The 81,502-nt window shown below is 38.1% G+C and carries 85 protein-coding genes, 4 tRNA genes, 3 pseudogenes, 2 riboswitches and 2 other annotated features (1 of these 96 only partly in view); of the genes and pseudogenes, 28 read left to right on the top strand and 64 right to left on the bottom strand.

The genetic code is table 11. The features are described from left to right. Positions 1 to 35: 35 nt before the first annotated feature. A complete protein-coding gene (locus tag GSM42_RS08450; RefSeq protein ID WP_160801101.1) occupies positions 36 to 344 on the bottom strand; it encodes a DUF4870 domain-containing protein in 309 nt (102 codons plus the stop codon). A 411-nt stretch (positions 345 to 755) separates the two neighbouring features. On the opposite strand from GSM42_RS08450, the gene GSM42_RS21340 reads away from it, so the two are divergent. Then, complete coding sequence (locus GSM42_RS21340; protein ID WP_160801100.1) at positions 756 to 908, top strand: DUF2197 domain-containing protein; 153 nt, start codon at positions 756 to 758, stop codon at positions 906 to 908. On the opposite strand, the gene GSM42_RS08440 is transcribed toward GSM42_RS21340, so the two are convergent. The 4 genes and pseudogenes from GSM42_RS08440 to tnpB all read right to left on the bottom strand — a co-directional run bounded on the left by GSM42_RS08440 (position 905) and on the right by tnpB (position 3,568). After that, positions 905 to 1,183 (bottom strand): hypothetical protein, encoded by a 279-nt coding sequence (locus tag GSM42_RS08440; protein ID WP_160801099.1) that lies wholly within the window; start codon positions 1,181 to 1,183, stop codon positions 905 to 907. The two genes, GSM42_RS21340 and GSM42_RS08440, sit on opposite strands and share 4 nt — an antisense overlap. Before the next feature lie 21 nt (positions 1,184 to 1,204). Further along, the gene (locus GSM42_RS08435) at positions 1,205 to 1,471 is read right to left on the bottom strand and encodes a YlaH-like family protein (protein ID WP_160801098.1); all 267 of its coding nucleotides are present in this window, start codon (positions 1,469 to 1,471) and stop codon (positions 1,205 to 1,207) included. A gap of 120 nt (positions 1,472 to 1,591) precedes the next feature. Next, positions 1,592 to 2,314: a glycerophosphodiester phosphodiesterase gene (locus GSM42_RS08430; RefSeq protein ID WP_160801097.1), complete on the bottom strand. Its 723-nt coding sequence runs from the start codon at positions 2,312 to 2,314 to the stop codon at positions 1,592 to 1,594. Between the two features lie 142 nt (positions 2,315 to 2,456). Further along, positions 2,457 to 3,568 (bottom strand): annotated as a pseudogene (tnpB, locus tag GSM42_RS08425) (IS200/IS605 family element RNA-guided endonuclease TnpB). A gap of 106 nt (positions 3,569 to 3,674) precedes the next feature. On the opposite strand from tnpB, the gene GSM42_RS08420 reads away from it, so the two are divergent. Next, complete coding sequence (locus GSM42_RS08420; protein ID WP_160801096.1) at positions 3,675 to 3,869, top strand: hypothetical protein; 195 nt, start codon at positions 3,675 to 3,677, stop codon at positions 3,867 to 3,869. A gap of 77 nt (positions 3,870 to 3,946) precedes the next feature. Here the strand turns inward: GSM42_RS08420 and GSM42_RS08415 are convergent, their stop codons facing one another. Beyond that, the gene (locus tag GSM42_RS08415; RefSeq protein ID WP_160801095.1) at positions 3,947 to 4,138 is read right to left on the bottom strand and encodes a hypothetical protein; all 192 of its coding nucleotides are present in this window, start codon (positions 4,136 to 4,138) and stop codon (positions 3,947 to 3,949) included. A gap of 291 nt (positions 4,139 to 4,429) precedes the next feature. On the opposite strand from GSM42_RS08415, the gene GSM42_RS08410 reads away from it, so the two are divergent. After that, on the top strand, positions 4,430 to 5,056 hold the full coding sequence (locus GSM42_RS08410) for a YktB family protein (protein ID WP_160801094.1): 627 nt from the start codon (positions 4,430 to 4,432) through the stop codon (positions 5,054 to 5,056). Between the two features lie 96 nt (positions 5,057 to 5,152). Further along, a complete protein-coding gene (locus GSM42_RS08405) occupies positions 5,153 to 6,646 on the top strand; it encodes an aminotransferase class I/II-fold pyridoxal phosphate-dependent enzyme (protein ID WP_160801093.1) in 1,494 nt (497 codons plus the stop codon). Positions 6,647 to 6,837: 191 nt separating this feature from the next. On the opposite strand, the gene GSM42_RS08400 is transcribed toward GSM42_RS08405, so the two are convergent. Next, entirely contained in the window at positions 6,838 to 6,951 is a 114-nt protein-coding gene (locus GSM42_RS08400) for a GapA-binding peptide SR1P (protein WP_160801092.1), read from the bottom strand. Positions 6,952 to 7,030: 79 nt separating this feature from the next. Continuing rightward, positions 7,031 to 7,468 (bottom strand): hypothetical protein, encoded by a 438-nt coding sequence (locus tag GSM42_RS08395; RefSeq protein ID WP_160801091.1) that lies wholly within the window; start codon positions 7,466 to 7,468, stop codon positions 7,031 to 7,033. A gap of 124 nt (positions 7,469 to 7,592) precedes the next feature. Between GSM42_RS08395 and GSM42_RS08390 the strand changes: the two genes are divergently transcribed. Beyond that, positions 7,593 to 7,982, top strand: a complete 390-nt coding sequence (locus GSM42_RS08390) for a DUF1885 family protein (protein WP_237446517.1) — start codon at positions 7,593 to 7,595, stop codon at positions 7,980 to 7,982. 201 nt (positions 7,983 to 8,183) lie between these two features. Here GSM42_RS08390 and GSM42_RS20985 read toward each other — a convergent pair whose 3' ends face one another. The 3 genes and pseudogenes from GSM42_RS20985 to GSM42_RS08380 form a co-directional block, all read right to left on the bottom strand. Further along, positions 8,184 to 8,309: a hypothetical protein gene (locus tag GSM42_RS20985; protein WP_275402134.1), complete on the bottom strand. Its 126-nt coding sequence runs from the start codon at positions 8,307 to 8,309 to the stop codon at positions 8,184 to 8,186. Positions 8,310 to 8,606: 297 nt separating this feature from the next. Next, a pseudogene (locus GSM42_RS08385) lies at positions 8,607 to 8,726 on the bottom strand (helix-turn-helix domain-containing protein); the annotation flags it as partial. Between the two features lie 314 nt (positions 8,727 to 9,040). Further along, positions 9,041 to 9,325 (bottom strand): hypothetical protein, encoded by a 285-nt coding sequence (locus tag GSM42_RS08380; protein WP_160801089.1) that lies wholly within the window; start codon positions 9,323 to 9,325, stop codon positions 9,041 to 9,043. A gap of 195 nt (positions 9,326 to 9,520) precedes the next feature. Between GSM42_RS08380 and GSM42_RS08375 the strand changes: the two genes are divergently transcribed. Next, a complete protein-coding gene (locus GSM42_RS08375) occupies positions 9,521 to 10,828 on the top strand; it encodes a helix-turn-helix domain-containing protein (RefSeq protein ID WP_160801088.1) in 1,308 nt (435 codons plus the stop codon). Between the two features lie 211 nt (positions 10,829 to 11,039). On the opposite strand, the gene GSM42_RS08370 is transcribed toward GSM42_RS08375, so the two are convergent. The 3 genes from GSM42_RS08370 to GSM42_RS08365 form a co-directional block, all read right to left on the bottom strand. After that, positions 11,040 to 11,426 carry a hypothetical protein gene (locus tag GSM42_RS08370; RefSeq protein WP_160801087.1) on the bottom strand — a complete coding sequence of 129 codons (387 nt, stop codon included), beginning with the start codon at positions 11,424 to 11,426 and terminating at the stop codon, positions 11,040 to 11,042. Positions 11,427 to 11,610: 184 nt separating this feature from the next. Next, entirely contained in the window at positions 11,611 to 11,763 is a 153-nt protein-coding gene (locus GSM42_RS20560) for a hypothetical protein (RefSeq protein ID WP_237446516.1), read from the bottom strand. Further along, positions 11,756 to 12,025: a hypothetical protein gene (locus GSM42_RS08365; RefSeq protein WP_160801086.1), complete on the bottom strand. Its 270-nt coding sequence runs from the start codon at positions 12,023 to 12,025 to the stop codon at positions 11,756 to 11,758. The genes GSM42_RS20560 and GSM42_RS08365 overlap by 8 nt, the downstream gene beginning before the upstream one ends. A gap of 419 nt (positions 12,026 to 12,444) precedes the next feature. Here GSM42_RS08365 and GSM42_RS08360 point away from each other — a divergent pair, with 419 nt between their 5' ends. Beyond that, complete coding sequence (locus GSM42_RS08360) at positions 12,445 to 13,386, top strand: AEC family transporter (protein WP_160801085.1); 942 nt, start codon at positions 12,445 to 12,447, stop codon at positions 13,384 to 13,386. A gap of 47 nt (positions 13,387 to 13,433) precedes the next feature. Here GSM42_RS08360 and GSM42_RS08355 read toward each other — a convergent pair whose 3' ends face one another. Beyond that, positions 13,434 to 14,501 carry a M23 family metallopeptidase gene (locus GSM42_RS08355; RefSeq protein WP_160801084.1) on the bottom strand — a complete coding sequence of 356 codons (1,068 nt, stop codon included), beginning with the start codon at positions 14,499 to 14,501 and terminating at the stop codon, positions 13,434 to 13,436. Between the two features lie 352 nt (positions 14,502 to 14,853). Between GSM42_RS08355 and GSM42_RS08350 the strand changes: the two genes are divergently transcribed. Then, positions 14,854 to 15,912 (top strand): C40 family peptidase, encoded by a 1,059-nt coding sequence (locus GSM42_RS08350; protein ID WP_160801083.1) that lies wholly within the window; start codon positions 14,854 to 14,856, stop codon positions 15,910 to 15,912. A gap of 161 nt (positions 15,913 to 16,073) precedes the next feature. Here the strand turns inward: GSM42_RS08350 and GSM42_RS08345 are convergent, their stop codons facing one another. After that, positions 16,074 to 16,526, bottom strand: a complete 453-nt coding sequence (locus GSM42_RS08345; RefSeq protein ID WP_160801082.1) for a hypothetical protein — start codon at positions 16,524 to 16,526, stop codon at positions 16,074 to 16,076. A gap of 181 nt (positions 16,527 to 16,707) precedes the next feature. Between GSM42_RS08345 and GSM42_RS20555 the strand changes: the two genes are divergently transcribed. After that, positions 16,708 to 18,147 (top strand): NAD(P)/FAD-dependent oxidoreductase, encoded by a 1,440-nt coding sequence (locus GSM42_RS20555; RefSeq protein ID WP_338055271.1) that lies wholly within the window; start codon positions 16,708 to 16,710, stop codon positions 18,145 to 18,147. Between the two features lie 90 nt (positions 18,148 to 18,237). Here GSM42_RS20555 and GSM42_RS08335 read toward each other — a convergent pair whose 3' ends face one another. From GSM42_RS08335 to GSM42_RS08320, 4 genes and pseudogenes are all read right to left on the bottom strand, one after another. Beyond that, a complete protein-coding gene (locus tag GSM42_RS08335) occupies positions 18,238 to 18,576 on the bottom strand; it encodes a DMT family transporter (RefSeq protein WP_160801081.1) in 339 nt (112 codons plus the stop codon). Positions 18,577 to 18,598: 22 nt separating this feature from the next. Further along, a complete protein-coding gene (locus GSM42_RS08330; protein WP_160801080.1) occupies positions 18,599 to 18,925 on the bottom strand; it encodes a DMT family transporter in 327 nt (108 codons plus the stop codon). Between the two features lie 28 nt (positions 18,926 to 18,953). Further along, positions 18,954 to 19,487, bottom strand: a complete 534-nt coding sequence (locus GSM42_RS08325) for a hypothetical protein (protein WP_237446527.1) — start codon at positions 19,485 to 19,487, stop codon at positions 18,954 to 18,956. 521 nt (positions 19,488 to 20,008) lie between these two features. Next, a pseudogene (locus GSM42_RS08320) lies at positions 20,009 to 20,699 on the bottom strand (ArsR/SmtB family transcription factor). Between the two features lie 113 nt (positions 20,700 to 20,812). On the opposite strand from GSM42_RS08320, the gene GSM42_RS08315 reads away from it, so the two are divergent. Beyond that, complete coding sequence (locus tag GSM42_RS08315; RefSeq protein ID WP_237446515.1) at positions 20,813 to 21,649, top strand: isocitrate lyase/PEP mutase family protein; 837 nt, start codon at positions 20,813 to 20,815, stop codon at positions 21,647 to 21,649. A gap of 78 nt (positions 21,650 to 21,727) precedes the next feature. On the opposite strand, the gene GSM42_RS08310 is transcribed toward GSM42_RS08315, so the two are convergent. From GSM42_RS08310 to mtnK, 7 genes are all read right to left on the bottom strand, one after another. Then, a complete protein-coding gene (locus tag GSM42_RS08310) occupies positions 21,728 to 22,309 on the bottom strand; it encodes a beta-class carbonic anhydrase (protein WP_160801077.1) in 582 nt (193 codons plus the stop codon). A 307-nt stretch (positions 22,310 to 22,616) separates the two neighbouring features. Next, positions 22,617 to 22,865 carry a hypothetical protein gene (locus GSM42_RS08305; RefSeq protein WP_160801076.1) on the bottom strand — a complete coding sequence of 83 codons (249 nt, stop codon included), beginning with the start codon at positions 22,863 to 22,865 and terminating at the stop codon, positions 22,617 to 22,619. A gap of 77 nt (positions 22,866 to 22,942) precedes the next feature. Next, entirely contained in the window at positions 22,943 to 23,914 is a 972-nt protein-coding gene (locus tag GSM42_RS08300) for an ABC transporter permease (RefSeq protein WP_420820980.1), read from the bottom strand. A 22-nt stretch (positions 23,915 to 23,936) separates the two neighbouring features. Beyond that, entirely contained in the window at positions 23,937 to 25,454 is a 1,518-nt protein-coding gene (locus GSM42_RS08295; protein ID WP_160801075.1) for a sugar ABC transporter ATP-binding protein, read from the bottom strand. After that, positions 25,451 to 26,572, bottom strand: coding sequence for a sugar ABC transporter substrate-binding protein (locus GSM42_RS08290; protein ID WP_160801074.1), 1,122 nt, complete (start codon positions 26,570 to 26,572; stop codon positions 25,451 to 25,453). Before GSM42_RS08290 ends, GSM42_RS08295 begins: the two co-directional genes overlap by 4 nt. Then, a complete protein-coding gene (gene mtnA / locus GSM42_RS08285) occupies positions 26,569 to 27,636 on the bottom strand; it encodes an S-methyl-5-thioribose-1-phosphate isomerase (RefSeq protein ID WP_160801073.1) in 1,068 nt (355 codons plus the stop codon). The genes GSM42_RS08290 and mtnA overlap by 4 nt, the downstream gene beginning before the upstream one ends. 2 nt (positions 27,637 to 27,638) lie before the next feature. Next, positions 27,639 to 28,850, bottom strand: a complete 1,212-nt coding sequence (mtnK, locus tag GSM42_RS08280; RefSeq protein ID WP_160801072.1) for an S-methyl-5-thioribose kinase — start codon at positions 28,848 to 28,850, stop codon at positions 27,639 to 27,641. 79 nt (positions 28,851 to 28,929) lie between these two features. Continuing rightward, positions 28,930 to 29,091: riboswitch (SAM riboswitch) on the bottom strand. A gap of 177 nt (positions 29,092 to 29,268) precedes the next feature. On the opposite strand from mtnK, the gene GSM42_RS08275 reads away from it, so the two are divergent. The 6 genes from GSM42_RS08275 (at position 29,269) to GSM42_RS20355 (ending at position 34,526) form a co-directional block, all read left to right on the top strand. Beyond that, entirely contained in the window at positions 29,269 to 30,444 is a 1,176-nt protein-coding gene (locus tag GSM42_RS08275; RefSeq protein WP_160801071.1) for a pyridoxal phosphate-dependent aminotransferase, read from the top strand. A 58-nt stretch (positions 30,445 to 30,502) separates the two neighbouring features. Further along, a riboswitch (SAM riboswitch) is annotated at positions 30,503 to 30,612 on the top strand. A 72-nt stretch (positions 30,613 to 30,684) separates the two neighbouring features. Next, positions 30,685 to 31,881 carry a 2,3-diketo-5-methylthiopentyl-1-phosphate enolase gene (locus GSM42_RS08270; protein ID WP_160801070.1) on the top strand — a complete coding sequence of 399 codons (1,197 nt, stop codon included), beginning with the start codon at positions 30,685 to 30,687 and terminating at the stop codon, positions 31,879 to 31,881. Beyond that, positions 31,878 to 32,537: a 2-hydroxy-3-keto-5-methylthiopentenyl-1-phosphate phosphatase gene (locus GSM42_RS08265; protein WP_160801069.1), complete on the top strand. Its 660-nt coding sequence runs from the start codon at positions 31,878 to 31,880 to the stop codon at positions 32,535 to 32,537. Before GSM42_RS08270 ends, GSM42_RS08265 begins: the two co-directional genes overlap by 4 nt. Continuing rightward, positions 32,534 to 33,166: a methylthioribulose 1-phosphate dehydratase gene (locus GSM42_RS08260; protein WP_160801068.1), complete on the top strand. Its 633-nt coding sequence runs from the start codon at positions 32,534 to 32,536 to the stop codon at positions 33,164 to 33,166. Before GSM42_RS08265 ends, GSM42_RS08260 begins: the two co-directional genes overlap by 4 nt. 13 nt (positions 33,167 to 33,179) lie before the next feature. Further along, entirely contained in the window at positions 33,180 to 33,692 is a 513-nt protein-coding gene (locus GSM42_RS08255; protein ID WP_160801067.1) for a 1,2-dihydroxy-3-keto-5-methylthiopentene dioxygenase, read from the top strand. Between the two features lie 345 nt (positions 33,693 to 34,037). Further along, entirely contained in the window at positions 34,038 to 34,526 is a 489-nt protein-coding gene (locus GSM42_RS20355) for a hypothetical protein (RefSeq protein ID WP_202404852.1), read from the top strand. Positions 34,527 to 34,778: 252 nt separating this feature from the next. On the opposite strand, the gene GSM42_RS08245 is transcribed toward GSM42_RS20355, so the two are convergent. After that, the gene (locus GSM42_RS08245) at positions 34,779 to 35,225 is read right to left on the bottom strand and encodes a hypothetical protein (protein WP_160801066.1); all 447 of its coding nucleotides are present in this window, start codon (positions 35,223 to 35,225) and stop codon (positions 34,779 to 34,781) included. 286 nt (positions 35,226 to 35,511) lie between these two features. After that, positions 35,512 to 35,952, bottom strand: a complete 441-nt coding sequence (locus tag GSM42_RS08240) for a GNAT family N-acetyltransferase (RefSeq protein WP_160801065.1) — start codon at positions 35,950 to 35,952, stop codon at positions 35,512 to 35,514. 182 nt (positions 35,953 to 36,134) lie between these two features. Here GSM42_RS08240 and GSM42_RS08235 point away from each other — a divergent pair, with 182 nt between their 5' ends. Continuing rightward, positions 36,135 to 36,536 carry a hypothetical protein gene (locus tag GSM42_RS08235; RefSeq protein WP_160801064.1) on the top strand — a complete coding sequence of 134 codons (402 nt, stop codon included), beginning with the start codon at positions 36,135 to 36,137 and terminating at the stop codon, positions 36,534 to 36,536. Between the two features lie 492 nt (positions 36,537 to 37,028). Here the strand turns inward: GSM42_RS08235 and helD are convergent, their stop codons facing one another. Both helD and GSM42_RS08225 read right to left on the bottom strand, forming a co-directional pair. Beyond that, positions 37,029 to 39,359 (bottom strand): RNA polymerase recycling motor HelD, encoded by a 2,331-nt coding sequence (gene helD, locus GSM42_RS08230; RefSeq protein WP_338055269.1) that lies wholly within the window; start codon positions 39,357 to 39,359, stop codon positions 37,029 to 37,031. Between the two features lie 202 nt (positions 39,360 to 39,561). After that, the gene (locus GSM42_RS08225) at positions 39,562 to 41,184 is read right to left on the bottom strand and encodes a SulP family inorganic anion transporter (protein ID WP_160801063.1); all 1,623 of its coding nucleotides are present in this window, start codon (positions 41,182 to 41,184) and stop codon (positions 39,562 to 39,564) included. 248 nt (positions 41,185 to 41,432) lie between these two features. Between GSM42_RS08225 and GSM42_RS08220 the strand changes: the two genes are divergently transcribed. The 4 genes from GSM42_RS08220 (at position 41,433) to GSM42_RS08205 (ending at position 43,664) form a co-directional block, all read left to right on the top strand. Then, positions 41,433 to 41,870, top strand: a complete 438-nt coding sequence (locus tag GSM42_RS08220) for a DUF350 domain-containing protein (protein ID WP_202404851.1) — start codon at positions 41,433 to 41,435, stop codon at positions 41,868 to 41,870. 92 nt (positions 41,871 to 41,962) lie between these two features. Continuing rightward, the gene (locus tag GSM42_RS08215; protein ID WP_160801062.1) at positions 41,963 to 42,652 is read left to right on the top strand and encodes a YetF domain-containing protein; all 690 of its coding nucleotides are present in this window, start codon (positions 41,963 to 41,965) and stop codon (positions 42,650 to 42,652) included. A gap of 101 nt (positions 42,653 to 42,753) precedes the next feature. Next, positions 42,754 to 43,185, top strand: a complete 432-nt coding sequence (locus GSM42_RS08210) for a MarR family winged helix-turn-helix transcriptional regulator (protein WP_160801061.1) — start codon at positions 42,754 to 42,756, stop codon at positions 43,183 to 43,185. Positions 43,186 to 43,202: 17 nt separating this feature from the next. After that, complete coding sequence (locus GSM42_RS08205; RefSeq protein ID WP_160801060.1) at positions 43,203 to 43,664, top strand: VOC family protein; 462 nt, start codon at positions 43,203 to 43,205, stop codon at positions 43,662 to 43,664. A 63-nt stretch (positions 43,665 to 43,727) separates the two neighbouring features. Here the strand turns inward: GSM42_RS08205 and GSM42_RS20550 are convergent, their stop codons facing one another. The 4 genes from GSM42_RS20550 to desA all read right to left on the bottom strand — a co-directional run bounded on the left by GSM42_RS20550 (position 43,728) and on the right by desA (position 46,228). Beyond that, positions 43,728 to 43,982 carry a hypothetical protein gene (locus GSM42_RS20550; RefSeq protein ID WP_237446514.1) on the bottom strand — a complete coding sequence of 85 codons (255 nt, stop codon included), beginning with the start codon at positions 43,980 to 43,982 and terminating at the stop codon, positions 43,728 to 43,730. A 410-nt stretch (positions 43,983 to 44,392) separates the two neighbouring features. Next, the gene (locus GSM42_RS08195) at positions 44,393 to 44,794 is read right to left on the bottom strand and encodes a permease prefix domain 1-containing protein (RefSeq protein WP_160801059.1); all 402 of its coding nucleotides are present in this window, start codon (positions 44,792 to 44,794) and stop codon (positions 44,393 to 44,395) included. Further along, complete coding sequence (locus GSM42_RS08190; RefSeq protein ID WP_160801114.1) at positions 44,795 to 45,121, bottom strand: helix-turn-helix transcriptional regulator; 327 nt, start codon at positions 45,119 to 45,121, stop codon at positions 44,795 to 44,797. Between the two features lie 87 nt (positions 45,122 to 45,208). Further along, the gene (desA, locus tag GSM42_RS08185) at positions 45,209 to 46,228 is read right to left on the bottom strand and encodes a Delta(5) desaturase DesA (protein ID WP_160801058.1); all 1,020 of its coding nucleotides are present in this window, start codon (positions 46,226 to 46,228) and stop codon (positions 45,209 to 45,211) included. A gap of 422 nt (positions 46,229 to 46,650) precedes the next feature. Here desA and GSM42_RS08180 point away from each other — a divergent pair, with 422 nt between their 5' ends. Next, positions 46,651 to 47,022, top strand: coding sequence for a hypothetical protein (locus GSM42_RS08180; protein WP_237446513.1), 372 nt, complete (start codon positions 46,651 to 46,653; stop codon positions 47,020 to 47,022). Between the two features lie 495 nt (positions 47,023 to 47,517). Here the strand turns inward: GSM42_RS08180 and GSM42_RS08175 are convergent, their stop codons facing one another. From GSM42_RS08175 to GSM42_RS08155, 5 genes are all read right to left on the bottom strand, one after another. Continuing rightward, positions 47,518 to 47,988, bottom strand: a complete 471-nt coding sequence (locus tag GSM42_RS08175; RefSeq protein ID WP_160801056.1) for a YbaK/EbsC family protein — start codon at positions 47,986 to 47,988, stop codon at positions 47,518 to 47,520. Then, positions 47,985 to 49,577, bottom strand: a complete 1,593-nt coding sequence (locus GSM42_RS08170; RefSeq protein ID WP_160801055.1) for a 2-isopropylmalate synthase — start codon at positions 49,575 to 49,577, stop codon at positions 47,985 to 47,987. Before GSM42_RS08170 ends, GSM42_RS08175 begins: the two co-directional genes overlap by 4 nt. Before the next feature lie 54 nt (positions 49,578 to 49,631). Continuing rightward, positions 49,632 to 49,876: a binding site (T-box leader), on the bottom strand. A gap of 71 nt (positions 49,877 to 49,947) precedes the next feature. After that, a complete protein-coding gene (locus GSM42_RS08165; protein WP_160801054.1) occupies positions 49,948 to 50,469 on the bottom strand; it encodes a chorismate pyruvate-lyase family protein in 522 nt (173 codons plus the stop codon). A gap of 62 nt (positions 50,470 to 50,531) precedes the next feature. Further along, on the bottom strand, positions 50,532 to 51,749 hold the full coding sequence (locus GSM42_RS08160; RefSeq protein ID WP_160801053.1) for a 4-hydroxybenzoate 3-monooxygenase: 1,218 nt from the start codon (positions 51,747 to 51,749) through the stop codon (positions 50,532 to 50,534). A 488-nt stretch (positions 51,750 to 52,237) separates the two neighbouring features. After that, positions 52,238 to 52,594 carry a hypothetical protein gene (locus tag GSM42_RS08155; RefSeq protein WP_160801052.1) on the bottom strand — a complete coding sequence of 119 codons (357 nt, stop codon included), beginning with the start codon at positions 52,592 to 52,594 and terminating at the stop codon, positions 52,238 to 52,240. Between the two features lie 147 nt (positions 52,595 to 52,741). Here GSM42_RS08155 and GSM42_RS08150 point away from each other — a divergent pair, with 147 nt between their 5' ends. After that, entirely contained in the window at positions 52,742 to 53,578 is an 837-nt protein-coding gene (locus GSM42_RS08150) for a sulfurtransferase (RefSeq protein ID WP_160801051.1), read from the top strand. A 77-nt stretch (positions 53,579 to 53,655) separates the two neighbouring features. Continuing rightward, positions 53,656 to 53,913: a binding site (T-box leader), on the top strand. A gap of 76 nt (positions 53,914 to 53,989) precedes the next feature. Next, a complete protein-coding gene (locus tag GSM42_RS08145; protein ID WP_237446526.1) occupies positions 53,990 to 56,623 on the top strand; it encodes a valine--tRNA ligase in 2,634 nt (877 codons plus the stop codon). 133 nt (positions 56,624 to 56,756) lie between these two features. Here the strand turns inward: GSM42_RS08145 and GSM42_RS08140 are convergent, their stop codons facing one another. The 3 genes from GSM42_RS08140 to GSM42_RS08130 all read right to left on the bottom strand — a co-directional run bounded on the left by GSM42_RS08140 (position 56,757) and on the right by GSM42_RS08130 (position 59,748). Next, a complete protein-coding gene (locus GSM42_RS08140) occupies positions 56,757 to 57,890 on the bottom strand; it encodes a slipin family protein (protein WP_160801049.1) in 1,134 nt (377 codons plus the stop codon). A gap of 812 nt (positions 57,891 to 58,702) precedes the next feature. After that, positions 58,703 to 59,221 (bottom strand): hypothetical protein, encoded by a 519-nt coding sequence (locus GSM42_RS08135; protein ID WP_160801048.1) that lies wholly within the window; start codon positions 59,219 to 59,221, stop codon positions 58,703 to 58,705. 122 nt (positions 59,222 to 59,343) lie between these two features. Then, entirely contained in the window at positions 59,344 to 59,748 is a 405-nt protein-coding gene (locus GSM42_RS08130; RefSeq protein WP_160801047.1) for a hypothetical protein, read from the bottom strand. A gap of 307 nt (positions 59,749 to 60,055) precedes the next feature. Here GSM42_RS08130 and GSM42_RS08125 point away from each other — a divergent pair, with 307 nt between their 5' ends. Together GSM42_RS08125 and GSM42_RS08120 are read left to right on the top strand one after the other, a co-directional pair. Next, positions 60,056 to 61,141: an ATP-binding protein gene (locus GSM42_RS08125; RefSeq protein ID WP_160801046.1), complete on the top strand. Its 1,086-nt coding sequence runs from the start codon at positions 60,056 to 60,058 to the stop codon at positions 61,139 to 61,141. Then, positions 61,142 to 61,828: a response regulator transcription factor gene (locus GSM42_RS08120; RefSeq protein ID WP_160801045.1), complete on the top strand. Its 687-nt coding sequence runs from the start codon at positions 61,142 to 61,144 to the stop codon at positions 61,826 to 61,828. It abuts the gene before it with no gap. A gap of 925 nt (positions 61,829 to 62,753) precedes the next feature. Here the strand turns inward: GSM42_RS08120 and GSM42_RS08115 are convergent. The 17 genes from GSM42_RS08115 to GSM42_RS08035 form a co-directional block, all read right to left on the bottom strand. Beyond that, positions 62,754 to 63,359, bottom strand: a complete 606-nt coding sequence (locus GSM42_RS08115; protein WP_160801044.1) for a hypothetical protein — start codon at positions 63,357 to 63,359, stop codon at positions 62,754 to 62,756. A 336-nt stretch (positions 63,360 to 63,695) separates the two neighbouring features. Next, positions 63,696 to 64,802 carry a GerAB/ArcD/ProY family transporter gene (locus GSM42_RS08110; RefSeq protein WP_160801043.1) on the bottom strand — a complete coding sequence of 369 codons (1,107 nt, stop codon included), beginning with the start codon at positions 64,800 to 64,802 and terminating at the stop codon, positions 63,696 to 63,698. A gap of 17 nt (positions 64,803 to 64,819) precedes the next feature. Continuing rightward, complete coding sequence (locus tag GSM42_RS08105) at positions 64,820 to 65,056, bottom strand: hypothetical protein (RefSeq protein WP_160801042.1); 237 nt, start codon at positions 65,054 to 65,056, stop codon at positions 64,820 to 64,822. After that, a complete protein-coding gene (locus GSM42_RS08100; protein WP_160801041.1) occupies positions 65,056 to 66,255 on the bottom strand; it encodes a Ger(x)C family spore germination protein in 1,200 nt (399 codons plus the stop codon). The genes GSM42_RS08105 and GSM42_RS08100 overlap by 1 nt, the downstream gene beginning before the upstream one ends. Further along, on the bottom strand, positions 66,252 to 67,850 hold the full coding sequence (locus GSM42_RS08095) for a spore germination protein (RefSeq protein WP_160801040.1): 1,599 nt from the start codon (positions 67,848 to 67,850) through the stop codon (positions 66,252 to 66,254). The genes GSM42_RS08100 and GSM42_RS08095 overlap by 4 nt, the downstream gene beginning before the upstream one ends. Positions 67,851 to 69,466: 1,616 nt before the next feature. Next, positions 69,467 to 69,541, bottom strand: a tRNA-Val gene (locus GSM42_RS08090). A gap of 13 nt (positions 69,542 to 69,554) precedes the next feature. Continuing rightward, positions 69,555 to 69,630, bottom strand: a tRNA-Ile gene (locus tag GSM42_RS08085). 31 nt (positions 69,631 to 69,661) lie between these two features. Then, a tRNA-Asp gene (locus GSM42_RS08080) sits at positions 69,662 to 69,738 on the bottom strand. Positions 69,739 to 69,743: 5 nt separating this feature from the next. Continuing rightward, positions 69,744 to 69,820, bottom strand: a tRNA-Met gene (locus tag GSM42_RS08075). 55 nt (positions 69,821 to 69,875) lie between these two features. Beyond that, positions 69,876 to 70,055, bottom strand: coding sequence for a hypothetical protein (locus tag GSM42_RS08070; RefSeq protein WP_160801039.1), 180 nt, complete (start codon positions 70,053 to 70,055; stop codon positions 69,876 to 69,878). Positions 70,056 to 70,407: 352 nt separating this feature from the next. Then, the gene (locus GSM42_RS08065; RefSeq protein ID WP_160801038.1) at positions 70,408 to 70,944 is read right to left on the bottom strand and encodes a phosphatidylglycerophosphatase A family protein; all 537 of its coding nucleotides are present in this window, start codon (positions 70,942 to 70,944) and stop codon (positions 70,408 to 70,410) included. A 96-nt stretch (positions 70,945 to 71,040) separates the two neighbouring features. After that, positions 71,041 to 71,880, bottom strand: a complete 840-nt coding sequence (locus GSM42_RS08060) for a PHP domain-containing protein (RefSeq protein WP_160801037.1) — start codon at positions 71,878 to 71,880, stop codon at positions 71,041 to 71,043. Positions 71,881 to 71,949: 69 nt separating this feature from the next. Continuing rightward, complete coding sequence (locus tag GSM42_RS08055; protein WP_160801036.1) at positions 71,950 to 72,117, bottom strand: hypothetical protein; 168 nt, start codon at positions 72,115 to 72,117, stop codon at positions 71,950 to 71,952. A gap of 100 nt (positions 72,118 to 72,217) precedes the next feature. After that, positions 72,218 to 73,666: a YecA family protein gene (locus tag GSM42_RS08050; protein WP_160801035.1), complete on the bottom strand. Its 1,449-nt coding sequence runs from the start codon at positions 73,664 to 73,666 to the stop codon at positions 72,218 to 72,220. 165 nt (positions 73,667 to 73,831) lie between these two features. Beyond that, on the bottom strand, positions 73,832 to 74,830 hold the full coding sequence (locus GSM42_RS08045; protein ID WP_160801034.1) for a 3D domain-containing protein: 999 nt from the start codon (positions 74,828 to 74,830) through the stop codon (positions 73,832 to 73,834). Between the two features lie 202 nt (positions 74,831 to 75,032). After that, a complete protein-coding gene (locus GSM42_RS08040; RefSeq protein WP_160801033.1) occupies positions 75,033 to 75,875 on the bottom strand; it encodes a VanW family protein in 843 nt (280 codons plus the stop codon). A 58-nt stretch (positions 75,876 to 75,933) separates the two neighbouring features. Continuing rightward, on the bottom strand, positions 75,934 to 76,245 hold the full coding sequence (locus GSM42_RS08035; protein ID WP_202404849.1) for a DUF1294 domain-containing protein: 312 nt from the start codon (positions 76,243 to 76,245) through the stop codon (positions 75,934 to 75,936). Positions 76,246 to 76,430: 185 nt separating this feature from the next. Between GSM42_RS08035 and GSM42_RS08030 the strand changes: the two genes are divergently transcribed. Together GSM42_RS08030 and GSM42_RS08025 are read left to right on the top strand one after the other, a co-directional pair. Beyond that, positions 76,431 to 77,762, top strand: coding sequence for a cytochrome ubiquinol oxidase subunit I (locus GSM42_RS08030; RefSeq protein ID WP_160801032.1), 1,332 nt, complete (start codon positions 76,431 to 76,433; stop codon positions 77,760 to 77,762). Then, complete coding sequence (locus GSM42_RS08025; protein ID WP_160801031.1) at positions 77,762 to 78,775, top strand: cytochrome d ubiquinol oxidase subunit II; 1,014 nt, start codon at positions 77,762 to 77,764, stop codon at positions 78,773 to 78,775. The genes GSM42_RS08030 and GSM42_RS08025 overlap by 1 nt, the downstream gene beginning before the upstream one ends. Before the next feature lie 55 nt (positions 78,776 to 78,830). Here GSM42_RS08025 and GSM42_RS08020 read toward each other — a convergent pair whose 3' ends face one another. The 4 genes from GSM42_RS08020 to GSM42_RS08005 all read right to left on the bottom strand — a co-directional run. After that, positions 78,831 to 79,541 carry a gamma-glutamyl-gamma-aminobutyrate hydrolase family protein gene (locus tag GSM42_RS08020; protein ID WP_160801030.1) on the bottom strand — a complete coding sequence of 237 codons (711 nt, stop codon included), beginning with the start codon at positions 79,539 to 79,541 and terminating at the stop codon, positions 78,831 to 78,833. 82 nt (positions 79,542 to 79,623) lie between these two features. Further along, positions 79,624 to 79,836, bottom strand: a complete 213-nt coding sequence (locus GSM42_RS08015) for a DUF378 domain-containing protein (protein WP_160801029.1) — start codon at positions 79,834 to 79,836, stop codon at positions 79,624 to 79,626. A 152-nt stretch (positions 79,837 to 79,988) separates the two neighbouring features. After that, positions 79,989 to 81,098 carry a flavodoxin-dependent (E)-4-hydroxy-3-methylbut-2-enyl-diphosphate synthase gene (ispG, locus tag GSM42_RS08010; protein ID WP_160801028.1) on the bottom strand — a complete coding sequence of 370 codons (1,110 nt, stop codon included), beginning with the start codon at positions 81,096 to 81,098 and terminating at the stop codon, positions 79,989 to 79,991. A gap of 278 nt (positions 81,099 to 81,376) precedes the next feature. Further along, positions 81,377 to 81,502 carry the 3' portion of a YqzE family protein gene (locus GSM42_RS08005; protein WP_160801027.1) on the bottom strand. It continues 51 nt past the right edge of the window, so only the last 126 of its 177 coding nucleotides appear in the window; the start codon falls outside the window, past its right edge; it ends in the stop codon at positions 81,377 to 81,379.

Raw genomic sequence — 81,502 nt, 5'->3', positions numbered from 1 at the left:
GTATCTCCTTAATAAGGAGATACTTTTTTATTTTATTAACGGATAAACCACTTCACGATCGGATATTGGTATTGGCGATCTTGCACTGCATAGATGATCCCCATGATTGGGCAAATAATTGCCATCAGCCCAAAAATGATTAAAAACGGAATCCCGATGAGAACAAAGGAAAAGAACCACGATATCCCAATCAAGGCTCCTATAATCAGGTGAAAAAAGATAGCTTGCAACGCTATTCGCTTAACGGATCGATCTTGTACAATCAAGAAGACAACACATGGGAGCAATATCGGTGCAAACCATGTACTAGCATGTACCAACATCTTTAATCCCCTAGAGTCCATCTTGAATCGCTCCTTTTGTTTTTTATTTCTTATACACATTGTATCGAAAGTAGAGACTTTTTGCGTGAGTAAGAAGTTGTATCTTTGTCTACATCGCTGGTCGTATCACTTTATTTTTCAGAAAAACTTCTGATTTTAGGTATATGCTGAAGATATCTCTTAATATCTCTAAATATCTTCTAAATTATGATTCGAAACTTTTAATAAGTAAGACTATCCTTCTTAGATCTTAATCCCATACAAACAAACCATATCCGTTTGCATGTAACAAGGATATGGCCAAAAAATATTAATTTCTATCAACATAAATAAATAAGAGAGCAGATGCTTTACCCTCTTTTTTATAACTACTGAAAATGGTGTATACTGTTCCCTATACAGACCTGTTTTTAGAAAGGAACTATCATTGTCATGAAAGTAATTTGCATCCTTTGTGATGAACCTTTTACACCAACAAAATTCCAAGCAAGAAAAATTATAAAACACCCGCATAAAATCCAGATCTGTGAGTCTTGTTATGACCGCATTTCTGCAAAAGTATCACATCGAGAGGAAAAAGCTTAGAGACATTGATTATACTTAGGCTCTTCTGTAATATCTTTTAGTAGTTTCTCAGCCAATTCCATGGGGAAAGAGATAGATTGCTCTTCCCCTTTTTGAATAAATGTTATATGGTAAGCTCCATCTTCTCGTTTCATTGTTAAATCCGATACACCATGATCTTCGGTAAGGATTGTCTGAAAAAACTCAACTGTATCTTTTGCAGATACATCATTTGGTCTAGCTTCCCACACGATCTGAATCTGTAGCCAATTAAACAAAGCATCTTTTTGTTGCATTCAACCACTCCTACTATAACCCTATTTTTCCTGTTTTTTACTATACCAGAGGCGAACACGGGTAACAACGATAATTATTACCGTAATCAAAAGTGCTTGTATCATGGGAAACTGCGCTAACTGCATGATCCAGAATAAAACACATCCCATTGCCAATACCATATATACAACAAGGGATTTTAAAGGAGGTAATTTTCTCGCAAAGGCAACTTTATATATAACAACACTTAATACCAAAATAATAAAGTATAACGACCAAGGAGGTATTTGTGTAATCCAGTTGAACAACTTAAACGACACTCCCTTGTTTGATAAAATCTTTGCTTATGCTTCTATAGATGTCAATGTCCACCACTTCATCTCCTAATAACAAATGAAAAGATAAATATGTACATCTTCCCTACTCTATCACTCCATTCCTTTGCGATCAATCACTTTCCTTAGCTTAGTTGGATAGTTGGTAATAATTGCATCCACTCCTAAAGAAACTAATCGATTCATCTCTTTCTCCTCATTAACTGTATATGTTCTTGCAAGGACACCATATTTTCTGCAACCATCTATCAGTTCCTCATCAATTGCAGAATAATGCAAATGCAATTGCGATATTCCCAATGATGTCGAGTACTTCCAAGGTTCAACAAGCACACAATCAATGAGAAATGCCAAATTCCATGCAGGCTTTAATTTCTTCAACTCCAGTATACACGGATGATAAAAAGAGGATAGGATAACCTGATGTTCCATCCTATAAAATTCCACGAGTTGAAGTACTTTCTCCAGCAAAGCTGGATACCGAACATATTGATTTTTCAGTTCTATGTTGATCACAGTGGAAGTATCCAAAAAAAATTCTAAAACATTGGATAGGGTAGGGACAGTTTCCTTTGGGATGGTGGCTATAGAATATTTCGTAATTTCTGGGTAAGTAAGTTGTTCAATCCAGCCTTTTCCGGTAGTAGTTCGTTCCAATGTTTCATCGTGAATCACAATAACTTCCCCATCTTTTGTCAAGTGAACATCTAATTCAATCCCATCTACGTTTGCTTCTTTCGCCAACTTAAATGCAGTCATACTATTTTCCATCGCTCGTCCCGAATAGCCTCTATGGGCAAAAACTTGAACAGCCATCCTTTGTCACTCCTCGTTTAAAAAGGCTTTTATACTTGGGGTATGTGTGATCTTTAGTTTGAACACTCCCGCCACCTACGCTATCGCTTAGAGGTGGGGGATTCTTAGGAACTCCCATCTACGGATGGGACATTTACTAAGCTTAGACCGCAGTCCCTGCGGCAAGCAGTCTTTTACCTTCTTTCAAAATGTTCGTTGCTGCGTTGATGTCCCTGTCGTGTTCTTCGTTACATTCGGGACACGTCCACGATCTCAAGTTTAGATTCTTCACGTCTTTGTTACGGTAACCAAAACAAGAACAGAGTTGGGACGATGGGAATGTTTTTCCTACTTTCACTATTGTTCTTCCAAACCACTCTGCCTTATAAGCTAACATGCTTGTGAATTCTGACCATGAGGCATCCGTAATCGACTTAGCTAACTTATGGTTTTTGACCATGTTCTTCACTTGCAAATCTTCCGTGCTGATTACTTGGTTTTCGTGAATCAGCTTCGAAGACAATTTGTGAAGGAAGTCATGGCGAGCGTTGACAATCTTCTCGTGAATTTTCGCTACTTTGATTCGGGCTTTGTTCCAGTTGGAACCTCCTTTGGTACGTCTAGATAGGATGCGTTGTGCTTTTGCCAGTTTCTGTTCATATTGGCGGAAAAATCGATTTGGTTTGACTTTTTCACCATTCGAGAGTATTGCGAAATCTTTTAAACCAAGATCGATCCCAACTGCTTTTTTCTTAGCTGGAACATAGGGACAATGATTCCTTTCGCACAGAACGGAAACGAAATACTTTCCGGATGGATTGCGTCTGACCGTAGCGGAAAGAATACGTCCATCTACTTTACGAGACTTCGCAAACCTCACCCAGCCTAGTTTCGGAAGTTTGATTTTATCCTCTTCTATTTGGATATTTTGATTTACACATTGACTTGTGTAGGACTGCACCCTATTTCTTTTGGATTTCAATCTGGGTTGATGATTCTGTTTCTTGAAAAACCCTTAAATGAATCATCGACATTTCGCAGTGCTCGTTGTAGAGAAGTGGAGTCTACTTCTTTTAACCATTCTATTTCCTTTTTTAAAGCGGTTAGTAGTGTGGAACAAGCGTGATAGGTCAGTCCTTTGCCCGTTTCTTTGTAGGTATCATTCCATTTGGCTAGGAAGTGATTGAAAACAAAGCGACTACAGACAATGGATTTGTTAATGAGTGTTGTTTGGTCTTTATTCGGATAGAGTCGAAATTGGAATGCTTGGTGCATTTGCTTTTCACCTCCTTTTTTCTGTAGTATATACACATAGAACGTATGTTTCAACGGGCGATTATACGCTGTCACGAAAAAAATTCACCACAAGGATAGAAGAAGCATGAAAACAACTGAAAAAAATGGCAATCGATCAGGAGACCGATACAGGGAAGATGATTGGAATACTCGTCAAAGAATATCTACAAAGATTGTCAGACTTGCGAGAGGGGTAAAAATCATCCCTCCCTCGTCTGACGCTCTGATTCACCCCCCCACTTATGGAAGATGGGGGTATTCTCGGCGCACTAACAGATAAATGCTGAAAACTTTTCTTTCCACGCATGAAAAAAACCGCTACGAAATTTATCGTAACGGTTTTTCTTACCTGCTCCTTTAAAGAGCTTCTAGCATTAACATTTCTCTTCGAATTTCCTGTAACCTTGATTTGCATTGATTTATTTTGTGCATGCTATTTTCTAGCATTGCTTCGTACAACAGGGACAGCTCATAATCCAGTTCCATACGTAATACTGGAATCCGTTTTTCCGGATCTCGGCACTTGAAAGCTCGAATGACATCTTCCATGAACCACTGCACCCCTTTACATTTTACTAACAAGTGGTAACCAGAGCCACTTGTCTACAGGATGCCCCGAGCAGCCTTTAAATAAACACTCCAAGCCAGTCCTTTTGGAGATTAAATTAGTATATGAATTTTTTTTTAGGAGGACACGGTATTAGGTTAGAAGAAAAAAAGAAAGATAGTTAGTAAACCTTCTTGACTCCATGACAGAGGTTTCGTTTCCACTAACATAGATAAAGAAATGATTTTATTTCTTATTCTATAGAAGAAAATCGAGAAAGAGTTGTGATAAGAATGGCATTTCCTACATTTACGAACGAAGATTTTCATGTATTCGCGATAGATGGATTGACATCTAGAATGGAAGCACTACAAAGAGAAATACAGCCGAAATTTACTACGATCGGAGAACATGTCTCTGAGTTTTTGAGCACCAAATTAGGAGATACAACTTATACCCATATTGCAAGGCATGCAAGAAGAACTGTACATCCACCGGAAGAAACTTGGGTTGCTTGGTCTACCAATAAGCGTGGTTACAAAGCACATCCTCATTTTCAGTTAGGACTCAGAGATACATATTTATTTGCTTGGTTTGCTCTTATTTATGAATGTGAACAGAAAAAATCATTTGCGGAACATTTCCTTCAAAACATCGAAAAATACATTAGTCAGATTCCAAAGGACTTTTATATTTCTGTGGACCATACGACACCAGACGTCACGTCCGTAGATAGCTTAGATCAAGGCGGATGGGAATCGATTATGAGGCGATTGTCTAAAGTGAAAAAAGCTGAATTTTTGTGCGGGATGTTGATACCTCGAAAAGAAGCAGTTGGTCTAAGTGGAACAGTGCTGCAACAAAGAATCGAAACTTCATTCGATCAACTTCTGCCACTCTATCATTTGTCATTTGAATAAAAATACGTTTTTATCTTATAAATATCGTTTACCTTCTTATCCATTTCTTGTACAATAGGCTTGTTTTGTGATAACGAGTGGAAAGCAGGACCAAGAATGAAACAACCAAATCAAAACAGCACCCCACTTTTTACTAAATTAAAAGAGTACGCTAATTCCAATCCATTACCCTTTCATATACCTGGGCATAAAAAAGGACAAGGTATGGATACGGAGTTTCGCCAATTTATTGGGGAAAATGCATTGTCTATTGATCTGATAAACATAGAACCATTAGATGATCTTCATCAACCGCAAGGCATTATCCATGAGGCACAACAACTTGCCGCTGAGGCATTTGGTGCGAAGCGAACTTTTTTTTCTGTCCAAGGAACAAGTACTGCAATCATGGCTATGATTTTAGCTACTTGTAATCCAGGAGATAAAATCATCGTCCCTCGTACCGTACACAAATCTGTTTCATCTGCTATCGTATTAGCTGATTGCAATCCGGTTTTTCTCCATCCTGAATTAGACCCAAAGCTTGGGATTGCTCATGGAATTACTCCCGAACAGGTGGAAGAAGCCCTGCATCACCATCCTGATGCAAAAGCTGTATTGGTGATTAATCCCAATTATTTCGGCTTTGCCAGTAACCTCCAAGAAATCGTCCGTATCGCTCATAAAAAACAGATTCCTGTATTAGTAGATGAAGCACATGGCGTACACACTCATTTCCATTCGGAATTACCTATTTCTGCGATGGACGCAGGAGCAGATTTAGCTGCTACCAGTGTTCATAAACTTGGAGGATCGCTTACGCAGAGTTCAGTACTGAACTTACAAGGTGACTTAGTAGATCCGAGGCACGTTCAATCTATATTAAGTATGTTGACTACCACTTCTACTTCCTATATTTTATTGGCTTCCCTTGATACAGCAAGGCGCTACCTTGCGATTCATGGTGAACAAGCAATCACGGACACTTTAGTATTGGCTAGAAAAGCGAGAAAGCAAATAAATGAAATTGATGGTTTATTGTGTGTAGGCAAAGAGTGGCTAGATGGAAAAGCTCGGTATGACCTTGATGAAACAAAATTACTGATTCATGTGGGAGATTTAAGTATCAATGGTCATGAAGCAAGTGATTGGCTCAGAGAAACACACCAAATAGAAGTGGAAATGAGCGATCTGTACAATATCCTCTGCTTTGTTACATTAGGAGACAATGATGAGTCAATCTCGTCTTTGATTGATGGATTAAAAGATCTTGCAGCTCATTTTCAAACAGATCAATCCAACAATACCGAAAACATCATCCTACCAGATGTACCAGAGCTAGTCGTTTCACCGCGAACTGCTTTTTATAGCGACACCGAATCGATTCCTTTCCGTCAAGCAGCTGGACAAATTATTGCGGAGTTTTTGTTCATGTATCCACCAGGCATTCCCATCCTACTGCCAGGTGAACGGATAACGGAAGAAAACATTGCATATATCGAAGAAAACAAAGCAGCAGGATTAATCGTGCAAGGTACGGAAGACCCTTTGGTTGAGATGGTAAAAGTCATACGTCCAAAAATCATCTCCCGTCGCATCCATCGGGACTAAACGATATTTCAAAGAAATTTCTTGAGTATATGGAGAGGTAGTGAATATAAATCATCGCTGCCTCTTTAAATATGCAAGAAAAAACTGTAAGGTAGAAAATTCGGATTTTGTATCGCATGAATTACTAAGGGGAGATTTGCATTTTAACTAAATAAAAAGCCCACCCATTGGTGGACTGAGATAAGCTATGCCTACTCTTGGTGATCCGAATGACAATCACAACAAGTTCCGTATAATGTTCCTACTTTATCAGCTTCTTGAAAGGCAATTACTTCTTCACATGTTTGGCAGACGATTGTTTCCATATTACGTCTTCCTCTCCATTGTATTAGTATGTGCCTTTATTATATTTGTGTTATACTATTTATGTCAATAGGTTATCATTTATTTATACTTTTGAAGTTTATTTTCCAATAAAGATGCAATCTCACAAAAAAATGTGTAATCGTCATCACTTATGTTATCACTAGGTTCTGTAATGATTACAATCTCACCAATAAGATGATGCCCATAATAAAATGGGATACACAATTGTATAAATGTGTTATCATTATGACACGATAGCCCACCACGTAGGGCAGCAATACTTAGTTCCGTCTCACCAAATGGAATCTCTTCTGGCAAATAATCTAATCCTTGATGAAATTTCCGCTTAAAATGATCGTGATTGGCTAAATAAATGGAAACGCTTTTATATTCTTCTACTTGATCATAAACGAGCTGACATACAGCCTCGTACAAAACAGCATCATTTCCTTTCCAGCCATCTGCTACAGAGCCAATTTCAGCACGAAGTTCATCAAATAGATCCGCTTTATCCAAAAAAGAACATCCTCTCTTTACAAAGTTAGTCGATAGTGTAACATATTCAGGAAAGTGGTACAATTCAGATGAATGAAATAATACCTTTTCTTAAAAAACTTACATGGAAGGACGGTTTCTACCTTTGAAAAAAAGCGCTTACATTAGACGAACAGACACGATTGAATTAGAGAATGTAAAAGACACTTTGGAATATTATCGTAAAATGATACGAAACACAGGAAAGCAACTCGCATGGGATTATGAGGCAGCAGCTTTTCCTTATACGATGGAAGAGAAAGAAACGGAGGGAGCCAAATACTTGTTACTAACGGGTAAAGATCCCCATCAAAATAACCATATGGTTATTGGTGTAGGTCAACATGAAGAAAATGAACGTTATTATGTACAGATCGTGCTGCCAGAAGATGCGACTCATCACGATGTGGCGAAAGGTAATGAATATGCGAAGTTTATCGCAAAACAGCTAAAAGGCGAATTACAATTGTTTAATGGAAGAGTCATGGAATTTTGATATTTTAAAGCAAGTATACCAATTATCTATTCTTTCTTGTTACTTTAAAATTGTTTTCTATTTAATAAGTCAACCTATGGCCTGCATCCTTACTCGTTAGAGCTAGGATGCAGGCCTGTGGTATCTTAGATGCCATCATGGGATACCACAACGTCCTACTGTTGGGTTATGTATGATTTAAATCTCATACAGATCCAAGGACTATCCTCGCGGACGTGGGATATTGGGCTTCTTTCCAGAAGGATGGCGATTCATTGCTTCTCGACGCTCCCGCTCTCGCTTTTCTCGCTCTTCTCGCTTTTTTCGCTCTTCAGGAGTTTCAGCCATAACAGGACCCTTTCTCTTTTAGGTAGGTATTGTACCAACCCATTATAATATATCACAAAAAAACAAATTACTGGTTACTTTTAACTCCACATAACATCTTTTTTTGTTATGTAACAATTATCAAGAAAATACCATTTCTACATTCATTTTTGTTTGAAAACATTCCTCATCTCACCTTATCCAGAGACTTTTTCCGAAAATAAAAAAACGACTCCTTAAGAGTCATGTTACAAGTTTACTCATTAACTTATTTTGCTAAATTTCTTCTCTAAGAAATAAATGCGCCCATGCAGCGCATGTATCGGTCCATTTGGCTAGAAAGTGATTGAACACAAAACGACTGCAACCAATCGATTTCTTGATGAGAACTGCTTGTTCTTTTCTCGGGTAGATGAGGAACTTATATGCTTTGCGCATCCGCTTTTCACCTCCTCCTTTTTCTGTATGATATACACATAGAACGTGCGCTCCAATGGGAGGTTATACGATGGCACGAAAAAAATTCACCACAACAATGGAAGAAAACACGGGAAGATGATGGAAATACTAATCAAAAAATAGCTACAAAGTTTGTCAGACTTGCCAGAGGGGGTAAAAACACCCCTTCCTTGTCTGACACTCCGATTCATCCCCCACTTGTGGAAGATGGGGGTATTCTCAGCGCACAAACAGATAAAAATATTTGTTCGATTTTCATCTTACTTTTAGTCTTTTGAATATCACCTAACAAATTATGTATCAGTCGCAAACATATCATAAACAGTACCTGCAAAAACTTGACCGCTGGCAAAATCAGCATGGACTAGCTGAAGAAATGGGATACGAATTTCTTTTCCTCCTGTTGTTTTGATGATCAGTTCTTTCTCTTTATTTCCACCATGTAAATGGTAAACAATCTCTCGATCTCCTTCTCTGTTTTTATCGGATTTTTTCGTTGCATATGGGAGCAAATAGTTTAAATTGCTTAAAACTGGCTCTATCTCATGCATATTGCCTCGAATAGTCACTTCTACCATTTCATTTCCCTTCCTTTCCAAAAAAATAAATCTTTTCAAATATAAACCTATTATAGTATGATCATATTTAATATTTCTACAATTCTAATTTTTTATTTTCACCCATCTTTCTATTATAGAGGCGTTCATTTTTATAACAATACTGACCAATAGTCAAAAATTATGGTTCCATTATTATAAAGGAAGTGATATTTCATGTTAGCAGACCGTGTTCTACTAGGAACACAACTACGTAAAATGCGGAAAGAGCAAAAGAAAAGGCAGGAAGATTTTGCGGATGAGATGATCTCCATAGCCACTATCAGCTTGATAGAGCGTGGACTTCCTAATGTAAAAGAAGAAAAAGTCGAGTATTATGCAGATAAGCTAGGCTTCCGCTTGGAAGAAGCCCCAAACCTTGCAGAAGAAGAGAGGAAAAAAGAAAGGTTATTTCTGTTTCATCTCTACGCCATGTATGATCAAGTAGATTTAGGAGAAGCTGCGGAGGGATTTACGAAGCTAAAAAAAATGGATATACATGATACCAATCCTTACTATCCGGTGTACTTATATTTGATGGCAAGATGTAAGATCATGCAGAGAGAATTTCCACCTGCACAGAGAATTCTTTCGGAAGCAATTCTATGCATCGACAAATATCCCTTAGTTGTAAAAATGAACACAAAATCTCTCTGCTACTATGATTTATCTAAGACGTTCTTTTATAACAATGATTTTAGAAACGCATTATCTTATGCAGAAGAAGGCATCAAAGCGTTCCAAACAAATGGAGAAAAAAAGTACCTTTTGTATTCTTTGTTAATTTCAAAATCTCTCTATCTGAACCGGCTTCACCGTTCAGAAGAAGCACTTAATATCATTGATGATTTGTGGGAGAATATTGACTCTATAAAAAACATTTTTGTTCTTTTGAACATGTATGAATCAAAGTCATCCATTTTACAAACACAACAACGCTATGAAGAAGCTATTATTATCACAAAAGAAGGATTAGAACTTGCCAGGTACAACCTTTTTAACGATCGATCATTCGATTTATGGGTTTTACTAGGACGCATATACCTATGCAAAAAAAGTTTAGAAGAAGCAGAAATTTGTTTTTTAACTGCAATTAGCTTAAAAAAACGTGTGGATAAAGATTATTTGTTCATGAATCTCCATACACAATTAGGACGTTTATATATTATGTCCAAGAGATGGAATGAAGCCAAAAAAGCACTGACAGAGGCAATTTCTTATAAAGAAAAAACGTATGACAACGAACATATTATTTCTTCGTTTTACTATATGGGGTATTTATTCAGAGAGATTGGAGAGATGAGTATGGCAATGAAATACTTTCAGCAAGCCCAACAACTCGCCAAGGAACACGATTACCAGGAATATCAACATAAAATACATCTAGAAATGGCGAAGTGTCTAAAAAGTTTAGATCAAAAGCAGTTTATCAATTGTCTTGTAGATTTATTCGAAATTGAATTGGAATTAGTTAGCAAACTATAAGAGAAAAGGAGTATGGAATATCATGTATTATTTCGAAGTCGATCCACCACCAGTATACAAGAGTAAAATGAATCACAATGTGAACTACTGCCTAATCCAGATAATGTATTAATCGAAAAACACAACAAACAACTCCATACGTAAAATTGCGCGCCCCCTCTTGCAGCAGCATCACCGAGAATACTCTAGAAGAGGGGGTGTGTCTGATGTATCAGAGGCAACACACTTCTTCAAACGAAATCTTTACCCACTTGTTCGGATCCATCTTGGTGAAGATAGTGTAGTTGACTCGCTTACCATTCTGGTACTGGAAATTCCAGATCACTCCACCGACTTTCACGTCAGTCAGATCACAGTATTGGCCGAATCGATCACTCGAATGGGTAACAACGTCCCCAAAGTCTCCAAAAACAACGGACTGTTTAGGAATCCATGTCGGAGGAATGACATCTGAAACAAAAAAGAACTTCCGAAACAGGGAAGCTACTTCTTCATTCGAGATCAGCTCGAACTTGCTGGGATTGTGGTGATACTCCTTGACCTTCTCCTCTACCTTACGTCGGATGCAAGCCAGAACAATTTCGCTCGGATCGGACATGATCGCCTCCACCTCAAACACGTTGACTAACAAATTATATCACAGATAGTAAGTTTTACTAGGAATAAGTAACTTTTAAGACAATGAGTAACATTTCTTCTCTAAAAACACGCACCCCCTCTACGCTCAGCATACTCGAAAGGATAGTACCATAGAGGGGTGTTGTTGTGTCGACTGATGACGTCTATTCCTTGTAGGAACGCATCAGCCAATGATCCTCAGCGTCCTTGTAAAAGCCTCTCCAGATCTCATGACCAGTGTCCTGGTACTCGAAGACCCAAATCATGCGTTCCATCGGAACCAAACGAAGATCGTACCAATAGTAGCCATCACCCATCGCTCTTGACGTTAAGGCTGCGATCCTCGAAATTACCTTCGATACACAAACCACGGGAACCCTTCCTAGTAACCCCTGTCGGCTCGGTATCAGCAAGAGCCTTGCTGTCATAGCAGTCAGAAGGATGCAGAACCAAGTTTCGAATCATTGCTGCGACTTCTTCGTCAGGCATCGGCTTGAGCGGAAACAACTCGAGACGGTGCTCCACCAGCATTTGGTTTCCCCAAGCTTCCAGCGTCATCTGCGCCATCGAGCTGTCCATGATGTTTACTCCTATCCCGAACACAACGAATAATTTGATTATACTGATATGTTCTACATCTATGGAAACCATAAAAGCTCTACACCATGCCTATTCAACAAATATTAAATATAAATCATAATACCATATATCCCCAATGTAGGTATCCTAATGGAAATTGCAATTTTAATAGATGAAGGAACATGCGTAATAAAAATTGGATAATTTCTCGAACATTCGTCTTGCATTGCAATCACCTTATTTATCGATCAACAAAAAGAATTTTTAAAAACGGTTGATCAGCCTTTCCTTTTTGCATAAAATTATATTCTTAGGAATGCGAAATAATTTTTTGTAGAAATACGCTTTCTTTTCAAAGACATCTCAAACTTATTAAAAAACAGCTATCGTAGTATGTACGGTCGGTGGAGGATTTTGAAATGAATTTTGTCGTGATGATACAGTCTGTCTTAATGATGGCCAGTATGCTTGGAATCGGGGCGCTGTTAACCAAAAAAGTAACTTTTAACGCAGATACACGTACTCTGCTTACTACCCTTATCGTCTATGTCGCTGTCCCGTGTGTAATCATTGGAAGTTTCCTACAACTCCCCAAAGAAGACGGCTTATATCATCATTTGCTGATTGTATTTGTATTCTCTTTAGGGATTTATGCAATCACGCTGGTTGTAACATGGTGGTTTGCTCGACTACTTGGGATAAGTAAATTTCAAGCTAGTCAAATGGCTGTAATTGCTGCACAAGGTAACACTGGTTTTATCGGACTGCCACTATGTCTTATTTTGTTTGGTAGTAAGGGTGTTATTCTCGCTGCGGTATTTGACACTGCTGTTGGGATATCGTTATGGACCATGAGTGTAATGGTGATAAAGCACCAATATTCCGTCACCTTGCGCTCGCTTAAACCGATGATTAACTTCCCCCTGATCGCTTTTTTCATCGGATTACTTTTATCCATTTTTCAGGTTGAAGCTCCTGAGACACTTTTACAATTGCTTCTAAAGCTTGGTGCATTAGCTTCCCCACTCGCACTCATCTATATTGGATTGTTTTTACCTAAATTGTTTCGTTCTAAGAAGCAAACAACGTATAAACCATTGATCATTGCAATAGGTATCAAACTTTTTGTCGTTCCTCTGCTCGCCATTGGTATCTTATCTTTTCTGCCATTGGACAAGCTCACCCAACAAATCATCTTACTGATGTCGACCATGCCTACAGGTTCAATGGTTCCTATTCTATTCGCACAACTAAAAGCAGATGAAGAGTTTGGAGCACAAGCAACTGTTTTTGCCACGATTATCTCCATGCTTACCATTCCACTTATGTATAGTGTCGGCAGTGGAATTTTGCACATCTAAATCATATTTAATAAACCGATCTGATGAGAAGATCGGTTTTGCTTCTATTAGGAATGATTAAAAACAGATTCTAAAATCATTCGTCGCTCTTTTACAGTATATTTCCCCCACAACCATTGACCGTGAATAAGAATATCCAAATGAAGATGGAGACCTTGGTTATTTTTTAATACACCATCACTTGTCCCAGAGTTCCCCACATACCCTAAAACATCCCCAGTGTGCACTTTTTCTCCTACTTTTACGGTGGCAGAAATGCGACTGAGATGACAATATCGGGCCATCACCCCATTTTCAAACTGAATCCACACCGTTCTGCCACGCAATTTGTCCAATATATACATAGGAGTTTGTCCATTATTTTGTCTGCCTAAAATTAACCATTCCCCTCTTTCTTTTGGGCTCATCTCTTGATAGTCATGATCAGCACGAACCACTACCCCTGATCCCATCGATAATACAGGTGTATGGGTATTGATCACCTTTCCTGTGCCAAACGTATACCAATCAAGACCTTCATGAATTCCATTTCGATATGCTCTTTTTGCTCCAGGCAAGGACGAATCTACTGAGCTTACATGTGCTCCAGGTATCGGAGAACGAAGAAAAGAAAGATGCTTAGCCACTTGCTTGGCATCATAAGAGGAGACTTTGCTAGATTCACTCTGCTTAGAAACAGGTTTCGAGCTTTCTTCTACCATTTTTTTGGCGACTATCTGTGGTAAATAACAATGCTTGTCTAAAAACACTGCGGATGCAGCTATTCCTTCGTACAACCCATTGTGCAAGAGAACAGGAATATTTCTTTCTAATTGGTAGTGGTGGTTACCGCGATAGATATAACAGATTTCTTGTTTACTATCGACTTTCCCCTGCACAATTCCATACTCCATCATATGATTTAATGAATAATAATCCATTTCCCCTAACCGTCTCTTTGGTATCTCTTGCAATTGAGTCAAGGCTTCCTTTGAGTCTATATTTTTTGTTTGAAAAGCTGGTTTATCTTGATATAGTAATGATTGCAACAGAGGTGTGTATTTTGGTGGTAATGATAAATAAATACTAATAAACATTAGTGTTCCAAACATCCATAGAAAAGCAAATTTTTTCATTTCTATTTCTCCTGATTATCCAAAATATACAATTTATTGTAACATATTCTATTTCATTTCTTTGCAGAAAATAAAACATGGGCAGCGCTTGGCCACCCACTTTATTAGTATTGCGCTCAGAATGTGTTAATATACATTCAATTAATATATAAATAAAAATAGATAATTTATGAATTGTCAGTTTTGCGAAACGTTTTCCGATTTGATCGTTATTTTATAGGATACATGATATACTCTTGTTACTTCTGACTTTTTTGTTTATATGGGAAGAAAATTTTTTATCTATTTGCGAAATAATGGAAATTACTAGAAGCCCAAAAGTTACCTATTCCATCCAAATAAGGAGTTTGACATGTTGAAACGTTCTCACAAAAAAAAGACGTACTTTTTATTTAGTACGGTAATAGCGCTCACGTTAACCGTTAACCCTTTTTTGGCTCAAGACAGCTATGGAGCACCCTCTAGCAACGCAACCACAAAAGCTAAATTAGAGCAAGCATTAAAAGATTACAATGCTGCAAAAACAAGTTATGAAAACGTTCAAAAGCAAATTTCTGCTACAGACAAAAAATTGAATGAAACATTTCAGCAATTAACCAAAGTACAAAATGAACAAGAACTCACAAAAAAACGATTGGATCAAGTATTGATTCGTTTGTATACTTCTGGTTCCAATAATATGGGAGTTCAGTTGTTTGGGTCTAAATCCTTTTCCGAATTTCTGGGAAGATTAGAAGGAATTCGCTTGTTGATGGAAAATGACTATCAAATATACCAACAGTATAAAAAGCAAACGGATCAAATCAAACAAAACCAAGAAAAGATAAAAAAAGAAGCAGCAGATTCGAAAGTACTCCTCACAACAGCAGAGAAAAACATGGATCAATTGGAATCCAAGTACAAAGCTTTGCAAACTACGCTTAAAAATGAACAAGCAAAAGCAGGTAAAAATCAACAGGCAAAAGCAGTAGCAAAAGCTATAGAAAAAACAATTACCAATACCTCCAAAACGAAAAACACTGATCCTCAAAAAGTAAAGGATACTGCATGGCTGAACAAAGCTAGGGCGATGATCGGAACCGTCCAATATAAATTTGGCGGTACGACATACCCATACTTTGATTGTTCTGGTTGGGTTCAATATGTTTTCCGTGAATACAGAGGAATAAAATTACCAAGGACATCATCCGCACAATCACAAGTTGGTACACCTGTTTCCAAAAGTAATCTCCAACCTGGTGACCTCATTTTCCTCCAAGGAACGTACAAAGGTGGTGTCTCCCACGTAGGTATTTACCTCGGTGATGGCTTATATATCTCCAATTCAAACGAGAAAAACGATCTGAGGATCGATTCTATTAACAAAACCTACACCAAGACTCACTATTGGGGTGCAAAAAGAGTAAATTAGTGTAAAAAACGCTGGACAAGTTCGTCCAGCGTTTTTCTTTTCATCTATTCATCTATCTATTTGCAATTAGTTGATTTTATGAAATAGGGAGCCCTAGACAACAATGTCGTCCAGAGCTTTTCCTCGCCCTAAGGAAAGGAAAATTTTACCCTTGGATCACCTCAGAGTTCCGAGATGGGCTTGAAGTTCCGCCGATCGTCCATCTCAAGGGAAGACTTAGCGAAGTACTTTTCGATTCGTACCGCTTTCAGTCCTTCTCCCGTGGATATGAAGTGATAGAGGCCAGCCTTCGACAGACACTTGTCCCCGATCCGAATCTCACCCCCTGCGCTGATTGCGACGATCGCGTAGTAGTAGTTGTACTCAGGGGTGTCCTCGTTCACGACGACCAGATCCACCCCATTGCAGGAGATGGTGTTGTCCATGTACCACCCACTGAACAGGCGGATTGTCCCAGTATCGACGCTCTTGAGAATCTCACACCCTTCACCGACGAAGTTCATCCCAGCATTTTCATCGACCACGGACGGCAGCCGATCGAAGCGCTTTGGACTGAAGATCTTCACGTTCTGGATCTTGGACCAGTAGTCGGCAACGAGATCAGTGACTCGCATAACGAAACTCCCTTATGGGATCCAACAGAGTTATTATCATAATAGCATAAATTGTTTAAGAGAATTACTATGAATAGGTGATGGTTCACTATATGATTAAATAAATATTTTTATTGCTATTTAGGGGTAAATCATGTATCTTATATAAGGTTTGCCTAAAAAATTTTGAGGGGGATTTGCTGTGAGTAATCGATTCGATGTAATCGTAGTAGGAGCAGGACCCGCTGGCATCTTTACCTGTTATGAACTCAGTTTAAAAATGCCTGACGCAAAAATACTGTTGATAGATAAAGGACATGACATTTACAAGCGTAACTGTCCCATACTAGAACATAAAATACAAAAATGCCCGCCAGCAACTCAAAAGAAAGATTTTGCTGGGTGTCTGCCAGCTTGCTCGATCACCAATGGATTTGGCGGTGCTGGTGCTTACTCGGACGGAAAGTTCAACATCACCAGTGAATTTGGCGGGTGGATGACAGATTTTCTTCCCAATGATCAAGTAGTGGAGTTAATCCGTTATGTGGACAATATCAACTTGGAACACGGTGCAACCGATTCCATTACTGATCCATTAACAGAAGAAGTACGCGAGATTGAACGAAGAGGTGCTGCAGTTGGTTTAAAATTGCTGCGTGCGCAGGTGCGTCACCTTGGAACGGAACAAAATCTCTCCATCCTCGCAAGTATTTTCCGTTACTTGGAAAATAAAATAGATATGCGGTTTAAAACAGAAGTCGCAGATATTGTGACCGAGAAAAAAGACGGAAAACATGTCATTTCTGGTGTAGAACTGAAAGATGGCACTGTGCTAGCTTCTGAGAAAGTAGTTATTGTTCCCGGACGAGATGGTTCCAAATGGCTATCTAACTTAATGAAAAAGCGACGCTTACAAATGTATTCCAATCAGGTAGATATCGGCGTTCGTGTGGAGACATCCGATATTGTCATGGGTGAAATCAACAAACATCTCTACGAAGGTAAATTTATTTATAACACTTCCATCGGCACACGAGTACGTACTTTTTGCAGCAATCCTTCTGGACATGTTGTAGTAGAAAACCATTCTGGCATTATGTTGGCAAATGGTCACTCCTATAAAGATCCCAATCTCGGCAGTGCAAACACCAACTTTGCTCTCCTTGTATCTCATCAATTTACGGAACCATTTAATCAACCAACGGAATATGCTCATGAGATATCTCGCTTAGCGAATCAATTGTCCAATGGAGGACTCATCGTTCAGAAATATGGAGATATTCAAAAAGGTCGTCGTTCCACAAATAAACGAATCAAAGAAGGATTTATTCAACCAACTTTAAAAGAAGCTGTACCTGGTGATCTTGGTTACGTTCTACCAGCTCATACACTAAACAGTTTAAGAGAGATGATGGAAGCATTGGATCATGTTACTCCTGGTATCGCTTCTGAACATACCCTCTTTTATGGTGTAGAAGCAAAGTTCTACTCCGCTCGACCTAAATTAAATGATCGATTTGAGTCCGAGATCACAGGTCTTTACCTTGGTGGAGATGGCGCAGGTATCACACGGGGATTAGCACAAGCTGGAGCATGTGGAGTCTGGATCGCAAGAGACATCACAACGAAGTTACATTCATAAAACGAGATCATAAAAATGGTGGAACGTTCCATTCTTATATGGGTCGTTCTCTTTTCTTATCTAGAAAGTAAGATAAGAACCATCAACATATTAGTTTGATAGTTCCGGTTCTTTGCTCCTTGAATGAAGTAATACTACACCACCAATGATAAGGATCAGACCAATCAATGTATAGAAATTAAAACTGTCTTTCCATAGAATAACTCCAAGTAAAGCTGTCAGAGCTGTACCAACTCCGGACCATATCGCATAAGCCAAACTCAACGGGATGGTTTTCAAACATACAGATAAAAAATAAAATGCAATTCCAAATCCAACTACTACTCCTATAGATGGTAAAAGATGAGTCAAACCTTCTGATGACTTGAGCATCGTAGTTCCAAATAATTCACCTATAATCGAAATTGCTAACGCGAAATAACCTTTCATGAAGAAAACCTCCATTTTACACTTAGTGAGCTCCAGTTGAGAGTTTCAGCACAATAACTCCACCTATAATAAGCACCAAACCTAACACTTTTTTGAGATTTACTTTTTCTTTCCATACCATTACCCCAACTAAGAAGGTTAAAGCTGTCCCGGTTCCAGCCCATATCGCATATGCTGTGCCTAAAGGAATGCTTTTTAAAGCAATAGATAAGGAAAAAAACGCTATACCCATCCCTGCTACTACTCCAATGGATGGCAATATCTTTTTAAACCCTTGTGAAACCTTAAGCATCGAACTGCCAAATACTTCTGCTAAAATAGCAACTGCCAAAATGATGAATGGATTCATTGTTTACCTCCGTTTAGGAAACCTTCACTCATATCTCTTTCTTGTTTTCTCTCGGCCAAATCGTATAACTAAAACTGATCAGAAAATCAATTACAAGGATAATGGTCCACAAGCTGATCGTGTACATCAGTTGACTTGTCCTGCTCTCATCTCCTGTGACCCATATCAATATACTTAACAAACCACAGCCGATCATCCATGCGAATAAGTGCTGAATCCATTGTTTTCGTTCTTTTTTCGCATGAGTTTTGCCATACTTTGGTGGCTTTTGTGGCTCTGGACCATTGTTATAACGGTGTGCAAATCTTTTATCCGCCCAATCAATCATTGATTTTCCAAAAACAAAGGTTACACCAATATAAATCGCAGCTAATCCGTGAACAAAATTTGCAGTTCCTCCATTTCTAAGATCAACTATTGTTACAAGGAGAATCACTAGATCCACTATAGGTGTACTCCATAGAAAAAAAGCACCAAGTTTCTTTTTTTGGAATATATATCGGCAGACCAAACCACCTAATACCAATACCCAAAACATAATTTCGCCTGCAATAATAAACATAGCAAGCACGAACTTTAACCTCCTTTTATAGCACGATCGTATCATAAAGTTATAGTACAATTGTACCATAAAATCACAAGAAGAAAACATGTCATTGGGATCTGGGAGGCATTATTTTTTGACGATGAACCAGCAATAGTATCGTAATAGATGATCGATTTTTCTTATTAAGGAAAAATTTGTATATAAGTGCAAAAAAGCATATGTATGTCTAGATAAAAGTAAATCATCCTATTGGATAAGTTCACGATGTCCCAAAAGGAAATAACTTAGGCTCCTCCTTTCTAACCCTTGTAGAGCCTGTCGCATTCTTCGTATCTAAAACGCAGATGTGCACCTCAGACAAGGTCACAAGTCTCGCTTGAGTGAATGGATCGTCCTTTGTGTTTTTCCACAACAGACGCGGAAAACATAGAGCAACTTGCCGCTAAAGTGGCATAGTGCGACTTGTGCCTTAGATGCACATACATCAAGCGACTTTATACCGTTTTCTAATTTATTTATGCAACATCCTCTTGTAGCTAAAATGTATCCACATCCAAATGAAAGGTTTCTTTTAAGCCAATCTTTCCTTGATCGGTAATTTTTACAGCACGGCTAGAGGGGGATTGGACGATCCATTTGGATGCAAAAAAATAATTACATAATGCATTTCCCAGTGCACCTGCAAGATGATGCTGCCTTTCACTCCAGTCTAAACAAGCTCTGCAAAATACCCGGCGCTTTTTTCTTAAAGTAGGTAAATCCAATCCCAGATCAGCAAAAAAGTGCTCTCCTCGCTTCGTTACAAACAATTGTTCCTTATGTTTTGCTATAAATCCAAAATAGGGAATTGGTTAATAGAACTCCTAATTTTCCAGCTAAATGATCATAACAAGTTCTCGCATGAGAAAGAGCATTCATTTCAACCGACTGATGAAGTGATTTTATTTCCGCAGGTCTAGATATCGTTAACAAAGACTCTACTATCTGGGCAATATGAGAATTAGCAAGTTGAAAATAGCGATGTCGACCATGTTTTTCTACAACCACTAGTTTACTCGATACTAGTTTCGCAAGATGAAAACTTGCTGTCTGAGGTTGAATACCAGCCATCCATGCAAGCTCGCTTGCTGTATGAAATCTTCCATCCATCAGTCGAATCATAATTGCAGCTCGAGAACGTTCACCTAAAAGAGATGCTATTTCTGCTATATTTGGATTTGTACTCATTTTCTTTTCCATCCTTTTTGTATTCCATACTTCGATGTTAATCGAAGTTTTTATAATTTACAATAATTGTATCTCTTCCATGCATATTTCTAAAGAAAAAAGGAGTAATGAAGATGGAAAATCACATGTTAAAAAACGCTACATTTCGAAATTTACATTCCGATTTTTTTATTTTACCGAATGCATGGGATGCGATCAGCGCAAAGATATTGGAAGAATGTGGTTTTAAAGCAATAGGTACAACGAGTGCTGGCATAGCTGCTTCATCGGGATATCAAGATAGAAAGATACCTTTCCAAACAGCAATTGCCACCATTGAACAAATTATCAAAGCCGTAGATGTACCTGTCACGGTAGACATGGAAGATGGGTATGGGGAAAGCATACAGGAGATTTTACAAAATGTAAGACAAATGATCTTGATCGGCGCAACAGGTATTAATCTCGAGGATAGTACTATGGATTCAAAAGATCCTCTATATGATATTTCCGTACAGCAAAAAAAAATTGCAGCAATCAAGGAACTCTGTATAAAAGAGGGGATCCCGATCTTTCTAAATGCCTGCACAGATCTGTATTGGTGTAACATAGGTGATCCTTCGCTTCGTATTCACAAAATGATCAAACGAGCAAAAGCCTATGAAAAAGCGGGTGCTGACGGTATATTCGTTCCTGGTATAAGCAGTATAGAAGAAATTCAACTGTTAAGGAGCGAAGTTTCCTGTCCCATAAATCTATTAGCTGCTGCTAATACTCCTTCTATTTCCAAACTGAAGGAAATCGGTATCCAAAGAGTCAGTTGTGGGTCGGCACCATTTCGAGCAACTATGACTTTCTTAAAAAATGCAGGAGAACAATTATTGAATCATGGAAACTTTCTTCCAATAACCTCAGATGTACTTTCTTATCAGGAAGTCGATCATTTATTTTCTGTTAGAAAAGAAACGTAAATCCGACATCCCCTATGACATGAAAAAAGCGGTTGTCCAAAAGACTTGACCGCTTTTCTTCTTTTTATGTACAAATGATTACACAGTTGAAGACAGCTCGGCTTGATAGCCGTTAACCATAACATCCAGTCTACCTGATTTTGGATCGATCACTAATCCATGGACAGGTATATCTCTGGGCAATAGCGGATGTTTGCGAATAAGTTCCACACTGTGTTTCACACTGTCTTCGACACAATCAAAGCCACGTAAAAACTTTTCAAAATCCACTCCAGCATAATTTAGCATATCTAAGCTCTCTTGGCTTACTCCACGATCCTTCATTTTCTTCAACGTATTTTGAGCTTCTAAGCTTGCCATTCCACAATCGTAGTGACCTACCACACAAACTTCGTCCGCTCCAAGCTCATAGACAGCAACAAGAATACTTCGCATAATACTGCCAAATGGATGTGACACGATTGCACCAGCGGTTTTAACGATTTTTACATCACCATTGGCAACATCCATCGCCTTTGGTAGCAATTCTACTAAACGAGTATCCATACAAGAAACAACCACTAATCGTTTATTGGGAAATTTAGATGTTTGAAACTTTTCATATTCTTTATTTTCGACAAATTGTTTATTATGAGCTAAAATTCCATCTAAAAGATTCAACGTAAATCCTCCTCTTTCTACAGTCCTTTTTAATTTGTATCATCATACTACAGTCACCAAGAACATCGAATGTTCTTGAATAAGCATACTCGATTCCAAAAAATGCAACAATGATTTTTGGCAGACATTAAATGGGATACCAGAAACTTCGATATCACTGATGCACTTCCTTCTCCCCCTTCACATGCTTTCTAACCGAAAAGAGGGATTGCTCTCATTTTCTCACTAATTTTACATTCAGTCTAGCAACCTTTAGGGGTTGTTCTCAAAAAAGTCAAAAGCTAGCACCTAAATGCTAGCTTCTTATTTAGAAACAAATCAAAAATGGAAGAAAGAAAAGAAACGGGATAAAGATAGGAAAAAGCGGAAAAAACCGTTGTGCATCTACTTTTCCTTTCTTCTTCTCAGCCTGTACTGGAATAAATACAATACCCTTTTGATGCAAGGTTTGAATCGTTCCATAAATTACTTTTCCATTTTTTAATACCAATTTCATAGGCTTACCGATATGCTTTGCACTCAATTGGTGATGAGGGAGATATTGCAGAGAACTCATATTGTCCCTCCTATCTTACAGATTTCTACTAATATATGAAAATCGATAAGGAAAGGAAACAAGTATAAGTCTACTTTCTACGTCACTTTCCTACTTTTGTACATCAAAGTAAGAGCACCCACTAATATTGCCCCTTTCACAATATCTTGTGCATAGTAAGGAACATTTAACATGGTTAGACCGTTTAGCAATATACCAATGAGAACAGAACCGACAAACGTTCCTAATACATTTGGTTTATTTGCACCAAATACCGAATACCCGATGAGCGCAGCCGCTACAGAATCCATTAACAAAGATGCGCCAGCAGATACTTGTCCAGTACCAATACGGGAAGCCAACACAATACCAGCTATACTAGCAAATAAGCCACTTAGCGCATAAGCATACGCTTTATAGCGTTTTACTGGTACACCAGAAAGTCTCGCTGCTTCCTCATTACCACCTGTAACATAAAGGAGTCTACCAAATTTGGTATAGTTTAAACAAAGATGAACGGTGATAACGAAGAAAAACATAATAATAACGGGAAATGGAACAGAAAATAACTCCCCTTGTCCAATAAATAAAAATGATGGCAATATCTTGCCAGGAGCTAGGGTCCCGTCTTGCAAAGGCATATTATTATAGACACTATAACCTTTGGTTATGGTGAGATGCAGACCATTTATCATGTACATCATGCCAAGTGTCGCTAACATATCTGGAAGACGAATCTTCACTATTAAAAATGAATTAATTAAGCCAACTAACAATCCTATTACAAGTGGAATACAAATTGCTACTACTGTTTCTTGACGAAACCACACCATCGCTATTGTACTAGATATAGTTGCTAGACTTACCGTAGAACCTACGGATAGATCAAAACCATTGACGATGAGAGACAGCGTTACTCCAATTGCTACTAAAGTTGTGATGGAGATCGCTCGCAAAATATCTGTCCAGTTTTTATAAGTAAAAAATTCCCCTGATAATACGCTAAATAGGAGAACAATCACTAAAATAGCAAGGACGGTACCATATTTAGTTAACAAATGAAATAATATATCTTTGCTCTTCTTTTGCTTCTTAGGAAGTTCGGCTACCTTGATGCTTTGTTCCACCTTGTATTCCCCCCGTTGCCAATGACATTAATTCCTCTAATGTGGTCTCATTTATCCTTCTTTCAGCAATAAACTGACCATCATATAACACAAGTATTCGATCTGATACTGTGAGCAACTCATTCAATTCATTACTAAAATATAAAATTCCTTTATTCTCTTCTGCTAATGAAGAAATAATAGAAAAAACATCTACTTTTGCCCCGATATCGATTCCTTTTGTCGGTTCATCAAAGAGAAAAACAGATGCTCCTGTATCCAGCCACTTGCCGATCGATACCTTTTGCTGGTTTCCTCCGCTGAGCAGTCGAGCTGTCTGCATAGGAGAAGATGCCCGAATCCCTAGTTTTTCCACTACCTCTTTGGCTAACCTTCGCTCTTTTTGACGATCTAACCAGCCGATTTTCGTCATTTTATGAATGTGTGGAAGGGAAAGATTTTGATCAATCGGGAAATCGATGAGAATCCCTTCCTTTCGACGTTCTTCTGGAATCAGGCAGAGACCTGCTTCCATTGCTTTTCTGGGATGTTTTATCATCCATTGTTTTCCCTTGATCGTCACTGGGTTTGAGCTGGGATCTTGGCCAACTAATGCTCTGGCTATCTCGGTCTTCCCTGCTCCTACTAATCCTGCAATACCTAACACTTCCCCTTCATGCAAAGTGAAAGAGATATTTTTTGCTAATTTGGGAACATAAAATTGATTGGCTTGCAACAAAGGCGTCTCCCTTATTCTGGGTTCCTTTTCTTTCAAAGTAGCCAACTGTTTTCCGAGCATTGCTTGCACAATTTGATCATCGGTCTGTAGAGACACAGCACTTTGAAGGACAGTTTTCCCTTCCCGCAACACCGTAATCTGATCACAAATAGCTCGGATCTCTGGCAAACGATGAGAAATGAAGATGATCCCAACACCACTTTCTTTCAAGCGACGCATCACTTGAAACAATGTAGTAGTTTCTGTTTCACTAAGTGGAGCAGTGGGCTCATCCAAAATAAGAAATTGTACATTTCGGCTCAATGCTTGGGCAATCACGATTTGCTGTTTTTCACTCAGGCTACAATCGGAAACGAGACGATCAACAGCGATCTCCAAGCCAACTTGCTGCAAGAGCTGTTTAGCACGTTCTTTTCTCTTTTTCCAATTCACAAAAGCAGAGCCTTTCATCCATTCATGGATGGTCACATTTTCAGCTACGGTAAGCTCTGGAAATAGAGCAGTATCTACTTCTTGGACAACAATCCCGATTCCAGCCGCTATCGCTTTATGTGGAGAAGAGAGCGATACTTGCCGCTCTCCTATCCAGATTTCACCGCTATCTGCCTTCATTTGACCAGATAAAATTTTCACTAGCGTACTTTTTCCTGCTCCATTCACTCCTAACAGTGCATGAATCTCTCCTTTTTCAACCGTAAAATCTACTTCTTTGAGGACAGCGTTCTCATGAAACGATTTTACGATTCTTTTCATCCGGAGTGTCATTTTTTATTCTCCTTTGCTAACTTTTCCATCCAAGGAGAAGTTGCAGTTTGCGTCGAACCCCACGATTGAATGTACTTGCCCAATTGGTTCATCGTTATCGATTGACTTGGTAAGTTTTTCTTTTCCACTAAATGAGGCTCCACACTATAAACTTGCGGCACTGACTCGCCTGCAATTTTTTGATACAAGAAGCGAACTTGAATTTTACCCATTTCCGTTGGATTTGTAGCAGTTGTTGCTACCCAAGGGCTATTCTTTTGTTGGATCATTTGGAGATCTTCATCGCTTAAGTCAATCCCATATACTTTGATCTCATTGCGACCTGCTTGTTGGATAGCTCTTGTTACTCCTTTGGCAAATTCATCCCAAGGAGCAAAAACCGCATCGATTTGACCTTTTGGATATTTTTGTAGAATCGCTTCCATCTGTGTCTGTGTATCAAGTGCTGTATTGTTGGTTGCATTGCCAAACTTCGCTATTTCCTTGATATCTGGATAACGCTGTTTAAATGCGTTATAAATCACGTTGCGATTTTCCATGGGTGCAAATCCACCAACCCACACATAAACGATATTTCCTTTTCCATTTAAATCTTGTGCGAGAGTTCGAAGCGAATTCCAAGCTAGGGAGAAATCATCCTGATCGATAACGGTTACACCTGGAATGCGGAGATCGTTATCAAAAGCGATAACGGGAATACCAGCTTCAATCGCCTTCTTCACACTTGGCAGCAACGCATCTGCTCGACCATGATCCAGTAAGATGCCATCTACTTTCTGACTGACAGCAGTATCAATATAAGAGGCCATTTTGGCTAAATCATTATCAGAATTATAGACTTGCACTTCTCCGCCAAACTGCTTTACTTGTGCCTGAACCCCAGCAATATACTGACTTGAAAAAGTTCCGATCGATAGTTGTGAGATTGCAGCGATTTTAAGAGGTTTCTTTAACTTCTCTGGTATTTCGGTGTTATTGCTTGTTGTGGATGTTTTTTCAGTAGAATTATTAGCAGAATCATTATTTGTAGATTGGTTTACTTGGTTTTGTTCATTGGAACAAGCCGTAAGAGCTAGGATCACTGCAAGAAATAGCCCTAACCATTTTGCACGTTTCATGTTGAACGCTCCTTTGTTTTCAGCTCGATGAGCTTCTCTAAGTTGTCTGGTGCAAATATTCCATGTTCGGTAATGAAGGCTGTAATATAGGATGCTGGTGTAATATCGAATGCTGGGTTGAACACTTTGGTATTTGCTGGAGCTGTTGCTATCTGTCCAATATGAGAAACTTCTTCATCTGCTCGTTCTTCTATCGGAATCTCCTCTCCTGTAAGTGTTTGAAAATCAAAAGTAGATAGAGGAGCAGCCACATAGAAAGGAATGTGTAGCGATTTTGCTTGCAAAGCAAGCCCAAATGTACCGATTTTATTTGCGACATCACCATTTTTGGCAACGCGATCACAACCAACAATCACCGCATCTATATTTTTGGTTCGCATCGTATGTGCTGCCATGTTATCAGTGATAAGGGTTACATCAATATCTGCTTGTTGCAATTCCCACGTAGTTAGTCTTGCTCCTTGCAAGAGTGGACGCGTCTCACAAGCATAAATATGTAAGTTCCATCCTGCTTCTTTCGCTAAATAAAACGGAGCTAGAGCAGTACCATATCTCGCTGTCGCAATACTCCCTGCATTGCAAATGGTCATGATGTTTTGCTCATCTGAAAACAATGTCAGTCCATGCTCGCCGATTCTCCTACAAATCTCTTCATCTTCTGCTTGAATCTCTAATGCCTCCTTTTCAATCAAAATTTTTGCTTCCCTGACACTACTCGCTCGTTTAGCTTGATCTACAACACGAGCCAAAGCCCAAAAGAGGTTTACAGCGGTAGGTCGGGAACTAGCAAGCTGTGATTTTGCGCGATGCAATGCCTTTAAAAAAGAAGGAAGGTCAGATGACTGCCAATGATTTGCCCAGAGGGCTAGGCCAAAGGCAGCAGCAATACCAATTGCTGGTGCTCCTCTGACCTGAAGTTGATGAATAGCATGCCATACATCATTGATAGTGGATAAACGGACATATTCCATCTTTTGTGGAAGCAATCGCTGATCCAGTAAGGAGATATGATCTTTGTTGTAGATTACTGATATGATTGAGTTTTTTTGCTCGGCAACGATCATGTTCACAACTCCTGTATCCAAGATAAGAAAGCATTGATGCCTTTGATTTCATTTCTGTTTTTAATGAGTGCAGCTCCAGATGTGAGTGCTTTTTGTTTTAAGTCAATTTGCACTGGGGCATCCTCGATTGTATTTAGGTCTGCAACTTGTGCTAAACCAATTGTCCTACGTACCATCTCACAGCCTGCGAAACCAAGTGTATCTCGCCAAACCTTATCGACAAACTCTTCTGCTACACCTTTAATACTGGAAAAAGTAAAATGACCTTTTGTTTTGCATAGCTCTAAAAACTGAGTCGCAAATGTCTCCCATGTCTGTTTCCATGTGTCGGATAAGAAATCACGAAACACTTGTAAATCTGCTTTTTCCTTCATATGCGCTTCTTGGGATAAGTAATTGAGCAACAGATTAGCTAAAAATGAACCTAGATCAAATCCAATAGGTCCGACAAACGCAAACTCGGGATCGATCACTTTCGTGGAATTTGCTGTCACAAATATACTTCCTGAGTGAAGATCACCATGGAGTAGTGCTTCTGCTTCTGTTAAAAATTGAAGTTTTAGCTTCGCTGCTTCCCTTTTCAGTTCTTCATCTTGCCAAAACTGCGTAACAAACGGGCGGATTTCATCCGATATCTCATTGGTATCATGATCAAAGAACGGATCTGTGAATACTAGGTCTTCTGTAATTTTGCATAATTCCGGATTGAGGAAATCTTTCACCAATGCTTTTTTGGTAAAGGGATGAAGATAAAAGTCACTGGTATGGAATAACGTCTGCGCCGTATAGGTTCCAATATCTTTTCCCAAATTGGGGTATTGGTTTCCATTGATTAAAGCTGAGCGCAGGATTTCGTGTGATGATAGATCTTCCATGACGGTATATGCCATTTCCATGTCATGATGGTAAACCACTGGAACGAGATTGGGCACAACTTCAGCTGCTTTTTGAAGTGATTGATATTCTATCTTTGCTCGGTCCAATGTAAGCGGCCAACTTTCGCCAACCACTTTGGCATAAGGGAGTGCTTGTTTGACAATCAACGACTTCCCTGTGGCTGGTTCCTCTAGCAAGAAAACATAGTTAAGATTTCCATCTCCAATCTCAGATACTTGCAATTGTTCAACATCTTCAAAATACTGGAGCTGTTCCACTGCGCTCCGCACTGTATCTACTGTAAGTGCTCGATAGGAACGCTCCTGAGTTGGTACCATCTATTGACCACCTCTCCTTTTTATAAAACAAAATCAAAAAACCTCTTTCTGCGCGAAAGAGGCTCGGAATAGTCCAAACCTCTTATCTCACAGAAACTTGTTCTGTTGGACTTAGCACCGTGCCATGCGTGGATAAATCTCCACGGCCCCTGCTGTAAAACAGAGCCCCATCTTACGATGGTATTACGGTCGGTTGCTGGGCTTCATCGGGCCATTTCCCTCCACCTACTCTTGATAAGAGATAGCTACCTATTTATTTTTTCGTTCACAAATGTTTTTGAGTGGGATTACATCCGAATAGTAAATCGTTTTCTTGAATTTGTCAATAAAAAAACTTTTTCCATTCAAAAACATTTTGACACTTGTTCGTCTAAATTATAACATAAATGACTAGAAACAGGTACAGGAAGTGACATAATTGCAAACATTTGAATATGCGAAAAGATTGCAAGCACTACCCGACCAATTTTTTGCCAAATTGGTAGCTGACGTGAACCGATATATTCAAGCTGGGAAAGACGTAATCAACCTTGGTCAAGGAAATCCAGACTTACCAACTCCTCCTCACATTATTTCTTCATTACAAACAGCAGCTACGAACCCAGCGTTTCATAAATATTCTCCGTTTCGTGGATTCGCTTTTCTGAAAGAAGCAATTGCCACGTATTATCAGCGAGAATACGGGGTGTCGCTTGATGCTGAAACAGAAGTAGCCGTTTTATTTGGAGGAAAAGTAGGATTAGTGGAGATCGCCCAATGTTTTTTAAATCCTGGAGAGATCGCCTTGGTTCCTGATCCTGGTTATCCTGATTATTGGTCAGGAATTGCGATGGCAGAGGCTAAGATGGAAATGATGCCACTTCTAGCAGGAAATCATTTTTTACCAGTTTATGAACAAATTCCCACTAACATTCGAGAGCAAGCAAAACTGATGTTCTTAAACTATCCCAACAACCCCACAGCAGGAGTTGCTACACCTGCCTTTTTTGCTGATACAGTAAAAATGGCAAAAGAGCATGATATTTGTGTTGTTCATGATTTTGCCTATGGTGCGATCGGATTTGATGGAAAAAAACCACTCAGTTTTCTGCAGACACCAGGGGCAAAAGAAACTGGAATCGAAATCTATACGCTGAGCAAAACTTACAACATGGCAGGCTGGCGTGTCGGTTTCGCTTTGGGCAATCCATCAGCGATCCAAGCGATCGAATTGCTACAAGATCATTTTTATGTCAGTTTATTTGGTGCAGTTCAACAAGCTGCTGCTACTGCTCTACTCGACTCTCAAGACTGTGTGCGTCAATTGGTACAAACATATGAAAGCCGCAGAAATACATTCATTTCTGGTCTTCAAAAAATTGGTTGGAATGTACAAAGTCCAAAAGGCTCATTCTTCTGCTGGTTACCAGTACCTTCTGGCTACACATCTACCACCTTTGCTGCTGAACTTTTGGATCGAGCACATATTGCAGTTGCACCTGGCATAGGCTTCGGAAAAGCAGGAGACGGCTATGTTCGGGTTGGATTGCTTACAGATGAAGAACGACTTGCAGAAGCGGTAAGACGGTTGGATCAATGGGGATTATTTGATTGACAAAAGAATAGTCTTCATTCATAATTTTAGTTATCTATTTACAAATGAATGAAACATTCTCTTATCAAGAGCAGGTGGAGGGATAAGCCCGATGAAACCCGGCAACCGATTTACCTAGCAGGTAAAAACGGTGCTAATTCTTACAGTTTTTGAACTGAAAGATAAGAGGAAGTGGAATAAACGTTCCCCTCTTCCTCTTGGAAGAGGTTTTTTACTTTATTCTTAAAGGAGGGACAAACAATGGGAGCTGCAATTGCAACTTATCTTGTACCGAACAATGGGAAACTGGAACAAAAAGCAGAGCAAATCGCTCTTGGTCTCACGGTCGGTTCATGGACGGATCTACCAGAGGTTGATCAACAACAATTGGCTAAACACAAAGGAGAAGTTGTTTCGGTACAAGAAGTTTCAGAAGAACAAGGATTGATATCTATTTCCTATCCTTCTGTTAATTTTTCCGCTGATATCCCTGCTATTCTCACAACTGTTTTTGGAAAGCTCTCTCTTGATGGAGTGGTGAAGTTAATTGATCTTGATTTCACTCCAGAGTTGGCTAGGCGCTTTCCAGGACCCACATTTGGTAATCTCGGTATTCGCAATCTTCTAGAAGTTTCGGAGCGACCTTTATTGATGAGCATTTTCAAAGGGATTTTGGGCAGAGATCTTTCTTTTTTTGAACAACAACTACGTGCCCAAGCACTTGGTGGTGTGGATATCGTCAAAGACGACGAGATTTTGTTTGATAACCCTACTAGTCCATTTGAACAGCGGATAACCATTGCCAAAAAAGTACTTCAAGAAACCGAACAAGTAACAGGAGAAACCACCCTTTACGCAGTCAATCTCTCAGGTCGCTCGATCGACCTGATCGAGAAAGCAAAACAAGCTGTTTATCTTGGAGCAAGCGCTTTGTTATTCAATGTTTTTACATATGGATTGGATACTTTGCAAGCTCTAGTGGAAGATAAAGACATCAGTGTGCCCATACTGGCACATCCTTCATTTGGCGGGGCGATTACAGCATCTGCTTCTTATGGAGTAAGTGCACCGCTATGGTATGGTAAATTACTACGTGCAGTTGGAGCTGACTTAGTGCTATTCCCCTCCCCTTATGGAAGCGTAGCCTTAGAAAGAGATGCTGCACTTGGAATTGCAAATGAATTGAATCTCCCCCATGAATTTTGGAAAAAAGCGTTACCTGTACCATCAGCCGGTATTCACCCTGCGCTTGTTCCCAAACTCTTTGAAGACTTTGGAATTGATTCTGTGATCAACGCAGGCGGTGGAGTTCATGGGCATCCTGCTGGTGCAACAGCTGGCGGCAGAGCATTCCGTCAAGCCATTCAAGCAACTCAAAAAGGAATTCCACTTATAGAAGCTGCTGCCGCTCATACCGAATTAGCAGAAGCACTTCGCATCTGGGGAGGAGCATCATGAACAAACAACCCATCATTTTTTGTGACTTTGATGGAACAATTACCAAATCCGATAACATCTTGTCGATTATGAAACACTTTGCCCCTCCCGAATGGGAAGCATTAAAAGATGGAGTCATCTCCCAAAACATCTCTGTTAAAGAAGGCGTTAGCAAGATGTTTTCGTTATTACCAAGTACGTTAAAAGAAGACATCATCCAGTATGTAAAAGAGATTGGCGTTCTTCGCTCTGGATTTGCTGAATTTATTACCTATACAAAGGAACAAAACATACCACTGTATATCGTATCTGGGGGGATCGATTTTTTTGTATATCCTATTTTGGATTCTTATATCGATCGCGACCATATTTACTGCAATGCTAGCGATTTTTCTGGAGAAACGATTAACATTATTTGGCCTCACTCGTGTGATAAAGATTGCTCCAATGATTGCGGATGCTGCAAACCTTCGATTCTTCGCAAATTCGATAGTGAACATTATGAGAAAATCGTTATCGGCGACTCCATCACGGACTTACAAGCAGCCAAAATTGCAGATCGTGTCTATGCACGGGATTTCTTGATCCAAAAATGTGAGGAATTACAGATCCCCTATACCCCTTTTGAGCGATTTACTGAAATCATTCAAGATTTGAAAGGGGTTGGGATAAAATGAGTCTTTTCCAATCTCGCTGGGAAGAATTAGCATCGATTAAAGCGGAGTTAGCATGCCGCGACTGGTTTCCTGGCACAAGTGGCAATCTGTCGATCAAACTCAACGATGACCCAACTACCATTTTGGTTACAGCAAGCGGCAAAGACAAAAGCAAACAAACAACCGAAGATTTTATCTTGATCAATGATAGTGGCAAACCCATCACCGAAACAAATGCAAAAGTATCTGCGGAGACAGGCTTGCATTTGGAAGTTTACAAACGTACCAATGCCGGATGCTGCTTACATGTACATACCATTGACAACAACATCATCTCGGAACTTTTTGGTGATGAAGGGCAAGTTGTACTTCGCAACCAAGAATTGATCAAAGCGTTTAACATTTGGGAACAAGGTGCGCAGATTTCTGTACCTATTATTGAAAATATAGCTGATTTGCAAGAGCTAGCCATCAACTTTGGCAATGCGATCAACCCACAAGTTCCTGCTGTATTGATTCGTAATCACGGCATTACGGCATGGGGTAAAAATGGATTTGAAGCAAAGAAACATCTGGAAGCATTTGAGTTTCTCTTTTCCTATCATGTGAAATTACAAATGCTGGCTTCTGCAAAACTATCATACATCTGAGGAGTGTTTTACCATGGCACAATTGCGTTTTCATGATAATGAAGAGCGTGTAGCAGATCAACAAGAAGTGAGCACCTATTTGGATAGCCAAGGCGTCATCTATGAACATTGGGATATCTCCAAACTTCCGAGCAATCTCCAAGAAAAATACGACCTAAATGACGAAGAAAAAGCAGAAATCATCCAAACCTTCCGCAGCGAGATCGACGATCTATCTGCACGTCGTGGATATGTAACCGAAGATGTCATCTCGCTTTCGCCTGCTACCCCAAACCTAGATGAATTGCTAAATAACTTTATTAAAGAACACCACCACACTGATGATGAAGTACGATTTATCGTCAGTGGACATGGTATCTTTGCGATCCAAGGACCAAACGGTCGCTTCGTCGATGTGGAACTCGAACCCGGAGATCTCATCTCTGTCCCCGAAAACTACCGACACTACTTCACTTTGATGGAAGACAAACAAGTAGTTGCTGTACGTATTTTCAAAGCAAAAGAAGGCTGGGTTCCCATTTATTAAGATAGAAAAAAGAAGGATCTGAGTTGATTTTCCAACACTCAGATCCTTTTTTGTGTCGTTGGAGTTGAATATCAATTGGTAAAAGACAACATACATTCTTCATACTAATATCATTATTATTCGATTTACTATAAAGGTTTAAAAAAGGATCGAATCTCCTTCGCCATCATCTGGAAAAAAGCTCTCCTCAATAAAAACATATATGAATTAAAAAAATAAATAATCTGTCCATAGAAAGAAATTTGTTATAATAAATGCAAGAAGATTCGTAAATGCCTGACATGATATCGAGAGAACAAAACTCATGTCACGCAAGAGTAAACCCCTTTCAACATTGGAGGAATCGTGGCCCTGTTCCGCAAGAAGGTCTTCGTAATCGAGGCTGTCCAATACACTGGTAGCAATCTCGACGAAATCAAGCAGTTCATCGGTGAAGAGAACGTGAAGTCCAAGGATAGCCGGCACTACGTCATCACGCTTGAAGGTGACATGGTTCTCAATCCCATGGACTATGTGATCAAGGGTGTCCAAGGTGAATTCTACCCCGTTCGCTCTACCATTATCTCGAAACGCTACGACTGGTTGGGTGGCATCAAGTACCAGAAGAAGCCCGTCCTCGTCGAAGCGATCAAATACACAGGGGACAACCTGAACGAGGTAAATGAGTTTTGCAAGGGAAATGTTATCGAGAAAATGGGAAAGCCCTACATTCGTTTTCACAGGGGAGACATGTTTCTTCGTGTAAACGACTATGTCCTTCCGAACGCTGACAACACAGGTTTCCTCGTACACGAAGGGGAACTCTTCGAGAAGACCCATGAACGAGTGAAGTAGTCACTAACTGGTTCATTCTTTGGGATTAAGCTTTTGGCAAAATCCCCAAACGGGCGACTGATTCACTTCAGTTCGCCCACCCCACAAAAACAGTAATGATTCACATAGATGTACATAGTTTTATACATTAGTTACATATCAAAACAAAACGACATGAAAGGATATTCACGTCGTTTTGTTTCGTTATTACAGTGTATTTATATGCTCTAAACCTACCATTTATCTGAACAATAAAATGTTCATGTACTAATACTACATAACAACTTGCTCTTCTTCTTTATCTTTCCTTCTACTCTTCACAAATTTTAACAATAACTCATCCAATCCCCAAAACAAAAAAGAAAAAACAACAGAACCGTACAAAATAATATTGCCCATTGTTTTAAATTCTGGTTGTTCCAAGAGAAATCCATCTTCAAGAATATAAAAGTATACAAACAAGAGGTTAGGGATTGCAATAATCGCTAGATTGAGCCAAATTCTCCATTTGCCTGTTTTAAAAAATATCCCATCACCAATCAAACTTGTGATCGTCATGATGATCGCAAAAGAAATAATAGCGATAACCGCAGCACTAAAACCAATCATCATCACAGGACCACCTATGATCGTAAAAATCGCAAATGTAGTCAAAAGCCCCAGAAATAATGCCAAACCTAAAACTACTATTTTTCTTATGACCGTAAATATTATTTGCATATTTGGTTCGACTCCTCTTCCATAAGCAATCAATAATGGCTATTCATTTTCTTATCATAAACGAAAACGGATGCATTTCCATTCAAAAAATTTATGAATTTTGACTCAACTATCCTTTGATCAAAAAAAGAAAAACGAAAGTGTTGGATCTTTCCATAGGGAAATTTCGCTATTATATTTCTTGCTTCTAAATGGAATAAGGGGCTTTCAGCTTAAACAGTAAGCTTATCTGATAGACATACAACTCATAATCAAATTAACAGAAAGGGATGGTCCCCTTCTCGGCCTATTTCAACTTCTTAAACATCACAATGTGTGGTCCAATCGGTGCTATCTCAAATACTTCTCCAATTTCCGCAAAACCCATGTGTTTGTAATAATCTTTCACACCATAACGCGCATTGCACCATAGTAGATCACTCCCTTTTTTACGAAGCAGATCCTGGGCATATGTCATCAACGAACTACCTGCTTTTTGTCGGCGGTAGTTTGGATCAGTAGCCATTCCTCTTAACTGGTAAGGTAATTCTCCTTCTAATTCTGGATGGGATGCTTGTAAAAATGTCCCGATACTGATCAGATTTCCTTCCCAAAATGCTCCTAGATGAATCGTAGTAGCATCCTCATCCCCTTCATATTTGCAGTCTTCCAATGTTTGTTGAGGTCGTAGGACTGTATGGCGCAGATGGTAGGTATCACTTGCTTTGATCGGTTCGATAGTTAACATGCTACATCTCCTATTTTCTTCATTTCTCATTATTATATCTCAGCGATTAATTTGCAATTGCATACAGAATAAAATACAACTATTTAAAAATAAAAATCTTTTTTTATTTTGGTGAGTTTTCCGTTTTCTTCTTCTGGTATTGTATATATTGATACGATATTTCAAGAAGGGACTAATGAAACATGTGCTATTATATCTCTCTCGCTGTACATTCAGACATCGATCATCAGGCTCATCAAATACTATCTTCTCATTTAGAACTTCAACCCAATCGAAATAGATCTTTTCGTGCTCTTGTACCATATACTTTTCGCACATACTTTCTCACTACTGAAATTTGTTCATGTGAACTCTATGAAAAAACAGAGAATCAAATATATGGATTTCGCGCGGATGTTCAGCACTACTTCAACCGTCTAGCCAAATACACCAAAAATATTTTTGTACATATTCATTTTTATCGCGGAGACATAGAAAAAGAGACACTGCCAGTTACATCTTCTCAAAACATTGGTCTACATCAAATGCTGACAACGCAAATGGATCAAGATTGTTTTTATCAAATACTACTAGATGAAAAATAAAAAACGCAACTCATTTTCTTCATCCACATTTTTCAAAAAAACACCTATGAAAAATGTGGTTTTTTGTATCCTCTAAAAACACCAATCCTTAAATGTTACAAATATCTCGATTTTTTTGCCTACAAATAAACCGTAAACAAAAATAACCAAAGTGCTCTAGATAGAACACCTCAGTTATTCACAGACAAAAATAGTTAGTTTTTGCTTTATACCACTTCATTTAACCACTCCCCACGCATGAATGTGGGGGATTCTTGGGACGGTAGTCTCACAACAACTTCATTACCAAGCTAACCCCGTGAGCCTCACGGTTTAGATGTTCCAGTAATCATTTAAGCAGCTTGGTTACCGCCTGATCATGGTGAATATCACCATACAAATGTATGTTTGTAAATTTTTTTTCAAAAAATGTCATGCTTATAAGAGAGGTAAAAACACCCCTCCCTTGCCTGACGTTCGCTTTCCTCCCCATCGCTGAAGCTCGGGGTTTTCTCACTCACAAAGATATAAATCCGCATGAACTTCTTTCATCAACCTAGACTCTGCCCCTAAAGAAAACAGATGCAACTCGTGCATTGCTCGTGTACACACAGTGTAAAATAATCTTCTTTCTTCTTCTCTGTTGTAAACCTGATCTGACGCATTAAAGACCAATACTGCATCGAATTCGATCCCTTTTGCGAGGTAAGATGGAATAATGACTACTCCTTTTTTAAAAGAGCTATTACCCGTTCTAACAAGGGTTACGTCTATTTTATCTTTCAGCAACTCATATGCTTCTAAACTTTCTTTGAGCGTTTTACAGATGATTGCAATCGAAGAATATTTCTCTTGGCATTGTTTTGCTTGCTTGATTAAGGCTTCTTCTAGTTCTTTCTTTTTGGATACCTTTGTAAGGACTGGAAGCAAGCCTGGTCTTTCAAATGGTTCAATTTGTTCTCCATCAGGAAGTAACTCACGTGTAAATAAAATAATAGGTTTGGTTGAGCGGTAGCTTCGATGGAAAATGATTTTTTTTGCTTTATCTGCCTCAAACCAAGAGATAAGTGGTGTAAGTCCGTCGTTTAGTTGGTGTGCATGAATAGTTTGATTGATATCACCTAATACAGTCCACTTGCTTTTCGGGAATACATGTTTGACAAAAGCAAATTGAAAAGGTGAAAAATCTTGTGCTTCATCAATAAACACATGCCGAATATACCGGTTGGTCTCAAACCCTTCAATCGATTCTTTTAAGTACAAATATGGAGTTGCGTCTTCATAGGGCATGATCTTTTGATTTATTTTTTGTTTTGTCTGTTTGCAAATCAGCTCCCAATGAGTAGGCAATCCTGTTCTATTTACCTTTTTCTCATCGAATAATTGTTTGTACATCCCTTTAATATTTACAAAACGCAATCGATTTACCGCACGATAAAGGGAGCGAAACGCTCGTTTTAAGACAATGGAAACAAGCATATCGCGCTCTCTGTCAAGATCATCAAATGTATTGTCTGCAAAACGCTTTTGCTTTTGCAGTTTTTGATGTACTTGTGTATACACTTCTTCTTCCAACAGATCAATTTGCTCTTCTACCCACGATTTCTCTCGGTGCGATTCTTCTACTTCTTTTAACTGCTGATGTAACCATTTTTGAATGATTTCCAATCGATTCTCGATCGACAGATCAGACTCTAACGCATAAAATTGGTCCTGAATTTTCTTTCTTGGGATAACCACTTCTCCACGAAATGAGATATCACGAAAAAGAAATCCTGATTGTTTCAAACTTGCTATGTAGTCATTCATCATCTGCAAAAAAGAGAGAGATGCTTTAAATCCGATTCCTTCTATCCTCGCAGCAAAATCTTGATTTTCTTGGGGATTAAGTGCATATTCTAATTGTTCAAATGGATCTTCTACCCGAAATTGTTTTCCTAATTTTCGTTCCAAAAAGTTCTGAAACGTCGATTGTTGCATATTTTCTTCACCAAGCTCCGGAAGGACAGTGGAAACATAACTGTTAAACATAGCATTGGGAGAAAATAAAACGATTTGGTCTGCCGATAGGGATTCTCGGAAGCGATACAAAAGATAAGCCATTCGTTGCATGGCAGAAGACGTTTTCCCACTGCCTGCCGCACCTTGCACAACAAGTAAATGAGTCTTATCATCGCGGATGATTTGATTTTGTTCTTTTTGAATCGTAGAGACAATATTTTTTAGATTTGGGTCTGCTTGCTGACCCAATACTTCTTTAAGCAATTCATCCCCAATGGTCAATCCTGTATCAAATAAACTTTTGATCACTCCACGCTTAATGAGAAATTGACGTTTTAAACTCATGTTCCCAGTCACAGTACCGTTTGGAGTTTCAAATTCTGCATTTCCTAATGAGGCATCGTAATACAGGCTAGAAATAGGCGCACGCCAATCATAAATCAGAAAATCATTGGTGTCTTCATCATAGTAAGATCCAAGACCAAGGTAAATCGATTCGATCTCCTCTTCTCCTGCTTCTTGAAAATCCACCCTTCCAAAATAAGGAGAATTTTGAAGTTTTCTCAGTAGTATCACTCGTTGATCTGTATGTTGATGGCTACGTTCTTTCTCGGAAAGCACTTGCGCTTGTTGGCGTATACTCGCGGCTGTTTCTATTGCTTCATCTGCATCCTCTAGGTTAACTGTCACATCATCCCAAAAGCCTTTTCGAATGTTGACGATGTCTGATTTTAATTTATCTGTTTCTGACGTCAATTCTCGTAAAGATGTAGCAACTTCATCTACGACATGATCAACCCGTTTTTGTTCTTTTTTCCAATCTTCATGTGAAATGCTCATCATTAGTCCCCCTACATTTCTATCTGTAATAAATGTTTGACATTATCTGCAGCAGATGATACAATAATAATGGATAATATTGACCAATTATATATTCTTTTTTAGAAGTCGTACATCTATACTAGTACGATTTTTGTTCATTTGCAAATAAAAAATGAAAAAGAACTTGTCTTCCACTACAAGACAAGTTCTTTTTTGTGTCTGTTTAACTCTCATTTACTTGCGTTTCAACGGATTTCAATTCTAGCTGCTTGGCAAAGTTTTCTGCTTCTTTAATACTTGAGAAAATGTAATCTTCGTCCAAGCTTTGATACAGTCTTGTCGTCTGTAGTAATTCCAGGGGCTGAGGCTGTAAACCAGCGAGAATAAATTTTACCTGGTTTTGTTTGCATCGTCGAATGATCGAACTTAATACTGCTTCTGCGGTAATATCCATATATGGAACATGTTCCATCGAAAGAATAAGATAATCTTTTGGCAGATCTTTCGCCAATAGAGCCCCCAGTTGCTTGGCAGTACCAAAGAAAATAGGCCCTTTTAATGTATATACATGTGTTGCCTCATCCTCTTGTAGTTCTACATTTCCTTTTCTTACTACAAATTCTTTGCTCATCCGAAACACAAAGAATAAAATCGATAAGCCAAGACCTACCATCATCCCTATAGCAATATCCGTTAATACAATACAGAGGAAAGTAGCACAAAGAACGATAGAATCACTTGTTTTAGCACGTAATACAAATTTGAATTGCTTACGTTCACTCATATTCCAAGCAACAAGCATCAAGATAGGAGCCATACTAGCAAGCGGAACATGCATCGTTAATGGGGAAAGGAAAAGCAAAACAAGCAGGACGAACAAACTATGAACGATCCCAGAAACAGGTGATGTTGCACCATTTCGAATATTAGTGGCAGTACGCGCTATCGCTCCAGCAGCAGGAATTCCACCGAAAAAAGGAGTCACGATATTGGCAGCTCCCTGACCGATCAATTCACGATTACTGTGATGCTTTTTGCCAGACATCTCATCGGATACTACTGCTGAAAGAAGAGATTCAATGGCTCCTAACATAGCAATCGATAGTGCAGGAAAAAATAATATTTTGATCTTACTCCAAGTAATTTCAGGAAGATGAAAAGAAGGCAAAGCAGAAGGAACTCCACCAAAAGTACTTCCTATGGTTTGAACATGTGCAGGATAAAACAATGTGGCAATGATACTTGAAACAATTAACCCTACTAGAGGCGCAGGGATTTGTGGAACAAACCTTTGAACTAGTAAAATAACCAACAAACAAATTATCGCTGTCCCAATACTTGCAAAGCTGATGGTATGTAGCTGGACAAATATCTGTTTTAATTTAAACAGGATATGCCCGTCTTTGATATTACTCATCCCCAAAAAAGTTTGGAGTTGGCTGGAGAAGATGATCACAGCAATCCCAGCAGTGAAACCAATGGTTACAGGTTTTGGAATATAATGAATCACTGCTCCTAACTTGAATATCCCCATCATAGCCAGTATAACACCTGACATGAAACCAGCTAGAAGAAGATCTTCATACCCATATACCATCGTTATCCCCAGTAGAACAGGAACAAAGGTAGCAGTAGGACCTCCTATTTGGAAAAAGGAACCTCCAACTAAAGAAATCAACAATCCTGCGATAATGGTTGTGTATATCCCATACTCTGGTTGAACACCAGAAGCAATCGCAATAGCCATTGCTAAAGGCAAAGCTACAATCCCAACTACAATTCCAGCAGATATGTCTTTACGAAAACGAGCCCAAGAATAATTTTGAAAACGATATACACGAAACATGCCTATCCCCTTTTGTCATCAATTTTCACCTTTTCATCCTAATTTATATTCTTTTTAGAAAAATGTCTATTCCTTGATAATTCTGTTCATAAAAACGTTTCATTTACTCTGTATCTTTTTTTCGTTTCACCAAAAATAAAATATAAATAACTAAGAATAAAATAGACAAATAAGCTTTTGTTTTTCTTATTTCTATTGTACTTTAGAAGTAATCACAAAATACGAAACAACAAATGGAGGAATAGGATTTGAATGGTCAGTTAGATTCACTATTTAATTTTTTAATGTACTTAGGTGTATCCCTACCTATTTTAATCGTTGGTATTCTCGTTTTTATTTACACCACCCCCTATCGAGAGTATCGCCTTATCCAAGATGGGGCCGCTACAGATGATCCTCAAAAAATAAATGCTGCAAAGGCCGCTGCTCATGATTTAAGCGGGAAAATTATTGGACTTTCTATTGTAGTTGCTTCTGTTGTCATCAATTCCGGAAGTATCGTAGATTTGCTCATTTGGGGCATAATTGGCATCATCTTTCAGGTCGTTATTTTTTACTTATTTGCTTGGCTTACCCCATTTCATGTCATTCAAGAAATACCCAAGGGCAACGTTGCTATCGGTATATTCTCTTCTCATATGAGCATTGTTTCAGGGGTGTTACTTGCAGCATTAGTAAGTTATTAGAAAGTGGCTATTTAGCCACTTTTTTTATTACCTTGAACGAAAAAGAATAATATTAAAATGGATACCTCACAATATACAGAGGTGATTTGAGTATGGACAAATACATGACCGAATTAATTTGGGAAGTTCCCATCATATTTCTTGCATTGTTAATGTTAACGAGATTGCAAGGAAAAAAGGCAGTCTCTCATCTAACCTACTTTGACTATATTACAGGTATTATACTTGGGGACATTGCTGCATCCTGCTTGATCGATGAAACTATCCCGCTTATTCGTTCGATTACTGCACTCGCCCTTTTTGGGGGATTGTCCATATTGGCATCGATTGTTGGGATGAAAAATAGACGTGTCCGTTTGATTGCTGAAGGGGAGCCAGTCAGCATTATAAAAAATGGGAAAATACTAGAGAACAACACAAAGAAAGTTCAACTGGATATTGATAATCTGCGTATGCTTTTACGTAAAAAAGATGTATTCTCCCTTTCCGATGTAGAGTTCGCTGTTCTAGAGACAGATGGGAGCCTATCTGTATTAAAGAAATCTGCGAAAGACACAGTCACTCGTTCTGATTTAAAATTAAAACCCCTACAAGAAAAACCTAGTATTGAACTCATTGTGGATGGTGAGATAGACGAACAAAAGATAAAAGAAGCAAAACTGACGAAGAAGGACATCGAAAATATTCTTCGTCAAAGAAAAATAAAAGCAGTAAGTGATGTTTGTTATATGGAAATAACTAGTGAAGGAAAAATATATTGTGATTTATACCAAGACAAATAACTGTACTCTATTTAAACAGAACGATGAAAACTGATGTTCCGTTGTTTAATTATTAAGGTACCTATATAATAAGTACAAATTAGATAAGTGAGTTGATTTTTTTGATTGATTTACCAGATCACCAAATCGGACATTGGGTGAGACGTTTGAACCATGCGCTGATCTATAGTCTAAGCGAAACACTAAAGCCATATGAATTAGGTCATAGCCAATGGCAAGTACTAAGTATTCTGGAAGAAGAAAAAAAAATCTCTATAAAAAAACTAAGAGAAAAATTAAATGTGGAATCTGGAACGTTGACAGGAGTTATTGATGCACTCATTCGTAAAGGATGGGTAATCAGAGAGGAAGATCCCCAAGATCGAAGAATTAAGGTCATCATGATGACGGAAGACGGAAAAAAAAAATGGACATCCCTTCCTAATCCGAAAAAAGTGGTAAGGCAGAAACTGGTACAAGATATTTCGTCAGAAGACTTGGATATAGCCATTAAGGTTTTGAGACATGCTCACCATAATTTAACAACAAAATAAAGGAAGTGTATGTATACATGAATCAATCCAAGAAATTCCCTTGGGGAGGATTTCATCACATTGCGATTGTAACTCCTGATCTAGATACAACCATTCATTTTTATCAAGATATTTTAGGCATGGAAATTGGTAAAATTTATCCTGCTAAAGGTGGCAGAGGTAGACATGGGTTTATCAAACCCGGGATATGCGATGGATTAGGTCTTCACTTTTTTGAAAATCCCCATGCCAGAATTGTATCCTTCCCCGAAGGAACATTGCATCCGGAATCGTTACAAACAAACTCCTTTGTTGATGGAGTACTACAACATATCGCCTTTTCTTTGCCAGATGAAGAAAGTGCACTGGTACTCCGTGAGCGATTATTAAAAAACGAAGTCGAGATGACAGATATCTATGAAATAGAGTCTTTGAAAGATATGATTTTTATTGATAAAACAAACGGAATCTTACTCGAAGCGATATGGCCTTCGAAATAAGCTGTGGTCGAAAATAAGCAAAAAACTGCAGTTCTTGTACCATATAACTGAACCGCAGTTTATTTATTTCTCCTCCAGTAATAGAGAAAATTTTTTCTTCTGGTAAGAGTAATAATACATACTAAGCGGCCACCACAAGATAATAAAGATCGGATATACCGCCCACACTACCTGTGGTGAGGAGATACTATTTACACTAATAAAAAAGAAAATAGTCAACAAACTAGCAGTAATGGATAGACCAAAATAATTATTCCGCTTTGCATAGTAAACACTTATTGGCCACCACAGAACAAATAGATAGGGTAAATCGCCCATGCGTAACCTGATGATAGTGTAAGATTCAGTACGGTATAGTAAACAATCGTACATAAACAAGCAATCCATGCATACCAAACAGTATAGGCTTTTTCACCTGAATAAAGAATGATCGGCCACCAAGCGATTGGATATATTGTATACAGGACCCATAGATGGAAAGGGGATTCTAAATAATTAGTTATTGCTAAAAAAAATGATGACAATGCTACAAATCAATGAAAAACCCTTTGCTTTTCTATTATGTATAAGATACAAACTCACGGGCCAGAGCAATAGAAAGAAAGAGGGATAAATGAACCATAGATGATCAGAGCTAGTCAAGTAATTAACAATCACAAGAAGCAAGCTACTTATCAGGCTACCTCCAATAGCAAAGCCTAGATGATGCTTCCCCATCGCCTTACCCTCTACTTTGTACGTAACCAATAAAAGAACATGGACAATGGCCACCACAACACGACAAAGGTTGGATATACAAACCAAATTTCATCCGGAGTATAGTAGAAGTTAGCAAAAACAAACAAGCTAATGATTAATAAACTTCCCCATATGGAAAAACCGAGATTGATTTTGGACATATTCTTTTTTACGGGAATCGTTTTTTGTAACAATTCTTGTTTAATTTCATCGATATCTCCAAACTCGATGATTGCTTTGTTAATCGCATCCTCTTCTTCCTTGCCCTGTCCCATCAAATCTTGTACTTTTTCTTCTAAATTTTCTAGTATCTCTTGTTTTATGGTTTCTTTCTCTTCACTATCCGGGATATTTTTGAAAAGGGCATCTACATGTTGCTTTAAAGTTTTCACTTACAATCCCTCCATAAACAAATCAATAATATCTTTTGTCTCCTGCCATTCTTTTGCTATCTCGTGTAAATAGGCTCTTCCTAGTGGAGTGATCCGGTAATATTTTCGCTTACTACCATGCGTGATACTACCATAGTAGGATTCGATTAATTCTTTGCGGTGAAGTCGTTGAAAAACTGCATATAGTGTCGCTTCTTTTATATGAAATCGATCACTGGTACGCTCACTTATTTCTTTGGATATTTCATAACCATATCGATCCTTCTCCGATATTAATCGTAAGATGATGGAGTCCAAATGTCCACGAATAATATCACTTCTAATAATCCTTCCCTCCTAACTTCTGACCATCCACTTTTTAGCCCATATTATTCTATTATAGTAACGATTAGCAGAATGAAAAGACATGATTTGTTAACCTTTTAGCTTATTGGCTTGGAGAAATTTTTTAATGTAGCTAAATCCCATCAATTTTTTTCGATTTTCATCCCAAATACGGAAACGAAGAGATTTAAAGCTAGAAAAGAAAGTAACAGGTGCTACATCTTGGAATAATTCATTTTCTTTATGCGCTTTATCCAAGTAATAGTTTGGTACACGACTACTTAAGTGATGGATATGATGGAACCCAATATTACCAGTGAACCATTGCAAGATACGAGGCAATTTATAAAACGAACTTCCTTGTAAAGCTGCGTCTACATGGTTCCAGTTTTCGTCCTTTTCAAAATAAGCACCTTCGAATTGATGTTGAACATAAAACAACCAAACACCTGCTAAACCGGAAATCAGAAAAATAGGACCTTGAACTAGTAAAAATGCTTTCCAACCAATCAACCAACAAAAGAAGGCGATTAACCCGACAATAGCAATATTAGTAAGATACGTATTATTTTTCTCTCTTTGTTTTGCACCTTTTCGATTAAATCGATAGTTCACTAAGAAGATAAACGAAGGACCAAGTCCAAACATCACGATCGGATTCCGATATAAGCGATAAGCGATTCGTTTTAATTTCGGTAATTCCAGATACTCTTCTACTGTTAGCGTCCAGATATCTCCAACTCCATGCTTGTCCAAATTTCCACTTGTCGCATGGTGGCGAGAATGGCTGTACTTCCATTGATCATAAGGACAAAATGTCAAAATCCCCGTTATCGTTCCCACAATTCTATTTGCCTGTTTATTGGAAAAGAAGGAACCATGACAACAATCATGGAAAATAATAAAAATACGCACAAGGACACCTGCGGTTACGATTGCCAAAGGTAAAGTTAACCAGTAAGAAATCGATAAACTCCAATACGTTGCATACCACAATAATACTAACGGAACAAAAGTATTGATTAATTGCCAGATACTGCGCTTTGTATTGGATTGTTCATATGGCGCGATCATTTGTCGCCAATTATTTTTATTTTTGCTTTCAGACATTTGAAGACCTCCAAAATCATAGATAATTTTTACTTTTGCTAATTTTCTTCTGTGTTTTTATTTGCCTCTATTTCCTACATAAACATTTTCACAGTCGAATTACTTTTCCTCATAGAGTAATTCTCATTTATAGTACTCTATCAGATAGAATAATGCAACCACTTTTTTACGAAGAAAATATCTTAGAATATCTACCTTTGAGAAAAAAGAGATCCAATTGCTTATATAGATAGAGTAATAACATATGATTTTACTCTATTAGGTATAAGATAATTAATTCAAGACAAGTTTCTTTTGTTCAATAGAGTCTAAGCATATTAAATACACAGTAATTGGGTATACACCCCTCTCTTTTGTTGACTATGAATAAGACAAAAGCTACACTTTTTTTGAAGTATATCCACATGGAACAGGAGTTTCACATGAAGAGGCTGGTGACTGTGTTCGAGTACGTAGCTCCAAGCGACAACAATCCGATACTCGAACCGATCTCGCCATTCAACTGGATTTTCTGTATCGTCTCCCCTGACGGATCGGACAATGCTTGCCAATTCGAGTTGTATGCATTCGAAGATCGGATTGATAAGATCATCTGCCACACCTACCCGAACCTTCGTCCTACTGAAGGAGTACATCATTCTGGCCATGAGTTTGACACCCCCAACGGTCTTATCTACACTGGGGAACCGGGAAACTGCCCCACATGGAAGAAGAACCGGAAGTTTGTGTTCCTCAACAGGCTCGATCCTCAGAAGTATCAGATCCGCGACGAGCAGCTAATCAAGAAGGGCTAAGCCCGCTTGTATCTTCTCTACGAAACACCTGAAATATGTGTCCCCCTGCACCTACACTACTTGTGCAGGGGCTCCATCTGATTTTTTATTCCCATCACTTCTTCCTATTTCCTTATAGAGAATAAATGGATGATCCAAAATGATGATTTATGATTCATGATTCCTTCTCAAACCATAAAAAAAGAGGTTATCCTCATATCTGAGAAAACCTCTTTTCATTATTGATTTATACCAGCATCAAATGCCTCTTGCTCTAGAATCGGTTTGTTCGTCGAATACTTTGCTAATGCTTTAAAAGGGGTCTTCCAACTCAGTTCAATTTTCTAAAACGATTGAATACCAAGCAGCCCGATCCATTGGAAACTGATTCGACCTAAATACAATTCTTTATTAAAATATTGCTTGCTGGACGAAAGATGAAACCTATGATGCTTAGATTTCCATCACAAATATAGCTTCCGAAATAGTAAAATCATTTTTGTATCTATTCTTTTTCTATTCTTTTAACTCTACAACTTTCCCATCAGTCATCCTTATCAATTCATCAGGAGCCATTTGAAAAACTGTTTTGGGATGACCTGCTGCTGCCCAGATTGTCTCATACTGCAATAAATCTTCATCTATCAAAATTTTCAGTGGATGACTATGCCCAATAGGAGCTACTCCACCAATAACAAAACCTGTTTGCTTTTTGACAAAACCAGCATTTGCTTTGGCTAGTTTTTCGCCTATTATGCTCTCTATTTTGTTCTCATCAATTCTATTTATCCCACTTGCGACTACTAACAAAGCCGTATTAGGTGCCTCTAACTTAAATATGATCGATTTTGCGATTTGGGCAACTGAGCACCCGATTGCAGCAGCTGCTGTTTTTGCTGTATGCGCATCCTCAGGCAATGTGACGATATTGCTAGAATGCCCAATGTCATGCAATATTTGCTGGACCGCTTTTACTTTTTCATTCATGCTAGGCCGCTCATACTTTCGTTCCTTTCATTTGCCACAAGTAAGTTCTCCACAACTATACTATTAATTGCGTTGATATAAGCCAAAGCACTTGCCTTCATGATATCTGTTTCAGTTGCTTTCGCAGTATAGGTTTGACCTTTGTATTCTACCTGTATCTTTACTTTCCCCAATGCTTCTTTCCCTCTAGACACACTGCTAATGTGATATTCGACCAATTTAACTTCTAATTCACATGCATCTGTGATAGCAGAATAAAGAGCATCAATAGGACCTGTGCCAACGCTACTACTTTTCAATACTTCATTTCCTTTTTTCATATGGATACTAGCAGAAGGGAATGTTGTATTACTTATTACTTGTAGATCAATCAGTTCATAGAAATAATCGCTATAAGTCACATCTTGCTTCTCTTCGTTTTTAGCATAGTAATTTTCTACTAGAACATATAAATCGTGATTATATACTTCTTTCTTAGCATCTGCTAATGCTAAGAAATCTTGAAAGATCCCCTCAAATTGCTCAGCCGTTAGAGATTGAAACCCTAGTTTCTCTAGTGCATTCTTCACCGCATGACGACCAGAACGAGCAGTTAAAACCAACTCCATGTCATCCAGTCCAATATCTACTGGACTAATAATCTCATATGCATCTCTGGATTTTAACAAGCCATCTTGATGGATACCAGAAGAATGGGCAAATGCGTTGCCACCTGTGATCGCTTTGTTTACCTGCACATCGATTCCCATAAAACTACTGACCAATCGAGATGTATTCATAATTTCTTTCTTATTGATATTAGTATGTGCACCATAAACAGTTGATCGAGTGTGTAGTGCCATAACCACTTCTTCTAAAGCAGCATTTCCTGCACGTTCCCCTATTCCATTGATCGTACATTCTACTTTATCCGCTCCATTTTTTATCGCAGCTAAAGTATTGGCTGTAGCCATACCCAAGTCATTGTGACAGTGAACACTCAACAATACTTTGTCATTTAAGTTTTTCAATCGATCATTTATTTTAAAGATCAATTCCCCGAACTCTTCTGGGACAGCAAATCCGACTGTGTCTGGCACATTGATAATCGTTGCTCCTGCTTTTACTACGGCTTCAATCGTAGACCATAAATACTCGAAATCGGAACGAGATGCATCTTCTGTGGAGTACTGAACCTCAGGCAACAGTGTTTTCGCATATTTGACTGCTTCTACTCCAATATCAAGAATTTGATCTTTGGATTTTCCAAACTTCTTCTCTACATGAATGTCAGAAGTTCCTAGAACGATATGTATCAATGGATTTACTGCAACCTTTACACTGTTATAAACTGCATCGATATCCGCTTTGACAGCTCTAGCTAATGCAGTGATGATGATGTCATCTGTATTGCCAACTTTGGATGCAACCTCTTTAACTGCTTGAAAGTCACCAGTGGAAGACGCAGGAAAACCTGCTTCGATAATATCTACCTGCAATTTTTTCAGTTGTTGAGCTACTTCTAACTTTTCATACAGATTTAGTTTTGCCCCTGGGACTTGCTCTCCATCACGTAAAGTTGTATCAAATACCCAAATTTTCCTTGTCATATCACATACACTCCTCATTTTTTTATATTAAAAAAAGCCCCGCCTCTATATATAAATAGAGACGAGACTTTGCTCGCGGTACCACTCTAATTGATTAACCCAAACATGATTAATCCACTCGTTTTCGATAGCAAACACTATCTATCTTTTTAACGGTAGAAGACCGACATCCCCTACTCAGAAATTTCAGGGAGTAGCTCATGGATGAGTTCAAAGGACAAAAGCTACCAATTTCCACCAACCATTGGCTCTCTAATAAGCTGTTGCTTCCTTTTACTATTTCCAATCTTTGCATACACTTATTCGATTATGTGCAATAATATATCTTTTATTTCCTCTTGTCAATTATTTTTTATTCATCGATTACGAATTATGAGGAAAGCTCCAGTCGATCAATGGGAAAATATTCACAAATTAAAAATAAATTTTCCCCTTGATGTCTTGTACTACAAACTTTGTAAATCAGCCAATCATCATCATTCAACCCTAGATGTTTGGCAATAATAGAGTCTTGAATAATGCCATAATCTAAAATTTCTCGATAATATTCCAGTTTATTTTTTTCTAAAATTTTCCCTATAGGTATGTCCGTACCATAAAGCTCATCGCTGATATCATTAGTGATATTTTCCTTATAAAAAAGCGTCTCTGCAAATATGTACCTTCGAGAATGATCGTCTACCAAACAAATCTCTCGTAATACAGGTTTTTCAAGCTGTTCCTTATGATATCTTTTCATAAGCTTTGGACATTCGCTCAACTCTTGTTGATTTATAATTTCTACTTTTAATTGAACCTCGTAAAGAATTTCAATTAATTTTGTAATGGATGAAGTTGTCTGAACAATGAGATTTCCAATTCTATTTAAGTGAAGTTGATTAAAATTCTCCATATGCCCACTTCTTTCCACTTAAATTTAGCATAGCTACTTTGAAGAGCTCTAAGCTATATCATTTACTGTTTTAGACCTACATAACTCTCTGCAAATAATTTTGCATATGTATCGGTCTGCTGTAACCTTTCTAGTCTAACTTGACGCAACCGATCGGAAAAATCTTTATCCTTATTTTGGTCGCTGTCTGCGTTACTGTGGATCAATCGTATCATCCAATCTGAAAACTCTTGGGTCTTCCACACTCGTGGCAGGCAAACGTGGGAATACTCTCTTAATAACACTTCGTCTCCACTTCGAAAATAGTGAATAAGTGCATTGGCAAGAACATCAGCGTCTGAAATTGCTAAGTTCATGCCTTTTGCTCCTACTGGAGTGATAATATGCGCAGCATCCCCAGCAAGAAAAAGTCTTTTGTACTGCATAGGCTCCATCACCACACTGCGCATGTTGAGAACTCTTTTTTCTACAATAGGACCTTGGATTAAGTTTTCATCCCCATCCACAGCTAGGCGTTTGCCCAGTTCACTCCATATACGGTCATCGGACCAATTCGATAGTTGATCATTGGGGGGACACTCCAAATAGTAACGAGTAATCTGAGAGGTTCGTGGCATCTGCCCAGCAAACCCTGATTTATGCAGGGCATACACAAGCTTTTTCGTCGAGGATGGCACCTCCGCAAGGATCGCTAACCATCCAATTCCATATTGTTTGCTGAAAATCTTTGTATCAGTAGAAGGAATAGAAGAACGGCACAAGCCTTGAAACCCATCGCATCCTGCAATGAAATCACACTCTACTTTTAATACGGAGTTTTCAGAAGAAGTACAAGTGATTACTGCTCGATCACTCTCTAAACCCTCTATCTTGACTGCCGGATGGGAAAAAAATACTATCCCACCACGAGAAATAAATAACTGGAGCAAATCTTGTACGATAAACTGCTGAGGGTATACAAAATGAGATGCATGAACGTGATCCCCATATGGAATCATGTATCTGCGGCCACCATGACGAAATTCGCACGTAGTATGAGGTACTCCGTTCAGATCCATCCCTTCTGAAAAACCATGTTTTCTTAAAAGTTCCACGATCTGATGTTCAATTAAACCAGCTCGAGCCCTAGACTCTACATAAGCTCGAGATTGTCGTTCCACAACGACACAATCAATGCCCTCTTTTTGTAGCAATAGAGCTAAAACGAGACCAGCAGGGCCTGCACCAACGATTGCTGCTTGAGTAGAAATATGTTTCAAGAGTGACCGTGAGTTCATCATTTACTAGAACCTCCTAAACTCCCTAGAAAACTCAATCTGTTATTTCAACTAATCAACTTAAGATAAAATCGTGGGACTTTTCGTGTTTACTAATTGTACAAGGTTATCGTTACGAACTTATTTTGGTTTTGACATCATACTATAATTAAATTTGAATGATTTATATTATACTGTATATTATGATTTTTTTAAATAATACTATTTGATATCTCATACTAAACAAAAAAGAAAAATCCATTATAAATAGGAGATTGCTGTAATTAATAGAAACATCTTATTTTGCTATTGATTCTTTATAAACACGTATTTTATAGTGATGTCTTTCCATACGAGAGCACCGAAGAAATCGCTCAATATTAATATGAATATTGGGAATATTATTAGCGTGCAGACTACCGACTGGTCGATAGTCTTGCAACCAAGTAATTGGACATCCGTCCATGATTAACTGGTCACAGGCACATAAGCCGCACTCAACCGTTGCGATCCTAGAGGATCCGGAAGAGCTGGTTGAGCTTGTCACTCGCGATCTTGAGCGTGTTCCCAACGATCTCCACTGCGATGCGGAGATCACCGACCTGCATACATACGTACTCGCCGGGCAGGAAAGTCTCAAGCAAGAGGATCACCCTCTCGGCTCCATTGCTGGGAAGGATGGCGAAGTACTGCGTCTCTCCCCTCTTGACCTCGCGGAAGTCTTCCGTGGCCAGGCGAATGCGGCCGGGGAGGCCACCCGGGAGGAAATCACCCTTGTGCATGATTCCCTTGACACCTTCGAACTCGAAGCCACCGCCGATGGTCGCACAGCCGTTGTTGACCTTGATGTTGCTGAAGACCGAAGTCATCGTCTCTCCTAGAAAGCGCATTGGGAATGCCTGCTGTATGCTAATCTTTATGTTATCAAAGGCGAATTGTTTTGTCATATGGTAATATTATTAAAATGATAAAAATTTACTTATTTTGATTCTATGAAAGAAAAAGGATGTGAATGGATGACAGATCGCATTGTTAGTATGAACTGGGTACGAGATCATTTACATAATTCAGATGTCGTATTGGCTGATTGCCGTTTTATCCTTGGTCAATCAAATGGAAAAGCTTCATTAAAGGAATATCTTCCAAGTGCCGTTTATTTTGATTTGGAAAAAGATCTCTCAGCCTCCGTACAAAAACACGGAGGAAGACACCCTTTACCTGAAATCTCTACACTCGTCCAAACGATCCAGAATGCTGGGATAAATGCCAATACACATGTTATCGCCTACGATGACCAAGATGGTGCGATGGCTTCTCGTCTGTGGTGGTTACTTACCTATGTTGGACATAAAAAAGTTTCTGTAATGGATGGTAATTTTAGCGAATGGAAAAAGTTAGGCTACCCAGTAACCAATGAAACCTGTGAGCGAAAACCATCTACCTTTGTTCCACTCCTTCAACCACAAATGCTGGTGAGCATGGAAGAAGTGAAACAAAAACTGACTCATCCAGATGCTGCTATCATTGATTCTCGTGAAGAGAAGAGATACCTAGGCGAAACCGAGCCAATCGACTCTGTAGCTGGACACATCCCTAATGCTCTTCATTCGTTTTGGAAAGATGCAAAAGATGAAAACGGTCACTTCCGTTCATCGAAACAACTGCAAGAGCACTTCAAAAAGATCCCCTCTGCAAAAGAAATTATCGTGTACTGCGGCTCTGGAATCACAGCAACTCCAAATGTGCTTGCACTCCAAGAAGCTGGATTTGAAAATGTAAAGCTATATGCAGGGAGCTGGAGTGATTGGATATCTTATCCTGATAATCCGGTTGCCAAAGGGAAAGAAAACTAGTTCATGTTTATTAAAATACTTATCCTATAATGAGGTTGCTTTCTAATTTATAGTTCAGTAAAATGTACTTACTATACGCAAAAACTTTGACGGAGAAGAGTAAACAGAAAAACCCACAGAGAGAGGAATCTGCCAAATTGGTAGCTGTGAGATTCTTCGGGATATGATCTGTTGAATGTCACTCCAGAGTCGCTCCCGCCAAATTCAAACAAACTTGATTAGTAGTTGGAGCCGTTTACCTACGTTACAGGTTCAAGTGAGTAAGAGTGTGCAAATTTACACATACACTTTTGCTAACAAAGGTGGTACCGCGAACTAATCCTTTCGTCCTTTGAGATGAAGGGATTTTTTATATTTTATAAAGGATTCAGGGAGGTTCTTCATTTGGAAAGCACAAGTAAGGAAATCACAATGCCGACAAAATATGATCCAAAATCGGTTGAAAAAGACAGGTATCAATTTTGGCTGGATCATGAACTATTTAAGGCTTCAGAAGATAAAACGAAAGAAACGTTTAGTATTGTATTACCACCCCCAAATGTAACTGGAATGCTGCATATGGGTCATGCTTTGGATTTCACATTGCAAGACATCTTAATACGAATGAAACGCATGCAAGGTTTTGATACATTATGGGTTCCTGGAATGGACCACGCTGGGATCGCAACACAAGCCAAAGTAGAAGAAAAACTGAGAGAAGAAGGGTTATCCCGACATGATCTTGGTAGAGAAAAATTTCTTGAAAAAGTATGGGAATGGAAACATCATTTTGCATCTATCATTCACGAACAATGGAGCAAGATGGGCTTTTCGATGGATTACTCCAGAGAGCGTTTTACAATGGATGAAGGTTTGTCTCAGGCTGTTCGTAAAGTATTTGTGGATCTGTATCAAAAAGGCTTAATCTATCGTGGAAAATACATTATTAACTGGGACCCTGTAGCACGCACAGCACTTTCTGACATTGAGGTTATCCACAAAGAGGTAAAAGGAGCCCTTCATCATCTTCGTTACCCACTTACTGATGGCTCTGGATATATACAAGTAGCCACCACGCGACCAGAAACGATGCTTGGAGACACTGCTATCGCAGTACATCCAGCTGACGCACGATACCAAAATCTGATTGGAAAAATGGTAAAGCTACCTTTAACTAATCGAGAAATCCCGATTATTGCAGATGAGTATGTAGATAAAGAATTTGGAACCGGTGCTGTAAAAATAACTCCTGCACATGATCCTAACGATTTTGAAATGGGTCTACGTCACGATCTACTACAACTTGTCGTGATGGATGAATCAGGAACCATGAATGAAAATGCAGGCAAATACAAAGGGTTGGATCGATTTGAAGCACGCAAACAAATCACAACAGATCTTCAAGCATCAGGAGTAATGGTTGAAATAGAAGAGCATATCCACTCTGTCGGTCATAGTGAACGCAGCGGTGCAGTAGTCGAACCATATCTATCTACCCAATGGTTTGTAAAAATGAAGCCACTAGCCCAGCGAGCAGTAACGCTACAAAAAGGGGAAGACAAAGTTCAATTTGTACCTGAACGATTTGAAAAGCTTTATGTGGATTGGATTGAAAACATTCGCGACTGGTGTATCTCACGCCAATTATGGTGGGGACATCGGATTCCAGCTTGGCATTGCGATACATGTAAAGAAATAACCGTATCTATGGATAATCCTACTTCATGCTCTCACTGTGGAAGCTCGAACATTTCACAGGATGAAGATGTACTTGATACTTGGTTTAGTTCTGCCTTATGGCCATTTTCAACCATGGGTTGGCCTGAAGAAACAACTGATTTAAACCGTTATTTTCCAAACAGTGTGCTGATCACTGGTCATGACATTATTTACCCATGGGTAGCCCGGATGATATTTACCGCTTTGGAATTTAAAGGCACAAAACCATTCGAAGACGTACTCATACACGGATTGGTTCGTGATTCAGAAGGGATCAAAATGTCCAAATCCCTTGGAAATGGTATAGATCCTTTGGAAGTGATCGATCAATACGGTACAGATGCGATGAGATTTATGATCTCCACTGGTTCAACACCAGGACAAGATTTACGTTTCCGCTGGGAAAGAGTGGAGTCAGCAAGAAATTTCATTAATAAGATTTGGAATGCTTCTCGTTTTGTATTGATGAATCTAAATGATTTTCGTTATGAGGATATCGATTTATCAGGTTCCTTAAATACCGCAGACAAATGGATTCTTACAAGATTACAAGAAACCATTACACTTGTAACCCAGCAACTAGATAGTTATCACTACAATGAAGCAGGTAAAATCCTGTATGAATTTGTTTGGGATGAATTCTGTGACTGGTACATCGAGTTTGCCAAACTCTCTCTTTATGGAGATGCTGAAACAGCAAAGCAGACAACTCGCTCCGTCCTCTGCTATGTACTCGACAACATTTTGCGGTTATTGCATCCATTTATGCCGTTTGTAACTGAAGAAATTTGGCAAAACATACCCCATGAAGGGAAAAGTATCGTAGTTGCTAGTTGGCCCGAATCCAAAGAAAACTACCAATATCCTAAAGCGGTAAACCAAATGAAACTCTATATGGATGTTATTCGCAGCGTTCGAAATATTCGTGCCGAAGTAAATGCTCCTTTAGGTAAAAAAATCAACATATTTATCAAACCAGATAATGAAAATACCTTACATGACCTTCAAGAAGGAGAACAATGGATTCGCAAACAGTGCAGCGCAGAAAGTTTAACCATTGATTCCAATATTACTATTGCAGAAAAAACGATAAGTGGAGTAGTAACAGGCGCAGAAATCCTATTACCACTAGCAGGACTCATCGATATCCAACAAGAATTAAATCGTTTAGAAAAAGAACTAAAAACATTGGATGCAGAAGTAAATCGAGTCCAAAAGAAACTGTCTAATCAAGGCTTTATTGGTAAAGCACCTGCTCATGTGATAGAAGAAGAACGCAACAAAGAAAAAGACTACCTCGAAAAACAAGAAAAAGTAAAAGCTCGCTTAGCAGAACTTCAAAGCTAAAAAAGGATGGGTTTTCTTCCATCCTTTTTTATATTTTGATATTCAAATTCGAGGGAAATTGGGTTTGGAGGTAGAAAAATAAAAAACTCCTTATCTAGTTAGGAGTTTAAATAAGTCCGTTACGAATTGGTTATCAAAACTGCACCTTGTCATTGTCCTCGCTCTGTCCTCTTGCTAATAAAGTGTTGAGCTGTTCAAGCAAGCTCCCACCACCAGTCAAAGAGATATTGCCGATTTTATCACATATTTTCTCTAAAAATTCCAGTTCTTTCAGCCTGTAAAGTGTTTGATTCTCTTCCATTAATTTTGCTGTATTGAGTAAGCTTCTTGTAGAAGCAGTCTCTTCTCTTCTCGTGATTACATTCGCTTGCGCACGTTTCTCAGCGATGAGTACAGTATTTAAAATTTCTTTAATATCTCCAGGCAAAATAACATCTTTTACACCAGCAAAAAGGAACTCGATACCAAAATCACTGCCTTTTTCTTTTAGTTTTTGCAATACATAGTTACCTACTTCTTGCTTTTTCAATAACAGCTCATCTAGCTTTAATGTCCCTATGTATTCTCTTAGAATCAACTGAAGTATGATATAAATCTGTTCTTCATACGACTTGATCTGTATTACCTTAAGTGGGTCTGTGATCTTATAATGACAGACAAAGTTGAGCCTCATGGAAATTTTATCTTCCGTCATGATCTCTTGTCCTGTCATATCGATTTGTTGTTGTCTAAAATCTACTATTTGAACAGTAACTTGAACTGGGCTCTTCCAAAAGAAATACCTGCCTGGCTTGAGGATCTTTTGTATCACATTATCATAATAGAGAATACCTTGTTCATGACTCATTATATGGTGATGAACAACATACTCATGGAGCTTCGGATGACTATAAACTGAAACATCGATCTTCGGATCAATCTCTGGATTTCGTCTATCTATGATAATAAAGTCATGTTTTTTTAGAACATTCCAAAATGCATATTTACCCGCTTTTAATACAGTTGCAAGTTTTCCATCTTCAAAATGGATCGCAATTTCGTAATCTTGCACATCTATCACAGTAAGTTCTTTTTGCAGCTCCACATCTTCTATATAAGTATTAATGTTTTTATCTACTGGATCAAAAATCTGATTTACATCTGCAGTAACAACATGATATTTCACAAATGGATTTAGAGTATGCTTCCCTGGTTGCAAACACTTTACATAGTTTCCATCCTTAAAAAGAAGTCCTCTCTCATCATTTTTTATCATTACTCGTAGCATCGTACCACCTCAAAAAATTTGAACCTTCCTAGAAATCCTTCCAAAATATTAGCGGAGTGTAACTTAAGGACAAGTCTCATCTACTCGTACACACGGATCAACCCTAGAGTTTATCCATAAAAAACTATAAAGTCTAAGAAAGATGCTCGTATGTAAAAAATAGCATCATCTTGCCCGGTATCCGTCCACTACAAGGCTTCTATTTTGGTGCTGCTGTCAACGATCAACAGATGCATAAGAATTTACTAGAAAGGTTTATAAAAGTAGTTTTTAACTAGCCATAGATGGTTTTCAAAACCATTGAGGAGTCGAACCTCGTTACCAATCCGAATGCTCTGCCACTGAGCTAATCACCGCTTGGTGATAGAGGAATCGAACCTCTGACCTTTCGGTTAAATAGGTGTTTTCTACTTTTCAGATATACCTTTTATCAGTGAAAAAAGGCACCGCTAGATCCTTCAGAGATCTCAAGCACATGAAAAGAGAACTTTTCAAGTATACAATAAAAAATAATATATTAATAGATGACATTAGTATTAATAATGTGAATTATCCATTTTTAAATTGCAATCGTACATACTGTTTTATACTAAATGGTTAATAATAAAAAATATACTGCCATTTATTACACTAGAAAATTATCAAAATATATTCTTGTTTTCATAGAAATTTGTATCTTATCTCCATTGTCCTTCAAGGAATATCAAATAAACATATTTTGTGCGACATAAGAACCATCTCCCTCTCGCATCAACTGCGTGAAGCATCCCCGAGGATGTTCCGTGACATCAATCCTTTGTCTTTCCACTACCCTATGTCTTCTTCCCCCTCTTTGTTATTTTTCCAAAAGGTTTATAGTAGGTGATAAAGACCATAAATAATAAACATAATAAATTAAAACTTGCAACAATTATGATGGACAACCAACTATTTTGGAAATCTTGATTTTGTAAGGATGCAACTCCAAGTTTATTGATGAATTCAAGTAGTCCAGTGGTCCATTTATTTAAAAATAATATCCCAATCGTAATAGTTAACAGGGTTAAAACCAATTTTATCGTTATCCAATAGTGTTTAAAAAGTCCCCACTGTGTCCATATAGATAAAAGGATACCTGTGAGTAAGCTTAATAATGCTGGATATTTAAGCAGATTCTCATCAATAACTTCCATACTAAGCAATGTGTAATGGAGTTGATGTTCGTCAACAGCGTTTTGCAAGTAAAAACCTAATAATAACATTCCAAATGTTCCACCGATCCATGATGCAACGGAAATAACATGAACTGCCACTAAAAATTGTTTTTTCTTTTGATTCAGTCTATAAGCCATTTAATACATAATCCTCCTACTTTAAAATTGATAAATTATCCAGTATGGTGTTTAAATGGATCGTCTCCACTTTTTGAAACCAAATATTTTTCGATTCGGCCATGTCCGTTAAGTCACCTTTATCACAACTTTTTCTGTATTTTAAATAAGGTAGTAGTAATCAACCCTGCACATAACCCCCATATACTATTTGTTACCAATACACTTACCATTGCTAATGGATTGGTTAAAGGTCCTTGCAATTGACCCGTTAGAATGGGCGAAAAGATACCACTCAAAATAATTGCCAATATACCATATCCAACTCCTACCAAAATTAGAGTAAGTACGGGTTGTGAATCTTGTTTTATGAAAATAGTTATTATCCAAGTGATGGAAATGATAATTGTAGCAGTGATACTTGCAACCGGCTGCCCAATGGCATCTGATATGCCTAATGTACTCATAAGTGGTCTTGCAAGTGCAATGAAAGAAAGAAAAGCAATAAGTTTCCAATTTAACCTAGTATTTATGTTGCTATATGACATAATATCCACCTCTTTTTAACTCAAATGTTTACACTCATACAATAAAATGAACTTCTTATCTCTTTCTAAAACAACCATTAAATAATTATTAAATACAAATTCAAATTTAATTTTCTGCCCTTTCCAAATCAATCTCCCTTCTTGTTTAGCAAGATATTTGAGAGATACGATTTTCAAAAGAGATCAGCTAGACTTGTAGAATAGAAGATATATTTAATAATTAAGTAAGAAAGCATTTATTTTTATAATCTAAGATAATTTCATTACGATTATCATTTAGCTTCTTTGAATATAGAGGTGACTGAAAGTGTCAATAAAAAAAAGATTGATATTATCTAATGTCGGGATGATTGTTATTCCAATTATTTGTTCTTTATTAGTGGAAATGATTTTGGGATATTTACTTTTTGCTGTATTTAATGAAAACCCGAAAAGTACTGATTTAAGACTATTTATTGGTTTTCGATTTATTGCAATGACAATCATATTAGTAGTAACAAATGGATTGTTAACTTATTATGTGTCGAAAACTATCCTCACCCCAATTAGAAAATTATCCTTTGCTGCAAAAAAAATCAGTGAGGGTGATTTGGAATACAGTGTAGAGTCGAATAAGAAAGATGAACTTGGTCAACTAGGTCATACATTTGAAACGATGCGTCTAAAACTAAGAGAAGCAAAGATTGCTCAAAAGGAATATGAAAGAAACCGTCAAGAATTGATTGCGAGTATTTCTCATGATCTGAAAACACCATTAACATCCATAAAAGGTTATGTAAAAGGAATTCAAGATGGAGTGGCAAACACTCCGGAAAAATTAGATCGTTATATGAAAACTATTTATAAGTCGGCAAATGAAATGGATGGACTCTTAGATGAATTGTTTCTATACTCTAAGTTGGATTTAGAACAATTACCATTCCGTTTTGAAGACGTAGATCTATATTCTTTTTTTGCTGATTTTATTGAAGAACTATCACTTAACTTTGATAAAAAACAGGATTCTGCAACCCTTATAGCAAATAAAGAAGATTCCTATACAGTTCAGGCGGATAGGGATAAGTTAAGGCGTGTTACAGTAAATATTATTCAAAATAGCATGAAATATATGGACAAAGAATACAAACAAATCCAAGTCAGTTTAATCTCCATGCACTCAGAGGTGATCGTAAAAATAAATGATAATGGAAGTGGAATAAGGAAAAAGGATCTTCCTTATATATTTGAAAGTTTTTATCGGACGGATACTTCGAGAAATTCTTCTACAGGTGGAAGTGGACTCGGATTATCAATAGCCAGAAAAATAATGGAAGAACATGGTGGAATGATTTGGGCCGACAGTGAATTAGGAAAAGGTACAACTATTTATTTCAAACTAAAAAAGGTGATATAAATGAAAAGAGTGTTGATCATTGAAGACGAATTAAATATTGCAGAACTGGAACGGGACTATTTAGAGGTTAATGGAATTGAAAGTTATATTGCTACAACAGGGAAAGAAGGACTAACACAAGCAATGACAAACACTTATGACCTTATTTTGTTAGACTTAATGCTTCCACGAGTTGATGGATTTGAGCTATGCAAACAATTAAGAAAAATATTAAATATACCAATATTAATGGTTACAGCTAGAAAAGAAGATATAGATAAGCTGCGAGGTTTTGACCATGGTGCTGATGATTACATAGTGAAGCCGTTCAATCCAAATGAGTTGGTAGCAAGAGTCAAAGCCCATATTGCAAGATATGATCGTTTAATCTATCGTGAACAAAACCATAGTGAAATTCAAATCAGAGGTTTAGTCATACACAGCGAGGCGAGAAAAGTGTTTATTAACGGCGAAGAAAAAATTCTTACCGCAAAAGAATTTGATTTATTAAGATTTTTGGCTACAAATCCGAACGTCGTATTCACAAAAGAACATTTAATAGAACGCATTTGGGGATATGATTCCATTGGAGATATCACTACTGTCACTGTTCACATCCGAAAAATTAGAGAAAAAATTGAGGATAGTCCTTCTACACCCCAATTCATTGAAACCATCTGGGGTGTAGGGTATCGATTTAATAAATAATAAAAGACTAGCTACAAAAATTTTTTTGTAGTTTTGTTCAACCACTACAAATGAAGTGTTTAACAACCAAATATTATATTCTAGTTTGTAACGGAAAACACTGTAGGAAAGCAGAAAACAAAAATGTATTCACTTCTAAAAAAACGAAACATTTTATAGAAGACTTGAATCAAAAGTGGATGTGCAGCTATCTAAATGCTGTGATCATTGCGACAATGCCTGTGTAGTTACTGTTGAGGATGAACAAAAAACTGTTTATAGACAAGTTACGCCTCAAATTGGTAGAGATATTACCAATCAACACGTAGTAGGCAGACAAATACTATCGGAACAAATCAGTAAAAAGATAAAACTTACCTTAGTAGAAAAAAATAAAACATAAATACGAAAAACTATTTTATAGTAGGAAGCGCTCATAAAATGGCGCAACAGGGGAACTAGTTTCCGTGTTGCACCATCAAGTAGGAGTTTGTTAAATCTGTCGCCAACTCCCACTTGATATACCTCTCGTTAATTTGGTGGATAGTAAGAGGAATCAAACTTCCAATCCCCTATCTGATAAAAGGTATGAAGTGATCTTCTTCTTCACCAGTTTGGCTTATTTGTATTTGCACCTATAAAACGAAGAGAGCAGAGGTCAAAACCAAATCGTCTTATTCGGCAATAGTAATTTGACAAGCTTTTCAAGACAAATATAATCTTATAGGAGTTCTAGAGTTGTTGTTCTTTGACGAAAGGGGAAGTGCGGTTGACCAAGTCACTGGAACACGTGGGTTAACTCCAAAAATGGTCAAGAAACACTCACTGGTTTACAATAAAGGAGAGCTTTTTTCAGCTCTCCTTTATTGCCTTTTTCTATGCTGCCTTTCATTACTATTCGGCAGGCAGATTAGCAGGACGAACCAACTAATCCACCCGAACGCCGTCACTGGTACTTGTGGCCGTACTCCTTCTCGAACCAGTCGAAACTCGGAAGGCAGTGGCGCAGGAGACCGAGGTCTCGGGTCCCGATCATCTCCATCATCTCAGCCCACAGAAGCAAGGTGACATCCGAAGCGCCGTACATGCCGTCTTCGATGAAACATCCGAGGCGTTCCTGGAGTGCCGAATAACGAAGATTCGGCAGGCCGAAATGCAGATGACCGAAATTCCACTCCGTATACTCTCCAGCGTATTCCCGGTTGTAGTGCTCCCGGAACTTCTCCTCGAAGGTCTTCGGTTCGAATTCCCACAAAATGTGGATGCTGGCGATGAAAGCGAAGAAGCCCTCGATGTGCTTCCCTTCCTCCCTGCTGATGTACTCGAGGTTGTCGAGCAAGGTCTTGCCGTAGGGAAGGATGATCCTCAGCTTCTCCTTGGTGACGAGCTTCCGCTTCTGCTCGAACACTTTGGGATACGGGGTTCCACCAAAGTTGTAGTAAGAGTCACTGAAGTCTGTCAGGTACCGCAGCCACTCATCCTGATGAGAATCGATGATTCCAAGCACCTGCTCGAAGATCTCGTCCGTGACGTCGTTCTTGATGTCAGCCATCTTCATGCCTTTCTAGGCAGAGCGGTTGGTTGAAATTACTTTTATTCTACCAAGAAAATAATTTCAGAACAATGAAATACAAAAAGTTGAACAATAGATACTGCCACAATCTCTTTTGGTCGTTGTAATGATTAATTTCTGCGACAGAGACGATTCTTGTCGCACAATCAAGCAGTTGTTGATCTCTCCTTTCATAGTTCCCTCCTCTTAGGAACGTAACTAATAACATACAAAACACTCAAGCGTAATGTAAGTTGCAATTTCCCTTCCAAACAAAACAAAAAAACTCCCTATAACGAAAGAGTTCTTTGGTGGGTAGTAGAGAAATCGTTTTCCTCAATTTCTTACCTCTTTTCTTTTTCGTGCTTTCCATTTTCCTATTCCCCATACTATTATGGGAAACACGAAACCAAATGTGAAAACAAATGGAATCCAGACGTTTGAATTCCAATTTTCTGCATAAACAGAACTGGGATATATTACCAATGATAAGATCACTATCCACATACCAACAGGAAAAACAAGCGGTCGATAGTCTTTCAGCCGAAAAGTTTGAGCCAGACTGATCATAATTGCATAAAAATATAAAGTCGTCTTGATAAAAATGGTCACCATAAAAATTCCCGCTATGATCACTTCAATTCTTTCTAAAAAATTTCCTAAATTAACCTTCTTTGCTAAAGCATAGGTAGGATATACATTATATTCTGTAAGAGTGGGTCCTAATACAGAAATACACAAAAAAGTAATGACTACTAAAACCATTCCTCCAAAAAAAGTACCTATCATCATTGTCTTTCGAATGGATTGAGCATTTCTTGCAGAAGGTAAAATGAGTAAAAAAGTAAACATAGTCACACCAGATATACTGATAAAATATAAAGATGCCTGAACGATTGGATGAAAACCATTTTCAAAGATTGGAGTAATGTTCTCTACTTTAATATCTGCTAATAAAAACAGAATAAAAAAAAGGAGAAGTACAATAAACCAAAAGAAAAAGATTTCTGCTGAACGTGCCAAGACCTCAATTCCCCACCGAACTCCAAAAATTACAACCATCGTAAAAGCGATATGAAACACGACTGCAGGAGTCGCTGGCATAACTTGTGTAGTCATAAAATCACCTATAATCCACACTGAACCAGCAGCACTCAATATAAAGAATAAAATATACAGCATGGAAACGAATTTCCCAACCCATTTACCTAAAACGATCTCTAAATATTCGATAAAATTTTTTTCAGGATTTAACTTAGCTATACTGGTGTAAAACCAAACAAAAAATAGACTAACGATGACACCAATAATAGCACTGATCCACGCATCTTGTTTCCCTCCTGCTGCAAGAGTTGCTGGAGTGATGAGGATGGTAGAGCCAATAAAATAAAAGATAACAAAAATGGTCATTTGACGTGCATTTATTTTTTGGATTTGCTTCATTTTGGATTTCTCCACTCTTATTGTAAAATATTATCTATCCAATCAGAAATTGGGCTGTAAATTACTCTAATCCAATCATATGGATTGGGCAGATCAATCTGCATTGCAGCAATTAAACCAGTCACAACCCCGCTGATTAGAAAAAAAGAGAAACAGACTAATTCTTTTATTTGTTTCTTCTTCAGTAGAGCAGGGACTTCCACCCATATAATTCCTATTGTTATAAAAATTATTCCTACGATTGATTTAAGCATCACTTCTGATTTCCTTTGAATACGGGATTTGTAATGACTCTTGTATCTTTTATTTTTACCTTCACTTCCATATCTACTGTTAATGAAGGGTATTGTTTCTCCCAGTTTCTCTTTAGTTTTCTCCATTCTTTCGGATTTGATCGCCGTATTTTTTCACCAAACCCAAAAATATCTGTTGTTAATACGGTTTGGGCTTTATGCAAAGCTGCTCGCATTCTACTTTTAATCTCTTCTTCTGCTTTATTTTCCAACTCCGCAATATTGTTTGGATCTGTTAGATTTATATCACAATCAACTTCTCCGATACTGGCTTCCGTTTCCACCTTTATATTTATCCGTGGCTTTCCTTCAATATAATCACCTTTCACATCTGATCGGCTTTTAAAAATCTCCATCGCAATCCTCCCATTTTTGCATTTCACATGTCCAATTGTTCTGGTCACATTGTCCGTAATAAAACTGAATCCTTGACTTTCATTTTCATTCAAATACCCTACTAAACGGCCATTTTTTAAAGCAGCCAAGCCATCAATACGTAGCTTCGTGGGGGGAACTATTTTTTTCAAATTAGAGGAAGCTATGCCTTTAGACAAGGGGCCTTTTAACTCCACAACTGTTAATACTTGACCTCCTCCTGACATTGAAGAATTTGAGATTAAATCACTCAATTCTACTGCTTCTGTAGGAGCCCATAACTTTTCTGCTCTTTGAATACTATTATAAAGATGCATGGTAGGGTTTTTTTCCATAGCTGTGAGCACTTTTAATATATCAGAACCTCTTTTTTCCTTCGCTACCAAGACAAGAATATCCGAACGCATTTCTTGAAATCTAAAAAATAAATCAATTACTTTTTCGATGCCCTCTTTTGCCACCTCTTCCCCAAGTACCAGAATTCGTAAATGTCCAGCATAAATTTGACGGGAAGAATCTTGAATTAATTTTCTACCTGCTTCCCAGAGTGTTTTCGCCGTCGTATGAAAAGTAACTACAGGTGTACGCCCTTCTCCCCCTCCTTTTGAATCTGTCTTTGATGGTAGCACCACTTGTACAGTGAGTTCGTATCCATCTTGCTTTTTATCTATAGCCATTCCTGTTGCAATAGACAAATCATTTAATTCACGTGCTCCCCAACAACCTGTTGTCGTTATGGTTATGCTTATTATTAAGACTAATTTAAGAATCTTGCTTAGTTTCATCTCGTCTCCTCCTCTCTCAGTCCTTTATCTTTCTCCGGAGCTAATCGAGTTACATTTTTCTTGCCAGTGCTATGTGGGCGTTTAAATAAATACTGGTGAGGAAAACGAAAAACAGTATCCTTTTGATCTTCAAGATCAAAAGGACCTAAGGGTGACATATAAGGCACACCAAAGGATCGTAAGCTACATAAGTGAAAAGTCAGGAGGAACAAACCTAAACAGATTCCAAACAAACCCAAAATACTAGCCAAACCAATAAATATAAATCTAAGAATCCTTACAGGAAATGACATATTATATGACGGAAAGATAAAGCTACTGATAGCTGTGATGGAAACGACGATTACCATTGCAGCTGATACTAGTCCAGCTTGAACGGCTGCTTCTCCAATCACAAGTGCACCTACTATGGAAATAGCAGAACCAACTGCCTTTGGCATACGAAGTCCAGCTTCACGTAATATTTCAAAGTTTATTTCCATCAGTAATACTTCTACAATAGCAGGAAAGGGGACTCCTTCTCTCTGACCACCCAAACTAATCAAGAGTGTGGTAGGAATCATTTCTTGGTGATAAGAGGTAAGAGCAATATAGATGGAAGGAATCAAAAGAGCCATAAAAAAAGCTAAGAAACGTAAAATACGTACCAAAGTACTGATATCAAATCGTTGATAATAATCTTCAGCGGACTGAAAAAAATGAATAAATAACGCTGGTACTAATAATACAAAAGGAGTTCCATCTATGATAATCGCAATCCGACCTTCTAATATTCCTCCCACAATCTCATCTGGCCGTTCCGAATAATAAACAGTTGGAAAAGGGGTATAAGTTTTATCCTGAATAAATTCTTCTAGATATCCACTTTCTAATATTCCGTCAATATTTATTGAATCGAGTCGAATATGAACTTCTTTAATAACTTTTTCATCTGCAATTCCTTCCACATACAGAATCGCAACATCCGTCTTGGTGACCTTTCCTATTTGCTTGGTATCTATTCTCAAATGAGTATCTTTAATTCTTCTTCGAATTAAAGCTGTATTAGTACGTAACGTTTCCGAAAAGCCTTCCTTAGAGCCTCTTACTACATTTGAAGTAGTTGGCTCTTCAACTCCACGGTCTCTCCAACCTTTTGTACTTGCAACAATCCCCTTTACTTGTTGATCAATGAGTAAAATGGTTTCTCCTGATAAAAGACTTTCATATAACTTCTCAAAATCAGATACTTCTCTTGTTTCTCCAATAGTCAGCACACGATTTAGTAAAAGTACAAAGAGATCTTGCTCATAAATGTCATCTTGAAGAATCTCGTCTTTTTCGATAATCAATGGCTTTAAAATATAATTTTGAATAAAATCTTTGTTTACCAAACCATCTATATAAATAACTGCTGCTTTTAAGTTATTTTTTCCTAACAAGAACTCTCGAATAGACAAATCACTACTATTCCCGAGAGTGTTTCTCATTTCAATGATGTTTTGATTTATGGAAAAGTGAAGAGGCTGAGGGTTATTTGATACATTATTTTGAGATGCATTTTCAGAATGATTATTTATGATTTTTTCGTTTATTTTTTTAAAAATAGATCTCATCTCTTACCCCCATTGATATTGGCATAAGAGTATTTTATACTTTGTTTCAAATTTATATTCTATGTAGAGATGATGAGTTCAAACAGATTAGAAAGAAATCATTGCACCTGCTAAGGGGCAAGAATAGATCCATCATCAAATAAGAATGATCATAGATATACTGTCAGATGACTTCTATGCAACAAAGAAGCTGTGGATCGGTTTAAAAAACATTCCCTCGGAAATACCTCGATAGACAATCACTTTAGTGAAATAGAAATTTTACCTTCATTTCTAAAAATGTACCTAATAAAATAGGTAGTGAGCGATTGAGACATATCAGCAACTACAGATATTTATGGGCACGTAACAAGAAAAGCAGACCGCCAAGCAGCCAAATGAAGAACATATATTCCATAGAAAAAGTACTCGGAAAATGAGTGCTTTTTTTGTTTAGACTACTCAAGGGTATTAATTTTATTTTTATTTTGCACTTATTCATCTTTATTTTGCGGCAAAAGAACGATGAACTGTTGTTTGATTGCTCCATTAATTTTATTTTATTCAAATACTTTTACAGACTCTTAATATTACTCCTTTTGAAAATTGATTGTAACAAGATTAAGATGAAGTTAGTCAATAACCACCAACCCTACAGGAGGTTCCTTTGCAGAGTGCGACTCTTTCCGCTCCTGTTCCTGACAACTCTGCGTTCTCCTACGAGAACGGACAGCTCCCGCTTCGTTGACGCGAAGGGTGAGTTACGGGTAGCTGACATGGTGGAAGCAGTTCCGACTGTGTGCTCGACTCTTTCCACTACTGGGATCGGTCGGGCAACGAGTACACCATCAACTCGACGGGACAGGTAACGGAGCTATCCGTCCCGACACCACCAAGCGTTAAACAGTAGAGGCAGAGCCAGAGCCCACAGGGAAACTCCTGTAGATGTGCTCCCCACGGAGCACTCCTGAACAACTGCTTCCAAGAAGCGGCTGTTCGGGCTCGATAATAATTTTTGTTCACATAGAGAAAAAAGTATGAAAAAAATATTTGATACGTTTTTTGCTTTTCTATTCGAAAGTTCCGTATTGATAGTTTCGATTGGATTCTCGACGCGATTTTTGCCATGGTGTTCGACATGCTCTACTTTCCGACTCATTACAATAGAGTTGGTGATGACTAATTTAGCGACAAGGAATAGACATGTGATTAAGCCATCAATTAATACTGCGACTTATACTTGCTAGTAACTATAAGCATGATCCTTTATTTGTTTGTCGTGTAATGCGTAGAATAAATATAGAACTTACACACAAGGGGAAGATTTAGGGGAATTAGAATAGTTTAGGGGATGTTTCAGGTGATTTTAGACGAACGACCAAATCACAGTAATACCAAGGCATTTCAAATTTTTAGGTAATTTAGGGGTGAATAAGTATATATATTCTATTCGGTTTTCACTCTCTAATATATATATTATTGGAATATCATTATTATATAAAGGAAGGTGTATAAGGAACAATCTAACTCGATAGTAGGCAAATAATAGTCAAGGCGGTGGTTAAAACAAGAAATAAGATATAATATTCGCCCCTTGCAACAAAACAAAAAAACTCCCTATTTCCAAGGAGTTTGATTGGTGGGCAGTAGAGGAATCGAACCTCCGACCTCTTCCGTGTCAAGGAAGCGCTCTCCCCCTGAGCTAACCGCCCTTATGTAGCTGTATGGTGGGCCCAACAGGACTCGAACCTGTGACCGATCGGTTATGAGCCGACTGCTCTACCAACTGAGCTATAGGCCCAGAATATTTGTGAAAATCTGGTGAAACAAAATGGCGGGGCTGACGGGATTCGAACCCGCGGTCTCCTGCGTGACAGGCAGGCATGTTAGGCCTCTACACCACAGCCCCATATTTGGTTGCGGGAGCAGGATTTGAACCTGCGACCTTTGGGTTATGAGCCCAACGAGCTACCGAACTGCTCCATCCCGCGTTAGTGGCGACATTTGTTATTATACTATGAGGTCCTGAAACATGCAAGCCCTATTTTATATTTTTTTTCGCCAAACATACTTCACACCAAAACGACCTTTTCGAGAACGAAAAACCTCTACACGATCAGGGCTGTCATATCCATATAACCACCAGTCTTCTTCCATCCGTGCTGCTAAACATCTGGCTTGAAATCTGGTTTCATATAACTTAAGCCAATAAACCCAATTAGACATCTTTTTGGTTCACCTCTTACTCCTAGTGTACCTAATTACCCTTCGTTTCATGCTTTTTGTTTCTCTCTTCCCTGTTCTTATACAACCATGATCTGAAACGATAATTACAAACTTGAATAGATAGTAATTATTCATTTCACTTCTGCTTTTATGCCATAGCGTTTCAAAGATGCTATTTACCATGGAGAAAAATGGACGCAAAGCTCCACTGGAGCACATGCAAAAATTTTCTATTCCCATACATTATTACTACAAGTGATTTGCTTGTTAGCTGTTCCCTCCTCCATTTAACCGAGTTCAAACACTCGGTTTTTCTGCATAAAAAAAAGGTCCACTCGGAACCTTTGCTGTGTTATAGATAAGCATCTAGATTTTCGACCTCGTCGTCCTCTTCTTCTTCATCTCTTAATCGATGAGCAATACGTCCAGATGCAGCTGCCGCAATGCTCGCAACCAAATCATCTATAAACGTATTAACAGGACCATTTTTCGTTGTATCCAGCTGTTTTATTATGCCAATTTTGAGTTTGTCTAAATGTCCAAAAGTTGTAACTGCAATACTGCCATATCCAAAAACAGAACCTAACGCCAAAGTTTCATCGCAACCAAATAAACCTTCATCTGATTTCACAAGTGATAACAATGGTTCAGAAAGCATATTTTTCTCAGCCAAAATGTCTAACTCGATACCAACCAAGATAGCATGCTGAATTTCGCGTTTCTTTAGTACTGCTAACACACTCTCCACACAAGCTTCCAGCTGTAGGTTTGGAGCATATGGTTTCTGCATTTGATAAACAATGTCTGCAATAGCAGCAATACTGACACCACGGTCTTTTAGCTTTTGCATTACAGCCATTTTAACTTCTTTGTTTAGTACTTTTCTCATTTTATACTCCCCCTGTTTACAAATCATAATCGAAATAGTTCAGAAAGGAAACCCAATTGTTTAAATAGTACTTATTCTACAAGGGGATATGAATAATTATTTTTTCGCCGCAGTACGCAAATGCTCCACAATATCCAGTGTTACTGTGCATGTACCAAGATTGGCATGATGCATTTGTCCATTTCTTACACCGTGATAGTCTGAACCAGCTGTAGGAATTAAATTTAATTTCTCTGCAAGAGCAGCATATCTCGCTTTATCTTCTTCTGTATGATCAGGATGATTTACCTCTAGTCCAGTTAAGCCCATTTCAACAATAGTTGGAATCAAATCATCACGATGATACAAGCCAGGATGGGCAATAACAGCAACTCCACCACACTCCTTGACAGCATGTATCGCTTCTTGAGGGGAGGTATTATTTAAACTCACAAATGCTAAGCCATCTTTTCCAAGGTATTTGTCAAATGCCTCATTCAGATCACTTACCAAGCCTCTCTCCACCAATATCTGTCCAATGTGTACTCGTCCCGCATTCTTTTCTGTAGATGAACCTTCTTGTTTCGATTCTACTTCATTCAAATCTATTTTAATTCCTAACTGATTCAATTTTTCTAAGACCAATCGATTTCGATCCTGACGCATATTCCGTTGCCTGTGTAATAAGTTTCGGAAGGTAGGATGGTTAGGATCTATGAAGTATGCCAAAATATCAATGGATTGTCCATCTAATACTGTACTCATTTCAACAGCTGGAATAACTTCTATCCCTAATCTTTTTCCTGCTTCGAATGCTTCTTGATACCCACCAGTAGTATCATGATCCGTAATTGCAACAGCACCTAAACCTAATTTTGCGGCTAATTCAACTACTGCAGTTGGTGTTTGTGTTCCATCTGACATGGTTGTATGCGAATGTAAATCAGCTCTTTTCATCCTATCACCTCTACTACTATCATATCAAAAAAGACACCCAAAAATGGGTGCCTACACTCAACTTCCTTTTTACTTCACTGCACGAATTAATCGTTTTAATCTGGAAGCAAATTTTTTGGGGTCTTCTTCAATTTTGCGTGTATCAGATGATACTCCTAGTTCGTTTGCTGCTTCGACCATTAATTGCTCAACATTATCTTTGTTCTTGGCTTGTTCCACACGACTCTTCCTATCCATGAAAAACAGCCCCCTTTGCTGAGTGTAGACTTAGTATGTCTTTCTCAACGAAAAATAAACATAAAAAAGCAACCCCTTCTGCGAAAAAGAGATCACTTTTTTATTTTTGTAATACCTCTGTACGCTCATGCTCCTCTAATGAAACTACTGGATACATATTCTCAACCTGTGTAAAAACATACTGATTATTATCTGATTGGATCGTACCTTTAATCCAAAATCTCTTTTCGGCCCACATGCGTGGAAAACTTCGCAATTGAATTGGTCTCCATTGTTCACCAACCAAGATAACTGGTCCAGCGGAAGTAACATGCAATAAAAACATATTGCGCTGCTCTGGTTCTTCTTGAATTTTATTCATCACACCATTTTCCGTCATCCAATTACAAGCTTCAATTGTCTCAGGAATAAGCCGGATGAATGGAATATACACTTTTTTAAACGCTTGAAACACACTGGCATAACCTGCCGATTCCAACCAACGAAATAAATGTTTGCATGTGTTTAAAAATATGCGTGCTGACACAGGGGTTGACTGATGATGGTCCATATACCAAACACTGAAAAACCGTGCCAATACATCTTCATTTAAAAGTGACCATTCAAAAGATTGTCCAAAACGAAGGGAGAGATATTGGAATAGAGTTTCTAAAGATCGTGAATACCAGGCTTGAGTCCCTTTTTGTAGTTTGTAAACTTCAGAAACATAAAACTGCTCCAAGTCGCTCAAAATAGATACTGGCAGTCCAGGTCTTTCTGCTTGATTTTCCATTGCAGATAAAAAGAGGTCTTTATTACTTTCCAAGCGCATTTCCGTTGGAGCGGATGTTAATTGCTGCTCCATCGATTCTAATTCATTTGCTCTTTGAATGGACCAACCGAGTACTCTCCAGCTGGTTTCTCGAATAGTAAGTTCTTGTTGTTCTTCTTCGTGATGGTTGTATTTCTCTAGCTGCACGAGTATCTCCCCTCTCATCTCATGCACAAACGATGTATAAGGGCCAAATAGTTCATAGCGATTTCCTATCCGTATGAGTCTGGCGAAAACCAGTTTATCTCGCGGTATAGCATCCTGCTTCATCACCTCGTAATCTTTATTAGTCTCAAGTGAACGAAACGTCATCGTATCTTCCTTGGATTCCAACATCTCAAAACAAGAAAATGATAATTCGGATAGGCTTTGAATCACTCTTTCTCCATCCATTCGATGACGATTGGTGGATGCCCAAAGTTCTACTGGCCGTCTTCCATTTATACATGGTGCATCAAATAGCAAATAATAATGAAACGAAAAAGCAAAGCTTTTGGGAATAGGTTGATCTACAGGAAGCTGTAACAGCTCTTTAAACCTTGTAGCCCACTTATCTTGATCCTCAACTTTGGCATAACGATGAAACCATGTATCAAGATCAGAAAGAAGCTTCCCTTTTTGCCCTCTTTCTCGGTTTTCTCTGGTTAATTCAGCGTGATGAAAAACGACTACGCGTTCACAACATTTTTTATACTTTTTACCACTGCCGCAAGTGCAGGGTTGATTTCGACCTACCATACTAACACCTCGGATGGAAAATTCCTTGTAATCCAGTATATCGAAAATACTAATATAAGACAAAGAAAATTTCAAAAAAAATCCACAGACAAAATATTTTTGTTATGTATCTAGGTTCGATGAAAACAAAAAAATCCCTGCAACAAATTATCGCAGGGAACAACATCATTTTACAATATGAACTTTTACGTTTCTTCTACCCCATTTGACACATTCAGCTTCACTAGTGAAATAAACATCGACTATCTTACCTTTGATTCTGCCGCCTGTATCTTCTGCTACGCCATATCCATAGCCTTCAATATACAATTTCGTTCCCAAAGGTATGACATTAGGATCAACAGCAACTGTTCCTTTACGAGGTGTTGTGCCAGTAGCTGTCTTACTGCCATAAGAAGTATAGGCTGTGGATTCAAATGTCATTGCTTGACTAGATAACTTACCCGATGCAGGAGTAGCACTATCCTCTTCTTCCTCGGGTTCTTTTGTTCCTAATTTCACGACTTCTTGAATTGGTGCAACTTTATTAATTAGCGTTCTAGTTTGTACTGGTTTGCCATCCTTCACCAGCAACTTACCATTTTTATATAGTGCTACTATTTGATACTCTTCCACACCAGCTTTTCCTTTGGTGGTGACTTCTTTTTTTCCTTTTTCCAATTTAGGATCTTTTACTTCTTTTGTGGTGAATTTAATCGGCTTGGATTCTTTTTTCACTCGTTGTTCTACTTTGTCAACAACGATTTTCATATTTTGAGTAATAACTTCGTTCATGGATACATTTGGTTCATCCCATGCTGATAAAACAATTTTTCTTTCTTCTAGGAATGCACCTACTGTGGTTTGTGTGGTAGTAAATGAACCAAGTTGCTTACCACCTAGTTCTAGATTTACTTTACACTTACATTTCAATTCCACTGTAGTATCCCCGTCCAACGGTTTGTTCCAAGGTATACTTGGCTGATACCCAGTTTTTAACTGCTGTACATTTTGTCCTGCACCAGCAAGAGCCTCTTCCAGTGTATTATGTAATCCTTCACTCACCACTTGAGACTTACCATCACTAAATTTCACTGTTACTTTGGTCTCCATGGCAGCATAAGCCACAAAAGAGCCCGATAAAAGTACGATTGCGATTACTCCTAATATTAGGAATTTCTTCATTGGTCACTGCTACCGAAAAACTTGGAAAACATATTGGAAAGGCACACATAATTCGTATCGTCTAGACTGTCTGAAGTTTTCAGTAACAGTTTCGCACCTCCTTGTTAGGTGTACCTATATACTGCTGCCCATTATAGCAGGACTAGCAAAGATATTCTATTTATATGAAAAATGTTCCTTTTTTTTTCTTTTTTCTAGATTTCTATGAACTGGTGAAAACCTGAACTGTCACACGTCCATTCCCTGCTTCAGAAACAATGAGAATAGGGTCTTTTCGCTGGTTTTTAAATTTAAAATCCGGCCCTCCCCACGAAACAGTTGCATCCCTTTCTTTGGGAACATATGGAACTTCTTTGCTGTGACTTTTTCGTTCGACAATTGTTAAATCAGCTTGATCTACACAGTTAAATAGTGTTGAAGATGTCTGGCAAATTCCTCCACCTATACCCTCACTATACTCTCCTTTTACGATGATTTTTGCTTCTTTATACCCTCTTTTTATTGTTCTTTGACCCACTATTTCATTAAAAGAAAAAGTTTCTCCAGGCATTACCACCAGATGATCAATCGCTTTTGTAGAAAGTTCTAGATTATGTGAACGATTATATATACTTTTATTATAATAAGTTGTATATGATGCCAATAACTTTTCTTTTAACTTTTGAAGTTGTTTGACTGTTAGTTTTGGATAAAGGGTTCGATAAGGTACCTTTAATTTTTTTCCTAAGTGAAGATGAATCATGTCCATCCATTTGTCCATCTCTGAAACCATGACTCTTCTACCAGCTTTTTCCGGAACGATTTGACGGTTATCGTAATGTGCAGATACTGGTAAAAGATTAACTTGATTACTTATCTTCTCAAACCAGCGATGAAGTTTTCGCTGATCCAGTGTAGTAGGATCAATGCCATCGAAACCTGCTAAACGTAAGTCTAAGTACCAATCTTTCTCCTGGAAAGACAAGTGCATAATAGGGTTTGGTGAACCGTCTTGGAAAATAGGAGGCAAAAGCAAAAGAATACAAGCATATAAATAAGATAACAAAAAGAATCCCTCCTTCTTTGCTAGTTTGTACAAAGAAGCAGGGACTTACTAAACAAATTTATGCAGTTAAGAAATGAATGATATACGTTATCCAACTTTCTATGCCAAAAATCGCCATGGGGTAAAGAATGGCTAAATTCACAACAAATAAAAAAGGAATAGCAATGATAAAAGTCCAATGTTTTGTTTTATGTCTTGCTACTTGCATACCGATAAATGAACCCAGCGCTCCTCCTAGCGCCGCAACAAGAAAAAGTTGTTTTTCTGGTATTCTTCGTTGACTTGCTTTTGCCTGTTTTTTGTCATAAACCATCTGCGAAAAACCTGCGATATTAATCGCTAAAAGATACACGATAACAATAATATTCATAAGATTATTTTACCAGACGGACACATTTGTTTCAATACAATGTGAATATAGTAACAAATTATGATCAATTCTTGACGATTCTGATGATATTATCTGAAAAAGTTTGTGAAATAGTGTACAAAGTTGTTCACAGAGAGTAAGATAATTGTATACAATTTCGACATTATTAAAGGAGGACAAGACAAATGGATTCTGCCTTTTGGAGTCGTATGCTTACAGAAGAGACATTAGCGTTTCATATTATTTGGGCTGCCATTGGAGTAGGTGTTCCTATATTTATTAGCTTAGCAGAATTTATTGGAATACGTAAAAAGGATATCCATTATACGATGCTTGCCAAACGATGGACTCGCGGTTTTGTTATTACTGTCGCAGTTGGTGTTGTAACAGGAACCTGTATCGGAGTTCTGCTATCCTTATTATGGCCAACCTTTATGCAATTAGTAGGCAATGTTATAAGTCTACCATTATTTTTAGAAACATTCGCCTTTTTCTTTGAAGCCATATTTTTAGGAATTTACTTGTATACCTGGGATAGATTTAAAAATCCCTACATACATTGGTTGACTTCAATCCCTGTTATCATTGGTTCCACTTTATCTGCTGTTTTTATTACAACAGTAAACTCATTTATGAATACACCTGCAGGTTTCAAACTAGACAGTGCAGGAAAAGTAGTAGACATAGATCCGATCGGAGCAATGCTTAATCCTGCTACTCCATCAAAAGTAGGTCATGTTGTTTCTTCTTCGTATCTCGTTTCTGGTTTTTTACTCGCTGGACTAGCAGCATTTTTTATCCTTCGGGGCCGAAAGCATATTTACTATAAAAAAGCGTTAAAGTTAACCATGATAACCACATTTATCTTATGCATTACGACAATTTTAATGGGAGATATATCAGCTAAGTTTTTGGCAAAACATCAACCAGCAAAATTGGCTGCTATGGAATGGCATTTTGAAACAAGTAAAGGAGCACCACTGGTTCTATTTGGGAAATTAGATCCTGAGACAAATGAGGTAAAATACGCCATTGAAATCCCAAAAGCTCTTAGTATTTTAGCAACCAATAGCCCTGATGGAACTGTAATTGGTTTGGACAGTATCCCAAAAAATTTATGGCCTCCACTGTATATTCATTATTTATTTGATGCAAAAGTTAGCATTGCATTTTTCTTATTGTTTATTGCAGCATTGTTCCTCTTCCTGTCGTTATGGAAAAAGGGAAATCCATTTCATCCTTTGGTTCTCTACGGTATTGTGATCGCTGCACCACTTTCCTTTATTGCAATGGAATTAGGATGGATATTTTCTGAAGTAGGCAGACTCCCTTGGATTATAACTGGGATTATGAAAGTAGGCGAAGCAGCAACCACAGCCGCCAATGTGAAACTAATGTATTTTCTCTTCACGGGTCTGTATCTACTCCTTGCGATTGTAGCTGTCACAGTATTAATCCGTCTGTTTAAAGGGAAAACAGCCGAGGCAGAATTGGCATCGAAGGAGGAATCCAACTGATGACACTTGAGGTGATTGGAATCTCGGTTCTGTGGACTTTTCTCTATGGCTATATTATCGTGGCTTCGATCGATTTTGGTGCAGGTTTCTTTTCCTACTACAGTCATTTAACAAAGAAAGAACATATCATCAATAAAATCATTGATCGATATTTATCACCTGTTTGGGAAGTAACCAATGTATTTTTGATCTTTTTTATTGTTGGGATTGTAGGTTTTTTTCCTGATACTGCTTATTATTATGGGACAGCTTTACTCATACCGGGGGGTATAGCATTAATCCTTCTTACGATTCGTGGGTCTTTTTATGCATTTGCCAACTATGGAGGCAGGCAGAGTAAAGTATTTTTATTTCTTTATGGGATGACAGGTTTATTCATACCTGCTGCTCTATCCACGGGACTTACCATATCAGAAGGTGGATTTATTGTTGAGTCTGACAAAAATATCGAGTTTTTGGCGGTCAAGTTATTTCAAAGTCCATACTCTTGGACTGTAGTATTTCTTGCTATCGTCAGTATTTTATATATAAGTGCCAGCTTCCTGACCTACTATGCGAAAAAAGCAGGTGATTTCCCTGCGATGGAGCAACTTAGGAGATACTCCTTATTTTGGAGTGGTCCTACCATTTTAGCGAGCATTTTAGTGTTCTGGGGACTATCTCATCACAACCCGATGCATTTTGCAAAAGCATGGGATATTCGATGGGTATTTGCCTGTTCTTTTCTCTTTTATCTCATTGCTGTTTGGCTGATGTGGAAACGGAAATTACTGGGACTTTCCTTTGTTGCTGTCATGTTTCAGTTTGCTTTTGCTTTTTTTGGCTATGGATATTCCCATTTACCTTATTTACTTTATCCTTATATCACACTACAAAGTGGACTTACGAATACAACGATGGGTTGGGCTTTGGTTATTGCCTTTATCGCTGGTCTCGTATTATTAATCCCTTCGCTGGTACTTTTGATGTGGTTATTCTTATTCAATGCAAAATATGTGAAAGATGGAAAATAAATAAAAACACAGAACAAAACCTCCTGCAGTATAGTAGGAGGTTTACATTTTCGATCTAATTTTTATATTTTTGGCTTGCATGAATAAATGCATCGAATAGCATTTGCGCATATTTATCATGTACAATCGCCATCCCCTCTGGATGCCATTGTACACCAAGAACAAAGTCATGAATACTACTTTCGATTGCTTCGACTATCCCATCATCTGCAATCGCACAAACTCGAAGCGGTTCACGGATTGTCTTGGCAGCTTGGTGATGATAAGAATTCACTCTTATTTTTTCTTGTTGTAATATTCGGTATAGTAAACTTTGAGCGAATACTTTTATGGAATGATAAGGATATCCACGTGGAGCTTTCTGTTCATGATTAATAATAGATGCAGTTTGACTTGGTATATCCTGATACAAATCACCGCCAAATGCTACATTCAATAGCTGACATCCTCTGCATATTGCAAATATTGGTTTATTTTGCTGCAAAAATAATCTTACAACATGCAACTCCAGCTCATCTCGCTCCGGTACAATTACTCCTATCTGCGGTAGCGGTTCTTCACCATAATGATTGGGGTCTACATCTTCTCCACCAGTAAGCAATAAGCCATCACATGATCGAACCATTTTTTGGATCATCAACGGATCGTTTATGTTTGAAATAACAAATGGTATTCCTCCAGCCTGCACTATAGATTGGATATAGTCTTTATTGACATAATACTTTTTTTCATCTAAAGCCATCGTAACTGCAATCATTGGATACATGTTCTCACTCTCGCTTCATTTCGTTTTCCCTAGTTTATGCAAAAATAAAACTCCAGCTCTTGGATAGAACTGGAGTTTATTTTTATTCTCTTGCATGAGAACGATCTTCAAATAAATACTTGATGGCGTAAATACCACTTAACCCTACGATAGTGTAAATAATTCTGCTCAATAATGATGACTCACGAATCGCATCGCCACCAAAGATAGCTGAAACAAGATCCCATTGGAACAAACCAACAAGTAACCAGTTTAATGCACCAATAATCACTAGTGTAAGAGCTACTTTACCCATAAATAAAAGCCCTCCTTCAACAGATGTTTCTGTTAGTATGCATTTGCTGAACCAATTTCATACAAACGAAAGCTAAGAGGTTCTATGCTAGAAAAATGTACATACAAAAACGGTAAGCACATATGTAAACATGTGCTTACCGTTTTAAAATTTTAAGAAGTTGTTATGGGAGTTGAATTTTTTTCTTTTTCTTTTTGTTGGTATTCCTCAGCCAACTTATCAATTTCTTTCTTCAATTCTTCCACCATTTGGGCTTCAGGAATTTTACGGATGATTTCTCCATGACGGAAAAGCAATCCTTCTCCTCTCGCTCCAGCGATCCCGATATCAGCTTCTTTTGCTTCTCCAGGACCGTTCACTGCGCATCCGAGTACACTGACTTTAATTGGTGCTTTGATTTTAGAAATATATTCTTCCACTTCGTTTGCAATGGAAATCAAATCGATTTCAATCCGGCCGCATGTTGGGCAAGAAATCAAAGTAGCAGCATTTGCCGCTAATCCAAAGGTTTTGAGCAGCTCTCTAGCAACTTTTACCTCTTCCACTGGGTCAGCACTTAAGGAAATTCGCAAAGTAGAGCCGATTCCTTGGGTCAAAATAGCACCAAGTCCCGCAGCACTTTTTACTGTACCTGAGAATAATGTTCCTGACTCCGTAATCCCCAGATGCAGTGGGTAATCAAAAGCTTCAGCAGCTTTTTTGTATGCTTCAATAGCTAGTCGTACATCAGATGCTTTAAGGGAAACGATGATATCATGGAAATCAAGCTCTTCTAAGATACCAATATGGTATAAGGCACTCTCTACCATACCATCTGCCGTTGGATATCCATATTTTTCTAAAATACGTTTTTCCAAAGAACCAGCATTTACCCCGATTCGAATAGGTATTCCACGTTCTTTTGCAGCTTTCACCACTGCTTCGACTTTTTCTCGTCGACCGATATTACCAGGATTAATCCGAATTTTATCAATCCCGCCTTCAATCGCTTTTAAAGCTAATTTGTAGTCAAAATGAATATCTGCTACCAAAGGTACTGATATTCGTTTTTTAATCTCAGGAATAGCTTCGGCAGCACGCATATCTGGTACTGCTACCCGAACAATCTGGCATCCTGCTTCTGCTAATCGATTAATTTCATTTACGGTTGCTTCTACATCATGTGTTTTGGTTGTAGCCATACTTTGAATGACAACTTGGTCATTCCCGCCAATTTGAATATTTCCAACTTGAACTGGTCTTGTCTTCGTTCGATGAATCATGAGCGCTCGCTCCTTAAGAAGTTAGAACTAAATTTTGAAATGGATGTTTGCAGAAAAACATTTACGTCCACATCCATTTATTTCACAGAAACACAAAAGATAATACTTCTATCTTAGCATAAGAAGTATTGACAGATGATGTCAAATCACAAGTTCAGTTCAACATTATACCATATCCGGACAAGCGAAAAAGGGGCTGTCGCCCCTCTTTTTTAAAAAGATAGATGTAAATTCATCTATCAAAACAGCATTTCTAGCTTTAATTATGAGACCCCAAATTATTTTTTTCGAACTTTTTTGGCAGCAATACGCATCGATAATGGAATCATCCCAAACCAGCGATAAGACCATGGTTCTCGTTTTGCTGATCGAATCGCTTTTCTATCTTGTTTTGGGGTCTCCAT

This window comes from Shimazuella alba (assembly GCF_009831235.1).
GTDB lineage: Bacteria > Bacillota > Bacilli > Thermoactinomycetales > Thermoactinomycetaceae > Shimazuella > Shimazuella alba.
The sequence above is the reverse complement of the archived record's forward strand: the minus strand, read 5'-3'. Positions and strand labels throughout refer to the sequence as shown.

Coding starts and splice junctions, on each gene's coding strand:
- GSM42_RS08245 (WP_160801066.1), bottom strand. CDS start 35,225: ATGCAAATAATATTTACGGTCATAAGAAAAATAGTAGTTTTAGGTTTG.
- mtnA (WP_160801073.1), bottom strand. CDS start 27,636: ATGATCGTTGCCGAGCAAAAAAACTCAATCATATCAGTAATCTACAAC.
- GSM42_RS08325 (WP_237446527.1), bottom strand. CDS start 19,487: ATGTTTATTATTGCAGGCGAAATTATGTTTTGGGTATTGGTATTAGGT.
- GSM42_RS08305 (WP_160801076.1), bottom strand. CDS start 22,865: ATGAGTTCTCTGCAATATCTCCCTCATCACCAATTGAGTGCAAAGCAT.
- GSM42_RS08440 (WP_160801099.1), bottom strand. CDS start 1,183: ATGCAACAAAAAGATGCTTTGTTTAATTGGCTACAGATTCAGATCGTG.
- GSM42_RS08350 (WP_160801083.1), top strand. CDS start 14,854: ATGTTGAAACGTTCTCACAAAAAAAAGACGTACTTTTTATTTAGTACG.
- GSM42_RS08150 (WP_160801051.1), top strand. CDS start 52,742: ATGACAGATCGCATTGTTAGTATGAACTGGGTACGAGATCATTTACAT.
- GSM42_RS08175 (WP_160801056.1), bottom strand. CDS start 47,988: ATGAATGAAAAAGTAAAAGCGGTCCAGCAAATATTGCATGACATTGGG.
- GSM42_RS08265 (WP_160801069.1), top strand. CDS start 31,878: ATGAACAAACAACCCATCATTTTTTGTGACTTTGATGGAACAATTACC.
- GSM42_RS08315 (WP_237446515.1), top strand. CDS start 20,813: ATGGAAAATCACATGTTAAAAAACGCTACATTTCGAAATTTACATTCC.
- GSM42_RS08375 (WP_160801088.1), top strand. CDS start 9,521: ATGTTAGCAGACCGTGTTCTACTAGGAACACAACTACGTAAAATGCGG.
- GSM42_RS08420 (WP_160801096.1), top strand. CDS start 3,675: ATGAAAACAACTGAAAAAAATGGCAATCGATCAGGAGACCGATACAGG.
- GSM42_RS20985 (WP_275402134.1), bottom strand. CDS start 8,309: ATGGCTGAAACTCCTGAAGAGCGAAAAAAGCGAGAAGAGCGAGAAAAG.
- ispG (WP_160801028.1), bottom strand. CDS start 81,098: ATGATTCATCGAACGAAGACAAGACCAGTTCAAGTTGGAAATATTCAA.
- GSM42_RS08365 (WP_160801086.1), bottom strand. CDS start 12,025: ATGGACAGCTCGATGGCGCAGATGACGCTGGAAGCTTGGGGAAACCAA.
- GSM42_RS08330 (WP_160801080.1), bottom strand. CDS start 18,925: ATGAATCCATTCATCATTTTGGCAGTTGCTATTTTAGCAGAAGTATTT.
- GSM42_RS08130 (WP_160801047.1), bottom strand. CDS start 59,748: ATGTCATATAGCAACATAAATACTAGGTTAAATTGGAAACTTATTGCT.
- GSM42_RS08070 (WP_160801039.1), bottom strand. CDS start 70,055: ATGTCTAATTGGGTTTATTGGCTTAAGTTATATGAAACCAGATTTCAA.
- GSM42_RS08380 (WP_160801089.1), bottom strand. CDS start 9,325: ATGGTAGAAGTGACTATTCGAGGCAATATGCATGAGATAGAGCCAGTT.
- mtnK (WP_160801072.1), bottom strand. CDS start 28,850: ATGGTACCAACTCAGGAGCGTTCCTATCGAGCACTTACAGTAGATACA.
- GSM42_RS21340 (WP_160801100.1), top strand. CDS start 756: ATGAAAGTAATTTGCATCCTTTGTGATGAACCTTTTACACCAACAAAA.
- GSM42_RS08050 (WP_160801035.1), bottom strand. CDS start 73,666: ATGGTAGGTCGAAATCAACCCTGCACTTGCGGCAGTGGTAAAAAGTAT.
- GSM42_RS08105 (WP_160801042.1), bottom strand. CDS start 65,056: ATGCTTAAATCAATCGTAGGAATAATTTTTATAACAATAGGAATTATA.
- GSM42_RS08345 (WP_160801082.1), bottom strand. CDS start 16,526: ATGCGAGTCACTGATCTCGTTGCCGACTACTGGTCCAAGATCCAGAAC.
- helD (WP_338055269.1), bottom strand. CDS start 39,359: ATGATGAGCATTTCACATGAAGATTGGAAAAAAGAACAAAAACGGGTT.
- GSM42_RS08270 (WP_160801070.1), top strand. CDS start 30,685: ATGGGAGCTGCAATTGCAACTTATCTTGTACCGAACAATGGGAAACTG.
- GSM42_RS08255 (WP_160801067.1), top strand. CDS start 33,180: ATGGCACAATTGCGTTTTCATGATAATGAAGAGCGTGTAGCAGATCAA.
- GSM42_RS08355 (WP_160801084.1), bottom strand. CDS start 14,501: ATGAAAAAATTTGCTTTTCTATGGATGTTTGGAACACTAATGTTTATT.
- GSM42_RS08020 (WP_160801030.1), bottom strand. CDS start 79,541: ATGTATCCAATGATTGCAGTTACGATGGCTTTAGATGAAAAAAAGTAT.
- GSM42_RS08110 (WP_160801043.1), bottom strand. CDS start 64,802: ATGAAGCAAATCCAAAAAATAAATGCACGTCAAATGACCATTTTTGTT.
- GSM42_RS08120 (WP_160801045.1), top strand. CDS start 61,142: ATGAAAAGAGTGTTGATCATTGAAGACGAATTAAATATTGCAGAACTG.
- GSM42_RS08055 (WP_160801036.1), bottom strand. CDS start 72,117: ATGGATAGGAAGAGTCGTGTGGAACAAGCCAAGAACAAAGATAATGTT.
- GSM42_RS08415 (WP_160801095.1), bottom strand. CDS start 4,138: ATGGAAGATGTCATTCGAGCTTTCAAGTGCCGAGATCCGGAAAAACGG.
- GSM42_RS08235 (WP_160801064.1), top strand. CDS start 36,135: ATGTGCTATTATATCTCTCTCGCTGTACATTCAGACATCGATCATCAG.
- GSM42_RS08405 (WP_160801093.1), top strand. CDS start 5,153: ATGAAACAACCAAATCAAAACAGCACCCCACTTTTTACTAAATTAAAA.
- GSM42_RS08430 (WP_160801097.1), bottom strand. CDS start 2,314: ATGGCTGTTCAAGTTTTTGCCCATAGAGGCTATTCGGGACGAGCGATG.
- GSM42_RS08160 (WP_160801053.1), bottom strand. CDS start 51,749: ATGATGAACTCACGGTCACTCTTGAAACATATTTCTACTCAAGCAGCA.
- GSM42_RS08115 (WP_160801044.1), bottom strand. CDS start 63,359: ATGGCTGACATCAAGAACGACGTCACGGACGAGATCTTCGAGCAGGTG.
- GSM42_RS08015 (WP_160801029.1), bottom strand. CDS start 79,836: ATGGGTAAAGTAGCTCTTACACTAGTGATTATTGGTGCATTAAACTGG.
- GSM42_RS08095 (WP_160801040.1), bottom strand. CDS start 67,850: ATGAGATCTATTTTTAAAAAAATAAACGAAAAAATCATAAATAATCAT.
- desA (WP_160801058.1), bottom strand. CDS start 46,228: ATGTCTGAAAGCAAAAATAAAAATAATTGGCGACAAATGATCGCGCCA.
- GSM42_RS08165 (WP_160801054.1), bottom strand. CDS start 50,469: ATGGAGAATTTTAATCAACTTCACTTAAATAGAATTGGAAATCTCATT.
- GSM42_RS08295 (WP_160801075.1), bottom strand. CDS start 25,454: ATGACACTCCGGATGAAAAGAATCGTAAAATCGTTTCATGAGAACGCT.
- GSM42_RS08170 (WP_160801055.1), bottom strand. CDS start 49,577: ATGACAAGGAAAATTTGGGTATTTGATACAACTTTACGTGATGGAGAG.
- GSM42_RS08400 (WP_160801092.1), bottom strand. CDS start 6,951: ATGGAAACAATCGTCTGCCAAACATGTGAAGAAGTAATTGCCTTTCAA.
- GSM42_RS08140 (WP_160801049.1), bottom strand. CDS start 57,890: ATGCTACGAGTAATGATAAAAAATGATGAGAGAGGACTTCTTTTTAAG.
- GSM42_RS08060 (WP_160801037.1), bottom strand. CDS start 71,880: ATGAAAAGAGCTGATTTACATTCGCATACAACCATGTCAGATGGAACA.
- GSM42_RS08370 (WP_160801087.1), bottom strand. CDS start 11,426: ATGTCCGATCCGAGCGAAATTGTTCTGGCTTGCATCCGACGTAAGGTA.
- GSM42_RS08145 (WP_237446526.1), top strand. CDS start 53,990: ATGCCGACAAAATATGATCCAAAATCGGTTGAAAAAGACAGGTATCAA.
- GSM42_RS08335 (WP_160801081.1), bottom strand. CDS start 18,576: ATGAAAGGTTATTTCGCGTTAGCAATTTCGATTATAGGTGAATTATTT.
- GSM42_RS08450 (WP_160801101.1), bottom strand. CDS start 344: ATGGACTCTAGGGGATTAAAGATGTTGGTACATGCTAGTACATGGTTT.
- GSM42_RS08290 (WP_160801074.1), bottom strand. CDS start 26,572: ATGAAACGTGCAAAATGGTTAGGGCTATTTCTTGCAGTGATCCTAGCT.
- GSM42_RS08025 (WP_160801031.1), top strand. CDS start 77,762: ATGACACTTGAGGTGATTGGAATCTCGGTTCTGTGGACTTTTCTCTAT.
- GSM42_RS08035 (WP_202404849.1), bottom strand. CDS start 76,245: ATGAATATTATTGTTATCGTGTATCTTTTAGCGATTAATATCGCAGGT.
- GSM42_RS08205 (WP_160801060.1), top strand. CDS start 43,203: ATGAATCAATCCAAGAAATTCCCTTGGGGAGGATTTCATCACATTGCG.
- GSM42_RS08225 (WP_160801063.1), bottom strand. CDS start 41,184: ATGTTTCGTGTATATCGTTTTCAAAATTATTCTTGGGCTCGTTTTCGT.
- GSM42_RS08100 (WP_160801041.1), bottom strand. CDS start 66,255: ATGAAACTAAGCAAGATTCTTAAATTAGTCTTAATAATAAGCATAACC.
- GSM42_RS08260 (WP_160801068.1), top strand. CDS start 32,534: ATGAGTCTTTTCCAATCTCGCTGGGAAGAATTAGCATCGATTAAAGCG.
- GSM42_RS20560 (WP_237446516.1), bottom strand. CDS start 11,763: ATGGGTGATGGCTACTATTGGTACGATCTTCGTTTGGTTCCGATGGAA.
- GSM42_RS08180 (WP_237446513.1), top strand. CDS start 46,651: ATGAAGAGGCTGGTGACTGTGTTCGAGTACGTAGCTCCAAGCGACAAC.
- GSM42_RS08065 (WP_160801038.1), bottom strand. CDS start 70,944: ATGAGAAAAGTACTAAACAAAGAAGTTAAAATGGCTGTAATGCAAAAG.
- GSM42_RS08410 (WP_160801094.1), top strand. CDS start 4,430: ATGGCATTTCCTACATTTACGAACGAAGATTTTCATGTATTCGCGATA.
- GSM42_RS08215 (WP_160801062.1), top strand. CDS start 41,963: ATGGACAAATACATGACCGAATTAATTTGGGAAGTTCCCATCATATTT.
- GSM42_RS08360 (WP_160801085.1), top strand. CDS start 12,445: ATGAATTTTGTCGTGATGATACAGTCTGTCTTAATGATGGCCAGTATG.
- GSM42_RS08045 (WP_160801034.1), bottom strand. CDS start 74,830: ATGAAGAAATTCCTAATATTAGGAGTAATCGCAATCGTACTTTTATCG.
- GSM42_RS20550 (WP_237446514.1), bottom strand. CDS start 43,982: ATGGGCGATTTACCCTATCTATTTGTTCTGTGGTGGCCAATAAGTGTT.
- GSM42_RS08240 (WP_160801065.1), bottom strand. CDS start 35,952: ATGTTAACTATCGAACCGATCAAAGCAAGTGATACCTACCATCTGCGC.
- GSM42_RS08155 (WP_160801052.1), bottom strand. CDS start 52,594: ATGACTTCGGTCTTCAGCAACATCAAGGTCAACAACGGCTGTGCGACC.
- GSM42_RS08135 (WP_160801048.1), bottom strand. CDS start 59,221: ATGGCTTATAGACTGAATCAAAAGAAAAAACAATTTTTAGTGGCAGTT.
- GSM42_RS08030 (WP_160801032.1), top strand. CDS start 76,431: ATGGATTCTGCCTTTTGGAGTCGTATGCTTACAGAAGAGACATTAGCG.